Genomic DNA, 115067 nt, shown 5'->3' on the forward strand with positions numbered 1-115067 from the left:
ACGAACTACAACACGGTTATCGAAGCGATGGCGTCCAAGCAAGTCGATATCGGCTTCCTTCCTCCGAACGCCTACGTGCTTGCGCATGACGAGAAGAAAGCGGCCGACCTGCTGCTGCAAGCGCAGCGTTTCGGCATCGACGATAATACCGGCGCCGAAACGAAAGATCTCGTAGACTTCTACAAAGCGATGATCATCGTCAAAGCGGACTCCCCGATTAAAGAGTTGAAAGACTTGAAAGGCAAATCGATCGCATGGCAGGGCGTAACATCCTCCGCCGGCTTCGTATGGCCAGCTAACGAAATGAAAAAAGCGGGCGTGGATCCGGAGAAAGACGTCAAAGGCATTGAAGTCAAAGGCCATGACAAAGGCGTACTAGCCGTATTGAACGGTCAAACCGACGCTGCCGCAATTTTCCAAGACGCACGGAACACCGTGAAGAAAGATATACCGGACGTCTTCGAAAAAACCCGCGTCGTCGCTTTCACCGCTCCGATTCCGAACGATACGATCACCGTGCGCAACGACATGGATCAAGCTTGGAGAGACAAGATTGCCCAAGCGTTCATCGATATCGGCAAAGATCCGGAAGGCGCCAAAATCATTTTCGATGTATACTCGCACCGCGGCTATGTCAAATCCGACGACAAGAAATTCGATGTCGTACGCGAATATTCCAAGAGCATCGGTCAGAAGTAATCGGACACGTTCCTAACAGAAACACCTTCGGCTTTCGCTTATTGCAGCGAAGCCGAAGGTGTTTTATCTGTTTACATGCCGGAGCTCTCCTTGAGCTTGGCCTCATGCCTGGTCCAACGAAATACATAATAAAACAGCAGCGCCATCGGATGCTGAAGCAGCATAGCAATCAACACCGGCAGAGCAACGATAGGCTTGAAGAAAGCGGCGGCCAGCACGACGCCGACGGTATAATTCCGCACGCCGCCGGAATATGATATCGCCACCCTTTCGCTTCGGTCATCTGTAAACACAGAGGCGATGAGAAAGTTCGCCAGATATCCGAATATCAGGGTGACAAACAGGGTCACGACCAAAAGAACCGCGTTAGAACCGATGGCGTCAATCTGTTCCGAGATCGAAGCGGCATTCAACAAGACGATGATATAAAGACAGGCTTTGCCAACGAGCGAAGAAGCGGGCTTGAGCCACGGCTTCTCCGCTTTTTTCATCACATATTCGCCAAAAAGCATACCAAGGACAGTAGGAATGAGCACGAGCTTCAGCAGATTCATCGTAAGGCTTTCCACATTCAGGCTGACATGAGACCCCAGCACGACGGACAAAGTCAAAGGAACGATAAAAGGACTGAGCAGGGTATCCAGCGATACTAACGATAAAGTGGTTTCTACGCTTGCTTTATTATAGGCGACCCAAAATATGGAGGTCACGCCAAGGGGAAGCAGCGTTGACAACGTAACGCCGGTAACCAAATCCGGATGGAAAGGGAAGACTAGGCCGCTGATCTGAAAAACGGTCCATGGGATAACCAGATGCACGCCTGCCATGAACAAAACGAGGAAACCCGGTTTTTTGAATAAAAGAACAAATTTGCGATAATCGGCTTGCATCGATGAAATAAAGGTCAGGATCATAAAAAGAAACGACGTCCATCCCGTCCAGGCCGAAAGCCCTTGACCGGATGTCAAGCCGAGCAGCATGATCAGAGGCATGATCACATAAATCCACTTCTCCATGAATGCATTCGTCTTCCGCAGCTGTTCCATGTGCTAGGCCTCCTTGCCAAACCGCTCTAAGCGCATCTTGAGCAGAAAGCTTGTTTCCTGCTCTCCTCTTTTATAAATTCAGCACAATGAGCCGCTCTTCCGTCATTTCTTCTATCGCATAGGCCGGCCCTTCTTTGCCGGTTCCGCTGCGTTTCACTCCGCCATAAGGCATGTGGTCTACACGGTAAGCGGAAGCGTCGTTAACGATGAGTCCGCCCACTTCAATTTCTCTGGCCGCCTTCATGGCAAAGCGCAGGTCATTGGTGAACAGCCCGGCTTGAAGACCGTAGTCCGAGTCATTCACTTTGGCAATGACTTCCTCCTCCTCCCGGTACGTATCGATAGAGACGACCGGACCGAAAACTTCCTGGGAGCAAACCTTCATGCCCGGCTGAACATGAGTCAAGATCGTCGGATAGTAGAACGCCCCTTCCCGCTTGGCTCCAAGCACCGGAACCGCTCCTTGCTCCACCGCTTCCCGTACCCAGCTTTCCACTCTTTCCGCTTCCCTTACACTGATCATCGGCCCGATGTCCGTCGTTTCCTCCAGCGGATTGCCCACGATGAGCTTGCTCGTTCTCGCCTTCACCCGCTCGATGAACGCCTCCTTGACTTCTTCATGGACATAAACGCGCTGGACGGAAATACATACTTGACCGGAGTTATTAAAGCTTTTGAGCGCCACCAACTCGGCCGCCTGGTCCAAATCGCAGTCTTTATGCACGATCGTCGCCGAGTTATTTCCGAGCTCCAGCGCGACTTTGCGCAAGCCCGCTTGTTGACGGATGATTTCCCCGACGCGTACGCTGCCCGTAAAGGAAAACATGCTCACCCTCTGATCCTCAAGCAGCCAAGAGCCGATCTCTGCGCCGTCGCCGGTCACGACCTGCAATCGCCCCTTGGGCAGCCCGGCCTCGCCGAACAGCTCGGCCAACAACAGCGAAACAACGGGAGTAACCTCCGACGGCTTCAATACGACGCTGTTGCCGGCCGCAATAGCCGGACCAATTTTATGGCATACCAGATTGAGAGGAACGTTGAACGGAGTAATGGCAGCGATGACCCCAACCGGGACGCGGATCGTGAACGCCATCCGGTTCTCCGAGCCGGCCGCCGACTCCACCGGAATGCCCTCCCCGTGAATGCGCTTCGCTTCTTCCGCCGATATAATGATCGTCTGAATGGCCCGATCCACTTCGCCCCGCGATTCGCGGATCGGCTTGCCTACCTCTGCGGCCAATGTTGTTGCAAACAGCTCTTTCTTTGCTTGAAGCAGCTCCGCCACTTTCATGAGAACCCGATAACGCTCGAATGGCGCGAACGGCTGTCGGCAAGCCGCGCTTGCACCTTCTACGGCCCTCGAGACATGGCTCTTCTCGGCCCGTGCAATTTCGGCAAACGGCTGTAACGTATATTTGTCGGTCACCTGCATGATTCTTTCCGTTTGTTCCCATTGTCCGTTGACATATAAACCGAATGCTCGATTGGAATCCACGAATACATCACCTCGTATTTATAGTAATGTTACGATCTTTAATCGTAACTAATTGTGGTAATCACGCGCTTTGCCGGAGCTGCCGAACAAGCGGATTTTTTCCTGAACTTTGGCCTGCATGACCTCTCTGCCGCGGCCAAGCGATACGGCCAGATGATACTCCTCCCGGTCTTTCAGCAGCACGTCAAGCATACCTTGCGTAAACGATTGTCTCAATTCCGTATCGACGTTTATTTTAGAGATGCCCAGGGAGATGGCCTTTGTAATTTGTTCGTCCGGCACATCCGAACCTCCGTGAAGCACGATCGGACGCTTCACAGCCTCTGCAATTTCCTGGAGACGCGCGAACGCGAGCTTTGGGGGATTCTTATAGATGCCGTGCGCCGTACCGATGGAAACCGCCAAATAATCAACATCGGTTTCCTGTACAAAACGCACCGCATCCTCCACCGAGGTAATCATTGCATCCTCTTCATCGACCGTAATGTCGTCTTCTGTTCCGCCTATTTTTCCGATTTCCCCTTCCGATCCGATGCCAAGAGCTCTTGCAGCCTCCACAACCTTGCGGGTAATCGAAGCGTTATCCTCAAAGGGAAGCGACGACCCGTCGAACATGACGGATTGAAAGCCAAGTTGGATGGCTTTCATCGTTTGATTGTACTGCCGGCTATGATCCAAATGGATGCACACCGGGATGTTCGTATTTTGGGCAAACGTATCGATCATGACCTTCATCGGCTCGAGCCCCATATAGTGGATCACTCTTTGACCGACCTGAATCATGACCGGCGCCTGCTCCGCTTCCGCGGCCCACAAAATCGCCTGGATGCTTTCCGCGTTATGAGCGCTGAAAGCGCCGACGGCGTACCCGTTGTCCCAAGCGTTCTTCAACATCGTTGTACCGGAAATAAAAGGCATGATGCATCTCTCCTTAGCGCGTAAGTTCAATATCGTAACTATATTGGTCGCTTCTGAATTTCGTTCTTGTATATTCCATCGGAGCATCGTCGATCCCGAAGCTTAACCGGGTCATCTCCAGTAAAGCCTCACCGGCGCGAATCCCGAGAAGATCGGCTTCATGCAGGGTTGCGTTGATCGCTGATATTTTTTCTTTGGCATGCTTGAGAAATGTTCCGTGATTTTCTAATATTTCATAGTATTTAGCTGAATTCAGATCGTATTTCATAAGAATTTGTCCGATTTTCTCAGGCCAGCAGCTGCGTTCTAAAGCAATGGGCACATCATTGGCAAGCCGAATTCGTTCAATAATTAAGACACTTTCATTCTCCGGCACCTGCAGCACCGATTTCTCAAAATTTAACATCGACACAAACTCCGCCCGGATGAGCTGCGAATGCGGGACAAGTCCCCGCTCCATGACTTCTTCCGCAAAACCGCGCAGGCGCCCCAGATTCCCTACGAGCTTCAGCGGCAGCACGATCGTGCCTTTCCCTTGGCGCTTCTCCAGCAGCCCCTCCTGAACAAGCATATTGATCGCTTGCCGGATGGTCGTGCGGCTTACCTTGAACGTCTCCATCAGTTCCTGTTCCGTAGGAATCAGGCTGTTGGGACGCCACACCTGGTTGTGAATAAGCTTGAGCAGGGCATCCTTGACTTGTTGATATAACGCAATGTTCTTATTGGGATCTACGGAATTCGGGTTGATGCTGTATGAGGTCATCGAAGGCTCTCCTTCTCCACATCGGAGGATATCTCATGATGCGGTCTCCAATTAATTGTTCAAGCCACGAGTAAAATTCGGCTGGCCTTGAAATGTATTCCTGGGGCAATAACCGTTCCCCGTCGTTAGCCACATGTTCAAGGGCGACGCTCTTTAATTTATAATTATATCCAATTACCTGGTTTCTTTGTATACTTACCATGACATTGGACATTCCTTTTTTTACGTAAAGAGCCGCTTCATTCCCAACCTCGTAAGCCTCGGTTCGATCTTGATCGGAGATAGCCCACACGGCGCAGCGCTGATTCATCCCTAAATTTTCCGAACGGACGGTCATTCCCATATTCATCCGGATCAATCGTTCCATCTCCGTAGAAATGCCCCCGAGAACCGCTCTGCCCTTCACGACTTCTCTTTGCACTTGCGAATCCCCGTCGAAGGTAACGCCTTCGCTAACGACAATCGTCGCCATGCCGTTCTCCTTCACGATGTCTTGGACCTGCGCCAGAAACCGCTCCTTCGACAGGGGAACTTCCGGCACGCAGATCATGTGCGGCCCTTCGAATTCGGACTGCTTAAGCAATCCGGCGGCAAGAGCGAGCCAACCGGCATTGCGGCCCATCGTTTCGATAATTCTCACCTGCTCGAAATTGCGCATAGCTTCCAGGTCTTTGCTTATATCCCTGACGGATAATGAAACATAACGGGCTGCGCTTGCATAACCCGGCGCATGGTCGGTGCCGGATAAGTCATTGTCCACCGTTTTGGGAATCCCTATCGTTTGCAGCTCGTAATTCATGGAAGCGGCGGCTTCGCTCATTTTTTGCAATGCGGCCATCGTACCGTTGCCGCCGATAAAGACAAGCGTATGAATATCTCTTTCCTTCAGATTGAGCACGGCTTTCGTTATGGAATCGGGAGTGAACGGATACCTTCCCGACCCCAAGCAGGCGCCTGGTACGTTTTTATGACTTCTGAGCCAATCCAGGCCAGAGCCTTCGATGAGCTCCAGATCGTTCTCAACCAAGCCTTGATACCCGTTCATAATACCGTAAATTTGAGTCTGATCGGGCAGACCGTCTACAAAGCCTACCAGACTCGCGTTGATGACAGAGGTTGGCCCTCCGGCTTGCCCGACAGCGATTTTAAGCATAAAAACCACCTCCTGAATCAAACATAAGCGATCGTCTCTATCCCCAGTTGTCGCCCAAGTTCGATTAAGGCATCAACCACATCCTCGTACACAAGCGCAAAATGAGGCTCGAACCCTTCGTTCATAAGTCCGGTCAGCGTCCGGCTGACATCATGAGGAAGCTGCACCTCGACGGAAGTCCCGTTAAACGGCTGCGGCACATCCAGCGCATTCCCCCGCATGACGAGGAGCCTATAGCCGCTTGGCGTATGGCTTACTCTGAAGATCGTAACGCCGCCGGGCTTCAGCCCGAATTCCATCGTAAAGCCAAGCTTGCGGTTAGGGTGCACGCCCGCTTGCGCACCCGTTGACGGATGGGCAAGCGAATACGCCCCGGCTCCGCAATGCCAAAAGACTACGGAGTTCCGTTCCTCATTCACATGCACGAGATCCCCCAAGTAAGGCGCGCTTCCGCCGCTTAGCTCCTGGAGCACATACATCGAGATGGAGCCGTGGATGTCGGACTCACAGGAGGAGACGATGCCGCCTTCCGTAAACTGGGATAACGTAGAGCAAGCCGCAGCTCCAAGCTCATTGAAGAAATCCGGCCAGCAGCGAACCGCTAAGGCCTGGATCCGGTTTTCTTGAATGTAATCTTCGAGGTACGAATAAAATTGGGCAAATTTTTTGACCGTTTCATCGGACCGGTTTAATCCTACGACCTGCTTTTCAGCCCTTTCGACAGCACGAATCCATCGCGATTCATCAATTTTCGCGCATTCGCTGAAGGCTTGCTGCAGATCGAGCTTGTGCAATCGGACGCCCAGCGCCGTTTGCAGTTCCGCTTCGTCCGAATCGGAGAAGAAAAAGCCCGGCGGATGCTCCCCGACGATACCGATCGACAGCTGCTTTAATTTATGGATCACCTGGTTCACCTGGAGCTGCATGTGAAGCTTCTCCTGCAACCGGGGCTCCGAAGGATTGCCGAATACGAAGGCGAAAGGATGCGCTAGATTTTTTAATACGTTGCAGGTGCTGTTGCCTCCGGTTAAAGAATTCAAGCGAAGGCGTCCGCCCACGCTCGGTTCCCGTACAGACCAAACGATCACGGGCGCTTTGAAATATTCGAGCACTTTGACGGCGAATTCCCCGTCTGCGAACGTGACGCTTTGATACACGACGGAATCGATAGATTGACCCTGGACGCTCTGCAAGAATTGCTCCAGCTCTTCAATCGAAGTCAGGATATGCTCAGGCTCGTGCAGCGTCCGGCACTGCTTCTTTAGAAACTCGGAGGTTTCGGCCCAAACGACCTCCGCTGCAGCCAAGTCAAATGTTTTGCGGCCAATGGGCAAGTAAAGCACGGATGTTTCCAACATGGAAGTGTCACACCTTCGGTCATGGAATTGTTTGATGCGGCAAAGACTTTATGTTCTCTACAGCTGCCCCACTTCACGGAACAACTCTTTATACGATGAATGCTCCCTGTAAAATACGGGCGGCTTGCCGAGCGGAGCCTCTACCTGGATGAAGCCCCCTGTATACTTCGCCCCGCTCCATAAGTGCACCCATTCATCTTCAGGTAAATAGACCGTCCAGGACGTCTCGTGCTCTTGATGCACCGGCGCAACCAGAAGATCGGGACCGTATAAGTACTGGTACTGAATATCGTAGCTGCGCTCATCTTCCTCATAATGCATAAACAGCGGTCTTTGTACGGGAATTCCCAATTCCGCATTGATTTTGACCATAGCCTTCGTATAAGGCGACAGCAAAGTGTAAATCTCCGTCATTCTGGCCAAATGCTCCAGCGTTTCATCGTCGCTGTCGAACTGCCAGCAATCATACGGGCGATTTCCCTCATGCGTTCGCATTACCGGGGTAAAGGCGCCCATTTCCGCCCACCGCATGAACAGCTCCTTGCTGCGCTTGTTTCCGTGCAAGCTCGTGTAGCCGCCAATGTCGCTGTGATGCAGTCCGTTGCCCACCATACCCGAAGACAGGGCTGCGGGAATAACGGAAGCGAGTCCATCGTCAAGCGACCAATCCACGCTTTGATCCCCCGCCCACAGCAAAGTGCAATATTGCTGCACGCCGGTATAACCGGCCCGCATAAAGTAAACGATCTCGCCCAGCTTACCCGCTTCTTTTACCGCTTCATAGTTGATCTTCGCCCACAGCACAGGCCATGCGTTATGCATCAATTTGGCGGATTCGCCGCTGTATAAAGTAAGATCGATGGGCAAATATTCGCCGAAATCAGCCATCCAGCCATCCAAGCCAAAATCGATCAGGTTTTCCTTAATCACCTGTTTGTACCATTCGCAAGCCTCGGGATTCGTAAAGTCCACGACTCCGCAATAAAACTCGCCGAAATCGACCAAATAAATATCGCGCTGTTCGGTTAGCGCTAAATATCCTTTTGCTTTTGCCGTTTGAAACAGATCCCCTTCGACGGCGACATAAGGATTGATATACCCTAGAAACCGGATGCCCTGCTTTTTCCACTGTCCGATCTTTTCGTCCAGCTGTGGGTACTCCTCCGGATTCCAGCGCCAGTTCCACATTAATCGTTTGCCGAAGGAAGTGATCCGTTTGCCCTGCCAATCCTGACACCACACGCCCCCTACCTTGACACCCTTGGATAAGGCGCGCTCCAGCTTGGCCTCGACCACGCCCGTACCGCCCTGAATGCCGAGAATAATCCCGTTATACGTCCACTCCGGAAGCTCAGGCTGATGTCCGAATCTGTCGGCAATAAGACTTGCCAGCTCGACGAAGGTTGCAGCCGCTTCCACGATGATCCAGCGAGGCACGCCCCAGATTTGAAGCTCGTGGTAATTCGGCTTTGTGAAATTAAAGTCCGCGTAAGCCGTCGTTTCGACGTGACAGTAATATTTCTTGCTGGACACGTAAGTCGGCTGCGGATAATTCGTCGTATAGTAGTCCCCGCCCGCCTTATCGAGCACATCGGCCTGCCAAGTCGTATAGGTTTTCTTATTTCTCCCTACGCCCGGTTCGGAAGTCCACAGCGGGAAGCTTTTGCCCCTTAAATTGAAGTGCGACATTTGCTCTCCGCAGCCGTATACTTTCTCCTCCGCATCCGATGCAACCCGGAACCAAACACGGTTGATCGACGACTGCTCAGAAGTGAACGCCAGCCGGATGCCATGCGCCTCCTGCTCTAAAGAAAGCGTCAGGTACGGCTGTCCGCCCTTCGCGTTAAAGAACGTTACAAACTCGGCCTCCCCTTGCTTCTTCCATTCCGCGTGCCGCAGCGCCAAACGTTCGATCACATAATCCTGGATGTCGAAGTTTCCTCTGTACATCTCCATCGTTTCTTCGCCGTAGCCGACATACAGCAAAGGCTGGTCTGTCGTATGGCTAATGAGCGCCGAGCCGTTTAACTTGATTTCGAATCCATCCTCATGCCGGTAAATGATAAGGCCCTCTTCATTAGTTGCTTCGCTAATCAACCGATTCACGCTCCCCGAATAGGCTAGTAATTAATCGCCAGATTGTCGCCGATAATGCCGGGATGTGCGCCTCTTTCCAGCAAAGGCGTACGCTCCGGATGGGCCAGCAGCCATTTGTTCCGCATAAACAGAAGCCGATCCTCAGCCGTCACCTGTTCCGGCCGCCGATCCAGCGGTTCGTTGGTGCCTTTCGGAAGAATCACGACGCACTTGAAGCCCTCATCGGAAACTTTACAGGGCGCAAAATGCAGTGTTGTCGCATACAGCTCTACGGCCGTTCCGCGAGGAATGACAAACCCTTGTATATGTTCAGTCGAGTACGAATTGTCCCGGATATCCTGCACCTTTCCCAGAAGAAGCACAAGATCCGTCACTGCGACATTGATTTCACTGCCTTTGTGGTACTCCAAGCCGTTAAGGCTGGAATTCCGACCGTTACAGTAGCCGATCTGTATGTCCATCCCTCCATACATCGAGGCCCGGAGCGTTTCCTTGACTGCCGTTTGCTCCAGTTCCTCTACCGAAGCCACATACGTATTGCCCTCTTGCGGAATCGGGGTATTCTCCATAAGCGTCAGGATTTCCTGAAAATCATAGCCGGTTAACATGCTGCCATATGGCCGAAATTGTTCCTCATTCACGGTATACAACCGAACATGCGGATTGAACGCTTGCAGCTCTCTAAGTTTCTCTCTCATGTTTCTCTCCTTATCTCTTTCTAGCCTTTAACCGATCCGGCCGTTACCCCTTCGACAAAGAAGCGCTGCAGGAATACGTATGCGATAACCATAGGGGCCGAAGCGATCACGACACCGGCGAAAATCATCGGATAATTGGTCAAATATTCACCCTGAAATTGCAGCAGGGCCAAGGGTAACGTTTTCTTGGCATTGGAATTAATAAAGAGCAGCGGATACAATAAATCGTTCCAAATCATGACGCTCAAAAAAATGGCGGAGGCGGATAAGGACGGCAGCGTGATAGGCAGCACAATCCGGGTGTACATCTTCCACTCGTTCGCTCCGTCTATCGATCCCGATTCGATCATTTCCTTCGGCAGTGTCTTCATGAAGCCGGATAAAATAAATACGGCAACAGGCATGAATACCGACGTGGAAACGGCGATCAATCCCGTGATGGAATTCGTTAACCCGAGTTTGGAAACAAGGGAGTAAATCGGAATCATATTCACCTGGGGAGGAACCATCATCCCTGCCGCGAACAATCCGTACAGGACTAACCCGACCCAGCCGGTAAATCGGTATATCGCATAGGACAATAAACTGGAAAACAACAGGATAAGGAAGATCGTGACCAACGTTACGACCACACTGTTCATAAAATATTGCCCGATCGCTTGCTCCCTGAACATGCTGATATAATTGTCCAGATTCAGTCCCGAGGGCAGCCCGAGCGGTTTTTGAAACAGCTCCGCCGTAGTTTTAAAAGAAGCGAGAACGACAATAGATACCGGGACAATGATCAGGAGCGCGCCAAGCAGAAGAACGATTCTTTTGAGCAGGCCGCCTGCCACTGTTTCTTGATTGATCTGATTCACGGGCGGTTCATCCTTTCGTACAAGCTTCTCAAGCCGCGCGATTTCCCTTCAGCAATTTAAACTGGACAAACGTAATGAGCGCGATAATCGCCATGAAGGCCATCGATTGAGTAGCCGCATAGCCGAATTCGGAGCTCTGGAAGGCCGTATGGTAAATGTAGGTGGATAAAATCTCCGTCGAGAAGGCCGGGCCTCCGCCGGTCAAGGCAAAGATCAAATCAAAGGCTTTGAACGACTGGATGGTCGTATAGGCGACCACGATGGTAGCAGCCGGGGCGACCATGGGCCAAGTAATGTTCTTGAACGCTTGCCAGCGGTTTGCTCCGTCCAGGTAAACGGCCTCGTAAAGCTCTCCGGGAATGGCTTGTAATCCCGCTACGAAGATGACAAGCATCTGTCCCGTATGCGCCCAAATCTGTACGAAAGCGATCGATAGCATCGCGATGCTCGGATTGCCAAGCCAGTTTTGCGCCAAGGCTTCAAGCCCGATATTCCCGAGCATAATGTTTAAAGCCCCAACGTTCGGATTCAATACAAATCCCCAAATGAAAGCTACGGAGATCGAGGAAATAATCGTTGGAAAAAAGTAAAGCGCGCGCAGAAAAACGTTCGTTTTCGAATTTTTCAGCAGCAAAATCGCCAAAACCAGAGAGAACACGGTTTGAAACAAGACTACGCAGAGCATAAACTTCAAATTGTTGACCATGGCTTTTTTGAAGATCATGTCGCCAAAGAGCATTTTCTCATAGTTGGCGAGCCCCACCCAATTCCATTCCGGCGATATGCCTTCCCAGTCCGTAAACGAAAGGATTAGCCCGTTAATCGTCGGATACACAAAGAACAGCAAATAAAGCAAAAGGCCCGGCAATACAAACAAATAAAGCGATTTACTCTGCTTCATCAGCTACCTCCGTCTTGCTATGGGAGGAGGGACCGCCTCCTCCCATGCCGCTAAGCTTACTTCTTTACATTTTGATCGATAATAGCTTGGGCTTCTTTGGCGGCTTGTTCCGGACTTTTCCCGCCAACCACCGCTTGGATCGAAGCGACAACCGCTTTTTCATTCTGGGAATTGCTGATTAAATACCGCGGATGAAAACGTGTTTTCTTATCCATCCAAGTGGCCGATTCCTTCAATTCCGGCGTATTGTATTGGACGCCTTTCACCGTAACCATCTGACCGGTTTGATTGGCATACTTCTCAGCGTTTTCTTTCTGGCTGAGGAATGCGATAAACTTCTTGGCTTCTTCCTTGTACTTCGACTTCGCGTTGACCCCGAGCATAAAGGTCGTCGTATGAATCCCTTCGAATACCGCCTTGTCCGCGGATACGGTAATCGGCGCCAGCAAGCCTTGAACCAGGTTAGGGTTAAGCTGTTTGTTGCTGGACATCATGTACGATCCGGTCGCGAGCATCGCCGCTTTCTCCTGAGCGAATAGCGATCCTGCAATATCTTTATTCGTCCCGAGCGAATCCTTCTGGAAATATCCTTTATCCGCAAGCTCTTTGAATTGGGACAACGTTTTGACGAACCATTCGTCCGTCAGCTTGGCCTGACCCGACTCGACTTTGGACCAGATGTCTTCGTCCGTGTTATTGTTCATCATCATCGAGTTGACGAACTGCCCTGGACCGATATCTTGACCCGGGAAGGCGATCGGAACATACCCGTTGCTCTTTAACGTTTCGCAAACCTGTAAAAACTCGTCCCAGCTTTTAGGAATTTGCAGCTTTAATTTTTCAAAAATCGCCTTGTTGTAAATCGGCTGGTTGTAAACTAACTGGTAAGGGAAAGCGAACTGTTTTCCTTCCTTTTTCCCCGCTTGAATCAAATTGTCATTGTAATTGCTTACAAAACTCTCTTTGCTCAAGTCCTCATATAAATTCGATTTCGAGATCGTTTCAAATTGAGCGCCCGGAAACGAAGCGAACACGTCCCCGGAAGAACCGTCGAGCAGCTTAGCCTGCGCGTTCGCCAGATACGACTCGGACGGGAAGATGTTCATTTCCACCGAAATATTCGGATTCGCTTTATTAAAATCCGCGATCAGCTCTTCAAACACTTTTTTATCTTCTCCGCGCCAATGGATAAAGCTGATTTTTACTTTCGACTCGCTTTTCTTCGCCTCGCCGGTGTTTGTATTTTGCGCTTCGCTGCCCGCTTTGTTCGTTTGAGCACAGCCTGTGATTGCGACCGTACCGACAAGTAAAACAGATGCCCATTTCATCATTTGTTTCATCTGCTTGCCCCTTTGCTTATTTTTTGTTAATTAGCCACCCTAAAAACCAATTGTTTCTAACATCATGATGTTTTCACTTCCTGCCGGCCTTTTGTAAAGCGTTTACATCACTATGTTTGATTACATTGTAACTACCTTTAATTCTTTTTGCAAGATATTTCTTCACGACCCCTTCAAATCTGCCTGCCCAACGCCAATAAAGCCCGATCCTTGACGGCTGTCAAGAAGGGGCTTTATCGGTGTTGTCAATTTTAGACCAAACGCTTGCGGATGGACGACGAGATGATGTCGATAATCGTCACCATCACAATAATGCCGAGAAGAATGATGCCAACGCGATTCCATGCGCGGGCTTCCAAGGCAAAGATCAGCGGCGCGCCGATCCCGCCGGCACCGATCAAGCCCAGAATGGACGCGGATCGTATATTAATCTCGAACCGGTACAGCGCAAACGAGAAGAAGTGCGGCAGCACCTGCGGCATAATCGCAAACCAGAGCACCTGCAGCCGGTTGGCCCCGCAAGCGGTCAACGCTTCCGTAGGCCCCATGTCCAGGTTTTCAATAGCTTCCGAATACAGCTTGCCCAGCATGCCGATCGAGTGCAAACCTAACGCCAGCACGCCGGCATAAGCGCCCGGCCCGACGGCCTTAATGAAAATGATGGCCATAATAATTTCGGGGAACGTGCGGATCAAGCTTAGCATGAATTTGCCGCTTCCGGTTACGGCGCGGTACCGGCTCATATTCGTGGCCGCCCAGAAAGCGAACGGCACGCACAATATGGCGGAGATGAATGTCCCGATGATCGAGATGCCCAGAGTATCGAGCAAGCCTCGAAGCAAATCTTCTCCTTCGGGATCGTAGACGAATCCCCAGTCCGGGTTGAACAGGCCGCTCATGATGGTGGCGAAGTCGCGGCCGGCATTTTCGGTTAATCCCCCGAACTCGATCCCGGTGAACGACCAGACGTAAATGGCCAGCACGATGATCGCAACGAGCCAATAACGGATACGGAAAGGTTTACGAACCGATTTCGTACTCATAGCAGCCTCTCCCTTACCTTGGTGCTGATGTAATCGATAATAAGAACGATCGCCAGCGTCAGAATGATGATCAGCGCCGAGCGGTCATACCGGAATTGCTGCAGCGTGCGATCCAGGAACAACCCGATCCCGCCGGCTCCAACCAGTCCGAGCACGGCTGCCGCCCGAACGTTAACTTCGAAGGTGTATAAGAAATACGCCGCATACTGCGCCGCCACCTGCGGCACGACACCGAAGTGAATCCACTGCATTTTGTTCGCGCCGACGGCCGTCATCGCTTCAAGCGGTCCCGGATCGATCGCTTCGATCGACTCATACGTGAGCTTGGCGATCAGGCCGAACGAGAAGAAAATAAGCGCCAGCACGCCGGGCGCCGCGCCGATTCCGAAGATGGCGACGAACAAGCCGGCAAACAGCAGCTCCGGAATGGTCCGGATCAGGTTCATAATGAATCGGGCCGGCTGGTAAATCCACGGCGTCCGGGCGACGTTGCCGGCCGCGAGCAGCGCGATCGGAATCGCCAGCAGTCCGCCGATCGTCGTACCGATGACGGCCATTTGCACCGTTTCCATCATCGGATCCCAGACGACGTCGATATAGCTCCAATCCGGCGGGAACATTTCGACGATCAGCTTGCCCATCTCCGGCGCCCCTTGGATTAGCTTGGGCAGGCTCGAATCGGTGTTCTCCGCGCTCCACCAGAGCAGCACGATCAGCAGCAGCGTCGTCATATACGACTTCATACGCGATGGTTTCTGTAAAATCTTCTTGCGCTCGGAGTCGGTCATTACGCCTCTCCCCCCAGCAACTCGTCCTTCTTAATGGCACGGCCGTATATTTCCGAAAACTTCTCGTCCGTCGCTTCCGCTACCGGACCATCGAACACCACTTCTCCAGCCCGAAGCCCGATGATCCGCGTCGCATACTCGCGCGCCAGATCGATAAAGTGAAGATTAACGACCGTTGTAATGCCGAGCTCCTGATTGATTCGTTTCAGGTCGTCCATGACCTGGCGCGTTGTCAACGGATCAAGCGAGGCGACGGGCTCGTCGGCGAGAATGATTTTCGCTTCTTGCGCCAATGCCCGGGCAATCGATACGCGCTGCTGCTGTCCGCCGGACAGCTCGTCGGCACGCGAGTAGGCTTTATCCAGGATATTTACACGTGAAAGGGCGTTCAGGGCAAGCTCGACATCCTGCTTCGGGAACAAGCCGAGCAAGGTCCGCAACGTCGAATGATAGCCGACCCGCCCGGATAATACGTTGCGCAGCACCGAGGAGCGCTTCACGAGATTGAAGCTTTGGAAGATCATTCCGATATCGCGGCGCAGCCGCCGAAGCTGAGCGCCGGATGCCGCCGTAATCGAATGGCCGTCGATGACGATTTGACCGTCGGTAATTTCATGCAGGCGATTGATCGAGCGCAGCAAAGTTGACTTCCCGGCTCCAGACAGCCCTACGATGACGATGAATTCTCCCTTTTTCATGTTCAAATTAATATTTTTGAGACCTACGGTTCCATTGGGATACACTTTGGAAACATTTTTGAATTCTATCATAAGTAACCATAAATCCCCTTTTAGTTAGATTGGCCAACAAAAAAACATTCGACACGATCTGTGGTTTTCCTCTTTCCTTTCACAGGTTTACCTAACCTTATTTTACCTGTTGGCCCGCCTGTTTCCGTGAAGGCGGTTTCAGTTCCGTTCACCGTCAAACCACCGTTCAATAGGTCGGAAGAACCAGCGCCCGGGCAGCTGCAAGAAACGTCCTTCTCGGAACGTACCCCGCATGTAGAGCCCCTGACCGGAGACCTTTTCGAAGGACATACATTTATGTTTCAGCGGAAGCTTTCTTGCGATACAGAGCGACTTGCAGCACTTACAAAAAAACGTGACGTTATCCTCCGCTTGAGCGGAAGACCGTCACGTTTATTTGCGCTAACTGCCGGCAACGTCCCGTTTCGTAAACAATAGCCAGGATATGCCGTAAAACAGCAGCCAGTACAAGACCAGCACCGTAACCGAGAAACCTAACGTCATGCCGGGCAAGAGCGGCTTGCCGCCTACAATGTAAGGGGTCAGATCCGTGTTGGCGAAGACGAAGTATTTGACCCATTCGTACTTTAGTGACACAAGCGCCGCTACGATACCGTCTTTCGTCCACAACAGAAAGATGGACAAGCCGATAGCCAGCGAGCTGCTGCGGAAAACCGCCGAGATCATGAAGGCGAGCGTTACCGCCATGACAATATTCACCGCGTGGAGCAGGTACGTTCGCACAATGTTTCCCATCGTCACCCCTTCGCCCACCTGTCCGCCTACGCCGAACAGCAGCAGCCCGGTGAAATAGGCGCTTATGAAATGAACGACGAGCAGCGTCAGCACGAACAGCAGCACGGCGATGTACTTGGACGCCAGAATCTTGCTTCGCGACGCCGGGCGGATAAGCAGCAGCTTGATCGTTCCCCACGTAAATTCAGAGGCGACCATATCGCCTGCCACAATGACGCTGAAAATCGTGACCAGCATGGTCAGGAAAGTCGCGAAGGCCATAAACTGCAGCACGTGCGCCAGGTTCGCATCCAGCATGAACTTCATCAGAACCCCTGTCATGATGACGCATAAGATGAGAATCGCCAGCATGATCCAAGTCCGCACCCGGCTGTAAATTTTCATCTGCTCGTTCTGAACGAGCGCGAATAGGCTAGACAATCCGATTCCCCCTTGTTACCTCAAGGAACTGCTCCTCGAGCGTCTTGGTGATCGTACGGATCCCGTAGACGGCGATACCCGCCGCCACGATACGCGCATTCAGCGCGGCTATCGCCTCCCGCCGGTTCGGCAGCCGGACAGCCAGCTCCGAGCCTTCCGTCCGCGCTTCCAGCTCGTCCTGGAGCAGCTTCAGCGCATCCCCCGGGCGGTCTAATTCAAACCGTACCTCGTGCGTATCGGTATCGTCCGATGCGTTCTTGAAAGAGCGTACATCGAGCAGCCGGCCGTTCTGGATAATGGCGACACGGTCGCACATCAGCTCCATCTCCGACAGCAGATGGCTCGAGACGATGATCGCAAGCCCTTCGTCGCGGGCCAGCGTCCGCAAATAATCGCGAAGCTCCCGGATGCCTTCCGGGTCGAGTCCGTTCGTCGGTTCATCGAGCACGAGAACCGAGGGCCGGTGCAATATCGCCTGAGCGACGCCGAGCCGCTGACGCATCCCCAGCGAATACGTCTTCACTTTATCGTGAATCCGGTTGTCCAGGCGGACGAGCCGCACGACTTCATCGATGCGCTCTTTATCCACACTCGGCATCATCCGGGCAAAATGAATCAAGTTCTGATACCCGGTCATAAAGCCGTAAAACTCCGGATTCTCCACGATCGCGCCGACATGCCGCATCGCCTGCTCGAACTGCCCGCGAACGCTATGGCCTTGAATCCGGATTTCTCCTCCGGATATCGAGATCAATCCGACCATCATGCGGATGGTCGTCGTTTTGCCAGCCCCGTTCGGGCCTAGAAATCCGAATACTTCGCCCGGGCGGACTTCGAACGTCAACCCGTCGACGATTGTTTTGGCGCCGATTTTTTTCGTCACCTGGTGGAGCTTCACTACCGGCGTATTCATGATGGAGCCTCCATTTAAGCCAAAAAGGTATCGTATCTTTTCCAACAGGAAAAGTATACCATACCTGTCCGTCCCGGCCCAAATAAACGCCGGATTACGATTCGTAGTATTTCGCGAGGGTGACCATCATGCTCCCCATCCGCTCCTCTTCGGGTGCGACCACCCGTTCGATTCCTTCCTCGCGAAGCGCTTCGGCCGTAACCTTGCCTACCGCAACGGCGACGACGCCTTCCGCGAACGCCTGAAGCAGCTGTCCGGCCACACCCTGCTCTCTGGCGTACTGCAGGAGGAAGCGTACCTGCGGCGTACTGGTGAACGTTACCGCGTCCACTTCGCCGTTCACGATCTCGCGCAGCAATCGGTCCACCACCTCAAGCTCGGGAGCGACGTGAAGATACGGCAATATTTCGTGATGCGTCGCGCCGCGTTCTTCCAACCACCGGACAAGCCGCGTCGCATGATCCCCGTACAACTGCAGCGCGACATGTTTCCCTCGCAGATCGATCGGCTCCAGCGCCCGCAAAAGTCCGGAGGTCGTGCCGTCGTCATCGCGCACTTGAGGTATCACGCCTAACTTCTTCAGCACATTCACCGTCTTGTAGCCGCGGGCGGCAATCGGCGTGCTGCGCAGCAGCTCAGCGAAAGCGTCCGCCTTGCCGATCGCTTCGGCGGCTTGCACGAGCAGCTCCGTGCCGCCCCCTGTCGTCAACATAATCCAGTCGGCGCCCCGCTCGATCAGCTTCGCCACTTCGCCCTGCACCTGCTCTCCCTCGACCGCAACCGTGCCTTGCGCCGGTCGAACGAGCGGGATACCGCCCATTTTCTCTACGATGATGCTCAGCTCCGCTGCTTTGCGCGGCCCTGTAATCGCGATGCGTTTGCCGGTTAATTTTGCCATATGGTTTCCTCCGATTGTCGAGTCAAGGTATGTACCATGTATAGAACTCTCTCATTTCGGCAACTCTAGTAGCAGAATCGGTACATATTGCTAGAGGAGGAATGAGAGAGATGCATGGTATGACTCGTATGTTTGTTGTTTTATTCGCATGTTTGAGCCTGGTGACGACATTATCGTCCCCGGCAGCTGCCGATCCGGCCGACGCGGCCGGCTATGAAACTATCTTTATTAACGATTTCTACATCGCTTCGGAAGACCCGGCGAACCAGGATGCTTCCGATACGATGCATACGGCGGCGGAGCCGGTCGTCATTCCGGCCACCGTTCCTTATATCGTTCGCTCCGGCGATACGCTGTATCAGATCGCCCGTTCGTTCGGCGTCAGCCTGACTGCCATCCTGGCCGCCAACTCGATCCCGAATGCGAGCCGGCTATCCATCGGCACCCAGCTCGAAATTCCCGTTCAGGAGCCTGCACTGCAGTTTGTCGACGGCCAAACGAACGTCGTCGAACAAGTGCTGTCTTCCACCTTAACCGCCTACACCGCCGGCTACGAATCGACGGGCAAGACGCCTACCCACCCGCAATACGGGATCACCTACAGCGGCAGCAAGGCGCAGGAAGGCCGCACGATCGCCGTCGACCCGAAGATTATCCCGATCGGCACGAAGGTGTTCATTGACGGTATAGGACTTCGTACGGCCGAGGATACCGGATCCGCGATTCGCGGCGCACGCATCGACGTCTACATGACCGATCTGAAAGAAGCCCGTGATTTCGGCGTCAAGAAGAACGTTAAAGTGTATGTGCTCGGCGCAAGCCAGCGCGACACTGCTTACTAGCCGTACAGCACCCCATTCTCTCTGCTCTGCCGGGGGCTGTATATGAATGCCCAGCTCCGCCAGCCAGCGGAGCTTGCCATTGGCCACGGTTCATACCCATGGCGTTCTGTTTGGCGAACAAAATTCCCGCCACCGCTTTGCAGAGCTCGACGTCCGATGAATGGGAAGCCGCCGATACAGCATTCTCCCCATAACCCCAAGTTTGCCCTTTTTCGTTTCATCATCCATCATAATATGAAAATAGCTGCGAACCAACATGTTTTTTGCAAAAAAGGGCAAGCTAAGCGATGTCCGGCAATGAACGGTTCTCTCTAGCCGGGAACGAACGGACGAACATCTCACCGGCCTAACTGCGCGGCCGAGTCCGGGAGGCATGCTCTGCGTATGCGGTACCTTATTATTGGTCTACTCTTCTGCTTCACCGTTCCGCTTGTCTTAACTGCCGGCTGCGGAAAAGAGAATGCCCCTGATCAGCAATCGCGGCAGCAAAGCGATAAACCGATTGATACGGAACTGCAGCAGCAGATGAAAATGTATCAGGAAATCAAAAAGCAAGAATACGAGCAGAACAATCAGAGACGAACCGCCGAAAAGAAACGATTGAAGGAGCTGCAGAAAACACAGGAGGAAGCGCTCAGGCACGAGCTCGAATTTCAAGAGAAGGTGCGGCAAAGCGGAAATCCTTTGTCTTCTGATAATAACGACACGAATAACCAACAGGGATCCGACCAAGAGCTTGAGTAAGAATCCCCGCAACAGGCGGGACAATAACCGCTCATAAAGCGAATCCCGGGTGCAGCCGGATGCCTTATGAAATTCAGCTTCCCTTGAGAGCGGTACGTTTTGACATGCAGAAAAAACAAAAAAATTGCGGAGAAAATTCCCGCAATTTTTTGTTTACCGTTGTTAGTATCGGGACGACACGATTTGAACATGCGACCCCCTGGTCCCAAACCAGGTGCTCTACCAAGCTGAGCTACATCCCGTTGTTTAATGCCGGTAGAGGGACTTGAACCCCCACGGTTTCCCTCACGATTTTGAGTCGCGCGCGTCTGCCAATTCCGCCATACCGGCTCGTACAATTGTTGCAATGGTGTGCGCTCTGAGAGATGCACTTTGTAACTCGATGAAGATGAATGGCGTGCCCTGAGAGATTCGAACTCCCGACCTTTTGATTCGTAGTCAAACGCTCTATCCGGCTGAGCTAAGGGCACATCTTGTCAAGTCAACGAAGAATATCATATCATGTATAATACCATGTTGTCAACTACTTTTTTCATGCAGCAAGGAGAGCTCTTGATCCCACATACATGGATCTATACCATGAGTGCCGATCTTGCCTTACGGCAGAAAAAAAACTTCAACCTCAAAGGCTGAAGCTCCTTTTCTGATACACGATGCGCTCGAGAGGACTCGAACCTCCACGGCTGTTACCCCACTAGAACCTGAATCTAGCGCGTCTGCCAATTCCGCCACGAACGCATGTTTGGATATGGTGCGGTTGAGAGGACTCGAACCTCCACGAGCGTACGCCCACTACCCCCTCAAGATAGCGTGTCTGCCATTCCACCACAACCGCATATTGAATTAAACGTGAGCCATGTAGGACTCGAACCTACGACACCCTGATTAAAAGTCAGGTGCTCTACCAACTGAGCTAATGGCTCATACTGGATAACTGGTGGAGGCTGATGGATTCGAACCACCGAACTCGTCAGAGAACAGATTTACAGTCTGCTGCGTTTGGCCACTTCGCTAAGCCTCCGTGTTAATTCCATGGTGGCTCGGGACGGAATCGAACCGCCGACACGAGGATTTTCAGTCCTCTGCTCTACCGACTGAGCTACCGAGCCCAATTGGGCAAAATAAAAATTCCCCGAGGGGAAATCCGCTTGGCGACGTTCTACTCTCCCAGGACCCTGCGGTCCAAGTACCATCGACGCTGGAAGGCTTAACGTTCGTGTTCGGGATGGGTACGCGTGGTTCCCTTCCGCCATCATCACCAAACGGATGTTGATGCTTCTGCCGCGAAACATCAGATCTTGCCATTCAAGGCGGCTTGCACCTTGAAAACTGGATACGAAACTCAGCATGCTGAATGCTTTGACTTCACTAAAGTGAAAATCTTTTTGGATAAGCCCTCGACCGATTAGTATTCGTCAGCTCCACACGTTGCCGCGCTTCCACCCCGAACCTATCAACCTCGTCGTCTACAAGGGGTCTTACGAATTGGGAAATCTCATCTTGAGGGGGGCTTCACGCTTAGATGCTTTCAGCGCTTATCCCGTCCGTACTTGGCTATCCAGCCGTGCTCCTGGCGGAACAACTGGTACACCAGCGGTACGTCCATCCCGGTCCTCTCGTACTAAGGACAGCTCCTCTCAAATTTCCTGCGCCCACGACAGATAGGGACCGAACTGTCTCACGACGTTCTGAACCCAGCTCGCGTACCGCTTTAATGGGCGAACAGCCCAACCCTTGGGACCTACTTCAGCCCCAGGATGCGATGAGCCGACATCGAGGTGCCAAACCTCCCCGTCGATGTGGACTCTTGGGGGAGATAAGCCTGTTATCCCCAGGGTAGCTTTTATCCGTTGAGCGATGGCCCTTCCATGCGGTACCACCGGATCACTAAGCCCGACTTTCGTCCCTGCTCGACCTGTTTGTCTCGCAGTCAAGCTCCCTTATGCCTTTGCACTCTTCGAATGATTTCCAACCATTCTGAGGGAACCTTGGGGCGCCTCCGTTACTCTTTAGGAGGCGACCGCCCCAGTCAAACTGCCCACCTGACACTGTCCCCGTACCGGTTCACGGTACCAGGTTAGAACTCCGATACGATCAGGGTGGTATCCCAACGGCGCCTCCACCCACGCTGGCGCGCAGGCTTCCCAGGCTCCCACCTATCCTGTACAGATCGTACCAAAGTCCAATATCAAGCTGCAGTAAAGCTCCATGGGGTCTTTCCGTCTTGTCGCGGGTAACCTGCATCTTCACAGGTATTAAAATTTCACCGGATCTCTCGTCGAGACAGCGCCCAAGTCGTTACGCCATTCGTGCGGGTCAGAATTTACCTGACAAGGAATTTCGCTACCTTAGGACCGTTATAGTTACGGCCGCCGTTTACTGGGGCTTCGGTTCACAGCTTCGGGTTGCCCCTAACCGCTCCCCTTAACCTTCCAGCACCGGGCAGGCGTCAGCCCGTATACTTCGCCTTGCGGCTTCGCACAGACCTGTGTTTTTGCTAAACAGTCGCTTGGGCCTTTTCACTGCGGCCCCCTCGGGCTATTCACCCTACCGAGGCACCCCTTCTCCCGAAGTTACGGGGTCATTTTGCCGAGTTCCTTAACGAGAGTTCTTCCGAGCGCCTTAGCATGCTCTGCTCGCCTACCTGTGTCGGTTTGCGGTACGGGCACCTTCTCCCTGGCTAGAGGCTTTTCTTGGCAGCCTGAACTCATGACCTTCGGTACTAAAATTTCCCTCCCCATCACAGCCCAGCCTTACGGTGTGCGGATTTGCCTGCACACCAGCCTCACTGCTTGGACTGAGCAATCCATAGCCCAGCGTCACTATCCTTCTGCGTCACCCCATCGCTCATAACGGTTCACGGTGGTACAGGAATTTCAACCTGTTGTCCTTCGACTACGCCTTTCGGCCTCGCCTTAGGTCCCGACTTACCCTGAGCGGACGAACCTTCCTCAGGAACCCTTAGGCTTACGGCGGATCAGATTCTCACTGATCTTTTCGTTACTCATACCGGCATTCTCACTTGTATGCAGTCCACCAGTCCTCACGGTCCAGCTTCTACCCGCATACAACGCTCCCCTACTGCCCGCATCGTGTTCACTCCAGCTTCGAAGCAGGATGTTTAGCCCCTGGAGACATTTAGCCAGATTCTTTCATCAACTTTAGTCGTTGAATCTGGCGAATGTCCCGTGGCCAAACATGACCTCAAAGACGCAGTGAACACGATGCTGACTCATAGCTTCGGTGGTGTGTTTAGCCCCGTTACATTTTCGGCGCAGAGTCACTCGACCAGTGAGCTATTACGCACTCTTTCAATGGTGGCTGCTTCTAAGCCAACATCCTGGTTGTCTGTGCAACTCCACATCCTTTCCCACTTAACACACACTTGGGGACCTTAGCTGATGATCTGGGCTGTTTCCCTCTTGACAATGGATCTTAGCACTCACTGTCTGACTCCCGGGATAACGTCTGTGGCATTCAGAGTTTGACTGGACTTGGTAACCCTTGGCGGGCCCCGCACCCAATCAGTGCTTTACCTCCACGACGCATCTCCCGAGGCTAGCCCTAAAGCTATTTCGGGGAGAACCAGCTATCTCCGAGTTCGATTGGAATTTCTCCGCTACCCCCACCTCATCCCCGAATTTTTCAACATTCGTGGGTTCGGGCCTCCAGTGCGTGTTACCGCACCTTCACCCTGGACAGGGGTAGATCACACGGTTTCGGGTCTACGCCTACAAACTATTTCGCCCTATTCAGACTCGCTTTCGCTGCGGCTACGGCTTCTCACCTTAACCTTGCTTGCAAACGTAACTCGCCGGTTCATTCTACAAAAGGCACGCCATCACCCGTTAACGGGCTCTGACTTCTTGTAAGCACACGGTTTCAGGTTCTTTTTCACTCCGCTCCCGCGGTTCTTTTCACCTTTCCCTCACGGTACTGCTTCACTATCGGTCACCAGGGAGTATTTAGCCTTGGCAGATGGTCCTGCCGGATTCAGACGGGGTTTCACGTGTCCCGCCCTACTCAGGATACGCCTAGGGTGTTCGCAGACTTTTGGTTACGGGGCTTTTACCCTCTATGGCCGGCCTTTCCAGACCTGTTCGCCTAACCTGCTGCACCCACGACGGCGTCCTACAACCCCAAGGAGCAAGCTCCTTGGTTTGGGCTAATCCGCTTTCGCTCGCCGCTACTGACGGAATCACTTTTGTTTTCTTTTCCTGAGGGTACTTAGATGTTTCAGTTCCCCTCGTATGCCTCCTATGCAGCTATGTATTCACTGCATGGTACGTGAGTATTACCTCACGCGGGTTCCCCCATTCGGACATCCCCGGATCAATGCCTGCTTACGGCTCCCCGAGGCGTTATCGTTGTTCGCCACGTCCTTCTTCGGCTCCTGGTGCCTAGGCATCCTCCGTGTGCTCTTTATAGCTTATCCAGCTATCACTTGTACGACCGAAGTCGTACCGGATTTTGATTCAGCATTGTTGCTTTGTTTCGTTTATCCAGTTTTCAAGGAACAAACTTAATTATAGAAAGGCTATTGCGCCTTTCAAAACTGAACATCGAAGTGAGTGCTTCTGTTACAGCAGTGGTGCTGCTGCAGATTTGTCCGCCACCCTGCAGGTGACATGGACTCCATAGAAAGGAGGTGATCCAGCCGCACCTTCCGATACGGCTACCTTGTTACGACTTCACCCCAATCATCTACCCCACCTTCGGCGGCTGGCTCCTTGCGGTTACCCCACCGACTTCGGGTGTTGTAAACTCTCGTGGTGTGACGGGCGGTGTGTACAAGACCCGGGAACGTATTCACCGCGGCATGCTGATCCGCGATTACTAGCAATTCCGACTTCATGCAGGCGAGTTGCAGCCTGCAATCCGAACTGAGACCGGCTTCTAAGGATTCGCTCCATCTCGCGACTTCGCTTCCCGTTGTACCGGCCATTGTAGTACGTGTGTAGCCCAGGTCATAAGGGGCATGATGATTTGACGTCATCCCCACCTTCCTCCGGTTTGTCACCGGCAGTCAACTTAGAGTGCCCAACTTAAGTGCTGGCAACTAAGTTCAAGGGTTGCGCTCGTTGCGGGACTTAACCCAACATCTCACGACACGAGCTGACGACAACCATGCACCACCTGTCTCCTCTGCCCCGAAGGGAAGGTACATCTCTGTACCGGTCAGAGGGATGTCAAGACCTGGTAAGGTTCTTCGCGTTGCTTCGAATTAAACCACATACTCCACTGCTTGTGCGGGTCCCCGTCAATTCCTTTGAGTTTCACTCTTGCGAGCGTACTCCCCAGGCGGAGTGCTTATTGTGTTTACTTCGGCACCAAGGGTATCGAAACCCCTAACACCTAGCACTCATCGTTTACGGCGTGGACTACCAGGGTATCTAATCCTGTTTGCTCCCCACGCTTTCGCGCCTCAGCGTCAGTTACAGTCCAGAAAGCCGCCTTCGCCACTGGTGTTCCTCCACATCTCTACGCATTTCACCGCTACACGTGGAATTCCGCTTTCCTCTCCTGCACTCAAGTCTCCCAGTTTTCAGTGCGAACCGGGGTTGAGCCCCGGGCTTAAACACCAAACTTAAAAGACCGCCTGCGCGCGCTTTACGCCCAATAATTCCGGACAACGCTTGCCCCCTACGTATTACCGCGGCTGCTGGCACGTAGTTAGCCGGGGCTTTCTTCTCAAGTACCGTCACCCTCAGAGCAGTTACTCTCCGAGGCGTTCTTCCTTGGCAACAGAGCTTTACGATCCGAAAACCTTCATCACTCACGCGGCGTTGCTCCGTCAGGCTTGCGCCCATTGCGGAAGATTCCCTACTGCTGCCTCCCGTAGGAGTCTGGGCCGTGTCTCAGTCCCAGTGTGGCCGATCACCCTCTCAGGTCGGCTACGCATCGTCGCCTTGGTGGGCCATTACCCCACCAACTAGCTAATGCGCCGCAGGCCCATCCGTAAGCCACAGGTTGCCCCGTGTTTCATGATTCCCCCATGCGGAGAAACCAGCTATCCGGTCTTAGCTACCGTTTCCGGTAGTTATCCCGATCTTACAGGCAGGTTGCCTACGTGTTACTCACCCGTCCGCCGCTCCAGGGGGTTTCCCGTAAGGGAACACCCCAAGCGCTCGACTTGCATGTATTAGGCACGCCGCCAGCGTTCGTCCTGAGCCAGGATCAAACTCTCCATTAATGTAGAAAGCTGACTTGCTCATTGTTGAAGCTAGCTGAGATATCGCTATCTCTTATTTAAAGCACTCACTCGATGTTCAGTTTTCAAAGGGCAATCATGCTGACGTTCGTCCGTCGTTTCCGACCTGACGTGACAGCGAGAATCAATTTACCACATTTGCTATCTGTTTTGCAAGCTTTATTTTTCGTTCCATGCCAAGGGACAAATCCTCAAAGTTCAGAACGCCTGTTTGCCGCATCACTTACGACAGCGAGAATTAATTTACCACATTCGACACGCTCTTGCAAGTTTTTTTAATAACTTTTTTTGATGAGCGCCGGCTCTCGATTGGCCGGATTAATAATATAGCACGATTGCATCGGGGTGCGCAACCGTGTAAAGTTTTCCATAACCTACGTTTATAAAAAGGAGTTCAACAGCCCATGAAGCAGCGCACCGTCACGATGCCGCAAGGCGTCGCCTTATATATGGGAGCCGTGCTTGGCTCCGGCATACTGATCTTGCCGGGCTATACCGCCAATGTGGCCGGGCCCGCCTCCATCATCTCGTGGCTGCTCCTCTCGCTGTTAAGCATACCGGTTGCCTATACGTTCGCAAGACTGGCCCTTACCTATGAAAACTACGGCGGCATCTCGACGATCGTTGGGCAAGCTTTCGGCGATACGTGGGGAGCGATTGTCGGGTGGTTTTTCTTCACCTGGGTCGCCGGCGGCCAAGCCGTCGTCGGACTGACCGGAGCCTCCTATATTACGGCCGCTTTCGGCTGGTCCTCGGAAGCGGTGTACGTGCTCGCTTTCGTATTTCTCATCGCGGCTTTAATGGCCAACCTTCTGGGCATGCGGGTGAGCGGTTGGCTGTCGCTCCTGTTAAGCGGCGCGGTGCTCGTCCTGCTGCTGCTGACGATCGGTTTTAGTTTACCCGTAACGTCCTTAACGAATTACCGGCCTTTCGCACCGCATGGACTGCAAGGCATCGGCCAGGCGTGCGTGCTCATTTTCCGGGCATTCTTCGGCTGGGAAAGCATCACGCATCTCGTGCCCGAATTCAAAAGGCCTCACCCCGACGTCATGCGGAGCACATGGATTAGCGTCGTAGTCGTCGGGATCACCTATACGCTGTTGTCCGTCGTAACGGTCGGCACGCATACCTATGGGGAACCGTCAGATGCCGCTCCGCTCGCCGCGCTAATGAACCGCGTGCTCGGCGTCAATGCCGGGTTAACGACAGCCGTCGTCGCGTGTATCGTATGCTTAGGCACCTTGAACGTATACTTGGCCAGCTCCGCACGGCTCGGACTCTCGCTGGCGACAGACGGGAAACTGCCGCGCTGGTTCGCCGGTACGAGCCGAAACGGAACGCCTTACCGCTCGACCTTGTTTCTTTTTGCAACCAATACGTTCGTCCTGGGCGGCAGTTATGTCACGGACTTTGCCGCCGATCGTCTGATTCTTATCCCGACCACGCTCGGCATTCTCGTGTATGTCTTGGCTTCCGCGGCCTGCCTGAAGCTGCTCTGGCGCGACCGTAAGGGGCGCTGGTCGGCGCTTCTCACAACGGCGCTATGCGTGAGCATCGCTCCGTTCTCCGGCGCCTACCTGGCGGTTCCGCTCATTACCGCGGGAGCATGTCTTCTTTATTTGAAGTTCGGCGGCCATGGGCGCGGACGGTAGCTTTTTCTTTTCCCTGGCAAACAAGGTACAATAAGGCTCAGAGGTGAATACGAGATGGAACCTTTATTGGAAGTGGAGCATCTGATCGGCGGCTACAGCCGGCAGAAGCCGGTGCTGCACGACATCAGCTTCTCCGTTCGTCCCGGGGAAATGGTCGGCTTGATCGGCTTGAACGGGGCGGGGAAAAGCACGACGATCAAGCATATATTAGGCTTAATGGAGCCGCATTCGGGCGCGGTTCGGCTTGCGGGACGCCGGTTGGAGGAAGATCCGGCCGCTTACCGGAGAACATACGCTTACGTCCCCGAATCGCCCTTGTTATATGAAGAATTAACGGTGAGGGAACACCTCGAGATGGCTGCGATGGCCTACGGTTTAGACAGCGCAACCTATGAAGAGCGATCCGAACGGCTGCTCGAGGAGTTTCAGATGGCACCGTTCCGCAACCGGCTGGCCGGCCATCTGTCCAAAGGCATGAAGCAAAAGGTGATGATCATGAGCGCCTTCTTGGTCAAGCCGGACTTGTACATCATCGACGAACCGTTCCTCGGTCTCGATCCGCTAGGCATCCGCTCGCTGCTGGAGCTGATGGTTCGGGTCAAAGAAAGCGGAGCGTCCATTCTGATCAGCTCTCATATTTTATCGACAATCGAACGGTACGGCGACCGTTACGTGCTGCTGCACCAAGGCCGATTGACGGCCGCCGGCGATTTGGAGGCGCTGCGTGCACAAGCCCGCATGCCCGGCGCTTCGCTGGACGACGTCTTCTGCAGCTTGGTAACGCAGGACGTGAACAGCCTATGAAGAAGCCGGAACGACTGACGTTTGACGCGCGGGAGACGTGGAGCAAGCGAACGAAAGATTTCCGGCTTGAAATCCGGCCCTATGTCGGATATGCGCTGCAAAGCGTCTCCTTATTCGTCCTTCTGCTGGTGCTCGCCGGCAGCTTCTTCTACGGTAAGCTGCTCACGCAGGCGCCTCCGGGGTTTCCTTTTCGGGAGATAGCTGCGCTGGTGCTGCTCCCGTTCGCCGCATGGAGTCCGATCCGCACCTACATCCGCGAAGCCGATACCGTATTCTGGCTGCCGCTCGAGACCGAAATCGCCCGCCATTACATGACAAGGGCGGTGAACGCCTCCTTCGCGGTCCAAGCTTTCGGGCTGCTCGCCGCGTGGCTGGCTGTCTGGCCGGCTTTCGCCTTCGCGGATGGCGATAAGCCCGGCTTCATTCACGCCCTGCTGGTGCTGCTTGTTCTCAAGCGTGTGCTGCTGCAAGGCCATTGGACCGAGCTCAAGCTGACAATACGCTCGAAGAGAGCGCTGCTCGCGATGCTGCGATGGCTGCTGGCGGGAGGCTGCCTCTATATGCTGCTTACGCTGAGCCCTCCGGCCGGTTCGCTGCTCGTAGCCGCGACTTTACTCATTTATTTCGGCTTGATCCATCTGCTGGACGAAAAGAAGCTCCATTGGCTGCAGCTAGTCGAAGCAGAGCGCCGGCACCGGAGCCTTATTCTGCGGCTGCTGAATCAATTCGTGGATGTAGCCGAGCTGCATGGGCGTCCCCGACCGGTGCACGCGCCGCGCAAGCTGATCCGCGGGCTAGCAGGCCTTCGCTTCGATGCATCGCATACGTATCGGTTTCTATATGTATACGTCTGGCTGCGGTCGGAGGGGTTCGGCATGACTCTCCGGCTGACAGTGCTCGGCGGTCTTATTATTCCGTTCACAAAGGGCGTCGCGGCTCCGGCGATCGTGTTTCTTCTTTTTACAACGCTAACGGCCCTTCAATTAAAGGAACTCGCCAAGGCGTACCGCCACTCGGAATGGTCGTTCATCTATCCGCTTCCGCCCGCGCTGCGCGCACAATCGGCTCAAACGGTCATTCGCCGCATTCATGCCGTGACGGTTGCGCTGCTTACCGTTCCGCTGCTCTGGGCGATGGCCGCCCCGTATCAAGCGTTGCTCCTGCTTGCCCTGGGGCTCGGTTTATCTTATATATGGACGACCCTGCCAAAAAACAGCATCTTCTCTAAGTAACCGGTCCCATTCCCGCGCCTCCTCATTTGTCGTATAATGAAGAAATCTTGTTTCTCATTTACGATACGTTACTCAGGAAAGGAATGGAAAGGAAACGCATGAAACCTACTCCCGCGATTACAAGAGCGCCCAGACGGCGTTTAGGCCGACGGCGGATCCGGCTTCGCGTCATCTTTGCACTTATTCTTCTACTGGCAGCGGCATGTATCGGTATTTCCGGATTTGTCGGCTGGCAGCTGTCGCACCCCGACCCGAAGCCGCTTGAAGATTCGCCCGAACGGCTCGGCATGGCCTACGAGGATGTGCAGTTCCAGAGCCGTCAAGGCGACCTGTTGTTAAAAGGCTGGTATATGCCTCCCGCGCAAACCGTCGAGAGCGCGACTTACGGCAAGGCGCAAATCATTATGGCGCACGGTTATAAAAACAACCGGGAACAAAAAAACGCCGAAGCGTTATCGCTGGCCAAAGACTTAACCGATCGCGGTTTCGGCGTGCTCATGTTCGACTTCCGCAATTCCGGCGAATCGGAAGGAACGATGACGAGCGTCGGGTACTATGAAAAGTACGACCTGCTCGGCGCGATCGACTGGATCAAAGCGCAGCGTCCCGGCAAAATCGGCGTGCTCGGCTTCTCCATGGGAGCCAGTACCGCGCTGACAGCAGCCGCCGAGGAGCCTGCGGTGGCAGGGATCGTGGCCGACAGCCCGTTCAACCGGCTAAGCAGCTACTTGAATGATAATTTGTCGGTGTGGTCGCATTTGCCGGACTTTCCTTTTACGCCGCTGATCATGAACATGCTGCCCACGATGCTCGGCATCGAGCCGGATGAGGTAGACGGGCTGAGAGCGGTTGACGCGATCTATCCGCGACCGGTCTTATTCATACACAGCGCGAACGACCCTTCCATCCCGCTGCGCAACAGCGAGTCCTTGTGGGAGAAGCACAAGGACCGGTTCGAGCTGTGGACGACGGCTGCCGAAGGCCATGCCCGAAACTACCCGCCGCAGAAGCAGGAATACGCGGACCGGGTAAGCGCCTTTTTTGAGCAGCTGTAAGGCTGCTCCATGACGCCAAAAAAACGTCTCGGCTTTTCTAAAGCCGGACGTTTTTTTGCGCCTGCAGCAGGAATCGAATCGATATCCGCTGTCACGTATCGAGAAACCGCTCGCGTACGTCCCGTCCCGGGATCAGGCAAGCGTCAGTCCTGCCGAACCATCGGTACCGGTTGCGGGCGATCCAGCCGTACATTGCATTGCGCAGCGGCTTCGGTACGGCGATGAACGCGTACAGCAGTCCCCATCCGCCTCCGAGTCCGCGCAAGACGCGCAGGCCTGCCGTAGAACGGGTGTAAGCTCGATGATTATCGATGAGAACGAACGTATCGAGCGCCTGCGGATCAAGACCGTAGTGCGACAGCAGCGCTTGGCCGACGTCCGATTGAATCGCCGTAAACCGAAACCGGCCGGCGCGGTCACGGGGCAAAATAAATTGCACGACCCGCTGGCAAAAGCCGCACACGCCGTCGTAACAAACAATCGGATGCTCCGCGGCGATCGAACGGATCTTCTCATCCAACATCTTCTGCTCCGACTCCATACTTACTCTCCTTCCCTCGGGACGCAACCGAAAATCTGCTCCAGCTTCATTATACACCACATACACCACGGGATAGCCCGTTCACGTAACCGCCATACACCGACGGACGTCCTGACGTTAGAACATAAACCGTTCGTGAATCGCCAGCGGCTCCGGCAGCACGAGCAGACGCCGCTGCACGAAGCGGATCAGTTTCGTCTTGGCCGCAAAAGAAATAAACATCGGCGCCCATGTGCGAATGAATGGCGACGAGCTGAACATCAGCTTGGCGGCGCGGTCCTGCATGCTGTGGATGGAGCGAATTTCGCGATCGCGGCACTTCTGAACCGCAGCAAGCCGCCCGGCGGAACAATCCCTGTCCCGCAGCGCATCGTAGATGACGTCGGCGGCAACGACGGCCGTGGTCACAGACAGCGACACCCCTACCGCACCGGCGGGAGAAGCGCAGTGAGCGGCGTCGCCAACGAGCAGACAGCCGTTCTTCGCCCATTCGCGCACATAGAAATCTTTGGCTTGCAGCAGCACGAAAGGCTTAAAGTCGGTGAGCGACTCGGCGAAATCGCGGAAAGCCGGGTGGGCGGCGAGCAGCTCCTGGCGCAGCGGTTCAATGCCGTGAGCTTTTATTTCTTTCCATTCCGCGGCAGGAACGGCGATGCCGACCTGCAGCAGGTTCGGGTATTTAGGCAGGACGATATAACCGTGACCGTCGGTAATCAGCATGCGCAGCTCTTCGCCCCAATCGGCCGGTTTCGGCACCGTGAACCATACGAGATCCCCTGCGTAATGCTCGTACTCGATCTCGAAACCGCCCAGCTTGCGCACGGCGGAGAAGCGCCCGTCCGCGCCGACGGTCAACCGCGCCCGCACTTCCAGCGGCCCGTCGGCGGTTTCCGCCACAACGCCGGCGATCCGGTCGCCTTCATGAAGCAGCTGTTTCACCGGAGCGTGAAACAGCATCTCGAAAGACGGGAACGTCCGCGCCTTATCGTACAAGGCTTGCAGCAATACCGGCTGGGGCATCCACAACGCGTAAGGAAAGGCGCCGGAGACGTCCTCGAAGCTGAAGGAGCCCATTCTTTTGTTCTTATAAAATAACGTGCCTTGGCGTACCTTCGCCCCCGGGAACGATTCGATGTAGTCGCGCAGATTCAGCTGTTGGAGCAGCTGCAAAAAACGAGGCTGCAGCACTTCACCCCGGTATTCGCGGTCAAAGTTATCGTGGCTCTCGAGAACCGTTACCCGAACGCCGGCTTTGGCGAGCAGCAGACCGACAAACAGGCCGGCCGGCCCTCCCCCGGCTACACAAACATCTGTTTCGATCATCCGATGCGTCATCCGTATCGCCTCCGCTTTCAGATCGCAATAATAATGAGTGATCACTCACTTTTTTGATAATTTTAGTTTACTCCTCCCTCGTTTGGATCGTTAACGACGATTGCACCCTGCCGCGAAAAACAGGCACTTTATCTCCCGTGTCTACCTGCCTCTCGTCTGCGATAAAAAAGAGCGAGCCCCCTTCAGGCCCGCTCCGCTTCCAATGCTTGCTTACTTTATAGTCCGCTTATGAAATTCTTTATGATTTGCGCCAAAATGCCCGGGGTTTCCATCATGCTCATATGCCCCGCTGCTTCAATTCGCTGCTGCGATATCGTCTCACCGCTGACGGAAAACGTGCGCTCCTCGGGAATGACCTGATCCGACGCTCCGGCGACAAGCAGCACCGGCAGCCTCGTCTCCCACAGCACCGCGTTGCGGTCGGGCCTGTCCCGCATCGCTTCGAGGGTGCGCATCGCTCCTTCCGGGCTTGTTCCGAGGCCGATCTCTCTCGCTTTACGCACGGCTTCCGGCATCGATTGCAAATGAGCCGGGGCGAAAAGCTTCGGGATCAGGCCGTCCAGGAACGCCGGCAAGCCTTGCTCCTGGATCGTTTGCTTCGCCTTCTCGCGACCGGCTCTGCCCTTCTCGTCGTCCGGGTAGGCCGTCGAATGCACAAGGCCGAACGCGCGCAGCCGGTCCGCCTGTTTCTCGGCCAGCGCCAGCGTCACATAGCCGCCGAGCGAATGTCCCAGCACGACGGGTTTGTTCTCGCCCAGTCCGAGCCCGTCAATCAGTTTGCCGATATCCCCGGCCATCGACTCCATCGAGTACGATTCGTTCGGGGAACCGGACGCCCCGTGGCCGCGAAGGTCGGGAACGATGACCCGGCAGCCGCTTTCGAGCAGCGGGACGATCTCGTCCCAGTAAGCGCCGCTTCCGCAAAAGCCGTGCAGCAGCACAACGGGTACGCCCTCTCCTTGATCGGTGTAGGCCAAATTCCAGCCGCCCATATCCGCCGTCTTTGTCTTCATATACGGGTCCTCCCTTTATCGTTGAAAGTCTTAAGGATAGTATACCCGTTTTACCCGATCGTTTCCTGGTTGAACCGTCTGCGCCCTCCTCCTTCCTAACAAAGTATCGGCATGAAAAAACCGGATTGACGCCCGGAAGGCTGCGGTAGTAACATTAGATTCAGGTTTTGTTCGTTCGCAAACATGTCTCATGATAAAGGCAGGACTCCCCTACATGGATATCAAATCGCTGGCCGTTTGCCTGTACTTGCTGCTTGTATACTGGCTTTCGCTGCATTTTCCTTCCCTTAAATCGTTGTTCTATCCTACGCTCGGAGCCTTCAGCTACTTGTTCGCAAGTCGATCGTTCGCAATTAAAGACCTGGTAAGAATGACTGTTGGCGCAGGCGCCGCCTCGATGATCGGCACCGGGCTGTATATCGCTCAGATTGGATTGATGGGATTTATGCTGACCGTCCTTACAACTTTCTTCCTGATTAAGAGGTTTCATTTGAACGCGCCGCCGATTTTAGCGGTGTCGCTGGTCCCTTATTTTGCGCAGCCGCAGCATTTCTGGACGACACCTATTGCCGTACTGGCTACCTTGGCCGGGCTTGTCGTCACGCTGCTTGCTGTGCAAATGTTCTGCGCCTTATATGCCCGATTACGCTCAAACGCGGCCGACGCCGCTGCGAAAGAAGGCGCGCGCACCCCTGCTCCCTGAGCGGTATCCACAAGTCCCTGCCCGGGCACAAACGCCGATCGAGTCTCCTTCCAAGCCGAAGAGCCCCCTTACCGGGGGCTTTCGGCTGTATTTCCTATGGACAACGCCGAAATCCGCGGGTTCCAGTACCTGGGCAGGGACATCAGCTGCAGCAAGGACTTGATCCGCAGCGGGCCGGTTACTTCGCGGCAGCCGGTTCAGCCACAACTTTGTACTTGCTGTGGACGTACGTTTCCGCTTTCGGCTCGGTAATTACAGCCGCGTTCAGGCTGTCCGGCTCCGGATCGGTCAGCGTGTAGGTGACGACTGCACGGTCGTCACCTTCAAAGCGGATGCCGGTAACCTGGATGCCATAACCGGCCGTCGGCTTCTGGCCGCGGGACAGGACGACCTTACTCACGTCGTCGTTCACTTTCACCACGGATACGCTCACTTCTTCTTGAGGCGCCTGCGGTTTCGTATGCGTTTCCACGAAACGGATTGCCTTGTGCAGCCAAACAGCCGCTTCACCGCGGGTCAGCTCCTGCTTCGGGAAAAACTTGCGGTCTTCGCCAAGCTTCACGATCCCGTGCAGCACCATCCGCTGCAGGCTGTTATTGTAAGCCGGGTCGATATCGTCCTGATCCGTGAACTGAATCCACATTTTAATAACCGGGAAGGCGCCCTTCGTATCGATCGCATGAATCAACAAATCCGCAAACTGCTCGCGCGTAATCGATTCGCTTGGGTCAATATCGCTCGGTATCGGCAGGCCGTTCAAGTGCGCGATCACGAACGACTCCGCATACCAGGCGTTGTTCGGCACCTTCTTGAAGTAGTCGGTAGCTTCCGGCTTCTTCACAAACTTCAACGGATCGATGTTCAGACCGAACGCCTTCACCAGCATATGCACGCTTTGCGCATAGCTGGCTTTGCCCTTCGGTACGAAATGCTTATCGTCTACCCCGCTTACGATCCCGCGAGCTTTCAGATCCATCACCGGTTCCTTCTGATCCGCATCCACATCGTTAAAAGCAAGCGCAGACCCCGCCAAGGCCCCGGTTAACAGCGTCGTTGCCGATAATACGGTTATCCACTTTTTTATCATTAAAATCCCACCTTTTACAGAATACTCCGGAGTTATCTATATGAACGGACCCCTGGTGCAAAAGGTTGCAGCTTCACGGCAACCTTTCTTCCATTTGGACGAACAAACGCTTGCCTGCGACTGTCATGACCGGCCGACAGCCGCATATGTTTAGGGTATAGAATCGACCCCAAGGAGGGAGAATCGCGTGCCGGAAGCTTTCATTCAAATCGCGCTGCTTATTATCATCATCCGCTCGGTGTTTATGGTGTTCCTCTTGTCGCAGCAGCTTAACAGACAATGGCTGGATTTGCTGTATTACATGGCCGTTGCGTTGGTGGCGACCGCGTTCCTGCTTCAATAAGAGATCAGACGAATAAGGAAGAGCCTTTTGCCGGGATGCGGGGAGAAGGCTTTTTTTGCGTTATGTTCAGAATGAAACTTCTATGCTATTATAGTTGAGGCGTTGTCGTTTTATGTAGATACATAGCGAAATAGCACTAATATCGCGTTCTATTGACCGATCGTCAAATAACGTGGTAAGGTGTAATAACCTAGTAATTCCATTGGAATTATATAATATTCAAATGATAGGGGAGAAATCAGAATGTTGACTTGGAGAAAAAGCGCCCTGTTCGTGCTCGTGTTCGTTCTGTCGATCGCCATGATCGCCTGCGGCTCGAAACCTCAGGAAGCGGCAAAACCGGCGGATAACGCCACTGCATCGGGAAGCGCTCAAGCGAACCCGCTGGCAGGCAAGAAAATTGCACTCATTATGCAAATCAATTTAGGAACGTTCTCGGCCCAGTACATAGAAGGCGTGAAAGAGCAGGTTGAAAAGCTCGGCGGTACGGTCACCGTCAACCCGGCTGACGGCGATCTCGCCAAAATGTCCTCGAACCTCGACGCTGCGATTAATCAGAAGGTCGACGGCATTCTGATCGACCACGGGACAGCGGAAGCGCTCGAAGCCGGCGTGAAGAGAGCGCTGGAGAAAAAAATTCCGGTCGTTGCGTTCGACGCCGACTTGAAAGTGCCGGGCGTAACGGTGCTCGAGCAAGGCGACGCGAAGATGGCCGAGCAAACGCTCGAACAGCTCGCGAAGGACATTAACGGCAAAGGCAACATTGTCAAAATTTGGGTTGCGGGCTTCGCGCCGATGGAACGCCGCCAAGTCGCTTACCAAGCCTTCCAGGCTAAATACCCGGACATTAAAGAAGTGGCTGCCTTCGGCGCCGCTACGCAAAATACCGCGCTTGACACGCAGGCGCAAATGGAAGCGATCCTGAGGAAATATCCGAACAAGGGCGACATCGCCGCCGTCTGGGCTTCTTGGGACGAGTTCGCCAAAGGCGCCGCACGCGCCATCCAGCAAGCCGGCCGTACGGAAATTAAAGTGTACGGCATCGACATGAGCGACGAGGACTTGCAAATGATCCAGGACCCGCAAAATCCTTGGATCGCCTCCGCCGCCGTCGATCCGAAAGATATCGGCCGCATCCAGGTTCGTTATTTGTACCAGAAGCTGCACGGCGACGAAACGCCGGAGAAAGTCGTGCTGGAGCCGGTATTCGTGTCCCGCGATCAGCTTCCGAAAGAGCAAATCTCCACAACCGAGCTCAGCAAGCACGTCAAAGGCTGGGGCGGCAGCCAGCAAGGCTACACCGATTGGCTGAAGCAGGCGGAGAACAAGTAAGCATTTGAATATTCCGATCCCATCGGCCGCTCAAGGTCCGATGGGATTTTCCATTGAAGGAGCGTGAGCACATCCGATGGCAAGTTCTTCCGTCAGCCTGTTGAACATGTTGGGCATTACGAAGTCTTTCCCCGGCGTACGGGCGCTGAACAAGGTCGATTTTGAGGTGCGGGGCGGCGAAATTCATGCGCTGCTCGGCGCGAACGGCACAGGCAAAAGCACGCTGATGAAGGTGCTCTCCGGCGCCTATCGTGCGGATGAAGGCACCATTGCGATCGACAGCAGACCGCTTGCGATCGAGCAGCCGCTTGACGCGATCCGCTTCGGCATTCAATGCGTGTATCAGGAAGTCGATACCGCACTGGTCCCTCAGCTGACCGTCGCCGAAAATATTATGCTGGACCGGATCACCGGCGGGCGCCGCTGGATCGATTGGAGCGCCTTGCAGCAAGATGCCGCGCGGCTGCTAAGCGAGCTTGGCTTGACCGGGATCGACGTAAAGCGGCAAGCCGGCGAGCTCTCGATCGCCCAGAAGCAGCTCGTGCTGATCGCACGGGCGCTCGCCCAGCAGGCGAAGTTCATTATTTTCGACGAGCCTACCGCACCGCTCAGCAATGAAGAAGCCGACCAGCTCTTCCGCCTCATGAACCGGTTGAAGGCGGACGGCGTCGGCTGCATCTTCATCTCCCACAGGCTCGCCGAGGTGTTCCGCATCAGTGACCGCGTGACGGTGATGCGCGACGGACGCCGCATCTCCACGAAGGCGGCCGCCGATACGAACGCCGCTGCCGTCGTAGAGGAGATGCTCGGCAAGAAGTTCGACGAGGAGTTCCCCAAAGCGCAGGTCGCCATCGGCGACACGCTGCTGGAAGCGCGCGGGCTGACGTCGGGCACGAAGGTGCGCGACATCAGCTTGTCCGTGCGGCAGGGCGAAATCGTCGGCGTGGTTGGTCTCGTCGGCGCAGGCAAGACCGAGCTGTCGCGCGTCCTGTTCGGCGCGGACCCGCTTGATGCCGGCGAGGTACTGCTGCGCGGCAAGCCGCTGCGGCTGGCGAAGCCGGCCGATGCGGTCCGCTCCGGGCTGGCGCTGATCCCGGAGGAACGCCGCAAGCAGGGCGTGCTGGTCGAGCTGCCGGTGATGGCGAATCTGGCGCTGCCGATTCTCCGCGCGCTCAGCCGCCTCGGCTTCGTGCAGCGCGGGAAGGAAGCGGCGAACGCGGAAGCGCGCATCGCCGAGCTCGGCATTCAGCCTGCGAACAAGAACCAGCTGGTTAAATATTTAAGCGGCGGCAACCAGCAGAAGGTCGCCGTAGGCAAATGGCTGCCAACCAACGCCGACGTCTATTTGTTCGACGAACCGACGAAGGGCGTCGACGTCGGTGCGAAGAGCGACATTTTCCGATTGATCGGGAAGCTCGCTCAGGAAGGCAAGGGCATTCTGTATTTCTCATGCGAAATCCCGGAAATTCTCGGGATCGCCGACCGCATTCTGGTCATGAGCTACGGACGCGTCGTCAAAGAGCTGTCGCGGGCTGAGGCCACACAGGAACAAGTGTTGTACTACGCAAGCAGCGGGGAGGCTTAACCGAAAGTGAAAGACAAACTACTCGATTATTCGTATAAATACGGCGCGTTGGCCGTTATTGCCATCGTCATTGCCGCATTCTCGTTCGTCAACGAAAACTTCCTCTCGTACGATAATATGGCGGACATTCTGCGGTCAATCTCCATCGTCACGTTCGTGGCGATCGGCGTAACTTTCTCGCAGATCGTCGACGGGTTCGACTTGTCGGTCGGGGCCACCGTATCCTTGACGACCGTCGTCGTGGCCACGCTGATGGTCTGGTTCCAGCTGCCGCTGATCGTCGTGCTGATCGTCCCTCTGCTGATCGGGATCGTTGTCGGCCTGCTGAATGCGCTGCTTATCGTCAAGGTGCGGATCCCCGACCTGCTGGCGACGCTTGCCGTCATGTACATCATCGGGGGCGTGCACAAGACGTATACCAAGGGCTTCTCCATCTACAACAATATGCAAATGACGGACGGCACGAAGGCGCCGGGCAAATTCGACCCTTCCTACCTGTGGATCGGACAAGGCAAGCTGCTTGGCGTGCCCGTTCCCGTCCTGATCATGATTATCGCCGTTATCCTCGTTCATATTTTCCTAACCTACACGCGCTGGGGGCGTCAAATGTACGTTACCGGCGGCAACCGGGAAGCGGCCCGGCTGTCCGGCATTTCCGTCAACCGGGTGCGCACGTTCGCTTACGTCTTATCCGGTATATTCGCCGCTGTGGGCGGGATCTTGTTCGCCGCCCGGGTCGGCTCCGGGCAAATCGACGCCGGCGCTCCGATCCTGATGGAAGCGGTCGCGGCCGTGTTCGTCGGTTACTCCGTGCTTGGCGCGGGCAAGCCGAACGTCATCGGCACGTTCTTCGGCGCCGTGCTGATCGGCGTGCTGCTGAACGGTCTGACGATGCTGAACATGCCGTATTATGCGTTCGATATCATTAAAGGGGCCGTGCTGGTCATGGCGCTAGCGATTACGTTCATTCACTTGAATCGCCGCCGTACGTAAAAATAGCTGCGGCTCACACCCCGTATCGATGCGATACGGGGTGTTTGGTTAACTCTTTTTTTCGACCTCAGGCATTCGTCCATACTTATTGCCGGGTACGTTCATACAGTGTTCATGTAGGACAATAACCAAATGAAAGGGGTTTTGAACGATGGGTGCTCTTGGTTTCGGTGGAAGCTGCGGAGGTTTCGGCGGAAGCTGTGGAGGTTTCGGCGGTTTAGGGACTACCACAGGTGTAATTCTTGTTCTGTTCATTCTTCTGGTCATTGTATCCAGATGGTTTATCTAAATAGGGATGTAACCATCTCCTGATTCAAGATAAGAGACGGCAACCGTACGGGAACTGTACCCCGTTATGGTCAGCCGTCTCTTTATTGAACCCATCTCAAGGTCTGTCCTGCCAATTCCATAAGCGGACCTCACCCACGCGAATGCTGGCTACCCATGGCTCCTGCTTGAGCTTTAATATTTCTTTGGTCGGTCCGGTAACTACAGCTCCGTAAAGCTTGACACCGTTCGTTTCCAGGTACTGGATCGCTTGATCGATTTGTAACGAAGGCGCTAATGTTTTTGTGATCGATCTGTAATCTTGAAGCAATCGCAGCGTCTTCATGAAATTTTCGTTTCTCAGCTCTCCGCTGCCATATGTGTCAATCGCAGGGTAGCTGCCTCCTTTGGTGACAATTTTCCCGAACCAGCCGCTTTTCTGTTCTTTGTAGCTTGTAATCCGGATATCGTCATGGTGCCAGACCGGGCGATAGGGAAAACCGACCGGGTTCCAAACGATCGATTCTTCCGACGTTTTCTCAAGGCCCGTATCCGCCGCGAACCAGACGGGTGTCATGTTTTTGTTTTTAAATTGTTGAAGCAATTCGTCCGTCGTAAACATTCTGTCAAACGAGAGAGCCGCTTCCGTCACCGTACCCTCCGGCAGCTTCTCCAATTTGCTCCATTCCTGGCCGCTATCCTGACGAAACGTATTGGGAAACTGAAAGACGGCCGTATTTGTATGGTCATTCAACCATGACATCTGTCCGATGCCCGGACGGTTGAATACAAATGAGAAGGAGAAATCACCGACAACCGCCCTTTCATCTCCAATCTGCCTTCTCATTTTTCCATGTAAGTCCATGGTAAAAAAGAGATTACTGTTCGAGCTTAACGCAACCTCGACATTCGGACGGGTCACGGCAATCGTTGAGGTAACGATATCTTTATAATGCTCCATCCGATTCGGCTCTCCCGCAGCGTAAAAGAGATTGGTGCAAATCGAACAGATTAACATGACCAGGAATACCATGCCTATAACGGTAAACGAAGTATTTATCCGTGCTTTCCATTTTCCTTTTCGAATGATGCTGGCTTCTTTTAATGAATCTGCGGTCTCGGCTTCTGCTTCCCGATCTTTTCCCATAAGCTCATCCATATAAGACTGATAAGCCTCCATTTTTTCAATCTCCCGTTCCACCTCTTCCCTTTCCTCCGCAGGCAGCTTGCCTTCCTCGTAAAGCTGCAGCTTTCTTCTGAATTCTTCACTCATTTGCATCCATCCTTTCGTTCTGCCGCCGAAGTTTTTGCCGAGCCCGAAATAACAGGATTTTGAGGTGCGGCAATCCGATTCCCATAATGTCCGATGCTTCTTGATAAGACAACCCGTTGAAATCAACCAGTAAAATCGCTTGCTGCTGTTTTTCGGGCAGATCCAAGATCCATTGCTCCATTTCCTGCCTTCGTTCCCGCTGCAGCATCTGTTCTTCCGGCGTTTCCCGGTCCGGCATCTGCTGGAAGTAACGGATATCTTGAGCGAAGCTGTGTTTTTCTTTGCGCTTGACATCGATAAACGCATTGTAGGCCACCCTGAACAACCATGGCTTTACCCTGTCATCCTTGCAGTTTTCCAAGTACAAATAAGCGCGGTAAAAGGTTTCCTGTACCAGGTCCTGGGCGGTATGATGTTCGCGGCAGAGGGAGAACAAGTAACGATAAACGTCATTCACATATTTTTGATACATGGTATCCAAGGAATCCCGATTCATTGCCTCCCCCCTCACTGTATACACGTACAGCCCGAACAAAAGTTACATATATAAAAAAACTTCACCGGCGTCAGAGCCAATGAAGCTATTTGGGGAGAGCGGTTAGGTGTTACTTGATATCCAGCGTCTCATCCAACCACTCGAAGACACGTTGATTAAAATAAAGCAGCGCACCGAAATGACAGTGTTCTTCAGCTCCATCTTCCGCGGTGAAAAGCATGAACGTTTTGGGGCAGGTAAGAGCGTCATAGAGCATCTTCGGCTGGCCGGCGAAGAAATGATCGGCTTCGGCTTCGCATACCAGCGTCGGGCACTTGATTTTATGCGCCACGCCTTCCAGCGTGACAGGCTCTGTTTTCCGGATGAGTTCGTGAACGGATTCAGCCTGATACGTGAACATGCCATTTTCAATGGCCCAACGAACACCGGTATATTGGGAGGTCAATACTTCAAGGAACTTCTCCACATACGCCGGATTGTTTAAGTCCTCATCGTTCCCCCGGTGAAGCTTGCGGGCGATCTCTCCGAATTGATTGGAGAACAAACCGTCGTTAGCGATGCAAGCAGCCAGCCGATGTTCATAGGCTGCAGCACGAGGCGCTAAATATCCTCCGAGGCTGATGCCCATTAGCGCAATCCGGTCGGGGTCCACGTCGGGGCGAGTCAGCAAGTAATCGACCACAGGTGTGACAACCTTCTCCCAATCATAACGAAACGGGATATGCTGCTCACGAATGACAGCGCCTTGTCCCGGACCTTCGAAAGTAAGGCAGTTGTACCCACGCTGCAGCGCAGCCGCCGCTACTTCCAAATAAAGTTCTTCGCCTGTTGAGTCAAACCCTCCGTGAATAAGTAAGGTAGGTCGCGGTGTATCGTCCACACGGTAATAATAGCCGGGCAAATAGGTCCCTTCATAAGGAATCGCTACTTCTTCCACCGATGTATCCATCAATTTAATAGCTTGGCGAAACGTACTCCGGCTTTTCCCCCATGTTTCCAAGATACGCGGGTCTTTCGGATTTCCATGCAGAAAAAATTCCGCAGTCCGATAGTAATTATGGGCTCGCAGATAGCACTCGCGGGCACTGACCCGTTTGCCCCGCTCTAAACTGTCGACAGCCAGCGCATGAATGCGTTCGGCTGTTCGATACCATTCCGTATACCAGCTTTCAAAATCGCCCTCTTTGATCCGATACGCAGTGGACAGACATTCGCCGATATCCGCTCCTCCGTATGGGGCGTAACTCAAAGTACGCAGCAGCTCGAATGAAAATGTTTGATCTTGGAAAATAAGACGCATAGAAAATTCCTCCTCATATTTATTTAACATATGGACCGAATGACTATATGTTAAATTTAACCTAAATCAAAAATAACATATAACATTTCATGAGTCAACAAAAACATAAGTCATTTTTAACATATATAAAATCTGTTTGATTAATTGTAAAAATAAATATATATTAAAAAGAACCTATATTACATTTAACTTACTTATAAAAGGAGTTGTTTTCATGAGTTCCATGCGTTATGCCTTGCTTTCTTTATTGGCGCGCGAGCCTCTCAGCGGTTACGATATCAAGCAGCACATGAACAATCGACTGGGGCCTTTTTGGAAAGTGGGCAGCAATCAGGTGTATCCGGAATTGTCTAAAATGGAAGGGGAGGGCTTGGTAAAGCTTCAAGGGGTCGAACAGCATACGTATCGCCCCGCCCGGAAATTGTATGAGATCACCGAAGCCGGACGAGAGGCATTAATACAGTGGACGATAGAGCCTATGGAGCTTGAACATAGTGTCCGTGATGATTTTCTGCTCAAGGCTTACAATTCCTGGCTCGTAGAGCCCGGGCAAATGGCCGTTCGAATTGCGGAAATGAAGAAGCAGCATGAAGAGAGGTTAGCCGCCTATTTGGACAAAGTGAAGGAGCTCACCCCATTGCTTGAAACGTCCGGCAGCAGCCATGATCCGATTGCCTCCAGCATCTCGGTCGTTGAATTCGGTATTCAATATGAACGTCTATATATCGAATGGTGCGATAAATTAATGAGCAAACTTTAAAGTCAAGCAGCCAGGGAGGGCAATTCGAAGCGACCCGTATTCTATTTGTCTCTCCCCAGGAATACAGTCACTTGTACAAGTATGCTTCAGGGGGTATGCGTTCGTGAGCATGTTCATCTCTTATATCCTCTTAGGGTTGTCTTTATCGGCTCCAATCGGGCCGATTAACGCCGCACAGCTGGACAAAGGAGCGAGATACGGTTTTCTTCACGCATGGCTTGTCGGGGTTGGCGCTATGGCAGCGGACGCCGTGTACATGCTGGTTGTTTACCTGGGTCTCGCTCATTTGCTCACGACGCCTTTCATGAAGACGTTCTTGTGGAGCTTTGGCTGCTTTGTACTTGTGTATACGGGGATTGAGAGCTTGCTGCATAGCAGAGGGGGCCTCGCCGCGAACGCGGCCAAGGACGAAGCGCTTTCGAAGTCTTTGATCTCGGGCTTTCTGATGGCGCTGTCGAATCCGCTCAATATTTTATTTTGGCTCGGCATTTATGGATCCATCCTGGCCCAAACCGTGGAGTCTTACGGCGTGGGTAAAGTATGGATCTATAGTCTGGGCATATTTATCGGGATCTTGCTGTGGGATTTGATTATGGCTGGTATTGCAAGCACCCTGTACAAGGTTGGAAGCAGGAAGATCCTGCCCTGGATCTCCGGACTGGCCGGTATATCCCTGATCGGCTTTGGCTTCTATTTCGGCTATCAGGCCTTTAAGGCGTTATTTTTGTAAATACGGGACATTCACCTGGTTCCCCTCCTCATCATACACATATCACGTACACGATGAAGGAGGATATTTCACATGTCAGAGCTATAGGATGACATTTCATCCGATCCCTCCCACCCTTCCTGGGAATTTTGCTTTGACGGAAATCCTTATTTCGCCTTTTGTGCAACGCCCGCCCATGTTATACGCAAAAGCAGGCATTTTCCCTACCTGCTGCTCGCTTTTCAGCCCCGCTGGGTATTTGAGAAAATGAACAATTCCACGCATTTCGGCCTCCCTGCCTGTTTCTAATGACCCGCGACTCGCCAATACCGAAAGAACCCTTCAAAGCTTACTTTGAAAGGTTCTTTGGCCTGGAGCAACGATATGAGGTTACACGAGATAGGGCGAAGGGGCATAGCTTTGCTGCAACTGTGCCATATCCTGCTGAGTCAGCTGTGGAACTTGATAAAAGTGTCTTTTATTTTGATACAAAAACAGCTCGTACCCCATTTCAATAAAATTAGGCACGCTATCCGCCATCATACGCCGAAGCACCGGATTTGTAATCTCCAGGGAGGCCATCGCAAGCAGGGAGGCCGTAGATTTAACAAGCCCCAGCATATAAGCGGAAATGCCTTGATCGCTGATTTCCCGGATCGACATCATCGGTTTTCTCGGCGCCGTCTTCACTAAGCCATAGATCACTTGATTATTTTGATCCATGTTATAAGTCTGTGTGGGATGTGACGGTTTCTTGCCTGTGGCGAAGGCTTCTACGGTAATGTTGTACAAGTCGGTAATGAATTGGTGCTGATGATACAGGATCCGCTTGAGCTCCTGGTCTTGAATGAACTGCTCAAAGATGACATATTGGTCCAGCAAACTAATGAAGCTCGATAAAATTTCATGCGAATCAAACATTTCATGGCCGCCATGATTCATGGAAGACATCGGAGCTGCGCCTGGTTGTGAATACGGGTTTTGCATACGGGTTGATTACCTCCTTGGATGTGTGGAATACCCCTTTACGGTTGGTCATTTTTATTCAAATTATGCAACAGGAATTGGCATGCCCCGTCTGTTGAATAAGTTGATAGGAGGTTAGATAAACGGATAGGGCAGTTCATGAACAGGAGGTATTATGACCCAACAACGGATCATCCATCATTTTACGATTCCTGCAAAACAAGGACGCAGCTTTACCCTCAAGAAGGGACAGACGGTGAAGGTGATTGACGCAGACGGTCAGCAGGTGGCAGATTTTGTCGCCTATCATGCCAATCATCTACAGGAACGGCTGGATCCGGGCGTCACCATGGATGCGCTGCGCACCATGAATGTTCGACCGCACGATGTTTTGTACTCCAACATGTACAGGCCCATGCTTACTGTGCTGGAGGATACCGTCGGCAAGCATGATTTGCTCAATCCCGCATGCCGCCCGGAAATGTACGGGTTTTTATATAACAAACCTGAACACGAAAGCTGCTATCACAATTTAAATACCGCGCTTGCCGAATTCGGCATCCCTCAGCCGGATCAGCACTACTCGTTTAACATGTTCATGAATACGGTGATTGATGATTCAGGTCGTATTCAAATCAAAACCCCTTTATCCGCGGCCGGCGATTACATGATGCTAAGAGCAGAAATGGATCTCATTGCGGCTATTTCCGCCTGCCCTTGCGAGGAAAGCAACTGTAACGGTTATCACTGTACCCCGATTCGCGTGGAGATCGGGGAACGGTGAACAAAGTCGGGCCTTCCCGCTTATGCCAAAAAACCTATGGATGCCATAACGATAGGTTCTTCCCGCTTTCCATCGGAAGCGGTCTACCTTTCAAGCTTCAGCACGTGACCGCTGTTGCGGCGGACCAGCTCGGCCACCTTCTCGTATTCGGCTTCATCGACATGGGCGCTCAGCACATACCGCAGCTCCCGGTCGTCCTCCCCGCCGCGGTCGCGTCCGGGCTCGTCCAACGCATGAAAGCCGACGAACGCCCCAGGCGCTCCTTCACCGGGATGCCCTGTCGACAGCCCGGACGAGCCGGCAACTCCGACGCTCCCCGAGCCGACTGTCGCCGATAATGGCATCAGCAGGACATCCCGCCCCGGCGTGTCGCCTACAGCTCCCACTTCAATCTGATCCGCCCGGTGCGCCTGAAGCAAAATTCGAACGTGTTCAGCCTCATCTTCGGTTTGAAAATAAGCTTGCAGCCGCTTGCTCATTCAACATCGCTCCTTTGACCAAATTAGGGCCTCTCCTCTCTTTTTCCCTAATTTGTCCAAAACTACGCATGCCGTGAAGCGATTTCGCCGTATGAGCACCCTATGGTAAACTTATATTTATGAAAACACGATACGTTGGGTTTATCGCCGCTTATGTGCTGCTATTCGCTGCCTCCGCTTACGTCAGCTGGAATCGCGAGCCCGAACGGCTGATGACGGACGTCAGCCGCCTGCAGTCCCGCCAGGTGCAGCGCATCCTGCCGGCAGGAGATACGGCAAGCCTGCAGCAAGCTGTCCGCGAGGCTGCCGGGCTCGGGCTGCCCGTGTCGATAGCGGGAGCCCGGCACAGTCAGGGCGGCCATACGTTCTACGATCATGCGGTTGTCCTCGACATGCGCGGGTATAACCGCATCCTCGGCCTCGACCGCGAGCGCGGACTCGTACGCGTCCAGAGCGGCGCTACGTGGGCGGACGTACAAAACTACTTGAACCCGTACGACTTGTCCGTCCGCGTCATGCAGTCGTCCAACATCTTTACCGTCGGCGGTTCGCTCAGCTCTAACGTGCACGGCCGCGACGTCCGGTTCGGGCCGGTCATCGAGACCGTGGACAGCTTCCGCCTGTTGACCGCGGACGGCGCGATCCGGAACGTCAGCCGCAGCGAGAACGCCGAGCTGTTCCGCCACGCGATCGGCGGCTTCGGTCTGTTCGGCGTCATCCTGGACGTCGACCTGCGGGTCACCGACAACCCGATTTACCGCGTCCGCACCGACTTCACCGATTACCGGTCCTTCCCGGGCTGGTTCGTCCGTGAAGTGCTGGCTAAGCCGGAGAAGGAGCTTGCGATTGCAAGGCTGTCCGTCTCGCCGGACAGCCTGCTCGAGGAGATGTATGTGACCACTTACAGCCGGACGGAAGCGCAGCGTACGCCGGAGCTGCTCCAGCTGTCCGAGGAGCGGAACGTCGAGCGCAACAAGTTCTTGTTCGGCTTGTCGCGCAAGTGGGACTGGGGCAAGCGGTTCAGCTGGGCGGTGCAGAAGGCGTACTACACCCGGAGCGAGGAAGGCGGGCTGCTGTCGCGCAACAATGCCATGCGTCCGGAGGTGGAGTTTCTGGAGCATGCGTCTTCGCGCGACTCGGACATTTTGCAGGAATATTTCATCCCTAGCGCGCGCTTCCCGGCTTTCATCGATGATGTGCGGCGCATCGTCCGCGAGAACCGGGTCAATCTGCTGAATGCGACTGTCAGGTACATGCCGCGCAGCGAGGAGGCGGCCCTATCGTATGCGGCGCAGGAAGGATTCGCCGTCGTGCTGCTGATCAACCAGAAGCTGTCGGCGGCCGGCGTCGCCCAGGCCGAAGCCGCCACCAAGCGGCTGGTCGAGGCTGCGCTCGCGCAGGGCGGCACGTATTATTTGACGTACCAGCTGTATCCGACCCCCGAGCAAATGAGGCGGGCGTATCCGGAGGCGGATTCGTTCCTCGCCGTTAAGCGGAAATATGACCCGAATGGGCTGTTTATGAATTTATTTTACGAAAGGTATGCGGGTGATCCGAGTGGAAGCGAATCGAAACGATAATGGGAACGCGCAGGCGGCTGCACCGACTCCGATGCGGCTGCTCATCGCTTCGCAAAGCGCGGCGTTGTTCGGGAGCGGCCTCGTCTTCCCGTTTTACTTGATCTTCATTAAAGAGATCGGCGCCGGCTTTACGGAATATGCGCTGGCCTATGGCCTGTTCACGATCTGCTCCTCCCTGCTGCACACCCGGCTCGGCGCCTGGTCCGACCGGTACGGGCGAAAGGCGCTGCTGCTGTGGAGCGGCTGGGGGATGGCCGCGCTGATCCTGCTGTTTCCCTTGGTGACGTGGATTGGCCAGGTGTACGTGCTGCAGGTGCTGATGGGCCTGTTCGGCGCCATGCAGAAAACCGGGGAAAAGGCGCTTATCGCCGACCTGACCGACCGCGCGGGCCAGCAAGAAGGCGGCGGAAGCCGGGGCCGGACGATCGGCCGGTACCACGGCTATGTCGGCCTGTTCTCGGGGCTTGCGGTGATCGCGGGCGGCTTCCTGATCGATCTGTTCACGATCGATCTTATCTTCTACATCGGCTCGCTGTGGATGTTCGTCAGCGGCCTGCTGCTGCTTCGAATGCGTGAGCCTCGTTAGCCCTCCGCAGGCGCACGCGGGTCCGCTGCCGATGCCGACTTGAACCGAATAGATGCCGGTCTATCCGGTATAAAGTGAAGTCCGCAGGCACACGCTAACCTCGGAGGTGATCAACCATGTCCGGAAGAAACAGCAAACCGAAAAACAATGGCCCGGCGAGCAGCCCGAGCCGCTTGGACCAATTCGGCGACAAGCTGGCGGAGGATACCGTATCCCGCGATGCGAACGCCTGCGAGCCGAGACGTAAATAAACCTTCTTTTTTTCCGCCTTACGCGCCGCAAAACCGTCCCTTCGGGACGGTTTTTTTGCTGCCGGGCAGCCTTTCTGGATGCGATTAACATGGACATACCGCCGCACGGCTACTATAGTTAAAGGATAAGACAGGCATGCAATGTCTGGCAAAAAAGGAGCAACCGCCTTGATACTACGATGCATAAAAATGGGGCTGGTCGCATTGATGACGCTGGCCTTCACCGTTCCCGCAGCTTCCCTGGCAACCGTTTCGGCCGCTCAAGGATTTAAAGATACGAACCGTCATTGGGGGGCGCTGGCGATCGAATGGGCCGCCGGTCAAGGGATCGTCGACGGCTACGAAGACGGCACATTCCGTCCCGATAACATCGTGTCCGAGCCGGAATTTCTCGCGATGCTGCTGCGCGCCTATCCTTCCCCGATCGGATCGGCCGAAATCGGGCAAGCCTGGTACGAGCCTTACTATGTCTTTGCCGCCAGCCGGCACTGGTCCTTATTGAATAATCCCGACCGCAACCGGTATAACCGCGGGTATGTCGCCCGCTTGATCGCTTCTACCCAGCAGGGGACGCTCGACTTGAACGCGTCCGTCCAATATTTGCTCGACGCCGGCCTCTCGCAAGGCAAGACAGCGGCTACCGTCGAAGGCTACCGCGCGGCGGAACCGTTATCCCGTGCCGAAGCCGTCCAGTTCATCATGAACCTGAGATCGAAAGTAACGGAGCTGAAGGCGGCGCAGGCATCCGCCGTAAAGGATAAAGCGCGCGAGGCATCCGTATCCGTGCGCGGAATCGCGATTGGCGATACGGCGGGGCAAGTGACGGCAAAGCTTGGGCAGCCCGCCCGCCAAGACGCTTCGGAGTACGGCTTCACCTGGTATGTGTATAACCAGGACTACAGCAATTACATTCAGGTTGGTATCGCCGGTGGGAAGGTCGTCGCCTTGTACTCCCCTTCCGATAACTGGCACACCGATCTGGGCATTCAAGACGGCGCTGCCCAAAGTACGGTGCACAAGCAATACGGCAGCCCGCTCACCTATATTTTGAAAGGCAACACGCGCTTCATGCTGAATAACGCCAAGGGCGAATACGATACCTACGACATCGACGGCGCTTACGTCACGTTCTTCTATGACGTCCACCGCAACGACATCGTGACCGGCGTGCAGGTGATCGGCCAGGCGACCGAGCAGGCTATGGCCGCCTTCTACGCCGGGAAGAGCGCTGCGCTCGTGCAGGCGTTCGAGCGTCAATCGTTCGATCTGGCCAATGCGGCTCGGGCCAAGCTCGGGTATGACGCGTTCGTCTGGTCGGACGCCGCCTCCGCCACCGCCCGCAAGCACAGCCAGGATATGGCCGACCGCGGCTACTTCGATCATACGAACCGCAGCGGATTGAGCCCGTTCGATCGGATGGAGAACGACGGCATCGCCTACCGTGCCGCCGCCGAGAATATCGCCGCCGGTCAGACGAGCGCCATCTTCGCCCACCACGGCTGGATGAACTCCGAGGGCCACCGCAAAAACTTGCTCAGCGATATCAAGAGGCTGGGCGTCGGCGTCGCGTTCGGCGGTCCGATGAACATTTACTATACGCAAAATTTCTTCACGCCGTAATCCGGTCACGCCCAAAAAGCGCCGCTCCAAAGGAGGGCGCTTTTTTGGGGGCGGCGACGGGCCGCCTTATGTTGACATCGCATTGTGTTACTTATAGCCCGCTCTTCTCCATAAATTCGAACAGAAACGACTGTCCGTTCCGATAGAAGCGCGGATCGTACACGCCGAGCCGCTTCTCGTCGTCCACAACGACGACGAAGGGCGACCACTCCTGCAGCGTCTTGGCCTTCGGATTCGTCTCGAAAAGCTGTGTCAGATCGGCCGTTTCTTGCGAATGAAGCTGCGTTTGCGTCGTCACGCCTGTCCACCATGTGCCGCGGGCCAAATCGACGGTCGCCCCCGACTTCCCGATGACGGTGAAGACGCCGGGAATAAAATCGGCCGACAGCGCCACCTGTTCGTAACGCTCAGACGCTTGCTGGTACAGCATGTACCCCTGCGCCGACTGCACAGCCACATGCAGCACCATCAGCAGCCAGACGAAGCGGTACACACGGTGTGCGGGGCCGGCGGCTCCTTGTCGCCGCCGGCGCCGGTAACGAACCACCAGCCAGCCGCCGAGCATCAGCGCCCAAAACGTCAGATCCACGATCGGAATCGTGCCGAACGTAACGCGTTCCGCCGAGAACGGCTCCAAATAGCCGGTGCCCCAAGCATTGAACAAATCGCTCGTATCGTGGATGAACACAGCCAGGGCGCCGATCAGCAGCCAAAACCAGCCGCGCGTTTTCCAGATCCATCGGCCCAGCACGGCCAGCACAGCCGCCCACACCGGAACGAGAAAGACGGAATGCGTCAAGCCCCGGTGCCACATCTGATAACGGCCCGCCGTGTCCCACCACGAGGAGATGACGTCGATATCGGGAATCTGGGACCCGGCTACGGTCGTAAACAGCAGCGCCTGCTTCTCTTTGCGCGTCATCCCCGTTTTGTTAACGGCGCCGTACAACGTTAACCCGAATAACGTATGTGTGATCGTATCCATCGCTCAGGCTACACCTTCTGCCCTACAGCCGCTGAAGCAGGCTGCTTCAGAATCGGCGTCAGCACCAGAATGCCGGCCGCAAACAAGACGGCCGCCGCTTCGTACATAGCGATCAGCGAGAAAACCTCTTTCAGGACGCCGGACATGCTCATCGTCACGACCATAGCGCCCATGAACATCGGGCTGAGAATGCCGTTCACCCGACCGACGAAAGCCGAATCGGTATTTTGCAGAATGACCGTATTAATTCCGATCTGAATCGCCGGCAGCACCAGTCCTCCGAGAAACTGGGCGGCAAGGGTCAACCAGAACATCGTGGAGAAGCCGGTAATCGCCAGGCTTATCGCGCTGACGGCCATACCGACGGCGAGCATCCATTGGGGCGACATTTTCTTCGACATGCCCATGGCGATGGCTCCGCCGACAATCATCGCTACCCCGTTGGCCGTCATCAGCCACTTCAGGTTCTCTTTATCCAAGCCGAGCTGCTCGGTGATAAGAAATACGCCGAGCGGCTGAATCAGGCCGAGCGCCAGACCAGCCGTCACAAAACAGGCGCCGAGCGTCGTGAGCAGCTTACGGGACAGCACGTAGCGAAAGCCCGCACCCATCTCATCCCACAGCGACGTCTTCAGGCCGCTGTCAAGCTCCGTCTCCGGATCTTTCGGCAGAAATAACAAAACCGCCGCAGAAAGCAGGAACGCAATGCCCATAATGCCGATCGCCACTCGAATGCCGTACTCCTGATAAACGAATGTGCCGAGAATCGGCCCCAAAATCATAAACAGCGCAAACATCGTCTGATACAGCGACATCCCCGCTTGAATTTTGTCCTCCGGGACATGCAGCTTAAACAGACGCATACCGGAGGGCTGAGAAAACTGCGACAGAATCGCGGAGACGAGCGTGGCGAAGAAAACCGCTTTCCACGAGCCAACCGACATCGTCAACAGAACGACGAAGATCGAAAGCGCGCTTAAGATATCGCACCAAATCATCGTCCGCTTCGGCTTCCAGCGATCCGCAAATGTCCCGCCGATGAAGGAGAAAATAAAAATAGGCGCAAACTCCGCCACCGAAATTAAAGAAACGGCCAACGAATCCCCGTTCGTTTGATCGACCACAAACAAAAGAATAGCGAAGTTCCGTACCCAAATCCCGATCTGCAACAGCAAACCGGACAACAAAATCACCTGCACGAACCGGTTGCGAAACAACCCGTCCATCCCCGCCGCTTTGGCAGCCATCTGTTTCATCCTCCAAACCTTACTAGCTATAATGTGCCCAACCAACTATAATACGACGACCACGGCCAAAAGGTTTCTTACGTTTTCAGGAAATTCGGATATTTCCTTGCAACCGGAAACAAGCTCCGGATCGAAATCCGAAGCTTGCAAGCCGCGAGCGAAAGCGCCTGGCTTTATAAGGGGACAACTGCAGTCCGATCTTCATAAACGCGCGCCTGGATGGTGAATATGACCTTCGTCCCTTCGCCTATCTTCGACTCCACGGCGATGGTCCCGCCCATCAATTCAATGAGCCGCCTTGATATCGCCAGGCCAAGCCCGGTCCCCCCATGCTTCCTCGCCGTATTTTCCGTCTGATAGAAGGGCTGGAACAAATGCGGCAAATTCGTTTCGGCGATTCCGATGCCGGTATCCCGAACCGTGAATTCAAGCTGTAACCGATCCCCCTCGCGTTTTTTTTGGCGAATGTGAATGTCGATCCCGCCTTTTTCGGTAAATTTAACGGCATTGCCGATCAGGTTGAGCAGCACCTGCTTCAGCCGCCCTTCATCGCCGACCACCAAAGCGGGGAGCGCCTGATCCAGCTGCCAACGTACATCCAGCTCCTGCTGCTGGCATTGCCGCAGGAACAGCTGCAGCGTCTCCTCTAGCGTAACCTGCAGGCTAAAGGGGTCTTGATTCAATGTCATTTTGCCGGATTCCATCTTGGTGAAATCGAGAATGTTCTGGATGACGGTGAGCAGCCCCATGCCGCTCTTGGCGATGATCTTCACATATTCCCGCTGCTCAGCGGAGAGCGCCGTTTCCTGCAGCAGTTCGCTCATGCCGATCACGCCGTTGAGCGGGTTGCGAATCTCGTGGCTCATGACGGCCAAAAACTCGCTCTTGATCCGCGCCACCCGTTCCGCCTCCAGCTTGGCTTGCAGCAGCTGCTTCTCCGTACGTTTCTGCTCGGTAATGTCTTTGGAAATCGTATAAATGTCAGCGATCTTCCCGTCCGCAATCATCGGCACAATCGTCGTGCTCAGAATAATCTCTTGCCCGGAACGATGGCGGATTGTACATTCGACGGTTTGCGGCGTTCCCTGCAGCGCTCTTGCGAAGCAGGAACGAATCTTTAGGCTGTCGCGGCGGCTTAAAAATTGGGTGAACGGCCTGCCCAGGTAGGCGCCGGATTCGTAACCCGTGACCCGCTCCGCCGCCGGATTCGTACGCAGCAGCCGACCGTTCAGGTCGAACATACAGACCATGTCGGGATTGTGCTCGAAGATCGAATCGTATCTTTGCTTGTTCAAGTGGGCAACCCGGAGCGCGAAGCGCGCGTCCATATGCTGGCTGACGGCAACGATCGCGACGATCAGCAGCGCGGCGGCGCCGAGCCATGAGGCGAGCAGCATCTCATCAATACGAACGGCGCGATGAACGACATCGACTTGGCCCTGCGCTTTGAATTGAGCTGCCAGCATACCGAGGTTATGCACGCCCACGATCGCCGTTCCGAACACGACGGCTGCCCCGGCTTTCCTCCAAGGCGAGGATGGGCTGCGCTTTCGCCGATGCAGGAGCGAAAGCCGAATTGCGGCGAACGACAGCGCAAACGCAAGGAGGAAGGACAACGCAACCAGGTACGGTTCGTAAGACAGCACCGCGGGCAGCCGAAGCGCCGCCATGCCCGTATAGTGCATCCCGGCGATAGCCAGCCCCGTAAACAGCCCGCCGGCCAGCGATTGCAAACTGGAAACGGCGCTTCGCGTCATGACCCACAGCGCCGCCCACACCCCCGCGACCGGCAGCAGCATCGACAAGATCAAGTACGTCGTATCATAGTGAACTTCAACGGGCAGACGGTACGCCAGCATGCCGACGAAATGCATCGACCAGATGCCGAGCCCCGCGGCCACCGCACCGAGCCCCATCCCAACCGCCCTGGATCTGCCTTTCATCGTGAGTAAGCGTTCGTTTAAATACAGCGCACAATAAGAAGAAAAGAAAGCAATCGATACAGAGAGCAGCACAAGAGGTAAACTGTAAGTTCCGTGCAGGTATTCCATACTTCACCTCAATTAAGTAGGCTGTATGACATAAAGTCCTCTCTATATAGTAATTCTAACGTATGATTATAAATTCCTTCTTTTCCCACGTAAACCTATAAAAGCTATTAACATATACATAAAATGTCATTTAATGAAGATGCCGCCGAAGGGCAACGCCTCTCTTAATACACGGCGAAGCAGCGAATCCTGCCGCATCCCGGCGGCGAACGCTTTATCCCGCGGCGTCGGCTGAAGCAGCACCTTCCCGTACCCGGTCATCTCCCACTGATAATTCATCCGCTGGCTGGCGAGCGGATTGCCGTACACACGCAGCCGCATCGCCGCCTTCTCCGGGAACGCGACGAGGCAGCCGACATCGACATATACGGGCCGGTGCGGGTCGAGCGTCAAATCGCAGAGCGGTCCGGCCGACAGCAGCCCGAGCAGTCCGCCCCCGGAAAATTTCATCCGCGCCCAGTCCTGCGTAACAAGCGCTTGCTTGACCTTCTGAAAGCGGCTTTCGAGCTTCATCCCGCCGCTATATAACAGCACATGGCGGATATCGAACAGCAGGTCGCTCTGCTCGGGCAGCTCCAACGGCTTTAAACGAAATCCCATCGGTACACCGAGCACGAACCGGGCGGGTCCGGCGATGCGCGATTCGACCCATTTTTTCTTGCGGTACATGCCGGACAAATTTAAAATCCGGTCCTCTCGCCCCTGCGGAGAGCCTTGATAAGCGATGATCCGGGAAGGGTGCAGCACATGCGCGGTATCCCCGTGGAACAGCTCCACCGTCGCCGCTTGTCCTTCCGTCCCCGTTCCGTCCACGTGAATGTTCATTCGGATCCCCCTTGCGCGCCGCCCCGTCCCCGCCGCCATAAAGTAAAGCGGATGACCCGGGTGATGATGAAATAAAGCAGCGCCAATCCGGCAGCAGTCAGCGCGGTAGCGGCAATTTGCCGATTTCGGACCGATTGGGCCCGTCTTGCGGCCTCCATTTGCTCGAGCAGCTGCTCGAGCCGATCGTTGCGGCTGCGGAGCTCACGGTTCTCCTCCAGCAGCCTCGCTTCCGCCTCCCGGAATTGCCGGGCGGCTTCCTCAGATCGGGCCACCGTCTCCTCCATTTGTTCCCGGCTTTGCTCGAGCTGCCGTTTCGTCTCTTCATACTGCTCCTGGAGCTGCCCGACTTGCTCGGGCATCCCGTATATATCTTTAATCCGTTCTACTATTCCGGCATGGGCAGTGTGCCACGGCAGGGCGAACAGCAGCAGCAACCCTGCCAGCGTTATGGACAACACGCGCATTTTCTTCCCGGGCGTGCGTCGTTTATTCGTAGTCCCTGGCATGGGTCAGCCTCCTTTTGACAAGCCATACGCTAGGTTATCCGATAAGTTTTATTGTACAAGCATGCCGCGCAAAAAGGAACACGAGGGAACCTGACAGGTTTAGGAGAGGGATAAAACAAAAAGAAGGACTGTCATTTCGAGCAGGCACCAAGCCTTCCCGAAACACAGTCCTTCCATATCCGCAGCCGCATGTAATCTTCACCGGAAATTATATTGTAAGCGTTAACAAGTAAAGCGATAGTAAAATTAAAGCACGTGCAGCCGGGACAAATACCCGACAGCCGATTCAACCAACCGCATCCATCCGATCATGGACAGCCAAAGGGGAACGCTGAGCATCACTCCGAACATCAACCCGACGGACAATCTTCCTTCCATGACTCCATGCCTCCTTTTGCTGCGGCCAATGCCGGCAGATTACTTCTATTATATGATGAAAGCGCTGCACTTGCATCTATTTTTCAGAATTTTTAGAAATCTCTGTACCAGGTTGACCCGCCTATTCTTGTTTCATGCGGATTGAACGATAATTAGGCGGCTGAAGCCGCGGAACTTTAAACTATTTTGCTTCATTTGGCGTAAAATATAGAGAGAGGTCCATTTCAAATTTGGAGGGAGTTGAGCCGCTTATGTTCGTTAGCCCTACCAAAGGTTCCGTCACGCTGGAAGACATGATCTTGGATCTGCATGCCTTCGTGCAGGCCGACCCCGATGCGCAGTATAAAATCGTCATCGGTACCGATTCGCACACGACCCGCAAGTATACGACGCTCATTACCGCTGTGATCATTCACCGAATCGGCAGAGGGGCCCGTTTCTTTTACAGCCGGAAAAACAGCCGTCCCTTAAACGACCTCCGCACACGCATCTACAAGGAGACCGAGCTAAGCCTGGAGCTCGTCGACGTCCTGAGCCGCAAAGGCATAGACCAATTGCTGTCGCAATGGCCGCTCGAAATCCATATCGATATCGGACAGCAGGGCGAGACGAAAGCGCTGATTCAAGAAATTTGCGGTTGGGTCACATCGGTCGGCTATGAGGCGCGCATTAAACCGTTGTCTTTTGGCGCAAGCTCCGTGGCCGACCGGTTCGCCGAATAGCTTAAGCCCGCTACATTGTACTTCGCTCCAGCTTCTACGAATAAAGCACTGCCCGGAGGCAGTGCTTTTGGTCATTTTTTAGTAGTAATAGCGCGGGGGCTGCTGCAGCTCCGCCCGCTTCTGCAAGTAACGGAAAAATGCCGTTGCCGCTGCCGCCCGCGTGACTTCTTCGTCCGGACTAAAGCTGCCGTCCGTCAGCGACATGATGTTCAAGCCGACGACGATGGCGACTTGACCGATATGCTTCAGCTTGGCTGCATCCGCGATATTGGCGTTAAATACCGCCTCGTATTCGGCCAAGTTTTTGTAGCCGAGCGCGCGAACGATCAGCTGCGCCATTTCTTCCCGCGTCATGATCGCGTTCGGGTTGAACTCGGCTCCCGGGTCGAGGAGTCCGCGGTCTACGGCATTCTCGACGTACGCGAAGTAGGTCGAGCCGTTCTTCACATCGGCGAAGGAGGCCGTCCGGTCGCTCGCGTAATAAATGCCGTAATTGCCGCCGTTCATGGCAATGACGAGCATTTTGATCATTTCCCCGCGGGTCATCGCCTGCTGCGGGTTCACTTTGCCGTCTTTGACGTCGAGCGCTTGATAATCGAGCATCAATTGAAGCTCTCGCTGCGCCCAGTGGCCCTCGATATCCGTAGCGACCGCTTTCTCCAGCGTAATCGGCTCGCCCGTCGTAGCGCTGCGCCATTGGCCGGTTTGCGCATCCAGGAAGAACGGCTCCCTTGTATACTTCGGCACCAGGCCGTACACCAGCTTTGCTTCCGGCGCTATGTCCGTACCCGAGCCTGGCTGCGTACCCGGCGAAATCTCGCCGGAGGCTACCATCAGCTTGTATTTATCCGCCAGGCCGCTCGACAGATAAGGAGTAATCCCTTGATCAAGCACGTACGACAGTTCGATATCGTATTGCGAGAACAGCAGCTCCTTTGCCTTATCGAGGGCGATCACATCCGGCTTGTGCTGCGGATAAGGCCATTCGCTGAACGAGAAATAGTAGTTGACGATATCGCCCGTTTCCCGGTCGATGCTGATGTTCACACCCTCTCCGCCGGCAGCGACGCCGTCAATGACGCGGTTAAAGCGCACGTCCCAAGTACGCATGTTCTTCAGCCGTTCTTCGGGAATTTGCTTCAAGACGCCCGCATCCAGCACGAGCTGATGGGTATAAGCAGGCAGCTGCTGCTTCACCAGCTCCACCGCTTTGGACGAAGCGTCCTCCGCCGATACTTTCGGTTCGATCGGTTTGGACGACTCCATGTACAGGTTCCGGTTAAAGTTCCTGATTTCGCCGGTATGGCTGTTCACGCTCGCCCAGACCATATTCTCGCCCTTGCCCAGCGTATCTTTGTCCGGGGCCAGGTTCCAGCGCAAGTTCCAATTGGCTTCGGTTTTGCCCGTTTCCGGGTTCGTATACTCATTATAAGAAGCATCCTCCAGCTTCGTATCCTGCGGCAGCTTGAAGACGCTCAAGACTTTCCCTGCCGCTTCTTCCTTGGACAAATTGAGGCTTGCAGACGGCGCATCCCCAAGCGGCTGGTCCGTCAACGGTTTCCGTTCTCCAGAGGAGATCAGCGGCAAATCGCTGGGGATCCACGGTTCGCCCTTCGCCGCAGCCAAGAAAAACGTACTCATCCCATACGAGATCAGCGGCTTCTTCTCACCGCGGGATTCGTACGGCACTTGATACGAGAGGCTCACATCCGCTTTGTCGCGGAACGCTTGAGCCGCCTTCTCCAAGCCAATCGGCGTTACGCCCTGCTCGAACTTCACGGCATCGGTCCACGAATAGCTGTAACCGGTTACCTGGCCTTCTCCGTTCACGGACACTTGAATGCCATCCTGCGGAAAAGGTACGTCCCCGACGAGACGATCGAAGCGGATATTGTACTGATAATCGCCGTTCAACGGCGGGCGGAACGATTGTTCTTGGCGGTCGTTGTAACGAAGCTCCTTCCGGTCTGCCGGGTTCAGCTTATCGATCCATTGGGACGCGATTTCCTTCGCAACTTGGAAGTTCACTTTCGGCGGGTAACTCGGTTTGTAATTCGGATCGTTGTTATAGAAAGAGTACCCTGTCAGTTTGCCGGTTAACCCGTTGATCGTGATGTTGATGCTGCCGTAATCGTGATCTTTCGATCTCTTGGCGTAGTACAGATTCCAAGTCGGAACCGGTTTCTGCCGGAACACCGCGTAAGCATTCAGGTTAACCGATTGCAGCGCATACCCTTCGGGAAGGTCGATGTACGATTTGGCCAATTCGATGGCCCGTTCTTTCGTAATGTTCACGTTGCTTGGCAGCGTCTCTTCCTTGCCTTTCGCCGGTGCGCCGACGCTGCTTGACGGAGATGCCGCTTCGTCCGCCCAGGCAAGCGGAGCATAGGTAAGAAGGAGTGCGGAGGCGACGGCGATCGAGCTGGCTTTTTTGATCAGTTTCAAGCGAATCTTCCTCTCCTTATGAAGGCTTATCAATCCACTTTATTGACGCCCTCACCATGGAAAAAGTTGCCGAAGCGACGCGCCGATGCATAAAAAAATACGTTCAGCGGGCGCAGGGCTCACGCTTGCTTGAAATTTCCCGGGCTAATCGCTATAACTGTATATAGACCCTACCGGGCCTTGAAGGAGATTAGACCATGACGCGAAAGTTGTTGACCGGCCTTCTGGTCGCTGTAATACTGATCAGCCTGCTTGAGCTGTGGGGAACGAATCCGAAGCAGACGTACCGCGATCAAGTCGCCGTACTGATGTACCACCACGTACACGACACGGACCAAAGCTCAAGCACCGTCAGCAGCGCTCTGTTTCGCGACCAGCTGTCGTATTTAAAAAAACAAGGCTACACCTTCATCTCGCTCTCCGAATTCATCCGATTTTACGAAGGGGCCCCCGTGCCCGAGAAGGCGGTGCTCGTTACGTTCGACGACGGGTACAGAAGCTTCTATGACTATGCGTTTCCGATTCTAAAAGAACTCGATATCCCCGCGGTTAATTTTATCGTCACGCAGGATTTGGCTGCTCCCGACGCCCCCTCGATTCCGGCGCTGAGCCGGGAAAATATCCGCGAGCTGCTCGGCTACCGGGCCGGGATGTTCGACGTACAGTGTCACTCTAACGCGCTGCATTATAAAGCAGGACGTGAAGGAGCGTTGACCGGCCGGCTCGAAACAGGCGGCGGTCCGGAGAACGAAGCGCAGTATATCGAGAGGGTAAGCCAGGACAGCCAGGCATGCGCGCAGCGGCTGCAAGAGCTGTACGGCAGCCCGGACGCAGCCAAGGCGTATGCCTATCCGTTCGGCATTTTCTCGGATACGGCCAAGTCGCTTATACGGGACGCCGGATTCCGGTACGCGTTCACGATCGTCAGCGAGATGGCGACGCGCAGCTCCAATCCCATGGAAATCCCGCGCATCAATGCGGGCAACCCGAGCATCAAGCCGGAGCATCTGGATAAGCAAATTCAATTGCGGGTCGAACGCGTCCATAAACCGGCAGGGGCTCGATCCGTCCCTGTACAATAGCGGAACTAACGTTCGCTATTCCCACGGAATGAGCCGTACTTAACAAAAATAGCGGAACGGTGATACCTTATTGTTCCAAAAGTCAGGGCTCAAGGCCCGTTTTGGCGCGAATAAGATACCTCTGTTCCGCTATTTCGATTTGGCTGCCTGATTCCAGCCAAATGCAGATACCGGCGTTCCGCCAATTCCGGCGAAAGCCAGCGATGCGAGCTGCATGCACCGGGTTTCGCAGCGGCGGCATGCGCCGCACTGCTGCGCCCGGCTAGACGTCACCGTACCCGGCGCGCTCAACCGCGCAGCGCGAACGCCTCCGCGAGCAGCTCGTAGGAGCGCAGCCGGGCTTGCGGATCGGCCGTGACGGTGACGACGATGAGCTCGTTCACCCCGTACTCCTCGCTGAACGCAAGCATACGCGCTTTCGCCTGCTTGGGATCGCCGACGATCATCCGGTTTCGGTTCACTTGGATGCGCAGCCGGTCCCACTCCGTGTACGGGTAGGCGACGGCCTCCTCGTAGGTCGGGAACGGCCGCTGAAATTGGCCCTGCTCGCGCAGCAGGATCGACAGATCGAGCGGCACGGCGATCCGCTCCGCTTCCTCTTCGGTATCGGCGCAGATGACCATCACGCATACATTCGCGCGGGGAGCGCGGCCGAGCGGCCCCGGCCGATAATCGGCGAAATAACGCCGCATCGCCTCATGGCCGCCGTCGCCGTTAATGAAATGGGCGAACGAGAACGCCGCCCCAAGCTCGGCCGCGCGTTCCGCGCTGAAGCCGCTCGAGCCGAGCAGCCAAATGTCGGGCGCCGTCTCCACCAGCGGAGCCGCGCGCACGCCCTCGAACCGGTGGCCGGGCTCCAGCCGGTCGCTTAAAAATCCGGCCAAGTCGCGCAGCGTCTCGCCGAACAGCTCATCCCGCTCCTTCGGCCGCCCATAGCGCAGCGCCTGCGAAGCGATCGGCATCCCGCCGGGGGCCCGGCCGATGCCGAGATCGACGCGGCCGGGATACAGCGCTTCAAGGACGCGGAAATTTTCCGCGACCTTGAACGGGCTGTAGTGCGGCAGCAGCACGCCGGCCGAGCCGATGCGGATGCGCGACGTGTGCGCGCCGAGCGCCGCGAGCAGCACCTCCGGCGATGAGCCGGCCAGTCGCGACGTGTCGTGATGCTCCGACACCCAGAAGCGCGAGTAGCCCCAGCGCTCAGTCTGTTTCGCCAATTCGACGGTATGCCGAATCGCGTCGCCCGCCTGATAGCCGGGGAACACCGGCGATTGATCCAATATGCCCAGCTTCAACATCGCAGCCGTCTCCTCTCGCAGCGCCAACCTTTAGCGGTTGTCGACTTTTTCCGGATACAAGTCGTGGTTCAGCAGCCGATGCTCGGCCATCTGCTCGTATTTGGTGCCGGGGCGGCCATAATTGCAGTACGGATCGATTGAAATGCCCCCGCGCGGCGTAAATTTGCCCCATACTTCGATGTATTTCGGGTCCATCAGCTTGATCAGATCGTTCATGATAATGTTCATGCAGTCTTCGTGGAAATCGCCATGGTTGCGGAAGCTGAACAAGTACAGCTTCAGCGACTTGCTCTCAACCATCCGAATATCGGGGATATAGCTAATATAGATCGTCGCGAAATCCGGCTGGCCCGTAATCGGGCACAGACTGGTGAACTCCGGACAGTTAAACTTCACAAAATAGTCCCGGTAAGGATGTTTATTATCGAAGGACTCGAGCATTTGCGGCGCATACTCCATCGGGTATTTCGTTTTCTCGTTGCCGAGCAGCGTCAAGTCCAGTTCGTCTTCTTTCCTGCCTGCCATAAGTAAGTTCTCCTTTCGCAATCGCACGCTGGGTACGAGTCCCATTATATCGCATTGTCTATGAAAAAACACGCCGGAGCGCCGCCTCCCCCGCCTTCTCCTGCGGGAAAAACGGCACCCTGCCGCGTCTGTGCCCGGGCTCGCGAGCTGCCGGTTTGACGGCGGAATAACGATTTCGATAATATGGAAGCATATGACAAAATAAACCTGGAGGTACACGTTCCATGAATGCCGTCATTCAGCTGCTGCAAAGCCACCGTTCCATCCGCAAATTCAAAGACATTCCACTGCGAAAGGAACAGCTCGAGGCGATCGTGACCTCGGCCCAGATGGCGTCGTCATCCAGCAACGTGCAAGCATACAGCATCGTCGCGGTGTCCGATCCGGATAAAAAACAAACGCTCGCCCGCCTCGCCGGCAATCAAACGTACGTGGCGCATAACGGCATGTTCCTGGTCTTCTGCGCCGACCTGAACCGGCTGCAGATCGCCACAGCGCAGCACGGCGAGCCGTTCCATCAGAACGCCGAAAGCTTCATCGTCGCCACCGTCGACGCCGCGCTCGCCGCGCAAAATGCCGCCGTAGCCGCCGAATCGCTCGGCCTCGGCGTCTGTTACATCGGCGGCATCCGCAACGCGCCCGATGAAGTCAGCCGGCTGCTCGAGCTGCCGCAGCTGGTCTATCCGATCTTCGGGCTGTGCATCGGCGTCCCCGATCAGGAGCCGACGATTCGCCCCCGGCTGCCGCTTGCAGGCCTGCTGCACGAGAACGCCTATAGCGACGAAGCCGTCCGCAGCGGCATAGAGGCTTACGACCGCACGATGCACGAATATTACAAAGTACGTACGCAAGGCCGGTCGTTAACGAACTGGTCGCGCGGCATTGCGGACAAGTACCGGAAGCCGGTGCGGGCACACATTCGGCCGTTTTTGGAGGGACAAGGGTTTCGGCTCGATTAACGGTTCCGTACGATTCAGCGTTTGCGGTCCATGTACTTCAGCGCCTCCCGGGCGCTGAGCGGAGAGAGCGCCGTCACGGCCACGAAGCGGCGCACCGCAGTCTCGTCTGTTTTGGAATACTCGCGCAGCGCCCAGCCGATCGCCTTGCGGATGAAAAACTCCTTCGAATCGGCGCACTGCCGGATTAACCGGAATAACAACTCCGCGTCCGTACCGGACTTGTACCGGAGCTGAAACAGAAGCGCCGTGCGCTGCAGCCACATCGAATCGGAGTTTATCCACCTGTCCGCATAGGTCTCGATCAGATCGGGACGTCTGCTCGGGATGGCGCCTACCGCATGGCCGGCCAACAGATCGACCGTATCCCACCACGGCTTCGTTACAATCAGCTCTTCAAGCAGCGCGAGGTGCTCCGCGGACAAGGTCCGCTCCCGCTTGTCCAGCAGCACCAGGGCCGCGTACTGGAACTCCCGCTCCGGCAGACGCCACAGCATGCGCAATGTTTCCTGCAGCCGGTCCCCGACGGGAATTCCATGCTCCTTGATAAATTCGCGCATCAGCTGCTTTAGCTCCGGCGACCGAATGCCCAGAAAAGCGAACTGATCCCGCATATAGGCCCGCATCGGTCCCGCCTTTTCCTCATCGGCATACGGCCTTAACCAAGCCTCCAGCTTATCCGTATAAATCCGGGGCTCCAGCTCCGCCGACTTCTCTTTCGTCGTCATGTTCTTCAACCCTTTTTAGTCTAAATGTACGCCACCTCGGCGACTTCGGCAAGAGACGCGGATCGATCCGTTGAATCGCCGGACGCTGAGCGGTACAATAGAAGGATTCGGGCACAAGGACCGGAACCTTTGGAGAACCGGTTCCGTCTAACAGATATCATCACTTGCGAAAGAAGGAATTATCATCATGCGAAATGCTCGACCCACCTGGTATACGGTGGGCGCACTCGCCTGCCTGCTGGTTATCGCTTCCGGCTGCGGCGATGCGTCTTCCCGGAACGCGGCGGGACAAACCGCCGTTCCGACAACGCCCCCTGCTTCGGAAGCGCCGAATTCCGGCGCGAACGGCACGAATCCGCAAGCATCGGGCGGCGACGCCGGGACGAAGCCCGCTCAGCCGGCAGCACCGGCGCCAGGGACAGACAGTACGAACACAAAGCCGGACCCCAAAGGGGCAAGCGGCAGCTCGACTGCACCCGGCGCTTCCAAGGGCGAGGCCGTTCAAGTGGTCGCTAAGCCTGCGGAGATCGCTGTGCTCGTCAACAAAACCTCCAAGCTGCCGGAAGACTACAAGCCGCAGGATCTGGTCGATCCGAACGTGCCTTTTACGTTCAAGGAAAAGCTGGAGAAACGCAAAATGCGCAAGGAAGCGGCCGCTGCCCTGGAGAAACTGTTCCAGGCCGCTAAGGATGCCGGACTACCGCTGGCCGGTGTATCCGCCTACCGTTCGCACGAAACGCAAACGGCCCTCTACAACAACTACGTGAAGCAGGAAGGGGAAGAAAAGGCGAACAAGTACAGCGCCAAGCCCGGCCACAGCGAGCACGAAACGGGGCTGGCCATCGACGTTGCCGGCAGCAACGGCAAATGTCCGGCCCAAGACTGCTTCGGCGCGACCCAAGAAGCCAAATGGCTGGCGGAGCATGCCCACGAATACGGCTTCATCATCCGCTACCCGAAAGGCAAGGAAGCCATTACCGGCTACCAGTACGAGCCGTGGCATTTGCGTTATGTCGGCGTGGATCTCGCCAAGGATATCGTGAAGCAAGGGCTGACGCTGGAGGAGTACACAGCCAAGGGCGTCCCGGTGAACAAGGCAAAGTAACGCTTGCTGCGAGGCCCGGTGCTGTATAGCCCGTGCTTGCAAGCGCGGGCTCGGGGCGCTGAACAGGACGCTTGCTTGGAGACATCCGATTGCGCCTGCAGCCTGACTCTCGAGATTACACCCGGAATTGGCCGATCAGGGCGGACAACCGGCCGGACATCGTATGCAGCACCTCGGCCGATGAAACCACCTCCTCCATCGAGGCGTACTGCTCCTCTACGCTCGCTGAGACATCCTGCGTATGGGCTACGGCCCTTTCGGCAATCGTCTGTACCTGCCGCACCTTGTCTACGACGCTGTGCGATTGCCGCACGACGTGCCCGGACTGATCGCCCGCTTCGCCGATGCAGAGCGCCGCTTCTTCGACGGACTGCTGGATGCGGTGAAACGCGTCGCCTGCGTGCCGCACGACGTCCATACCGGTTTCCACCTCGCGCAACCCCGTTTGCGTCGAGGCGATAACCCGGTCCTTCTCTTGCGAAATGCCTGCTATCATCTCCACAACCTTGCCGGCTGCGGCGGACGTCTGAACGGCCAGCTTACGCACTTCTTCCGCGACGACCGCGAAGCCTTTGCCCGCTTCGCCGGCTCGCGCCGATTCGATCGATGCGTTCAGCGCCAGCATGTTCGTTTGCTTCGCGATGGCGGCGATCGCTTCGTTCACCTTCATGATCTCCATCGTCCGGCTGCCTAACTGCGAGACGCCTTCGGCCATGACGGTCATCGTGCTGCGGATCGAGTCCATTTGCCCGCTTACGGTGGCGATGGCTTGTCTGCCCCCGGCCGCGGTTGTAAGGGCGGCCGACGATTTAGCATCCGCCGTTGTTGTCGCACCGGCGATGTGATCGACGGAACGCGACATCGTTTCCATCAAAGAGACACTTTCGTTGACGGATTGCATCTGCTCCGACGTGCCGGTTGCGATATCCCCGACGATCTCCGTGATCCGCTCAAGCGAATGGCTGACCTGCTCCGAGCTGCCGCTCAGCCGCTCAGCAGCACCCGCCACCTCTTCCGCATGCTCGGTCAGCTCCATGACCATGGTCCGCAGCTCCGCTTTCATTCTATTAAAGGCCGACGCCAGCTTGCCTATCTCGTCGCGGCTTGTCACTTGGATATCGGAAACCGTCAAATCGCGGGACGCGATAGCTGCGGCCGCCTGCGCCATAGCGCGAAGCGGCTTGACGATAAAGCGCGAGAGCAGAAATCCGGCCGCTATAGCGAACGCCAACGCAGCGGCGCTTACCCCCATCAGCGAGCGGATCGTCTTCGCAACCAACTGCTCGTTCGCCGCTTGCTTCCCCGTCATCAGCTGCTGCTCGATCTGTTGAATGCGTGTCGAGGATTGGGTCAACGTTTCCGACAACGGGATCGACCACATTAACGCTTCCGTCCTCGCAAGCCCCGGCTCACCCCGGTTGAGGTAATCCGTAATTTTCTGCGTCAAACGGGCGAACGTGGCGTTCGCTTCGGCCAGCTTCCGCACCTCGCTCCGCTCTTCATCGGTTTCCGACAGCTGCTCGAGCTGCGCGATCGATTCCGACAACTTCGCATTCACGGTTGCAAGAACCTGTTCTTTCTCCTTCGACGGATCGACCAACAGGCCGAACAGCAGCGAGTTTTGCCGTTCCGTCTGTTCGCGGATGCCCCCGACCTGCTCAAGAACGGCTAGTCCCCTGTCGATCAAGGACTTGTAGGAGCCTTGCATCTGCTTTAAGAATAAGAATGAAAACAAGCTGTTCAAAGTAACGAGCAACGAAATGACGATAAAAACACCAACCACTTTTTGTCTCAATGTCATGCTGACAGCGCCCCCTTTACGGTCATGTCGGATATGCCGGCACACCCTCACCGCCAACCGCTATTGTTAAAAAAGCTGCCAGTTTCTCGCTGGCAGCCTCTGTCCATCATTATTTCTTAGCCAAGTATTTGCGGATGTCGAAAGCGACCGCCGCGACGATGATTAAGCCTTTAATAATCAATTGCCAGTAAGGACTCACTCCGACGAAGGTCAAGCCGTAGTTGATGACCCCGAAGATCAGCACGCCGGCCAGCACGCCCGGCACCGTACCGATCCCGCCAGCCGTCGATACGCCTCCGACAACGCATGCCGCAATGGCGTCAAGCTCATACATGTTCCCGTAGTTGTTCGTCGCGCCGCCGGTTCGCGCCGCTTCGAGAACCCCGCCGAGGCCGTACAGCGCACCTGCGATCGCGTAGATGTAGATCAGGTTGCGTGCAACGTTAATCCCGGATACGGTCGCCGCCTGCACGTTGCCGCCGATGGCGTACATGTTTTTGCCCAGCCGTGTTTTATTGAAAATAACCCACACGATAAGCGACACGATGACCGCGATAATGACAATGTAAGGAATGGAGTACGGCCCGTTAGGCCCGACAAACCCGGATCCGATGTCCGTAAAATCTTTGCGCAACCCTGCAATCGGCTGCGATTCGTTCGGTTTCATATCGAAGTAAATCGAGTTGACGCCGTATACGATGACCATCGTGCCTAAGGTGGCAATGAACGGCGGCACATTGAGCTTCGCCACCACCCAGCCGTTGATAAGCCCGACGATCAAGCCTGCGAGAATGCCGAACACAATCGGAAGCCCTACCCACAGCTCAGGCAGGTCGGGGAAGAAGCGTCTCGGGTAATCGCTGATCTGCAGCATCGAGGCCGACAACACCGCCGATAAACCGACGACGCGTCCGGAGGACAAGTCGGTGCCGCCCGTAATCAGGATGAAGGCGGCCCCTAGAGCGATAATGGCCCGCGTCGAGTTTTGCAGCAAAATATCCCGGAGAATATCGACGGACAAAAAGCGCGGATCTTTAAAGGCAATCCCGACCACCAACAGGATCAACACGATGTAAATGGCGTTTTGGGTGACGAACCCGGTTAGTTTTTTTGTATCCATGTTCCTATTCCCTCCGTTAACCCAGGTGCTTGGCAGCCAGGCGCATAATTTCTTCTTCGGTCGCTTTAGCACCGTCTATAATGCCGGACAGACGTCCGTCAGACATGACCATGATCCGGTCCGACATCCCGAGCAGTTCGGGCATCTCCGAAGAAATCATGATGATACTTTTGCCCTGCTTGGCCAGATCGGCAATGATCGAGTAAATTTCGAACTTCGCACCGACGTCGATGCCGCGAGTCGGTTCGTCCAGCATCAAAATTTCAGGTTCGGTAAGCAGCCAACGTGCAAGCAGCACCTTTTGCTGATTGCCGCCCGATAAATTTTTGATCAGCGTCTTGTAATTCGGGGTTTTGACCCGCAGCTTCCCGATATTTTGATCCGTATCGATCCGGGCCTTATGATCATTGACCAGCTTCAACGGATTCAAATAGCGGTCCAGGTTGGCGATGATCGTGTTCTCTTTAATGTTCAGCACCGGAAAAATCCCGGTCACCCGGCGTTCTTCCGTGAGCAGCGCGATCTTGTGCTTCTTCGCGTCGATCGGCGTCTTGATCTTCACTTTCTTCCCGTGGATGTGGATCTCGCCCGAAGCGACCGTGCGCAGACCGAACAACGCTTCGATCAGCTCCGTCCGCTGGGCGCCCACCAATCCGCCGACACCGAGCACCTCGCCTTTGCGCAGCTCGAACGATACGTCGCGGAACGATTTGGGGTGCGGGCTCGTCAGCCCGTCTACCTTCATCAGCACGTCGCCCGGCGTATTATGCCGTTCCGGGAAGCGTTGACTGAGATCGCGTCCGACCATTCGCTGAATGATCAGGTCGGTCGTCAGCTCTTTGGCCTCCCAAGTGCCGATCAGCCTGCCGTCGCGCATGATCGTGACATCGTCGGAAATCCGCAAAATCTCCTCCATTTTGTGAGAGATATAAATAATGGAGACGCCGCGACTGCGCAATTGATGAATGATCTTAAATAATTGCTCGACCTCGTTGCCGGTCAGGGAAGATGTCGGCTCATCCATGACAATGACTTTGGATCGGAAGGAAACGGCCTTGGCGATTTCGAGCGATTGGATTTTCGACACGGACAGCTCGCGAACGATCGTGTACGGATCGATATCCATGTCCAGGTCTTGAAAAAGCTTGACGGTATCTTCATACATTTTCTTATGATCGACTATTTTGAACGGCCCGAAGCCTTTCACCGGAAACCGGCCGAGCCAGATGTTTTCCATCACATTGCGGAACGGAACGGGATGCAGCTCTTGATGAATCATGGAGACTCCCATACTCAGCGCATCCTTCGAATGGTTAATGCTCACTTGACGGCCTTCCAGGATGATGTCGCCGCCGTCCGGCTTATAGATGCCGAATAAACATTTCATCAGCGTCGATTTACCCGCGCCGTTCTCCCCCATCAGCGCGTGAACCGTACCCGGGCGCACCTTGAGGGTGACCCCGTCCAGCGCCTTCACGCCGGGAAATTCTTTCGTAATTTGATTCATCTCAAGCAAATAACGGGTTTCCGTCATTGATTAACGCCTCCTTGCGCCTGAAACGCCTCGCCCTCTGACATTCAGAGGCTTATGAGGGAAATAACATGGAAAAGGGCAAGGGCTTAAGCATGCATTCTCCCTTGCCCCTGCCCCGATTTCTACGCTGTCTTATTTCGCGTCGTTCATGTTTTCTTTTGTAATTTTTTTATAAGGAACCCATACGTATTTGCCGTCTGTGAGCTCATAACCGATGTTGTCTTTGGATGGCGTTTGGCCGGAAGCTAACACTTGCGCCAGATTGAGCGTCGCTTTACCCTGGTTTTTCGCGTCGTTCAATACGGTTCCGAGCATCGTGCCGTCTTCAAGCGCTTTCAGCGCAGGAGCCGTCGCGTCTACGCCGACAACCGGAATGTATTTGTTGTCTTTGAAGTACCCTTTCGCCTTCAATGCTTCGATCGCGCCGAGCGCCATGTCGTCGTTGTTCGCGAAGACCGCTTCAATTTTATCGCCATGGGACGCGAGGAACGCGGCCATTTTCTCCTGACCTTTTACACGATCCCACATCGCCGTGTCTTCCGCGAGCTTCTCGACCTTGATGCCGGCGTCTTCGACCGCTTTCACGGAGAACTTCGTGCGCAGCTCGGCGTCCTGGTGACCCGGCTCGCCTTTCAGCATGACGTATTGAAGCGCGCCGTCTTTGTTTTTATCCGCTTCCGGATGGGATTTGAAGTAGTCTACGACCAATTGGCCGGACATCGTACCGGACTGCTCCGCTTTCGCGCCGACATAATAGACTTTATCCCATTTCTTCATATCGTCGGCCAGCGGCTCGCGGTTGAAGAAGACGACCGGAATGTTCGCGCCTTTCGCTTTGTCGATAATGACGCCCGCTGCCGTACGGTCAACGGCGTTGATCGCCAGACCGTTTACTTTTTTCGTGATGAACAGGTCGACTTTATCGTTTTGCGTCGGCTGCGAGTTTTGGCTGTCTACGATGTCGACCTTCGCTTTGCCTTCGGCTGCTGCGGAAATGGCGTTCCGAACGCCGGTCATGAACGTATCGTCAAATTTGTAGATCGCGACGCCGATCGTCGGCTGAGCTGCCGCCGCTCCGCCGGAGCTAGAGCTAGCCGCCGGCGCAGCGCCTGTGTTCGTCCCGGTTTTGCCCGAAGAGCCGCAGCCTGCAACCGTTGCCGCCAGAGCAGCTGCGACTACCATGGATACCACTTTTTTGTTCATCGCTTAAAGACCTCCGTTTTGTTTTATGTTTGGAATGGAAATGTAACGCTTGCATGATTATTATCTGCGATTTTCTTCGTTATTCCCATGCAATATTCTCATGTGTTCTATCGAAATTCTCATATGTTGGTCTCGGGGGATGACACGTGCACGGGCCATAGGGAGATAAAAAAGACAACGTCACAGACCAGTCTCCCCAGTCCGTAACGCTGTCGTTTCACTTTCAAGCTTTCAATTCAAACGGTCGTTACAACCAAGTTACTTCACAAACGGGAACAGCAGCTTCTGATTATCCGACCAGAACATGTTGTTCTGGTCAATGACCGTCGTGCCTGTGTCGTAACGGGCAGGCACCTTCTTGCTCCCGCCGAGCAAGTCGACCGCATACTTGACGCCCAGATAGCCCATGCTGAACGGGTTCTGGATGATCGTCGCCTGAATGACGCCCTCCTGGAGGTATTCGATATCCTCCAGGGTGCTGTCGAACGTGACGACCTTGACCTTACCCTGCAGCCCGAGCCGCTCGATCTCCTCGGCGACGCCGATCGAGGACACGGCGTGCAGCGCCACGATCCCGTCGACCGGCTCGGCGGATTGCACGAGCTGCCGGGCATGCTCGCCGCACAACCGCTGATCGGAGTAGCAATACGTCTTATCGGCGATCCGGATATCCGGATGCTGCGCCAGCGACTCCAGCACGCCGCGTTCGCGCTCGGCCGCATTCCTTGCGTCCGGCTTGTAGCTGACGAGCGCCACGCGGCCCTTCCCGCCGAGCAGCTCGGCCAGCTTTTTCCCCGCTTTGCGGCCTGCTTCGTAGTGGTTGATGCCGATGAACGCCTCCGTCTTACCGGTCTCAACCTCCGTGTCGATCGCGATGACCGGCATCCGCTGCGCAGCGGCGCGTTTCACGGGCTCGGCCAAGGCGGCGCCGTCGTTAGCCGCAAGCACGAGCGCGTCGCGTTTGAAGTTAATCGCTTCTTCCACGTACTTCACCTGCCCCGCCACGTCTTCCTCTTGCACCGGGGCCTCGACAATCAGCTCGACGTTGAACTCTTTGGCGGCCGCTTCCGCCCCCGTGCGCACCGTTCGCCAGAAGTCGCTGTGCTGCGTCTTGAGCACCAGCGCCACTTGCTTCTTCGCCTCCGCGATATGCGGCTGCGTCGTCTCTTTGCTGCAGGAAGCGAGCAGCAGCGTCATGACGGCCAGCGTCAGCGCCGCCGTCCACCAGCGCCAACGCAGCTTCTTGCTCCGGTTCATACGCCCGCCCCCTCTCGCCCCGAGTCGAACGGGATCCACAGTGTGACCGTCGTTCCGACCTCCAGCTTGCTCTCGATCTCCAGACCGTAGCTTTCGCCAAAATGCAGCCGGATCCGCTCATGCACGTTCTTTACCCCGACGCCCGAGCCCTCATCGCTCCTGGCATCGCCGGAGAGCAGCCGCTCCAGCTTGTCCGGCGGAATGCCCGGCCCGTTATCGCGGACCTGAAGCCGTACCCGGCTGCCAAGCCGTTCCGCGGCGATCTCGATCAGCCCGTCGTCGACCATAATCTCCATGGCATGGTAGATGGCGTTCTCGACAATCGGCTGCAGGATAAGCTTCAGCGTCGGGACGGCCAACACCTCGTCGTCCGCCTCGATCACGAAGTCGAACTTGCGCTTGTAGCGCATTTTCTGAATGATAAGGTAATGGCGCACATGCTCCAGCTCATCCTGCACGGGAATAATATGCTTGCCCTTGCTGAGACTGATTCGGAAAAACTTGGACAAAGACGTAATCATCGTGATCACTTCTTCGCTCTTGCCGCTGCCTGCCATGCGCACAACCGAATTCAATGTATTATAGAGGAAATGCGGGTTAATCTGGGCTTGCAGCACCTCAAGCTCCCCCTTGCGCTTCGCTTCCTGCTCGTGGATGATTTGACCCATCAGCTCGCGAATGCGTACCACCATGAAATTAAAGCGGCGCGACAAGCGGCCGACCTCGTCCTCGCCCTGCACCTCCAGATGAATGTCGAAGTCCCCCTGCTCGACCTTGCGCATGGAACGCTCCAGCCGTTTGATCGGCATCGAGATGCGGGCTGACATGAACGCGGAGATGAACAGCACGAACACGATCACGAAAATCAGCAGCCACGAGATGAACTGGCCGATTTCCTTACGGGTCGTGACGATTTCATCCATGTAGGAGACGCCGATAATTTTCCACCCGATGTTGTTAACCGTCTTAATGGTAATCAAGCGCTTCTCGCCGCTGGAGGAATCGACATAGTTGCCGAATGTATACTTGAGCGCTTGTTCGACATTCTCATATTTCAATCCGGCGTAGATAAGCTGCTGCTGCGGGTGGTACACGATATTGCCCGCCGAATCATCGATGATGTACACGTAGCCTTTCTTCCCTAAGCTCACACGACGCAGCAGCTCGTCGATCGTCCGAAAGTTAACGTCCACGAGCAGGACGCCATTAGATATGTTTCCATCGTGGCTGATCGTAATCCCTTTGCTCATCGATACGACCCATTTGTACTCGCCTTTGTACAAATTTTGCACGTGCGGGAGCGAGAAGGTCAGATGGTTCGGATTCTCCAGCGCGGACCGAAACCAGCTTTGTTCGGTCAGCCGGGTGTTGCTGCGCATCGGAGCCGCGGGCAGGCCGGTGAGCAGCGTCCCGTCCTCCCGGAACAAGCCCATCGACACCACATCGTCGCGCGTTTCGAGAATCGTGCCGATTTGCTCAAGCAGCCGTTCGTTCGACATCCTGTTTCCAACCCGAACCTTGGCGTCGATCGTTTCGAACATCTGCGCCATATTTTGCAAGTAAATCTCAAGGTTGTACTTGACCTGCTCCACAATCTGCTCATTGCTGAGGAACGCGTTCTGTTCGGCCGTCCCGGAAAACTTGTTGTACAGAATGCCGCTGACGACGATCATCACGAGCAGCGTAATCAGCGTGAACGAAGCCGTGATGATGAACTGGATGCTCTTGCCCCTCCACGTATCGAGCAGCTTGCGCCGCCAGCGTCCGGCTTTCATGAAGCGCCCTCCGACGAGGCGCCGCGGTATTCCTTCGGCGAAACCCCGACGTGCTTGCGGAAGCTGAAGCTGAAATAGTTCGGCTCCGTATAGCCGACCTTCTCGGCGATTTCGAATGCCTTCAGATCGGTCGTGCGCAGCAGTTCCTTGGCCGCCTCCATGCGAATGTGCATCAGGTAGGCGCCGAACGTCATTTTCGCTTCTTTCTTGAAAATGCTGCTGAAGTAGCCTGCGCTAATATGCAGATGGCCGCACACCTTGTTAATGGAAATATCGCTTTCGTGAAAGTGGTTCAACGTATATTCCTTCGCCTGATCGACCAGCGACTTGTACGTGCACTGCCGGTCGGATGCTATGGCCTGCATGAGGCGCGTGCACAGCCCGACGACCCAGCTCTTCGCTTCCTGCAGCTCGGCGAACCGGTGCAGCTCCGCCAGCGGCATGAAGTCCGCTCCGAAGATCGCGTCGAGGTCCGCCCGCGCGTCTTTGGCCGCCTTCAGAATCGCCGTCAAGATTTCCATCAGGTAAATCTGGTAATCCTTCACCGACACCTGCAGATCGACGATGCCTTCGAACAGGCTGTCCACGGTTTCTTGCATTTCCTGCGTCGTCCCGACCTTCAGGCAGCGGATCAGCGCATGCTCCTTCAGCTCGTCAAAGCGAAGCTTTTCCACAAAACGGGTCTCAACGTCGTCAATGCTGATGAGCCGGTTGCCTCCGAGAATAAGCCGGTAGTCAAGCGCCAGCTCCGCATCCTGATGCGAGTAGGACAAATCGGTCACATCGCGGCAAACCGTACCGATGCCGATCGTCACGGTAAATTTTAAATATTTTTCGATGCTTTGACGTACTTCTTCCATGATCGTAAGCGTTTTCTTTATAGCCGGTTCGTTGGCCTCGTCCCGGTGAATTGTAATCGCCACCAGCTGTCCGTTGTGCAAAAAGACGAGTCCGAGGTTGTACTTGTCGGCAATTTCCTCCGTCACGTTCAGGGCAGCGAACGCTTTTAGCTCCATATCGTTGGAAAAACGCAGCGATTCGGCCGATTGTCCGGCCCCCGGCTCCTCTTCCCCCGGTTTATCGAGGCTGATGACCGAGACGACATACGCGTCGCCATCCAGCTCGATTTGATAGTTTCGGCACTTCTCCTCAATCTGGCGGCGCGGCAGCTTGCGCGTGACCAGCGATGACAGAAATACTTCGCGCAGTACCGGCAGGCTTTGACGGTAATGCTCCTGCAGCGTCAGCATGTTCTTCTTGCGCTCGGTCTCCTCATCGATCTGCTCCTTGATTTTGACCAGCACGTCGATCAGTTCCTGAGCAGAGAACGGCTTCAGCACATACTCGTCGATCTGCAGCTTAATCGCCTTCTGGGCATACTCGAACTCATCGAAGCCGGTGAGGATGATCACCTTCGTCGTCGGGTACCGCTCGCGAATCCATTCGGACAGCTGCAGGCCGTCCATGAACGGCATCTTGATATCCGTCACCACGACGTCCGGCACCCACCGTTCGATCAATTCCATCGCGTCCTTGCCGTTCTCCGCCGTGTCCGCCACCTCGAAGCCGTATCGCGCCCAGTCGATTTCCTGCACGATCCCTTCTCGGACGTCTTCTTCGTCTTCTGCCAAAATCAGCTTGTACATCGTCCGGTCCCCCATATCCTCACATTTGTGTAATCAATGTACCAGAAAAAAAAACCGTTTGGAAGTAGGAAACTGAAGGGGAAAGCCGCGGTTTGGACGTCTATGAAGAAGGCCGGCCGGCCCGGAACGCATAGCCGTTTCGCAAGAGGCATGCGGGACGGTTATCATGAGGTTTCGGACAAGGGCATAAATTGGATAAAAAGCATGATTTCATGTCGGGAGGAAACTACACTGTTGAACTTATGGGAAATTGTCGTTGCCATCGTGCTAGGCATTGTAGAAGGGTTGACCGAGTTCGCTCCGATTTCGTCGACCGGGCATATGATCATCGTGGACGACCTGCTGTTCCGCTCGAAGGAGCTGTTCTCGCCCCCGGTGGCCAACACCTTCAAGGTCGTCATTCAGCTAGGCTCGATTATGGCCGTCGTTGTCGTATTTAAAGACCGATTCCTGAACCTGCTCGGATTGAAAAAAAATATAACGGTCGACCAAAGACTCGGCGATAGACTGAAGCTGGGACAGATCATCGTCGGACTGCTGCCTTTCGGCGTGCTCGGCCTGATTTTCGAGGATGTGATCGATACGTATTTGTTTTCGGTGCAGACCGTCATGATCGGCCTGATGGGCGGAGCCGTTCTGATGATAGCGGCGGACGGGTTCCGTCCTAAACGCCCGACCACGGAGACGGTCGATCAGATGAGCTACAAGCAAGCGTTGTACATGGGGCTGTTTCAATGCTTCGCGCTGTGTCCCGGCTTCTCGCGGATGGGTTCGACGCTCTCGGGCGGCGTGCTGCTCGGCATGAGCCATCGGGCGGCTTCCGATTTCTCCTTCATGATGGCCGTGCCGGTTATGATGGGGGCCAGCGCCGTATCGCTGTTGAAAAACTGGGAGTACATGACGGCGGGTGCGCTGCCGTTTTTCATAGCCGGATTTATGAGCGCCTTTCTGTTCGCCCTCGTGTCGATCCGTTTCTTTCTGAGAATCATTCAGCGGGTCAAGCTTGTGCCGTTCGCCATCTACCGCATCCTACTGGCAGCGCTCATCTGGTTACTTTATTTCTAGGGTCATGACGGCCAACGAAGCGCAAAGCGGCCGATCACTCGACACGAATGTGCAGGTTTCATTCAACTTCATCATTTCTTCATCAAACCCTCATGAAGCGATCATGACTTGACGATCCCCCGGGGGGTATAATGGTCGAAAAGATACACCAATGAACTGCAAGAATAGCAGAAGAGTGGAGGAACTCGTCATGCACAAAGCGATTATTATCGGTACTGGCCCTGCCGGCTTAACGGCGGCCATTTATTTGGCTCGCGCCAATTTAAATCCCCTTGTCATTGAAGGTCCCGAGCCGGGCGGTCAATTGACCACAACGACGGAAGTTGAAAATTTCCCGGGCTTTCCGGAAGGCATCATGGGCCCGGAACTGATGGCTAATATGCGTAAGCAAGCCGAACGGTTCGGCGCCGAATTCAAGACCGGCTGGGTGAACAGCGTCGACACGTCGCAGCGCCCCTTCAAGCTGAACGTTGAAGGCATGGGCGAACTGGTGGCGGAGAGCCTGATCATCTCCACCGGCGCATCGGCCAAGCTGCTCGGCATTACGAACGAGAAGGAAAGCATCGGTCGCGGCGTCAGCACGTGCGCCACTTGCGACGGCTTTTTCTTCCGCGGCAAAAAAATTATCGTGGTCGGCGGCGGCGACTCCGCCATGGAAGAAGCGAACTTCCTGACCCGTTTCGCGTCTGAAGTGACGCTGGTGCATCGCCGCAGCGAGCTGCGCGCGTCGAAGATCATGCAGGATCGCGCCAGAGAGAATAGCAAAATCAAATGGAGCTTGAACCGCACGCCGCTGGAAGTCATCTCCGGCGATAAAGGCGTCACCGGCCTTAAAGTGCTGAACAACGAAACCGGCGTCGAAGAAGTGATCGAAACCGACGGTATTTTCGTCGCAATCGGTCATAAGCCGAATACCGGCTTCCTCGCAGGTCAAATCAAAACCGACGAAGTCGGTTACATCCTCGTTAAGCCAGGCACGACGCAAACGAATGTCGAAGGCATTTTCGCCTGTGGCGACGTACAGGACAGCAAATACCGCCAAGCGATTACAGCAGCCGGCAGCGGTTGTATGGCGGCACTGGAGTGCGAGAAATTCCTCGAGGGCCATCTGGTTCACGATTATAGCCTCAGCTTGTAAAACCGAACAGTCCGTCCTCTTTGAAGAGGGCGGGCTGTTTTTTTGTATGCGCTGTGGGGTCAACAAAATCCCAGCATATCCAGACATAACGCGAGCTCCTGCATCATACAGAGAACTAAGCTGTATCTCTAACGGCTGGCGGGGTTGTTTCGGTATACACCATTTTCTGCAGGGGGTGCAGCGCATGTTCGATCGGGAATTATTGAAGAATAAGGTGGTTCTGATCACCGGAAGCGGTACCGGGCTTGGGCGGGCCATGGGGGAGAGATTCCTGGAACTAGGGGCGAAGCTCGCGATTACAAGCCGCCGCGAGGAAGTTTTGGCAAGAGCCGCTGCGGAGATGGGCGTCGGCGGGAAAGAGGTTTATTATAAAAGCTGTGACGTCAGAGATCCCCGTCAAATTGAAGAAATGGTAGATGCCGTAGAACGGCGCTTCGGGCGCATCGATGTTCTGATCAATAACGCGGCCGGAAATTTCGCCAGCCCTACGGAGCGGTTGTCCCCGCGTGCTGTGGATGCGGTATTGAACATTGTTCTGCACGGGACCTTCTACATGACGCTGGAGGTCGGAAAAAGGTGGATCGAGCAAGGAACGGGCGGCACGATGTTAAATATCGTCACTACGTATGCTTCCACCGGTTCAGGGTTTGTCGTTCCATCCGCAGCGGCTAAGGCAGGCGTACTGGCGATTACCCGCTCTCTTGCCGTGGAGTGGGCGCATCACGGAATCCGGCAAGCGGCCATTGCGCCGGGACTTTTCCCAACGGATGGAGCCGGGTCCAGACTTGCCCCTACGCCAGAGTTAGCCGGGAAGCTGGTTAACCGGGTGCCGCTGCGGCGGGTGGGCGATCAAGCGGAGCTGGCGAACTTGGCCGCTTATCTGATTTCCGATTATGCCGGTTATTTGAACGGCGAGGTCGTCACAATCGACGGCGGGGAGTGGCTGCAGGGAGCAGGTCAATTCAACGAGCTGCTTGACGTTACGGAAGAGCAGTGGATGCGTTTGGCCGCAATGACCCGTAAAGGCCAATCTTTCGCCCCCGGCCAAAATCAATGACACCGCAGAGTTCCGCCTTTCAAGCGAAAGAAGCCGGCTGCTCGCGGCAGCCGGCTTCTTTCGCATGTTTAAACTTCAATATCAACCACGATGCTATCCACGCGTCCGACTTCCTGAATATAAGCGGCGACCGCTTGATGCTCCGGGTTCGGCCCGTAGGCTTCGAGCGCGGCACGGTCTTCGAAGCGAACCGACAACACGACTTGATAGCCTTGATTTTTCTCCGAGAAATTCAGGCCTGCTTGAAGATCGACGATTCCCGTCAGATGACTCCGCAGCGCTTTGAACCGTTCCACAACCTCGGTCAACTGCTCCTGGGTCGTAGATTCACTGAATTTAACAAGTACAATATGATCGATCATGGAGTGCACAGGCCCCTTACATCATTGATTTTTCGTTCACTCTACTATATCATGTCCGGTTATCAAAACCAACCAAACCTCATGACTCGCAGCTTGTATCAAGCCTGCGAGTCATGAGGCTGTGCGGCGTTAGAAAGGTGGAGAGAGAAGGCGTTGGCGGGGCCTGCCAATGTTTCCTGTTATAGCAAACGTTCCAGCACGCCCTTCAAGGTCTGCAAATCGTTTTCCACCAAACGTATATCGGTTGTAAACTGCTCATCCGACATGCCGGGCTGCTGGAACACAGTAAACAAGACCTCGCACCCGGGCCCGTTGGGAATAACGCGCATCGGATTCAGAATCAGCTGTCCCGGCGCCGGGCTGACGTAATGATCCAACACGCCAAACTCGTTGCCCGGGACGAAACGAATCGTCATCGGGCCGTCCGGCGTTTCTGCGATCCACTCCTCCTCTGCCCGCCTTACCGACCGGCAAAATCCCGGAGCCCATTGCGGCAGATGCTCCGGGTTGGCTATAAATTCGTAAACCTCCCCGGGTCCTCGATCTACGGTAACGCTGATTGTTTTTGTTTTTTGAACAGAGGTCATCGGCACACGTTCCTTTCCAGGGGAAGGTCCACTTTCGGGGAAAACTTAATACCGGAACTTGGCGATCATCTCCATCTTCAGCTCCCACAGCTCCGTGCTGAGATCGACCGGGTACGCTTCCGGATGCAGCTTGCGCAAATATTCCGGCCAGAACAGCGTAAGCTGCTCTCGATGATAGCGGCGGACCTCACCCAGCGAGGGCAGCGCGTAGACCTGCTCGCCATTCACGAAGATGGGCTGCAGCAGCGGAATCGCCTCGTAATCGTCCAGATACTTGTAGATGTACGGATGCACCGGGTCGAACAGCTTGATGCGCTCGCCCTGCCGGACGTCCTGCTCATGCCGCAGCGCAATGTAGTCGGCCTCCGCTTTCCCCGTGCTTCTGTTGATCAGGCGGTACGCCTCCTTTAGGCCGGGGGTGGTCACCTTCTCCGGATTCCCGGAAATTTTGATGACGGGCACGAGCTCCCCATCGCGCTCCCGGGCGACCAGCTTATATACGCCGCCGAGCGACGGTTGATCGGCGGCCGTAATAAGCTGCGTGCCTACGCCCCACGTATCGATGCGGGCCCCCTGCGCTTTCAGGTTGAAGATGATGCTCTCGTCCAGGTCGTTGGACGCCACAATCCGGACGTAGGACAGTCCCGCTTCGTCCAGCATCTCCCGAGCCGTCTTCGATAAGTAGGCCAGGTCGCCGCTGTCCAGCCGGATCGCCTGCATCCGCTTGCCCTGCGCTTCAAGCGCCCGGGCTGTGCGGATCGCGTTCGGCACGCCGCTCTTCAACGTGTCGTACGTATCGACGAGCAGCGTCACGTGATCGGGCAGCGCTTCAGCGAACTTGCGGAACGCTTCGTCCTCCGACTCGTGCCCCTGCACCCACGAATGCGCATGCGTACCCTTGGCCGGGATGCCGAAGAGCATGCCCGCTCTCACGTTCGACGTTCCATCGAACCCGGCGATATACGCCGCCCGTGCTCCCCAGACAGCGGCATCGGCTTCCTGCGCGCGCCTCGTGCCGAACTCCATTAGCCCGTCCTCGCCTGCGACCTGCTTGACCCGGGCAGCCTTCGTCGCGACCAGCGTCTGGTAGTTCACGAAGTTGAGCAGCGCCGTCTCGATCAGCTGCGCTTCGAATATGCGCGCCTCCACACGTACGAGCGGCTCGTTCGCGAATACGAGCGTTCCTTCCGGGGCGGCGTACAGACTGCCGGTGAAACGGAAGTCGCGCAGCGCCTGCAGGAACGCTTCCGGGTAATTCTCCTCCTGCGTGCGCAGGTAAGCGAGCTCCTCCTCGCCGAACCGCAGGTTTCGCATATACCGCACCACCCTCTCCAACCCCGCGAAGACGGCGAAGCCGTTGCCGAACGGCAGCTTGCGGAAGTAGACTTCAAAGACGGCCTTCTCATTCTGCGAACCCTGTACCCAATGCGCATACATCATGTTGATTTGATATTTATCCGTATGCAGGATCAACTGCTCCTCATTCATCTGCCTTCCCTCCATGTCCTTGCCTCTATAACGTAACCGTCTCCCCGCCGCGAACAATCTTCGCGCCAAGCGTGTTCTGAAAATGCCGGAGCGCCCAGTCGTGCCCCTGCGGATTGAACGAAGCCACCGCATCCTCATGCACGACGAGATCAAAGCCTTTATTGTAAGCGTCGACAGCCGTATGAAGCACACAGATGTCGGTGCAGACGCCGACCAAATGCACCTCTTGAACGCCCCGCGCGCGAAGCTTCAGCTCGAGGTCGGTACCGCAAAACGCACTGTAACGCGTTTTGTCCATCCAATCCATGCGGCCGCGCTGCGCCTCGTAGACTTGTTCAAGCCGGCCGTACAGCTTGCGCCCTTCGGTACCGCGAATATTGTGCGGCGGGAACAGCTTATGCTCGGGGTGAAACCGGTCGTTCTCCTCGTGCAGATCCACCGCCATGACGGTGAATGCGCCTTGCTCCGCGAATTCGCGCGCAAGTTCCGCGATCCGTTCCTCGATATCGATGCCCGGCTGTCCGCAAGGCAGCTTCCCGACTACGAAATCGACCGTATAATCGATAACAATTAAAGCTTTCATGATAACCCTCCTGGAAAGTAAGTTATGATCGTAAGCATCCTATCCTGTTGATGGTATCATTATGGGGTTAACGTATCGCTTTCGTCCGTCCATTCGATTTTGCCCGATAACGATTCGGTATAACCCTGCTTCCGGCAGGCTTGGCCTTCTTGCATCCGGCGAGCGATACACGTTACCTTATTTTAGTATATAGGGAGGCAGCGGAAAATAAAAATTTGCACGTCTCGTACCCCGTTACCGGCCAAGGGTAAATCTATCCTTTTCATAATAAAAAAAAGATATGCTAGAATGGAGAGATGCGATTGTCCATAAACAGCATTTTAGGAGGAAAACAGGTGTTAAAGTTAGGCAGAAACGATCGATGCCATTGCGGCAGCGGAAATAAGTATAAAAAGTGTTGTCTCGAGGCGGACAAAACCGGGGAACAAAGGCAACTGCGTCCGGCAGAAGCAGCAATAGCCACGCCCGCAAACACGGGCGGCGGTGATGCCATAACGATAGGCGAGGTAAGGAGACTGGCCTTTACGGAAATGAATTGGGCCAACGAAATGTATTCGCAGCTTGCAGACCATCTGATTCAGCAGATGGAGCCCTCTTATGAGCCGGAGCACGTGCTGGAGGCCGTTTCGACGTGGAACAAGTTCTCCACCCTGCGCAAGCCTGTCATTCGTAAAGTTGGCGCGTTCTGCGCTGCTTTGGAGTATATGATCTCCGAAGCCTTCGGACAGCCGACCACCCAAAACAACCTGGCTCAGAAATATCTTGTATCCGCATCGACCGTCGGGAAGAAGTATCAAGAGCTGGTCGAATTTGTTCAGGAGCATGCAGCCGGGTACAGCTCGGTAAGCGAACCGAGGCTGGCTTAAGCAAGCGGAAGCAGGCTCAAGCTATGCTGCGGGAAGCACGAAAGAGAGCTGCTCCATGCATTGGCAGAAGCAAGGTTAGCTTGCGTCCCGAAATTAGGAAGGCCCGAGGTGCCACCGCACCCCGGGCCTTCCGTTTTTGTCGACTGCTCCTGGCCGCAAAATGATCTCCCTAATAATGCCCACAATCGCCCCTATGCCTGTCTCCATTCGATTCGGCTTCTCCTGTTAGTTCATCACCGGATAATCGATCACAATGACGTTCTCGACGATCCCGTCCAACAATTGTACGAATTGCTGGTGCACCGGGTGCGGCCCATATCGACGAAGCGCCTCGCGATCTTCAAACGTGACGCGAAGTCCCAGCGTGTAACCGTGCATATGCTCCGTTTCTTCCGTCACATTCACGCCGGCCGTCAAATCGACAATGCCGGGAATCCGGTCTTTAAAGGACAACAAGACTTCAAGCAGCTGCTTCTCAAGCTCCGGACTATACTTCTCGTTAAATTGAAAAGAAACAAGATGCTCAAACATCGGCCCCATCACCATCCCCTTCATTTCCTCGTTCATGCTCAATCCCATCATATCATCGGACGAGCCGCCTTCAAACAGCTAAAAGATCGCGCGCGCCTGCGGGCAAGCTCCAGGCTTACGCATATGCTCGCAACCACTGGCTCGCTCTCGGAGTACGCTCCCAAGGCTGCCGGTTCGCCTCCGATTTTCCCCGTATACGGCAATGCACGCGCAGCAAAACCAGCCCCCGGAATCCGGGAGCTCACTAATCGCCTTCCCTGGCTCTATACGCAGCTTCAAGACCCCCGCAGAAAAAACGCCCCGACGACCAGCGCCATCACGATCCCCCAAACGGCATTCAGCTGCAAGTAATGCACCATCACGAAGAACACGCAGGCGATGATAAAAGGAAGAAAGGTCAGCGGCCCCGAACCGTCCGTCTGCCCGAACGCATACTTGGCAAAATCGTAGGCCAGCATCGCCATCATGACGAAAATAACCGGCTGAATGCCGCGGATCATCCCTTTGATATAAGGGTTATGCTCGAGCTTGATCATGACGCCGGCCAAGGCGATCATCATCAGCGCAGTCGGCATAACGACGGCGACGAGCGCCACCATGGAGCCCGGCCAGCCGGCTACTTTATAGCCGATGTACGCCGCCAGCTTGGTGGCGATCGGCCCTGGCAGCGCATTGCCGAAAGCCAGCGAACGGCCGAATTCGGCTGTGTCCATCCACCCGTATTTATTGACGACCTGATGCTCATAGATCGGAATGATCGCCGGCCCCCCGCCGTAACCGAGCAGGGTAGCCGTACCGAAGGCGATGAACAAATGCCACAGCTTCGCCAGCATTGCTGTCCACATCGCTAGCTCACCATCCTATCGCCAGGCCGTCCCCGCGAGGATCGGCGGCGCCGCTGAAGCTGCCGTCCGGGTGAATCTTAATGGCTTGAGCCTGCCCGACGACCGGGTCCCAAGGCCCAAGCAGCTCCACCCGATGCCCGCGGGCTTGAAGGTCGCGGATCGCCGCTTGATCAAGGCCGCGGTTTTCCATTCTCAACAGGTCGCTGTCGTCCCCCCAAGTACGGCCGTATACCCAGCGCGGCAGCGCGATCGCTTCCTGCACGCTGCACCCGTAGTCGAGGACGCCGGTCAACAGCGAAAGCTGCGTCTGCGGCTGGCCTTCCCCGCCCTGCGTGCCGACCAGCAGGCACGGCTTGCCGCCCTCCAGCACCATGCCCGGCATGAGCGTATGGAACGTGCGTTTGCCCGGGGCGAGCACGTTGACCGCGTTCGGATCGAGCGAGAAGAACGAGCCGCGATTTTGCAGCATGATTCCGGTATCCCCCGGCGTATAGACGCTGCCGAAATCGAAATACAGGCTCTGGATGAACGAAACCGCGTTCCCCTCCTCATCGACGGCCGCAGCGTAAGCGGTATCTTGACCCATCGCCTTCGAGGCGAACGAAACCCCGTCCGGCCAAGCCATGCGAATGCTGCGGTACTGCGCGCGGGCATGCTCCTTGGATAAAAGCCGTTCGAGCGGAATCGGCGAGAAGCGCGGATCGGTTAAATACGCGTCCCGGTCGCGGAACGCTTGTTTGACAACCTCGGCGGCGAGGTGATAAAAGTCGGCGGAATGCCGGGGCACGCGGTCAAGCTCTTCGTTCTCCAGCATATTCAGCATTTGCAACACGGAAAAGCCTTGCGAGTTGGGCGGCATCTGAACGACTGTCCGGCTGCGGTACGTCGTCGAAATCGGATCGGTCCATTCGCCCCGGTGCAAGCGGAAGTCTTCTTCCTCCAGCCAGCCGCCGTCGCGCTGCAAGCCCTGCACGATACGCCGCATCAGCTCGCCTTCGTAGAAGACTTCCCGCCCTCCGTCGCGGACCCGCTTAAGCGTCGCCGCCAGCTCGGGCTGCACCAGCCTTTCGCCGATCGCAAGCGGCGCGCCGTGAGGCAGGAAGGTGCGCGCATGAATCTCTTGCTCCATCAGCAGCGGCTGATCCTTGACGATCCAGCGGTGCAAATCGCGCGAAACGGGAACGCCCTCTTCCGTATAACGGATGGCGGGCTCAAGCAGCTGTTCCCACGGCAACCGGCCGTAAGCGGACCAAACCTCCCACCACGCGTCGACCATGCCCGGGACGGTAATCGCGCTCCGTACGCCCCGCTTCGGAATCGCGTCAAGCCCTTCGCGGGCGAACAGCTCCGGCGTTACACGACGGCCCGAACGGCCGCTGCCGTTGAAGCCGCGGAGCTTGCCGAGCGCGGCGTCATATACGAGAAAAAACGCATCCCCGCCAAGCCCGGTCATATGCGGATAAACCGCCGCCAGCGCGGCGCTGACGGCGACTGCGGCGTCAAACGCGTTGCCCCCCTGCTGCAGCATCCTGTTTCCGACCGAGCTGGCCAAATAATGCGGCGACGCAATCATGCCGCGATAAGCGATAGGCATCACATTGTTCATTAGACGTCCCTCCCGTATACATCGAGCGCTGTTTGGACGGCGGCCCCCGCATCGGCCCCGAAGCCGTGCCGGAGCAGCGAAGCTTCAAGCGCGCCCAGCGTGTGCAGCACGTTGCTCTTACGGCCGCTGTAGCCCATCGTGCCGATGCGCCAAATGCGTCCTTGTAACGGACCGAAAGAGCTGGCGATCTCGATGTTGAAATCATGCAGCAGCATACGGCGTACCGATTCACCGTCTATACCTTCGGGGATGTTGACGCAGGCGACCATCGGCAGCTTGCAGGACGGATCGCCGAACAGCTCCAATCCCATGGCCGAGAGGCCTGCGCTCAGCGCTTCTCCGTGCAGCCGGTGGCGGGCGAACCGTTCGGGCAGCCCCTCCTCCAGCACGAGCCTGACCCCTTCGCGCAATGCGTACAGCATCGAAGTCGCCTCCGTATGATGATTAAGGCGCTTCGAGCTCCAATAATCCTGCAGCTGGCTGAGATCGAGATAATTGCTGCGAATGATCGCCCCTTCGTTCGTCGGCGCGTTCGCGGAATCGCGGAGGCCGCGCTCAATGCGCTTGCGGCGGTGCAGCTTGGCCTCGACCCGGTCGTTGTAGGTAACCGGCGCCATTCCGGAAGGGACGGACAAACACTTCTGCGTCCCTCCAATGACGGCATCGATCATCCATGCATCCGTCTGCACCTCCATGCCGCCTATCGTCGCCACCGCATCGACGACGAACAACGCGTCCAGCTCACGGCAAGCCCGGCCAACTTCTGAAAGCGGTTGCACTCTCCCTGTCGAAGTCTCGCCGTGGACCATCGCGACCAGGTGGGGACGCGTCTCGCGCATGCGCCGGATCACGGCTTCCGGCTCGAACACCGTGCCCCATTCCTGCTCCATCGTCAACACTTCGGCGCCCAGGCGCTCCGCAATCTCGGCCAACAGGTGGCCGAAGCGTCCGTAGATCGGCACCAGCACACGGTCTCCCGGTTCGACCAGGCCGGTCAGCACCGCCTCGATGCCCGATCTGGAGCTGCCGTCGATCGGGTATGCCCAGCGGTTGCCGGTTTGGAACAGCTTCTGCAGCATGCCCATCGTTTCGTTCATGATTTCGGTAAACTCCGGGTCGAACTGTCCCAGAATGGGCAGGGACATCGCACGCAGCACGCGCGGATCGACCTCCACCGGTCCCGGCGTCATAATCATGCGTAGGGACGGGGCTAAATCGCGGTACGGTCTCATGGCGTTTCCCCCTTATAAGCTAGAGCATACAGCAGATCCGCCAAGACGACAATACCTGCGGCAAGGTCTTCGGCTTTCGTATATTCGGCGGGCGAATGGCTGATGCCGCCGCGGCTCGGCACGAAGACCATCGCGGTCGGGCATACCGGCGCCAGCAGCTGCGAGTCGTGTCCGGCTCCGCTGTACATGTGCCGGCAGACGAGCCCGCGGGTGCGGCAGATGCGGTCCAAGGCTTCCGTCAGCCGGCCGTTCATGCGCACCGGAGCGGCTTCCGTCCACAAGCTGGCGGATACGGTCAGCCCGTTCGAAGCGGCGATACGCTCCAGCGTCGTCATCAACTCGCCGCAGAACGCTTCCAGCGCCGCTCCGTCCGGGTGCCGGACGTCCAGCGTGAACGAGGCTCTGCCCGGTACGACGTTAACCGTGCCCGGACTGGCCTCCAGGCGACCGACGGTAGCCACCGTCGGGTCGCCGTAAGCGAGCGCCGCGTCGCGGATCGCGACGATCATCTCGGCCGCGCCGCATAAGGCGTCCCGGCGGTAGGACATCGGCGTCGTTCCGGCATGGTTCGCTTCGCCCGACACTTCGAAGCCGAAGCGTCTCTGACCGACGATCCCCTGAACGATGCCGATCGCAGCGCCTTCCCGCTCCAGCACGCTGCCCTGCTCAATGTGCAGCTCCACGAACGCCGACCAATCGGCCGCCGCAGGAGGCGCCGCATACCGGCCCTGTCCAAAGCCGGCTTCATGCATGGCGGCGGCAAGCGAAACGCCGTCTGCATCCGCTGCATCCGGCGCGTGCCGTGCTTGGTAGCGGCCGGTCACGCTGCCCGAGCCCCAGAACGCGAGCGGGAAGCGGCTGCCTTCCTCCTCCGCAAAGGAGACCAGCTGAAGCGTGCGCTCCGGCTGTCCATACGCCTCCTTCAAATAAGCGAGCGCGAGGGCGCCCGCCACAATGCCGTACGCGCCGTCGTAACGTCCTCCGCGGACGACCGTATCGATGTGCGAGCCCGTCGCGACGACTTCGCGCTCCCGGGCGCCGTCCAATCGGGCATACAAATTACCGACGTCGTCATAGGATACGGCGAGGCCGCAGCCCGCCAATCGCTCCGCAAGCGCACCCTGCGCCTGCTGCCAGGCCGGGGTGTACAGCAGCCGCGTAACCCCTTCATCCGCATTCGCCCCGCTCCCGAATTGCGCGAGCCAATCCAGCATATGCGCCGCTTCCGCGGCAAAGCGGCGGAGGAGCGCCCCGGTTTCCGGCGGCTCCTTGGTTGGCGCCGGCTCTCCTGCGGCCGCGACTTCCGGCTTCCCTTCGTTCGTCATCGCGTTTCCTCCGTTTCTGCTGCGCAAAGTTCAGGTGCTGTGGCGGAGCCATGCCCCTGCCTCAGCCGCATCCTCCGCCATCGATTGCGTATCCGCCCGGTACGCCTGCCGGCCGCGCACGAACGTCGCGCTGACGCGGCACCCGAACCTTCGGCCGACATAAGGACTATACGCATGCCGCTGCTTCAAATGCCCGCTCTCCAGCGTATACCCCCGCTGCAGATCGGCCAGCGCCAGGTCCGCGTCGGCGCCGACGGCGATCTCCCCTTTGCGGGGATGCAGACCGAAGCGCACGGCCGGATTGAGCGACAGCATACGGCACAACAGCGGGAGCGGCAGGCCCCGCTTCAAATGGCCTTCGTCCACCATCAGCTCCAACGAGCTTTGCGCGCCTGCAATGCCGCCCCAAGCCTGAAAGAAATTCGAGCTTTGCTTCAGCTCCAGCGGACTCGGGGAATGATCGGACGCGATGATGTCGATTTTGCCGTCCGCCACCGCCTGCCACAGCTTCATTTGATCCTCGGCGCTTCTAAGCGGGGGCGCGCACTTGGCGACCGGTCCCATCCGCTCCATGTCGTCTTCGGTCAGCACGAGGTAATGCGGGCAGGTTTCAACCGTCACATCCAAGCCGCGATCCTTCGCTTTACGAATAATCCGAACCGATTCCGCACTGCTGATATGGACAAAATGCAGCGCGCACCCGGTCTCGCGCGCCATTTCGAGCGCTTGGCGCACAGCGGTCCGTTCCGCGGATATCGGCCGGGACGCCGCGTAATCACGAGCGCCGGTGCGCCCTTCGCGGATCGAATGCCCGGCGAGCGAAGCGACCATGCTTTCATCCTCGGCATGCAGCGCCAACACGCGGTTCAGCCTGGCAATGCGCTTCATGCCTTCTCGCAGCGTCGCATAGTCGGCGCGCCGGAACCGTTCTTCGCCTTCGCCGCCCGGCTCGGACATGAACGCCTTGAAGCCGATCACCCCGGCCGCGGCAAGCGGTTCAAGTTCCTTCAGGTTGCCCGGAACGAGCCCGCCCCAGAGCGCATAATCGACGCTGGAGCGATTCGCCGCCGCCCGCAGCTTCTGGGACATGGCCGCCACCGAGACGGTCGGCGGCAGTCCGTTCAAAGGCATATCCAGGAAGGTGGTGCAGCCGCCGGCGGCCAGCGCCTTCGAACCGCTCTCGAAGCCTTCCCAATGGCCCATGCGCGGCTCGTTCAAATGAACGTGCGCGTCAACCATCCCCGGCAGCACATGAAGTCCCCGGGCGTCAAAGTGCCTTGATGCTTCGCCCGTGATATGTTCGGCCAACCGGACGATCCGGCCGTCCGCTACGCCGATATCCAGACGGCGAACTTCGTGCCGCAGCACGACAAGCCCGCCGGTTATTTTCAAATCCAGCATACGCCCATCCCCTCTCGGCTTCGTCCGTGTTCCCCGCCCGGCGGATTCAGCTGCCCCGGTACGTGCTGTATCCGCCCGGCGCGACCAGCAGCGGCACGTGGTAATGCTCCTGCCCGTCGGCTATGCGAAATCGAACCGGCACCTGCTCCAGGAACGTCGGCACGCTGGCGCCGCCTGCCGTCTGGCGGGCGCTGTACCAATCGCCGACGTCAAAAACAAGCTCATAGGTGCCGGCCAGCAGATCGCCGCCGGCCAGCAGCGGCGCATCCAAGCGCCCGTCGGCGTTCGTCGTCGCTTCGCGCAGCTTCACGGCTCCTTCCGGCGTCATCCGGTATAACGCGACCCGCATCCCTGCGGCAGGCCGGCCGCCGGACAGCTCCAGCACATGCGTCGTCAGACGCCCGCTCATGTGAGGGCGGCTCCCTGCGCCTTCTGCGCAGCCTGCGCTTCAGCGAGGTCTTCCTGCGTCATGGAGAAGCCCTGAAACCCGAAAGGCGGTCTAGGCTCGGTAAATACCTTGGCTTTGGAAGAGCCCGCCGCCGACTCCGCTACCGTTTCCCACGTGCGGTTGTTCGACTCGAACCAGATGCGCCCGAGCTGCGGGAAACGCTCCAAGATGCGCAAGCCGATCACGTAAATCAGACTTTGAATGGACGCGCTGTTCACCTCGTGAAACACGGTATGCGCGATATCGGCGATTTGCTCGGGGGCCGCGTAAGCTTGGCCGTCGAGGGCGTCGTCGGCCTTCGCGTACTCCCAACCGATGTTCAAATAAATGAACAACGGGCGGTTGAAGCTCTCCGGCAGCGTCGTATACTCGTCGCGGACGAAATTCGCGAAGGAACTCCCGCTGACTTTGATCAAATGCAAATTCGTGATTTCGGCCGATTGCTTGACCGTCTCCAGGCTTTGCCCGGTCCGCTCCACGCGAACCGTAAATCGTCCGCTCTCGTTGCGCGAGCGGCGGTACACGAGCCCGCTGCCGCGAAATTCGCCGTTCCCCGCCGCAATCGGCACCGCATCGAACGGCAGCCGCTCTGCCGACAGCTCAACGCCGGACATATGCGCGTACTTATGCAGGAGCAAGCACGCCGCATGACGAAGGAACGCTTCAACCGTCGAGCCCTCGAAATCGGCGGCATGCCGCAGCATGAAATTTTTCATCGAATCGGTCGCCACCACCATGCTGTTGTCCGCTTGCGTGAAGGAAGGCAGGAACGCATCCCCGCTGACGGAAACCGTGACATTCAGGGCGAAAATGACATTGTCCGACCCCGTATAGGCCGATTCGGGAATCGGGCTGACTTCAAGGGGTTTGACATACGTGCGGTAGACGAGCACATCCCCTTTGCCGTAATACATGGTTCGTTTGCCATAGCCGGTAGTCATAACGCAATCGTTCCCTTCCTGTAGAATCAAATCGTCCAGCCGAAAACGGGTAATTTTGGCGATCTCCGTCATCGCTTGACGCTGCTCTTGTTGCACATTGTGTTCGAGTCTGGCCTGCATGGCTTCGAGAATCAGCTCCTTGGAGCTGCCCTTCACCGCCATGATGAACGGGAATCCGAATTTGCCGGTATACGCCGTATTGATGCGGGTAAACATGTCGTATTCGTCGACGCTCAGCTCGTTCAACCCGACGCCCCGCTGCTCTTGGACCGACATCTCGCTCATCTGGAGACGCCCGGCCAAATCCGGGTGCGCCCGGAGCAGCGCCAGACGCTCCTCCCGCGAAGCGCCGTCAACTACCCGCAGCATCGCGCGGTGCAGCTGCTCCGAGTCTGTGAAAGGCCGCGCCGCATAAGCACGCTCGGCAACCCATGGCGAATGCTCGAATACCGCGCCGAGCGCTTCGACAAACCCGGCCTGCGTCATTCGATTCAGTTGGCCGATTGAAATGCGATGGATAGTTGTCATTCGCGGTTCCGCCTTTCTCCTTTCTCAGGTAAAATCGCGCTCGCCGGCATTGCGCCGCCCGCACCTGTTCCGCACCGCAGCGTCCGCAGCGCGCATAATGCCGCCGTACCCCGTGCAGCGGCACAGGTTGCCGGACAGCGCCTCCTCCACGTCGTCCCGGCTCGGAGCCGGGCACTGGTCAAGCAGGCCGACCAGAGAGACGGCCATTCCCGGCGTGCAATATCCGCATTGAAAGCCGCCTTCCTCGAGGAAGGCTTGCTGGACCGGATGCAGCCCGCCGTCGTCGCCGGCCAAACCTTCGATCGTCGTGACCGAGCGGCCCTCCACCTGATACGCCATCAGCAAGCAGGCATTCATCGGCTTGCCGTCCACCAGCACCATGCATGCGCCGCAGCGGCCGATTTCGCACGAAATCTTCGTGCCTGTCAGCCCGAGATCCTTGCGCAGCACATCCACCAAACGGCGTTCGGCGGCAACCGCCAGCTCCAAAGGCTTGCCGTTCAAGGTACAAGCCAGCCGGTTCACCTGTTCCGGTTGCGGCAGACTGCTCATCGCGCTCCCCCCTCTTCAAACGGATCGTCCGCCATAAGCTCTTCCGGGTTGATGGGGAGTGAAGTTACCCACTTGCCGACGGCGTCGCGGACGGCGGCGGCGATCGCCGGAGCTACGGCGACCGTACCGATTTCGCCGATCCCCCGCGGACCGTACGGATCGCCCTCCGGCAGCCCCTCGATTGCATCCAGCTGGAAGCCGGCGGGCGTATCCTTCACCGTTGGAATCAAATAAGCATCCAGATTGCGGGTCAAGTATTGCCCGCCCTCCATGACAGCGTCCTCCGTCAGCGCAAATCCGATGGCCATGTGGCTGCCGCCTTCAATCTGCCCGACATACCCCATCGGATTGACGACAGGTCCGGCCGCGACCGCATGGTACTGATCGGTCACCCGCACACGTCCGGTCAGCAGGTTCACCTCGACTTCGACGGCCACCGCCGTGTACGTATGCAAGAAATGCGCCCCCACCCGCTCATCCGGCGTCGTCGGAAAGTGAAACGCCGTCTCGCAGGCGATCGGCGTTTCCGTCCGTTCCGACAGCTCACGGTATCGGATGACCGGCTCCGCTTCGCCGCTTACCGCCGTTCGCCAGATGCCGCCCGGACCGGTCTTCAATAGATCGGTCGGAACGCCGGTCAGCCTGGAGGCCGCTTCGAGCAGCATTCCCGCGAACGGCGCCTCCATTCGCTGAAGCGCCTGCCACATCATGCTCGTCGCCCGCGAGGCGGTGCTGGAGCCGCTGTGCGGCACGCGGGCCGTATCGCCGATGACGAGCTCCAGATCTTCCTTGGCGCAGCCGAACCGCTCCGTCAGCATGATTTGCAAGGAAGCGAGCAGCCCTTGCCCGAATTCCTCGTAGCCGAATGCCGCTTCAATGCGGCCTTCGGCATTCAGGCGGAGGCGGCCGCCAGCCGGGTCCGGAAGACCGAAGCCAAGCCCGGAGCCGTGCATGGCGATGGCGGCGCCAATTCCCCTGCGCAGCCACTTCTCCCGGGTGCTGCCCGCCCGTCTTTCGCCCATAGCCGGCCACGCCTCGCGCTCTTCGCCCGCCTTCGACGATCCCGCGAGCTCTTCATTCGCGGCCGGCCACGCCGCCTGCTCTTCCCGCGCCTTCCTCCGCATCAGCTCGGAGCCGGCCACCGACGCCCACACCTGGCGGGCGCCGTCTGTCGCCACGATCCGCTGGCCGAACGGCCCGGGATCGTCCGCTTCCCGCAAGTTGCGGCTGCGCAGCTCCCACGGATCGATGCCCGCCGCTTCCGCCAGCCGGTCGAGCTGCCCCTCCATCGCGAAAATCACCTGATTGCCGCCGAAGCCGCGAAACTCGCCCGATACGCCGTTGTTCGTATACACGGACAAGCCTTCGATCGCGACGTTTGGAATCCGGTAAGGCCCCTGCGCGTGTTCCGTCGCGAAGTTCAAGACCGGTTCGCCCAGCGTGGCGTAAGCGCCGGTATCGGCCACGATGCGCATCTCATGGGCGAGCAGCTTGCCGTTCGCGTCCATTCCCGTGCGCATCGTCACGCTCATCGGATGACGCTTCAATCCGGCGCGAACCGATTCCATCCGCGATTGGTGCAGCTTGACCGGCCGGCCGCTCTTCAAAGCCAGCAGCGCCCCGTAGGGCTGCACGTTCAGTTCGTCCTTGCCGCCGAACGAGCCGCCGATCGGACTGGACACGACGCGAATGCTCGGCTCCGGCATCGCCAGAATACGCGACAGCTGAAACCGGTCTTTATAGCCGTGCTGCGTCGGCGCATAAACCGTAAGTCCTGCGCCGTCCGGCTCCGGGACGAACAATCCGCCTTCGGTTTCCATATAGACGTGCATTTGACGCGGGGTCCGGTACGTATTTTCCGTAACGAAAGCACAGGCCGCGAACGCCTGCGCGGCATTCCCCCGCTCATAATCGGTGCGATGCAGCACGTTCCCGTTCGGATGCAGCTTAGGCGCATCGGGCCGCAGCCCCGCTTCCGGGCTGTCGATGACCGGCAGCGGCTCGTAGACCACCTCGATCAGCGTCAGCGCATATTCGGCCAGCTCCTCGGTTTCAGCCGCAACCGCCGCCACGGCATCTCCGGCGAAACGCACGCGATCCTCGCACAACACCGGCTGATCGGGAACCGCGATACCAAACAGGTTCAAGCCCGGCACGTCGCGATGGGTAAGCACCGCATGAACCCCCGGCAGCCGCTGCGCCCGGCTCGTGTCGATGGACAAGATCCAGGCGTGCGGATAAGCGCTTCGCAAAATTTTGCCGTACAGCATGCCGGGCATGCCCATATCCGTCAAATACGCAAGCCGTCCGGTCACCTTATCCGGTCCGTCCGGGCGTATGTGCCAGCGTGTTCCTGCCATCGTTCTATCCAGTCTCATCCTGCCCCTCCTCTCTTTAGTCCCCCCGGCAGCCGGCGCGCTCCTCCAGGAACGCCGTCAGCAAATGGGCGGCTGCACGCTTGCGGTATGCCGCCGTAGCGAAAGCATCCGCCCCGCCGTCGAACCCTTCCATCACGGCTTGATGCACGCTGCGCCTCAAGTCCGCGCTCCATACGCTTCCTTCCAGCAGCGCCTCAGCCTCCGCCAGCCGGCAGGCGACCGCAGCGGCGCTGCCGGCGGCCAACCGTACGCCGCGCAGCCTGCCTGCCGCATCGAGCCGAAATTGTCCGGCTACCGTCACGACGGAAGGACAGAACCCTTCGCGCCGCCCGACTTTCTCGTAATAGCCGCAAGCCTCTTGGTCATCCGCCTTCCTGCTCCAGCGAACCTCCTTCAGCAGGCGCGTCTCCTTCGCGGAGCCTCCGACCGCACGCCGCTGCTCCAGCCAGGCGCCGACCGGCTCGGCCACCGACCCGCTGCCGTCGTACCATACCAGCTCTGCATCCGTCACGGCCAAAGCGGGCAGCGAATCGCCCGAGGCCGACATGACGTTGCCTCCGATCGTACCCAGGCGGCGAATGGAGGGAGCCGCGATACGGCGGCAGGCTTCCTTCAGCAAGGACGGAGCGTCCCCCCATCGCTGACAAGCGGCGAGCGTCACGCCCGCACCGATTCGAATCGCTGCCCCGCCCGCTTCGCATACCTGCAGTTCCGGTACCGATTCAAGGCTGATCAGATGCCCCGGCATGATCGCCGTCCCCGCTTCCCACTGCGTTCGCAGCAGCGTGCCGCCGGAGACGATCACGGCCTGCTCGCCCAGCGTCCTCTTCAACTGCCAAGCTTCCGCCAGCGTTCGCGGCTGCCACACCCGCTTCCGCATTTCCGGCAAGGGATATTCGCCAACAGCCATCCGCCTCACCTCGCTTTTCCAGACTCATCACGTTCACCTCTAGTGGCGCTGCTCCCGCAAATACGGAAGTCCGAGCGCTTCGGGGCCGCCCGAAGGCTTGCTGCGCGTTTTCCAGCCGACATACATCAGTACGCCGATGGTGATCAGGTACGGCATCATTTTCAGAAAATACGAAGGAATCGGGGTTCCCAGCAATTGAATGCGGAAGCCCAGGGCATCAAGCCCGCCGAATAAATAAGCGGCGAACAAAGCGCGAACCGGATTCCAACGGGCGAAAATAATGAGCGCCACCGCGATCCACCCGCGTCCGGCCGTCATCCCTTCCGTCCAGCTGGGCGAATACGCCAGGATCAAATACGAGCCGGCCAAGCCCATCAGCATCGAGCCGAGCACGACATACGTGTAGCGAAACAGCGCCACCGGAATGCCCATCACGTCCGCCGTCCCCGGACTATCGCCGACGGCGCGGAGATGCAGCCCCCAGGACGTACGGTAAATAAGCGTGTGCAGCGCGACGACGAGCACCAGGCTGAACCATACGATCCAGTCCTGATGCGCCAGCAGCCTGCCGGCGAACGGCACGGCTTCCAGCCACGGCAGATCGAGCTTCGGCACGGAGCCTGGAATCGGCTGGCCGCTGAACTTTTTGCCCAAGTAGGCGCTTAATCCGGTGCCGAACAGCGTAATGGCCAGACCGCTGACGGTTTGGTTCGCATGCAGCGTAACCGTCAATAAGGCGTGCAGCCCGCCCAACAGCGCCGTACCCAGCAGCGCCGACAGAAGCGCGAGCCCCAGGCTTTGGGTCGTGATATAAGTCATGCAGGAGAGCACGGCTCCCATCAGCATGATGCCTTCCGTACCGAGATGAATAATGCCCGCCCTCTCCGATAAAATCCCCCCGAGCGCGGCAAGCAGCAGCGGGGTCCCGGCGGAAATTGCCGCGATCAGCAAAGTAATCGTGAATTCCAACGTGAACAGCCCCCTTCGACCGCCGGTCGACTCCCGGCTCCTTATGCTTTATCGCTGCGGCTGCGGCGCAGCCGGTATTTTCCGAAGTGATCCCCGGCAATCAGAAAGAATAAGATCGCGCCCTGGAGCATCAGCGACATGGACGACGGCAGCCCGATCGTCTGCACGCTGTAGCCGCCGACAATCAGTGCGCCGAACAGCACGGACGACACAAGCAGGCCGGCCGGATTCAGCTTGGCGAGCCAAGCGACGATAATGGCCGTATACCCGTAACCGGGCGACAATCCGTACATCAGCCGGTGCGTCACCCCGGACACCTCGCTCATGCCCGCAAGTCCGGCCAGGCCGCCGCTGATCAGCATCACGACGATAATGTGACGGTTGACCGCGATCCCCGCGTACTTGGCCGCAGCCGGATTCGCGCCGAGCAAGCGAAGCTCGTAGCCCCAGCGCGTGTAGTTCATCCAGACCGCGTACAGAATGACCGCGACCAGACCATATACCAGCCCCAGGTGAAGCCGCGAGCCGCCCAGCGTCAGCAGCTGCTGCGCCGGCGGAAATTCCGCGGTGCCGGGGAAGTTCATCCCTTTCGGATCTTTCCAGGGACCGAACACGAAGAAATTCAGCAATAGAATCGCCACATAATTCAACATTAAAGAAGTAATCAGCTCGTTCACCCGGAACAGCGTACGAGGCAGGGCCGTCAGCAGCCCCCACAGCGCGCCCCCGGCCATCCCGGCGATCATCATGACGGGAATCGCCCAAAGCCCGCCGAGCTCCGGCCAATAAATCGTAACCGCCGTCGCGGAGATCGCACCGGCGATCAGCTGTCCTTCCGCTCCGATATTCCAAATCGAAATGCGGTAGGCGAACGAGACGCCGAGTCCGCATAACAGCAGCGGAATCGCTTTGACCATCGTTTCGCTGATGCCGTAGCTGGAGCCGAAGGCGCCTTGAAGCATTTTCAAATAAACGGCGATCGGGTTCATGCCGTTCAGCGCAATAAACAACCCGCAAAACACCAGCGCCAGCCCAACCGACACGATCGGCATCCACCATACGCCAGATGGAGCGGAGTTCAGCTCCAGGCGAAATTTAGGCTTGTCGGCGCCCCCGGCTTCCGCCGTCTGCGCCTTTGCTCCCCAAGCTCCGGCTGAGGGTTCGGTACTCATATGGCTTCACCTCGCGATTCCGGTAAGCCGGCCATGGCGGAGCCGATATCGCCCCGGTCCAACGTCCCGGCTCGAAATTCGGCTTGAATCGTGCCGTTAAACAGCACGAGCACACGATCCGACAGCTTGATTACTTCGTCCAAATCCTCGGATATGAGCAGGATGCCCGTTCCGCCTTCGGCGAGCTCCCGAAGCATGCGATGCACCCCGTCAGCAGCCCCGACATCGAGACCCTGCGTCGGATGCACGGCAACGAGCAGCTTCGGCTTCTGCTCCGCTTCGCGGGCGAGCACAAGCTTCTGCTGGTTGCCTCCGGACAGCTGGCGCACCGGCGCGTCCAGACCGGGCGTCTTGACGTCGAACTTCCGCACCAGCTCCTCAGCCCACCTGCGGTTTCCCCCTTTTCGCAAGAAGCCGAAACGCGAACGGGCCGGGGTACGATACGACTTGAATAATAAATTATCCGTGACGCCGAGCGAGCCAGCTAAGCCGCTTTTCATCCGGTTCTCCGGAATATGGGCGACACCCAGCTCAATCAGCCTGCGCACGCTGGGCGTCTGCAGCTCCCGGCCGTCGTATACGACCGTACCCGACTGCCAGGGGCGCAGTCCCGTCAACGCTTCCGCCAGCTCCTTCTGCCCGTTGCCGGCAACCCCGGCGACGCCGACGATCTCGCCCTTGCCTACCTGCAGCGTAACGCCCTGCAGCGCCTGGCGACCATGATCCGCGTTCACCTGCAGCCGCTCCACCGCGAGAATCGCGCCAAGCGCCTCCCGCTGATCACGGATCGGCGACGGACCGGCATGATTCGCTGTTGCCGCCTCGATCGACCGCCCGACCATCAGCTGCGCCAGCTCCTGTTCCGACGTATCCGCCTTGGCGACAGATGCGATCATCTTTCCTTTGCGCATCATGGACATCACATCGGCAACCGCCATGACCTCCCTCAGCTTGTGGGTCGTAATCATGACCGTCTTGCCTTCCTGCTTCATCGACCTCAGCGTGCGGAACAGCTCTTCCGCTTCTCCCGGCGTCAACACGGAGGTCGGCTCGTCGAGGATGACGATGTCCGCCCCGCGGTATAACGTCTTCATAATTTCCACGCGCTGCTGCTCGCCGACGGACAGCTGCCAGACCGGCCGGTCCATCGGAACGCTCAGGCCGAATTTACGAGCCAGCTCTTCCAGCTCCCGCTGCTTGCTCCGCATCCAGCCTTTGCCTCGCCAAACGCTGCCGCGCTGGCCCAGTACAATATTCTCCGCTCCGGTCATCGCCGCCACCAGCCGAAAATGCTGGTGGACCATGCCGATCCCGAGCTTCATCGCGTCCTTCGGACCGCGAATGTGGACCGGCTTCCCGCCGATGCGAATCTCGCCTTCGTCCGCGCGGTACACGCCGGATAATATCGACATGATCGTGCTCTTGCCGGCCCCGTTCTCGCCGAGCAGCGCATGAATCTCGCCCCGCCGAACGGACAGGTCGACGCCGTCGCTTGCGGTTACCGGGCCGAACCGCTTTAGGATACCGGTCATTTCAAACGCATATTCCGTCATTCGAGTCAGCCTCTCTTCTTCACCCGGGGCCTTCGGCTAGCACAAATCCCTTCGCGGTTACGAAGGGATTTGCATCATGGGAAGCCCGTTTTATTTCGGGATCGTGCCTTCAACCCCTTTGACAAACCAGTTCGTGCTTAAAATATCCGCATCCGCCAGCGTCTTGCCTTCTTCCACCTTCACACTGCCCGCCGCATCGTAGATCGGCCCTTTGAATACGTCAAGCTCGCCGCTCATCACCTTGGCCTTGGCATCCTCGACCAGCTTCTTCACGTCGTCCGGCACGTTCTTGCCGAGCGGCGCCAAATCGACGATGCCGTCCTTCATGCTGCCCCAATATTGGCCGGGCTTCCATTTGCCCTCCATGACTTCCTTGACCACTTGCGTGTAGTAAGGGCCCCACTTCCATACCGGGGACGTGATGTACGCTTCCGGTGCGAACCGCGACATATCGGAATCGTTGCCGATGCCGAACGCACCGCGCTCTTGAGCCGCCTGCAGGCTGGCCGGAGAGTCCTGGTAAGCGGCGATGACGTCGGCGCCTTTGTCCAGCAAGCTGACGGCGGCTTGCCGCTCCGTCGCCGGATCGTACCAGGTGTTGCTCCACACGACGTTGACTTTCGCGTCCGGATTGACGCTTTGCGCACCCAGCGTGAACGCGTTGATGTTATAAATGACTTCCGGAATCGGGAACGCGCCGACGTAACCGATCACGTTCTTTTTCGTCATTTTACCGGCGGAGATGCCTGCCAAATAGCTGGCCTGATAATTGCGTCCGAAATAGGTGCCCATATTGTCGGCCGTTTTGTAGCCGGATGCGTGCATGAAGATAACCTTCGGAAACTTCTTGGCGACATTCAGCGTGTATTCCATGTAACCGAAGCTTGTTGTAAAAATGAGGTCGTGGTTTTGCGCCAGCTCCGTGATCACCCGCTCGGCATCGGCGCTTTCCGGTACGTTCTCGACGAAATCAGCCTTGATGCCCAGCTCCTTCTCCATCTGCAAACGCCCTTGGTCGTGCTCGTACGTCCAACCGCCGTCACCTGGAGGTCCGATGTAGACGAATGCGACGCGCGGTGCCTTTGTCTCTGTCGGCTTCGCCGCCGTATCCGCAGGCTTCGGATCAGTCGTCCCTGTCGCAGCCGGTTTCGCACTTTCTTGCGAACAACCGGCCACCCCCACAATCATGGCCAAAATCAACATCAATGCCGCCGTCCATACCTGAGTCAGTCTCATTGCGCTCTCCTCCGCATACATGATTTAGATCATTTCGTTTACTTGGGCACCATCGTTGTCTTTGAAGTAATTTCACTATAAGTCAGCGGCATATATACGTCAATTAATATGACATTATTTTGTTTTTTGTGCTAAAAAGATGAGCTGTTTTTGTGAAATAATCACCTTTATCGGTATATACATAACATATAGTTGACACAACATGGAGCTTTCTCGTATATTCGCCGTCCTATGTAGTCCTCCCTGCGCCCAAACCCGCTCAGCCGGACCCGTCTCGCGCAAATAGCGGAGCTTTCATTCGAAAATAACGGAACCACGATGCGCGATTCGCCAAAACCTCGCAGCTCGGCCCCTCCAGCACAACGATGCCCCTTACATTTCCGCTATTTACTTCCACCTCTCCTTCCAGCCCCTTCACCGACTTATCCGCCGCGCACGTAACGTTCAATGAAAAGCTCCACTTCAAGCGGCGTGTCCAAATCCGTGAACCACGCCGCTTCCCCCTCCAGCAGTTTCCCCCGCAGCCGCGAGCCCGTCAGCAGCTTGCGCGCCCCCTCGTCCCCTGCCAAACGGCGCAGCGTGTCAAATACGGACGCTGCGAACAGCACCGGCGGCCGCGCCTCTCCCCGATCCGCCCAGGCTGCGAATTCAAGCGACGGATCGGCCCTGTATGCCGCCAACAGCCGGTCGATCATGTCCGCGCGCAGCAGCGGCTGATCCGCCAGCAGGACAACAACCGCATCATACGGACCGTTGTCGGCCGCAGCCGACAAGCCCGTTCGAATCGAGAGCGCCATTCCGAGCTCCGCCTCGGGCGCGGGAATGAGGAAGCAGCGTTCACCCGCGGCCTCCCCCTCTGCAAAAGGATACCAGTCCGGCCGCTCCCCTGAACGCGTAACAACGAAGATATCATCCAACCCGGATTGAGCCGCCTCCCGCAGCGCCATACCGCCAAGCGGACCCTTATCCCCGAGCGGAATGGACAGCTTGGGGACTCCCATTCGCCGGCTTTGACCGGCTGCCAAATACAGCCCCGCCGCCTTCAAGCGCACTTCCCCTTTCCCCGCGTATATCTGCCCGCCTGCGCACGGCAATCAACTCCGCCACGACGCTGACGGCGATCTCCTGCGGCCCGACCGCCCCGATGGCCAGCCCGATAGGCCAGTGCAGCCATGGCGGCGGGTTCATTCCTTCCAGCAACCGCCGGGTCCGCGCCTTCGAGCCGAGCACTCCGACGTAACGGGCAGCCCGCGGCCACAACGCCTGCAAGCATTGACGGTCGCGGCCCGGATGATGGCTCATCACCACAACGTAATCCGATTCGCTTACGCCGAGCCGCTCGACCGCCTCCACCGGCGAGCCGACGAACGTCCCACAGCCGGGAAAATGCCCCGGGCAGCAAAGCGATTCCCGCCAATCGGCCACGACGACGCGAAACCCGGACGCAGCAGCCAGCGCAGCGAGCGGCTCGGCATCCGCACCCGCGCCGAATATAAGCAAACGCGGCTTCGGTTCGCACAGCAAGCGGAAGCCATCGTCTTCCCAGCCTGTCGCCGCCTCCCCGGAACTTACCGCTTCCACTTCGTACTCCAGGCTCGCATCCAGCACTCCCGGCATTCCCCACATTTCCGGCCCCCTCGACTCTCCCGGCAGCCCCGGCATTCCCGATTCCTCGTGCCTGCCAAGCCCTTCCGGCGCGCCCGCCGCACCAGTGCCGCTCATGAATGCAGACCGGGCGGCCTTCGATTGCCGCCGCCGCACCAAGCAGCACGCTTCGCCGAGCCGCAATCGCGACAGCAGCTCGGTCAGCGCGTCGGCGAGCCTTCCTTCCACCGATTCCAGCAGCACCGTGATTTTTCCGCCGCAGCCGACCGTTTCTCCCCATGCCCAATCGTCGGCATCCCTCATGTCGTACTCAACCGTTTGCGGGGGACCGCCGGCCGCAATGTCCGGCACCCGTTCCATGACGTCGGCCTCCAGGCAGCCCGGACTGATCGCCCCGACACGGCGGCCGTCGGCATAAAGCAGCATCGAAGCGCCCTCCTTGCGGTAGGCATGACCCTCCACTCCGATGACTGTGGCCAGTACAGCATTCCCGCGCGTTTCGTCCCATGCGTCCAGCACCTCGTGGAACTCCATACCACCACCCCCTTTCAACTTATAAGACCGTTACTCCGAATCCCGCTCATCAAGCATGCGCCGGAACATAAACGCCAGCTTCAGCCTCAGCAAATCGTTCATTTTTTTGAAATCGGCCCCGAGGATTTCACCGATCTTCTCCAGCCGGTAGGCCACCGTGTTGCGATGCACGAACAAATGCTTCGCCGCCTCGTTCACCTGGCCGTCATGCTCCAGGAACGCTTCCAGCGTCCGCAGCATTTCGTGTGCGTAATCCGGGTCTTTGGCCAACAGCTCCGCCAGCACCTCTTGCCCGTACGTACGCATCTCGTTCGTCGGCACGTGGCGGAATACATAGGCCAGCTCCACCGATTCGAAGCGCACGACCTTGTCGGCGACGCCAAGCCGCTCCGCCAGCTCGAACGCCTCCGAGCACTCCATGTAAGCTTGCCGGAGAACAGCAGGCTTCGTTTTCTTATTGCTTACGGACATTCGAATTTGCGGCAAAATCCCTTTGTCCAACATACAGCCGAGCGCGCGGTTCATGATGTCCGGCAGCTTGCCGGAGCCTGCCCATTCGTCGCCCCGAAAAATCGAGAATACCCCGTTCCCCACCACGAAATGCACAACCTCCAGCTCGCGAAAAGCCGGGTTGTACTCCAGCTCCTCCCGAACGGCCTTGATGACCTCCCGGTGCGCCCCGTCCACCCCTGACATCACCTTCGTCAGCACACATTGATAGGAACCGCCCAGCACGCGAATACCCAGATCCTCCATCTGCGCCGTAAGCATCCCGACCGGCACGTCTTGACTCAAATAGCGGGCAAACATCCCGCCCAAATCGCGATTCAGCGAACGCTCCAGCTCATCGCGATAAATGCAGCTCAAGTGATGCGCGAGAATTTCCGCCGTTTGCACGAACAGCCCCTCTTCTTCCTTCATAAGCGCCACCTCATGCCGGCCGAAGACCGCGTACCCGATACATTCCCGTTTGTACTCGACGGGAACGCGGTACATTTCGCCTCCTCCCGCCCGCAAGCGCCTGACCTCTTCGCGCCAAGGCCAACCTTCCAGCAGCTGCTTATCGCCGTACGACGTCGCATTGTAAATCAAATGGCCGCGCGAGCTCACCACGGCGAACGGCGTCTCTACAATCGCCTGCACTTGTTCAAAAAACATCGAATCCGACTGCGCGCCCAGCGCAAATTGCATCAGCTTCTTTTGCTTTTCCAGCAATCTTTGAAGCGATCGCGTATTTCGCTCCAGCTCCGCATGAAACAACCCGTTCATCTGATCGGAAAAGGTGAACTGATACGGCAGCTCGATCAGCGGAAATCCGAGCCGGTCCGCCTCCTCCACAATCGACTGGGGCACATTCGTCCAAAAACGGCCGAGCTTGATGCCCAGCCCCGCAGAGCCTCTCGCATGGAGCTTGCGCAGCAAATCGATCGCTTCTTCAGGCCGGTCCTTCATCACGTAAGCCGTCGTGAACAGCATCTCTCCGTCTTTGATCCATTCCGTAATATCCGGCGCATCCATCACATTGACCGATTTCACGATGCGTGCGGCCCCATCCCTCCCGGCGATCAAACGCCCTTCCGACAGCGGGTATACCGATAACGCCTGTTCGACCGTCATATTCATAGAACCCACCCTCCGCGCCAAAAAAACGCAAAATATAACATTATATGTTATATTAATATTTGTTTATGTAATAATATATAACACTAAATACAATTTTATGTAAACCGTCAAATCGATAAATTTTCATAAATTGGGCTGCCGATGTTGCCTCCTTTACACCCGCACCTAATCTCTGACCCTCCAATAAATCCAGTAAAACCTAGTATTTCAGCATTTCGCAATCCAATGATCCGAACCGTCCCCTAACGAGAGAACGCTGGAAACATCCGAAATTGAACGGCCATGTTCAACAATTTGCAATTATTTATGTTATGTTTGTGTGATATATTAATTGAAAAAACCTTATTTTTTGTTTTTGTTGTTATGATTATTGACATAAACCATGACCGTGCGTATAGTATTAAGAAAAGCTTCTGGTCGGAGCACTTTCGAGGAAGATGCGTTCGTGTTTTGGCGGCAGCTTTTCTTGCGAAACCGTTTCTTGCGATACGGATCATCTCCAGCTTCCGTCCGTTAACTGAAGATCGCCGTTCCTATGCCGATAGACATTCCCGTTGAATGTCTATTTCCTTCTATAAATCGAAAGGAGAACAAGCGTTATGGATACCGTCATCACCAAGGAATTGATACGAAAGCTGCCGAAGGTCGACCTTCATCTGCACTTGGACGGCTGCGTCAAACCGGAAACGGCGCTCGAGCTGGCCAGTACGCTGGGCATTCCGCTGCCTGCCTCCGAGAAGGAGCAGCTGCTGCCTTATATGCAGGTGACCGACGATTGCGGGAGCTTGAAGGAATATTTAAGCAAGTTCGACTTTACGACGCCGTTTCTGCAAACGGGAGACGCCTTAAAGCGCGTCGCCCGCGAGGCGGTCGAGCAAGCCGCCGAGCACAGCTGCGGTTATATCGAGGTTCGCTTCGCGCCGCAGCTTCACCGGAAGAAGGGCTTATCCGTCGACGAAACGATGTACTGGGTGACCGAAGGGCTCAAACAGGGAGAAGCGCGCTGCGGCGTCAAAGCGCGCGCCATCGCGATCTGCATGCGCAACCATTCGCAGCAGGCCAATCGCGAGGTCGTGGAAGCCGCGGCCCGCTTCCTCGGCCAAGGCGTCGTCGCCGTCGACCTTGCGGGCGATGAAGCTTCGTTCCCGGCGGAGTTATTCCGCGATACGTTCGCGTTAGCCCGCAAACACGGCATTCCGATTACGATCCATGCCGGCGAAGCGGCGGGGCCGGCCAACATTTATGAGGCCGTTACCCGGCTTGGCGCCGTTCGGATCGGGCACGGCGTGCGTCTGCAGGAAAACCCGGAAGTATTGGAGATTGTCAGAGAGCGGAACGTCCCATTGGAGCTTTGTCCGGTCAGCAACATCCAGACGAAGGCCGTATCCGGTTGGGAGGCGTATCCGATCAAGCAGTACTTCGAGCAGGGGTTGACGCTGACCGTCAATACGGATAATCCGACCGTATCCGGCACGACGATTACGCAAGAGTACCAAACGATCGCAGAGAAGTTTCATTTTACGCTGCACGAGCTGGCCGCGATCGTTATGAACGGCGTGGATGCGGCCTTCCTGGAGCCTCGCGAGAAACGGATCTTGAAGGCCGATTTCAAGCGCAAGCTGGGCGAGCTGCAGATTAACGTCCTCTAGGAAGTGCGCAAAGAAGCGCCTGCCGGAACACAAACCCGTCCAAGACGGAGTCGTGCCCCGATAGGCGCTTTTTGCGATGATCCTGAACAGGCGTCACGCCTTTCGCGCAAAGTTTGCCATTTGAGTCTAATACGCTTGTCTCCTGCATAGTCATGAAGTATAAATCGAGGCAAAAGCGAGGTAATCCCCATGGACTTGAATAAACTGGCGCGTTATTGCGAACTGAAGGATCAGCACAAAAAAATAGAAGACGAGCTCGAATCGATTCGCAGAGACATCCTCTCGATGTACCCGGAAAGCGCGGAGCTGCACGTCAACGACTACACGGTAAAAGTCATTTATCAAGAGAAAAAGCAATTCGTCGACCACCTGTTATTCGACGCGCTGCCGGATCCGCAGCTATGGAAGAACGTATCCAAACCGGATCAAGCGAAAATTTCCGCCTTGCTTAAAGCGAACATTATTACCGAGGAAATGATTGAAGGAACCTACAGCGTGATCCGGACACCGTACCTCTACGTCAACAAGTAACCGCCCCCAGACTGACAACGAAGCCTTATCCTGGCTTACCGCGGTAGGTATTATATTCGGCATCGTTCCGGCGAACGCCGACAGACTGCGGAATTTGCTGCTGATATGACACGTAAAAAAAAATCACGGGTTACGACGTCGTAACCCGTGATTTTTTTATTGCTTTTCGATAAAATCCTTCAAAACGCGTCCTACACCGTAACGGTGCTTTTCTCCACGGCATGCCCGCCAAATTCGTTCCGCAGAGCGGCCACGACTTTGCCTGTGAACGTATCGTGATCCAGGGAACGGTAGCGCATCAGCAGAGACATGGCAATGACCGGCGTCGCTGTCTGAAGATCCATAGCTTCCTCCACCGTCCATTTGCCTTCGCCGGAGGAATGCATCACACCTTTGATCTCATCCAGCTTGGCATCTTTGGAAAAAGCGCGTTCCGTCAAATCCATCAGCCAGGAACGGATGACGGAGCCGTGATTCCAGACCCGGGCCACCTGCTCATAGTCGAAATCAAACCCGCTTTTCTCCAACACCTCGAAGCCTTCGCCGATAGCGGCCATCATGCCGTATTCGATTCCGTTATGAACCATCTTCAGGTAGTGGCCGCTCCCGGCTTTACCCGCATACAAATAGCCTTGGTCCACGGCAGTGTCGCGGAAGATGGGCTCCACTACACGCCATGCTTCCGGGTCCCCGCCAACCATGTAGCAGGCCCCGTGCCGGGCGCCCTCCATACCTCCGGAAGTTCCGGCATCCATAAAGTGGATCCCTTTTTCTTTCAACTGATTGTATCGGCGAATCGATTCCTTATAGTGCGAATTCCCCGCTTCGATGACAATATCGCCTTGGGACAGGAGCGGCGTTATTTGACCGATGACGGTATCCACCGCCGAATGGGGCACCATAATCCATACAATCCGCGGAACCGGCAAAGCTTGAACAAGCTCTTGCAGCCCGGATGCGCCCTGTGCCCCGTAGCTTTTCATTTCGGCCACCGCGTCCGTATTTAAATCAAAAGCAACCACTTCGTGCTTGTGATCCATTAAATTTTTGCCCAAATTTAAACCCATCTTACCTAAACCGACTAATCCGATTTTCATATGACGCTATCCTCCTGATGTCAAGATTCGGGTCGTTCTCCTGTTATGGCGCTGAAGCTGTGACGTGCAGCGTCATTTCCCTGACATCCACCGCTTCTTCATCCGGCCACCAGCGAAACCCTTGCTCCTCCAATAAACGGTGGGCCGCCGCCGGACCGTACGAACCCGATGGATACAAGTGTAGAGGCAGCTGGTTTTCGGCAAAAGCCTCGAGAACGGGCTGCACCCACTCCCAGGCCAGCTCCACTTCCTCCCAATGGGCGAAGAACGTCGCATCGCCTCTCAGCGCGTCGAATATTAAAAGCTCGTAAGCTTCCGGCATCTGACTGGCATCCATCGAGAAGTCCATCATGACAGGTTCCATCTGTCCGTTGTGCAGCAGATTTTTACTATTCAGCTGCAGCGTTATCTTTTCATCCGGATTGATTTGAATCGTCAACAGGTTCGGAACGGCCTGGTTGGCATTCCCGTACGGTTCCTTGAACCGGTCTTTAAATTCAACGGTGATGCGTGTCGACTTTTCCTTCATTCTTTTACCGGTCCGAATGTAAATCGGAACCTCATTCCAGAAAAAGTCGTCAATCCAAAGCCGCGCGGCAACAAACGTATCGGTCATCGAGAAAGCGTCAACCCCAGGCTCTTCACGATAGGCAGGAACGGCTTGGCCTTGAATGTCTCCAGCGCCATACTGACCCCGGACGACGTGGTTTGCCGCATCCTTTTTGGATAGGCGGCGCAACGATTTCAATAAATGAATCTTCTGCTGGCGAACATTTTTCTCCGTGATTCGGGCAGGCAGGTGCATAGCCGTCATCATCAGCAGCTGCAGCATATGGTTCTGAAACATATCCCGGATCGCTCCGGCAGTTTCGTAGTAGCCGGCTCTCTCTTCGACGCCGACCGTTTCGCTCGCCGTAATTTGGATATTGGCAATATATTGATTGCTCCATAACGCTTTAAGCAGCGGATTGGCAGCCACCAGCGTTTCGAGATTTTGCACCATAGGCTTTCCAAGATAGTGATCGATCCGGAAAATTTCATCTTCTTCAAAAGATTGGCTTAATTTATGATTTAATTCGCGGGCCGATTGTAAGTCGTGCCCGAAAGGTTTTTCAATAATAAGACGCTTCCAGCCTTTGGTCTCGCCTAAACCGCTCTCCTTGATACGGGAAGCAATTGCGTCAAAAAATTCGGGGGCGACAGACAAGTAAAACATCCGATTTTCAGGAATGTTTAACTGCTCTTCCCGCTCTTGAATGAGCTTGAGCAGCCCCACGTATCCTTCCTTGTTCGTAACATCCAAAGCATAATAGCGGATGCAGTCCAGAAATTCCTCCAGCCGCTCCTGCGCTTCAGGCTTGCGTCTGGAAAAGGTGCGTAAAGATTGCTCGACATAATGTTGAAATTCGGCATCCGTAAACGTTTTTCGTCCCAAGCCGATAACCGAAAAAGATTGGGGTAATTTTTGCTCCAAAAATAAGTTGTACAGCGCCGGGAATATTTTTCTTTTCGCCAAGTCCCCGGTCGATCCAAACAAAACAAAAGTAATTGGATCCATGATTCTTTCCCCCCTTTAATTCCGATTCCTGACGGATCTATATTAAGAAAAGCTCCTGATCGGAGCCTTTCGAGGAAAATGCTGATGTCTGATAAATAGTCCTCACCGAACAGCGAGGACTATTTTCAGTTGTGTACGAGTTTTCAGCTACTCCAAATTGGCATGTCGGCCAAACATCGTCCGGGAATCAAGTCCTTGCTTTTCCATCATCTTCAATATGACGGCGTCGCAAACGAGTAAGAGGGATTGTTCAAATAATGCCCCCATCGGCTGTATGGTTTGATAGGCGCTGCCCTCCTGCTCTTTCGGCGAGCCGGGCATTTTCACCGTAATATCCGATAGTTTGCCAAGCGTGGATTCCGGGGAAATGGTAATCACGGCGACCGATCCCCCCAGACTTTTGGCTTTTTCGGCTACCGGTATTAAAGTTCGCGTCTCTCCTGAACCGGATCCGATGATTAAGGTGTCGCCCTTCTCCAAATTAGGGGTTACGGTTTCGCCGACTACATAAGCTTCAATGCCCATTTGCATCATGCGCATGGCGAATGCCCGTACCATCAGCCCGGATCTGCCCGCGCCGGCCACAAACACCTTCTTGGATTGAAGGATACGATCAACCAAATCTTCAACTTCCCGATCAGCGACGAAGTCGGCCGAACGATTTAATTCTTTTATGATTTCAGCTAAATAAGAAGTACTCATAAATTAACCTTGTTTGATCAATTTTTGCATTTCGGCTGCGACAGCTTGTTTATCTTCCGCACCGGTAATACCGCCGCCGACGATAACAAGATCCGGTTTTGCTTTAATGACTTCCGGCAGCGTTTCTAATTTAATGCCGCCTGCAACTGCCACTTTTGCATTTTTCACGACGCTTTTGATCGTGTTCAGATCCTCAAAGGAGTTTTTGCCGACTGCCTGAAGATCGTAACCGGTGTGGACACAAATGTAATCTACGCCAAAGGCATCGAGTTCTTTCGCGCGTCCAGCGATATCTTTAACGCCGATCATGTCGACCAGAATTTTTTTGTTTTGTTTTTTAGCCTCTTCCACGGCACCTTTGATCGTCATATCTTCGGCAACACCGAGAATGGTGACGATATCGGCGCCGGCTTCGGATGCTTTCATAACTTCGTATCCGGCCGCGTCCATGACTTTCAGGTCAGCCAATACTTTCAAATTAGGGAATGCCTCTTTAATTTCCTTTACGGCTCTAAGGCCTTCGTTAATGACGACCGGCGTACCGATTTCTACGATATCTACATACGCCTCAACTTCTTTCACCAGTTTCTTTGCTCCGGGGATGTCTACGAGATCCAACGCTAATTGCAATTCCATGTTTAATTCGCTCCTCTTCATGAATGGTTTTGGTGTTTGTTTTTAATAGTTTGTTTATTTGGTATAATAGTGTATCTACAGCTTAATTTACTGCATGGACTTGCTTAACAAATTCTTTCATGAGCTGTGGAAGGTCGTTCCAAGCATGCCCCGAGACCAGGTTACGGTCGACGTGGCAGCGAGTCTCAATATATTTGGCGCCCGCCGCTTCAACCTCCGGACGGCAAGCATAGTAAGCAGTCATTTCGCGGCCCTTAATATGGTCTGCAATTACCGTTAAAGCTACACTGGCATGGCATAGGATCATTATGGGTTTATTTTTTTCGAAGAAATGGCCGGCAAGTCTGGCAAAATCCGGATGAAGGCGAATATGCTCCGGCGCACGTCCCCCCGGAATGATTAACGCATCAAATTGCTCAGGGTTAATATTTTCGAAAGAAGCATGCGACTCGATGTTATAGCCTTGTTTTTCCGTGAAGGTTTGCCATCCTTCAAAATCATGGACGACGGTATGCAGCACCTTCTGTTCTGTAGGGGAAGCGATCACCGCTTCAAAGCCTTCTTCCAGACAGCGGTAATAGGGATAGTATACTTCTAACGCTTCGACAGCATCCCCTGTCAAAATCAATACCTTCTTAGACACTCGTATCACCTCTCCTTGCAAGTAGTTGTTTACAAGCTAGATTGTATACGCTGTGAAGAAATTATAAAAGAATGCACTTTTTTGTGCGCTGGTTACAAAAAAGTAACTTATGAGAAGTTAGGAGAATAAAATGTCCGATCTGCGCGAGGAAATATTGGATAAAATCAAGAATGGGGATTTCAATTGCGAGAAAGAATTGACGCTGGCTATTATTGGCGGAAAGTGGAAGCTGGTGCTCCTTTGGCATCTGGGAAGAGAGGGAGCGCAGCGCTTCAGCGAGCTTCAGAGGTTATTGCCTAAAATTACGCATAAAATGTTAACGAGCCAGCTGAAGGAATTAATCGATGACGGCATTGTCCATCGCGAGGTATTTCCTGAAGTGCCTCCGAGAGTGGAATATTCCATGACGGAGCTTGGCATGACGCTGCTGCCCATTATAGAAATGATGTATGAATGGGGTAAAAAGAGGATATCAGATATAAGACAGGCTTCTGCGCAAAGATCAGCTGCAGAAGATACATCCCCTTGACTTCATTTTTTGTTGTAACTATAATGATTACACCCGAGAGGTGAACGACATGAAGCAAATTAGCAGCCGCTTTTCCATCGCTGTTCACATCTTGTCTCTTATAGCTATAAGTCCATCGCCATGTACATCGGATTTCATAGCGGCCAGCGTAAATACGAACCCGGTCGTGATCCGCAGAATTATCGGCAGCCTCAAAAAAGCCGGATTCGTGCATGTCAAGGCCGGTGCCGGCGGAGCTTACCTGCGCAAAGAGCTGGATGAAATAACGCTGCTGGACGTTTATCGGGCGGTTGAAGTCGTCGAGAAAGGTGAGCTTTTTAATTTCCATGGACACCCTAACCCTGCTTGTCCGGTTGGGGCTAACATCGAATCCGTTCTTCGAACGAACATGCTTGAAGCTCAGTCTGCCATGGAGCGTCAACTAGCTCAAGTAACGCTGAATCAACTGGTGACTGAACTAAGCAAGAAAACCGCTCTTTAATGAGCTGATTTGTTCATGTGGTCTGTAGCTGGTTCTGTGTTCTCCTAAATTTTTTTTGCATGCGTTGTAACAGAATTAGTTACAATGTTGCCATTCTCGAAAAATTGATCAGAAGAAGGGAAGAAATCCCATGTCCATTTTTGTTACCGGCGCTACAGGCGAACTCGGAGGCCTTGTCATCGAACATCTGCTCAAAAAAGTTCCTGCAGCTCAAATCACAGCCGTCGTCCGCAATGTGGAGAAAGCTTCTTCGCTCGCCGGGCTCGGAATTGAAGTTCGTTATGGCGATTACACGAAACCGGAATCCCTTCAACAAGCTTTCTCCGGCGCCTCCAAGCTGCTCTTTATTTCAAGCCCTGACTCCGACGATACGCTGCGCGTCGTGCAACATGCGAATGTCGTCAAAGCGGCGCGGGATGCCGGCGTTCAACATATTGCCTATACCGGATATGCCTTTGGGGAGGAATCGATCGTCCCTCTAGCCCAGGTCCATCTGGCTACGGAGCATGCGATCCGTACCACCGGCATTCCCTATACGTTCCTTCGCAACTCTCTGTACACCGAAGTATTTATAAATCCGGGACTTGGCGCATCCGTAGAGCATGGAGCCATTGTGACGAATACAGGTCGCGGAACCGTTAATTCCGTGACCCGCAGCGATCTGGCCTTGGCTGCAGCGACCGTTCTTGCAGGTGAAGGACATGAGAACAAGACGTATAATCTTGTTTCCAATCAAACCTGGAGCTTTGACGATTTGGCTCAAATCGTTTCTGAGGTTACCGGTAAAAAAGTCGTTCACCAGTCCGTTTCCTTCGAAGAAGAAAAAAATATACTCTTGAACGCCGGCTTGCCTGAGCCTATTGCCGTACTTATGGCGGGTATTTATCATGCGGTTTCCGTGGGCGAGACATCTAAAACATCGGATGATCTGGTCAAGCTGATCGGAACCTTGACGCCTTTGAAGGATACGGTCAAACAAGCCTTGCAGAAATAAGAACTAGTGGAATATTCGAATAATCCCATCCATAGCAAGAGGGCCATTCCTGATAAGGAGTGGCCCTTCGGCTTTTCATTGAATAGAAATTTAACCTTCTATAGATGCTAATGGGTGAGGTGAACCTATTATGTTATTCCGGCCATGGCTGTTCAAGAATAAATAAGAAACAAGCAGCAAATCCTCAACAACATATTGTGCATTTGTTTGAGAAAACTAAAAAATCCAGCGATTTTGTGCAAATTTCAATTACGAACGAAATCGATTTTATCTTGAATTGCCAGATCAAAGATGCTCCGCCTGAAATAGATCTGACCGAAACTAAAAACATTTTATTTTTGGAACAGACCATCCATCAACATCATCCCAAGATTCGGATTATTCAAACTGGCGTTGGAGAGAGAGAATCTCCCCTATCAAGCAGCACACAAGCCTGATCGTTTTTCTAATTCTGTTCTTCGTATTGTCCAACGTCTTGGACGAGCGCAAACTTATCAGGCAATTTGCCGATTTATACGACAATTTCAGTTTTTATTTTGTATACGCCTATATCCCGCTGCTCTTTTTGATTGTTCAGTTTAAGCCCCAAAAAGATACCGGTGAACAAAATCAATGAAATCATGGAGACAAAGGAAAGGAGTTATGAACGAAATGTTTCAGTTCAAACGTTGTTATGCCCTGGCGCTTTGCGCACTGCTTCTCACCGGATTCTCTGCGCCGCCTCTCGGTCTGGATGCCGTGATGACCCGAATTATCGAGGAAGCTCCGAAGAAGCGAATTCCTCCCGTTGACGCGAGGGTCGATCGCGTGTGGGGCGCCATACCGGGTTATAATGGCCTTGAGGTCGATACGGAACGAACCTACGAGCTCAATAAGAACAAGCCTGCCGGCAGCCCGATTCAATATGTATATAACGAAACCTCGCCGAGTGTGAATCTGGATAATTTGGGAGCGGAGCCGATCTATAGCGGCAACCCTCAAAAACCGATGGCCGCTTTTATGATCAATGTAGCCTGGGGCGAAGAATTCATTCCCAAAATTCTCGACACCTTGGACAAGCATAAAGTGAAAGCGACCTTTTTCTT

The 115067-nt window shown here is 55.8% G+C and carries 105 protein-coding genes, 8 tRNA genes, 3 rRNA genes and 1 pseudogene (2 of these 117 running past the window's edge); 36 read left to right on the forward strand and 81 right to left on the reverse strand.

Annotation, left to right across the window (positions count from 1 at the left end; all coding sequences use genetic code 11):
- On the forward strand, positions 1-699 hold the 3' portion of the coding sequence (locus tag ACZ439_RS08085) for a phosphate/phosphite/phosphonate ABC transporter substrate-binding protein (protein ID WP_127609974.1). It extends 276 nt beyond the left edge of the window; the window shows 699 of its 975 coding nt (coding positions 277-975); the start codon falls outside the window, past its left edge; it ends in the stop codon at positions 697-699.
- A gap of 71 nt (positions 700-770) precedes the next feature.
- On the opposite strand, the gene ACZ439_RS08090 is transcribed toward ACZ439_RS08085, so the two are convergent.
- The 17 genes from ACZ439_RS08090 to ACZ439_RS08170 all read right to left on the reverse strand — a co-directional run bounded on the left by ACZ439_RS08090 (position 771) and on the right by ACZ439_RS08170 (position 18895).
- Positions 771-1745, reverse strand: coding sequence for a bile acid:sodium symporter family protein (locus ACZ439_RS08090; protein WP_127609976.1), 975 nt, complete (start codon positions 1743-1745; stop codon positions 771-773).
- A 70-nt stretch (positions 1746-1815) separates the two neighbouring features.
- Positions 1816-3177, reverse strand: coding sequence for an aldehyde dehydrogenase family protein (locus tag ACZ439_RS08095; RefSeq protein WP_127609998.1), 1362 nt, complete (start codon positions 3175-3177; stop codon positions 1816-1818).
- A gap of 111 nt (positions 3178-3288) precedes the next feature.
- The gene (locus tag ACZ439_RS08100; RefSeq protein WP_127609978.1) at positions 3289-4158 is read right to left on the reverse strand and encodes a class II fructose-bisphosphate aldolase; all 870 of its coding nucleotides are present in this window, start codon (positions 4156-4158) and stop codon (positions 3289-3291) included.
- Between the two features lie 13 nt (positions 4159-4171).
- Positions 4172-4921 (reverse strand): GntR family transcriptional regulator, encoded by a 750-nt coding sequence (locus tag ACZ439_RS08105; RefSeq protein WP_127609980.1) that lies wholly within the window; start codon positions 4919-4921, stop codon positions 4172-4174.
- Entirely contained in the window at positions 4878-6074 is a 1197-nt protein-coding gene (locus ACZ439_RS08110) for a diphosphate--fructose-6-phosphate 1-phosphotransferase (RefSeq protein WP_127609982.1), read from the reverse strand. The genes ACZ439_RS08105 and ACZ439_RS08110 overlap by 44 nt, the downstream gene beginning before the upstream one ends.
- A 17-nt stretch (positions 6075-6091) precedes the next feature.
- Positions 6092-7432, reverse strand: coding sequence for a sulfoquinovose isomerase (sftI, locus tag ACZ439_RS08115; protein ID WP_141336604.1), 1341 nt, complete (start codon positions 7430-7432; stop codon positions 6092-6094).
- A 57-nt stretch (positions 7433-7489) separates the two neighbouring features.
- Positions 7490-9526, reverse strand: coding sequence for an alpha-glucosidase (locus ACZ439_RS08120; protein WP_054800251.1), 2037 nt, complete (start codon positions 9524-9526; stop codon positions 7490-7492).
- 26 nt (positions 9527-9552) lie between these two features.
- Positions 9553-10227 carry a DUF4867 family protein gene (locus ACZ439_RS08125; protein WP_054798045.1) on the reverse strand — a complete coding sequence of 225 codons (675 nt, stop codon included), beginning with the start codon at positions 10225-10227 and terminating at the stop codon, positions 9553-9555.
- Positions 10228-10247: 20 nt separating this feature from the next.
- The gene (locus ACZ439_RS08130) at positions 10248-11087 is read right to left on the reverse strand and encodes a carbohydrate ABC transporter permease (protein ID WP_127609988.1); all 840 of its coding nucleotides are present in this window, start codon (positions 11085-11087) and stop codon (positions 10248-10250) included.
- A gap of 28 nt (positions 11088-11115) precedes the next feature.
- Positions 11116-11988, reverse strand: a complete 873-nt coding sequence (locus ACZ439_RS08135) for a carbohydrate ABC transporter permease (protein ID WP_174817610.1) — start codon at positions 11986-11988, stop codon at positions 11116-11118.
- 56 nt (positions 11989-12044) lie between these two features.
- Positions 12045-13328, reverse strand: a complete 1284-nt coding sequence (locus tag ACZ439_RS08140; protein ID WP_464620858.1) for an ABC transporter substrate-binding protein — start codon at positions 13326-13328, stop codon at positions 12045-12047.
- Positions 13329-13579: 251 nt separating this feature from the next.
- Entirely contained in the window at positions 13580-14371 is a 792-nt protein-coding gene (gene phnE, locus ACZ439_RS08145) for a phosphonate ABC transporter, permease protein PhnE (protein WP_127609990.1), read from the reverse strand.
- Entirely contained in the window at positions 14368-15159 is a 792-nt protein-coding gene (phnE, locus tag ACZ439_RS08150; RefSeq protein WP_054798044.1) for a phosphonate ABC transporter, permease protein PhnE, read from the reverse strand. The genes phnE (ACZ439_RS08145) and phnE (ACZ439_RS08150) overlap by 4 nt, the downstream gene beginning before the upstream one ends.
- Positions 15159-15929, reverse strand: a complete 771-nt coding sequence (phnC, locus tag ACZ439_RS08155; RefSeq protein WP_054798043.1) for a phosphonate ABC transporter ATP-binding protein — start codon at positions 15927-15929, stop codon at positions 15159-15161. Before phnC ends, phnE (ACZ439_RS08150) begins: the two co-directional genes overlap by 1 nt.
- 381 nt (positions 15930-16310) lie before the next feature.
- The gene (locus ACZ439_RS08160) at positions 16311-17084 is read right to left on the reverse strand and encodes an ABC transporter permease (RefSeq protein ID WP_054798042.1); all 774 of its coding nucleotides are present in this window, start codon (positions 17082-17084) and stop codon (positions 16311-16313) included.
- Positions 17077-17997: an ABC transporter ATP-binding protein gene (locus tag ACZ439_RS08165; protein WP_127609994.1), complete on the reverse strand. Its 921-nt coding sequence runs from the start codon at positions 17995-17997 to the stop codon at positions 17077-17079. Before ACZ439_RS08165 ends, ACZ439_RS08160 begins: the two co-directional genes overlap by 8 nt.
- Before the next feature lie 94 nt (positions 17998-18091).
- On the reverse strand, positions 18092-18895 hold the full coding sequence (locus tag ACZ439_RS08170) for a uroporphyrinogen-III synthase (protein ID WP_054800250.1): 804 nt from the start codon (positions 18893-18895) through the stop codon (positions 18092-18094).
- A 110-nt stretch (positions 18896-19005) separates the two neighbouring features.
- On the opposite strand from ACZ439_RS08170, the gene ACZ439_RS08175 reads away from it, so the two are divergent.
- Both ACZ439_RS08175 and ACZ439_RS08180 read left to right on the forward strand, forming a co-directional pair.
- A complete protein-coding gene (locus ACZ439_RS08175) occupies positions 19006-19737 on the forward strand; it encodes a 3D domain-containing protein (protein ID WP_464620859.1) in 732 nt (243 codons plus the stop codon).
- Positions 19738-20121: 384 nt separating this feature from the next.
- Positions 20122-20481 carry a hypothetical protein gene (locus ACZ439_RS08180; protein ID WP_054798040.1) on the forward strand — a complete coding sequence of 120 codons (360 nt, stop codon included), beginning with the start codon at positions 20122-20124 and terminating at the stop codon, positions 20479-20481.
- 168 nt (positions 20482-20649) lie between these two features.
- Here the strand turns inward: ACZ439_RS08180 and ACZ439_RS08185 are convergent.
- From ACZ439_RS08185 to ACZ439_RS08235, 11 genes are all read right to left on the reverse strand, one after another.
- Positions 20650-20723, reverse strand: a tRNA-Pro gene (locus tag ACZ439_RS08185).
- 8 nt (positions 20724-20731) lie between these two features.
- Positions 20732-20811: transfer RNA gene (locus ACZ439_RS08190), tRNA-Leu, on the reverse strand.
- A 63-nt stretch (positions 20812-20874) separates the two neighbouring features.
- Positions 20875-20951 (reverse strand) — tRNA-Arg (locus ACZ439_RS08195).
- A 184-nt stretch (positions 20952-21135) separates the two neighbouring features.
- Positions 21136-21219 (reverse strand) — tRNA-Leu (locus ACZ439_RS08200).
- An 11-nt stretch (positions 21220-21230) separates the two neighbouring features.
- Positions 21231-21316 (reverse strand) — tRNA-Leu (locus tag ACZ439_RS08205).
- Between the two features lie 15 nt (positions 21317-21331).
- Positions 21332-21404 (reverse strand) — tRNA-Lys (locus ACZ439_RS08210).
- A gap of 12 nt (positions 21405-21416) precedes the next feature.
- Positions 21417-21502 (reverse strand) — tRNA-Tyr (locus tag ACZ439_RS08215).
- Between the two features lie 12 nt (positions 21503-21514).
- Positions 21515-21590 (reverse strand) — tRNA-Phe (locus ACZ439_RS08220).
- 37 nt (positions 21591-21627) lie between these two features.
- Positions 21628-21744: ribosomal RNA gene (rrf, locus tag ACZ439_RS08225) — 5S ribosomal RNA — on the reverse strand.
- A gap of 122 nt (positions 21745-21866) precedes the next feature.
- Positions 21867-24916, reverse strand: a 23S ribosomal RNA gene (locus tag ACZ439_RS08230).
- A 206-nt stretch (positions 24917-25122) separates the two neighbouring features.
- A 16S ribosomal RNA gene (locus tag ACZ439_RS08235) occupies positions 25123-26674 on the reverse strand.
- The 16S, 23S and 5S rRNA genes sit together here with 8 tRNA genes alongside, the layout of an rRNA operon.
- Positions 26675-27096: 422 nt before the next feature.
- Here ACZ439_RS08235 and ACZ439_RS08240 point away from each other — a divergent pair.
- From ACZ439_RS08240 to ACZ439_RS08255, 4 genes are all read left to right on the forward strand, one after another.
- Positions 27097-28344 (forward strand): APC family permease, encoded by a 1248-nt coding sequence (locus ACZ439_RS08240; RefSeq protein WP_464620860.1) that lies wholly within the window; start codon positions 27097-27099, stop codon positions 28342-28344.
- A gap of 54 nt (positions 28345-28398) precedes the next feature.
- Positions 28399-29148, forward strand: coding sequence for an ABC transporter ATP-binding protein (locus tag ACZ439_RS08245; protein ID WP_054798478.1), 750 nt, complete (start codon positions 28399-28401; stop codon positions 29146-29148).
- The gene (locus ACZ439_RS08250; RefSeq protein WP_054798479.1) at positions 29145-30380 is read left to right on the forward strand and encodes an ABC transporter permease; all 1236 of its coding nucleotides are present in this window, start codon (positions 29145-29147) and stop codon (positions 30378-30380) included. Before ACZ439_RS08245 ends, ACZ439_RS08250 begins: the two co-directional genes overlap by 4 nt.
- Positions 30381-30478: 98 nt before the next feature.
- Complete coding sequence (locus ACZ439_RS08255; protein ID WP_464620861.1) at positions 30479-31435, forward strand: alpha/beta hydrolase; 957 nt, start codon at positions 30479-30481, stop codon at positions 31433-31435.
- 91 nt (positions 31436-31526) lie between these two features.
- Here the strand turns inward: ACZ439_RS08255 and ACZ439_RS08260 are convergent, their stop codons facing one another.
- The 3 genes from ACZ439_RS08260 to ACZ439_RS08270 form a co-directional block, all read right to left on the reverse strand.
- Positions 31527-31976, reverse strand: coding sequence for a thiol-disulfide oxidoreductase DCC family protein (locus ACZ439_RS08260; protein ID WP_054798480.1), 450 nt, complete (start codon positions 31974-31976; stop codon positions 31527-31529).
- A 117-nt stretch (positions 31977-32093) separates the two neighbouring features.
- Positions 32094-33311 (reverse strand): FAD-dependent monooxygenase, encoded by a 1218-nt coding sequence (locus tag ACZ439_RS08265; protein ID WP_141336366.1) that lies wholly within the window; start codon positions 33309-33311, stop codon positions 32094-32096.
- A gap of 215 nt (positions 33312-33526) precedes the next feature.
- On the reverse strand, positions 33527-34324 hold the full coding sequence (locus tag ACZ439_RS08270) for an alpha/beta fold hydrolase (protein ID WP_054800438.1): 798 nt from the start codon (positions 34322-34324) through the stop codon (positions 33527-33529).
- A 214-nt stretch (positions 34325-34538) separates the two neighbouring features.
- Between ACZ439_RS08270 and ACZ439_RS08275 the strand changes: the two genes are divergently transcribed.
- Complete coding sequence (locus ACZ439_RS08275) at positions 34539-35027, forward strand: hypothetical protein (RefSeq protein ID WP_054798481.1); 489 nt, start codon at positions 34539-34541, stop codon at positions 35025-35027.
- A gap of 178 nt (positions 35028-35205) precedes the next feature.
- On the opposite strand, the gene ACZ439_RS08280 is transcribed toward ACZ439_RS08275, so the two are convergent.
- Positions 35206-36114, reverse strand: a complete 909-nt coding sequence (locus tag ACZ439_RS08280) for an S-layer homology domain-containing protein (RefSeq protein WP_127609725.1) — start codon at positions 36112-36114, stop codon at positions 35206-35208.
- A gap of 187 nt (positions 36115-36301) precedes the next feature.
- On the opposite strand from ACZ439_RS08280, the gene ACZ439_RS08285 reads away from it, so the two are divergent.
- The 5 genes from ACZ439_RS08285 to ACZ439_RS08305 all read left to right on the forward strand — a co-directional run bounded on the left by ACZ439_RS08285 (position 36302) and on the right by ACZ439_RS08305 (position 40656).
- A complete protein-coding gene (locus tag ACZ439_RS08285; protein ID WP_181410238.1) occupies positions 36302-36457 on the forward strand; it encodes a hypothetical protein in 156 nt (51 codons plus the stop codon).
- 243 nt (positions 36458-36700) lie between these two features.
- Entirely contained in the window at positions 36701-37789 is a 1089-nt protein-coding gene (locus tag ACZ439_RS08290; RefSeq protein WP_430102823.1) for a sugar ABC transporter substrate-binding protein, read from the forward strand.
- Between the two features lie 76 nt (positions 37790-37865).
- Positions 37866-39374: a sugar ABC transporter ATP-binding protein gene (locus ACZ439_RS08295; RefSeq protein ID WP_464620862.1), complete on the forward strand. Its 1509-nt coding sequence runs from the start codon at positions 37866-37868 to the stop codon at positions 39372-39374.
- A gap of 6 nt (positions 39375-39380) precedes the next feature.
- On the forward strand, positions 39381-40367 hold the full coding sequence (locus ACZ439_RS08300) for an ABC transporter permease (RefSeq protein WP_054798063.1): 987 nt from the start codon (positions 39381-39383) through the stop codon (positions 40365-40367).
- 151 nt (positions 40368-40518) lie between these two features.
- Positions 40519-40656 (forward strand): sporulation protein YjcZ, encoded by a 138-nt coding sequence (locus ACZ439_RS08305; protein ID WP_464620863.1) that lies wholly within the window; start codon positions 40519-40521, stop codon positions 40654-40656.
- Positions 40657-40752: 96 nt separating this feature from the next.
- Here the strand turns inward: ACZ439_RS08305 and ACZ439_RS08310 are convergent, their stop codons facing one another.
- From ACZ439_RS08310 to ACZ439_RS08320, 3 genes are all read right to left on the reverse strand, one after another.
- Positions 40753-41907 carry an anti-sigma factor gene (locus ACZ439_RS08310; RefSeq protein ID WP_464620864.1) on the reverse strand — a complete coding sequence of 385 codons (1155 nt, stop codon included), beginning with the start codon at positions 41905-41907 and terminating at the stop codon, positions 40753-40755.
- The gene (locus ACZ439_RS08315) at positions 41900-42403 is read right to left on the reverse strand and encodes a sigma-70 family RNA polymerase sigma factor (protein ID WP_054799836.1); all 504 of its coding nucleotides are present in this window, start codon (positions 42401-42403) and stop codon (positions 41900-41902) included. Before ACZ439_RS08315 ends, ACZ439_RS08310 begins: the two co-directional genes overlap by 8 nt.
- A 109-nt stretch (positions 42404-42512) precedes the next feature.
- Entirely contained in the window at positions 42513-43703 is a 1191-nt protein-coding gene (locus ACZ439_RS08320) for an alpha/beta hydrolase family protein (RefSeq protein ID WP_127609737.1), read from the reverse strand.
- A gap of 214 nt (positions 43704-43917) precedes the next feature.
- On the opposite strand from ACZ439_RS08320, the gene ACZ439_RS08325 reads away from it, so the two are divergent.
- From ACZ439_RS08325 to ACZ439_RS08335, 3 genes and pseudogenes are all read left to right on the forward strand, one after another.
- The gene (locus ACZ439_RS08325) at positions 43918-44463 is read left to right on the forward strand and encodes a PadR family transcriptional regulator (protein WP_054798060.1); all 546 of its coding nucleotides are present in this window, start codon (positions 43918-43920) and stop codon (positions 44461-44463) included.
- Between the two features lie 103 nt (positions 44464-44566).
- A complete protein-coding gene (locus tag ACZ439_RS08330) occupies positions 44567-45193 on the forward strand; it encodes a LysE family transporter (protein WP_127609739.1) in 627 nt (208 codons plus the stop codon).
- 87 nt (positions 45194-45280) lie between these two features.
- Positions 45281-45463, forward strand: a pseudogene (locus tag ACZ439_RS08335) (YqcI/YcgG family protein); the annotation flags it as partial.
- A gap of 99 nt (positions 45464-45562) precedes the next feature.
- Here the strand turns inward: ACZ439_RS08335 and ACZ439_RS08340 are convergent.
- On the reverse strand, positions 45563-46159 hold the full coding sequence (locus ACZ439_RS08340) for a spore coat protein (RefSeq protein ID WP_054798059.1): 597 nt from the start codon (positions 46157-46159) through the stop codon (positions 45563-45565).
- 154 nt (positions 46160-46313) lie between these two features.
- Between ACZ439_RS08340 and ACZ439_RS08345 the strand changes: the two genes are divergently transcribed.
- Complete coding sequence (locus ACZ439_RS08345) at positions 46314-46922, forward strand: DUF1989 domain-containing protein (protein ID WP_054798058.1); 609 nt, start codon at positions 46314-46316, stop codon at positions 46920-46922.
- A gap of 83 nt (positions 46923-47005) precedes the next feature.
- Here ACZ439_RS08345 and ACZ439_RS08350 read toward each other — a convergent pair whose 3' ends face one another.
- On the reverse strand, positions 47006-47401 hold the full coding sequence (locus tag ACZ439_RS08350; protein ID WP_054798057.1) for a hypothetical protein: 396 nt from the start codon (positions 47399-47401) through the stop codon (positions 47006-47008).
- Between the two features lie 119 nt (positions 47402-47520).
- Between ACZ439_RS08350 and ACZ439_RS08355 the strand changes: the two genes are divergently transcribed.
- From ACZ439_RS08355 to ACZ439_RS08370, 4 genes are all read left to right on the forward strand, one after another.
- A complete protein-coding gene (locus tag ACZ439_RS08355; RefSeq protein WP_054798056.1) occupies positions 47521-48981 on the forward strand; it encodes an FAD-binding oxidoreductase in 1461 nt (486 codons plus the stop codon).
- A complete protein-coding gene (locus tag ACZ439_RS08360; protein WP_464620865.1) occupies positions 48950-49567 on the forward strand; it encodes an MFS transporter in 618 nt (205 codons plus the stop codon). Before ACZ439_RS08355 ends, ACZ439_RS08360 begins: the two co-directional genes overlap by 32 nt.
- Before the next feature lie 116 nt (positions 49568-49683).
- Complete coding sequence (locus ACZ439_RS08365) at positions 49684-49818, forward strand: hypothetical protein (protein ID WP_258313521.1); 135 nt, start codon at positions 49684-49686, stop codon at positions 49816-49818.
- A 168-nt stretch (positions 49819-49986) separates the two neighbouring features.
- On the forward strand, positions 49987-51438 hold the full coding sequence (locus tag ACZ439_RS08370; RefSeq protein ID WP_464620866.1) for a CAP-associated domain-containing protein: 1452 nt from the start codon (positions 49987-49989) through the stop codon (positions 51436-51438).
- Positions 51439-51529: 91 nt separating this feature from the next.
- Here the strand turns inward: ACZ439_RS08370 and ACZ439_RS08375 are convergent, their stop codons facing one another.
- From ACZ439_RS08375 to ACZ439_RS08400, 6 genes are all read right to left on the reverse strand, one after another.
- Positions 51530-52423 carry a metal-dependent hydrolase gene (locus ACZ439_RS08375; RefSeq protein WP_054799834.1) on the reverse strand — a complete coding sequence of 298 codons (894 nt, stop codon included), beginning with the start codon at positions 52421-52423 and terminating at the stop codon, positions 51530-51532.
- A gap of 8 nt (positions 52424-52431) precedes the next feature.
- Complete coding sequence (locus tag ACZ439_RS08380) at positions 52432-53670, reverse strand: MFS transporter (protein WP_054798055.1); 1239 nt, start codon at positions 53668-53670, stop codon at positions 52432-52434.
- A gap of 173 nt (positions 53671-53843) precedes the next feature.
- Positions 53844-55721, reverse strand: coding sequence for an MHYT domain-containing protein (locus ACZ439_RS08385; protein WP_464620867.1), 1878 nt, complete (start codon positions 55719-55721; stop codon positions 53844-53846).
- A 126-nt stretch (positions 55722-55847) separates the two neighbouring features.
- A complete protein-coding gene (locus ACZ439_RS08390) occupies positions 55848-56546 on the reverse strand; it encodes an AIM24 family protein (RefSeq protein ID WP_127607922.1) in 699 nt (232 codons plus the stop codon).
- The gene (locus ACZ439_RS08395; RefSeq protein ID WP_155614475.1) at positions 56543-57052 is read right to left on the reverse strand and encodes a hypothetical protein; all 510 of its coding nucleotides are present in this window, start codon (positions 57050-57052) and stop codon (positions 56543-56545) included. The genes ACZ439_RS08390 and ACZ439_RS08395 overlap by 4 nt, the downstream gene beginning before the upstream one ends.
- Positions 57053-57298: 246 nt before the next feature.
- Positions 57299-57430, reverse strand: a complete 132-nt coding sequence (locus ACZ439_RS08400; protein ID WP_258313439.1) for a hypothetical protein — start codon at positions 57428-57430, stop codon at positions 57299-57301.
- 251 nt (positions 57431-57681) lie between these two features.
- On the opposite strand from ACZ439_RS08400, the gene ACZ439_RS08405 reads away from it, so the two are divergent.
- Positions 57682-58152, forward strand: coding sequence for a ribonuclease H-like YkuK family protein (locus tag ACZ439_RS08405; RefSeq protein ID WP_054799832.1), 471 nt, complete (start codon positions 57682-57684; stop codon positions 58150-58152).
- A 78-nt stretch (positions 58153-58230) separates the two neighbouring features.
- Here the strand turns inward: ACZ439_RS08405 and ACZ439_RS08410 are convergent, their stop codons facing one another.
- Positions 58231-60597, reverse strand: coding sequence for an S-layer homology domain-containing protein (locus ACZ439_RS08410; protein ID WP_464620868.1), 2367 nt, complete (start codon positions 60595-60597; stop codon positions 58231-58233).
- 197 nt (positions 60598-60794) lie between these two features.
- On the opposite strand from ACZ439_RS08410, the gene ACZ439_RS08415 reads away from it, so the two are divergent.
- A complete protein-coding gene (locus ACZ439_RS08415) occupies positions 60795-61679 on the forward strand; it encodes a polysaccharide deacetylase family protein (protein ID WP_127607918.1) in 885 nt (294 codons plus the stop codon).
- A 287-nt stretch (positions 61680-61966) separates the two neighbouring features.
- Here the strand turns inward: ACZ439_RS08415 and ACZ439_RS08420 are convergent, their stop codons facing one another.
- Together ACZ439_RS08420 and queF are read right to left on the reverse strand one after the other, a co-directional pair.
- Positions 61967-62977: an LLM class flavin-dependent oxidoreductase gene (locus ACZ439_RS08420; protein WP_155614472.1), complete on the reverse strand. Its 1011-nt coding sequence runs from the start codon at positions 62975-62977 to the stop codon at positions 61967-61969.
- 30 nt (positions 62978-63007) lie between these two features.
- A complete protein-coding gene (gene queF, locus ACZ439_RS08425) occupies positions 63008-63502 on the reverse strand; it encodes a preQ(1) synthase (protein WP_054799830.1) in 495 nt (164 codons plus the stop codon).
- A 224-nt stretch (positions 63503-63726) separates the two neighbouring features.
- On the opposite strand from queF, the gene nfsA reads away from it, so the two are divergent.
- Positions 63727-64461, forward strand: a complete 735-nt coding sequence (nfsA, locus tag ACZ439_RS08430; RefSeq protein ID WP_464620869.1) for an oxygen-insensitive NADPH nitroreductase — start codon at positions 63727-63729, stop codon at positions 64459-64461.
- 14 nt (positions 64462-64475) lie between these two features.
- On the opposite strand, the gene ACZ439_RS08435 is transcribed toward nfsA, so the two are convergent.
- Positions 64476-65186: a DNA alkylation repair protein gene (locus ACZ439_RS08435; protein WP_054797890.1), complete on the reverse strand. Its 711-nt coding sequence runs from the start codon at positions 65184-65186 to the stop codon at positions 64476-64478.
- A 187-nt stretch (positions 65187-65373) separates the two neighbouring features.
- Here ACZ439_RS08435 and ACZ439_RS08440 point away from each other — a divergent pair, with 187 nt between their 5' ends.
- The gene (locus tag ACZ439_RS08440) at positions 65374-66291 is read left to right on the forward strand and encodes a M15 family metallopeptidase (protein WP_054797889.1); all 918 of its coding nucleotides are present in this window, start codon (positions 65374-65376) and stop codon (positions 66289-66291) included.
- Positions 66292-66406: 115 nt separating this feature from the next.
- Here ACZ439_RS08440 and ACZ439_RS08445 read toward each other — a convergent pair whose 3' ends face one another.
- The 7 genes from ACZ439_RS08445 to ACZ439_RS08475 all read right to left on the reverse strand — a co-directional run bounded on the left by ACZ439_RS08445 (position 66407) and on the right by ACZ439_RS08475 (position 76627).
- Complete coding sequence (locus tag ACZ439_RS08445; protein ID WP_464620870.1) at positions 66407-68092, reverse strand: methyl-accepting chemotaxis protein; 1686 nt, start codon at positions 68090-68092, stop codon at positions 66407-66409.
- A gap of 109 nt (positions 68093-68201) precedes the next feature.
- The gene (gene mglC / locus ACZ439_RS08450) at positions 68202-69212 is read right to left on the reverse strand and encodes a galactose/methyl galactoside ABC transporter permease MglC (RefSeq protein ID WP_127607912.1); all 1011 of its coding nucleotides are present in this window, start codon (positions 69210-69212) and stop codon (positions 68202-68204) included.
- Between the two features lie 16 nt (positions 69213-69228).
- Positions 69229-70746, reverse strand: coding sequence for a sugar ABC transporter ATP-binding protein (locus tag ACZ439_RS08455; protein ID WP_054799828.1), 1518 nt, complete (start codon positions 70744-70746; stop codon positions 69229-69231).
- 132 nt (positions 70747-70878) lie between these two features.
- The gene (locus tag ACZ439_RS08460) at positions 70879-71949 is read right to left on the reverse strand and encodes a galactose ABC transporter substrate-binding protein (RefSeq protein ID WP_464620871.1); all 1071 of its coding nucleotides are present in this window, start codon (positions 71947-71949) and stop codon (positions 70879-70881) included.
- A 258-nt stretch (positions 71950-72207) separates the two neighbouring features.
- Positions 72208-73206, reverse strand: coding sequence for a substrate-binding domain-containing protein (locus ACZ439_RS08465; protein ID WP_054797886.1), 999 nt, complete (start codon positions 73204-73206; stop codon positions 72208-72210).
- Positions 73203-74981 (reverse strand): cache domain-containing sensor histidine kinase, encoded by a 1779-nt coding sequence (locus tag ACZ439_RS08470; protein WP_054797885.1) that lies wholly within the window; start codon positions 74979-74981, stop codon positions 73203-73205. The genes ACZ439_RS08465 and ACZ439_RS08470 overlap by 4 nt, the downstream gene beginning before the upstream one ends.
- Complete coding sequence (locus ACZ439_RS08475; protein WP_464620872.1) at positions 74978-76627, reverse strand: response regulator transcription factor; 1650 nt, start codon at positions 76625-76627, stop codon at positions 74978-74980. The genes ACZ439_RS08470 and ACZ439_RS08475 overlap by 4 nt, the downstream gene beginning before the upstream one ends.
- Before the next feature lie 234 nt (positions 76628-76861).
- Here ACZ439_RS08475 and ACZ439_RS08480 point away from each other — a divergent pair, with 234 nt between their 5' ends.
- The 3 genes from ACZ439_RS08480 to ACZ439_RS08490 all read left to right on the forward strand — a co-directional run bounded on the left by ACZ439_RS08480 (position 76862) and on the right by ACZ439_RS08490 (position 79887).
- Complete coding sequence (locus tag ACZ439_RS08480; RefSeq protein ID WP_464620873.1) at positions 76862-77692, forward strand: undecaprenyl-diphosphate phosphatase; 831 nt, start codon at positions 76862-76864, stop codon at positions 77690-77692.
- A gap of 190 nt (positions 77693-77882) precedes the next feature.
- The gene (gene trxB / locus ACZ439_RS08485) at positions 77883-78830 is read left to right on the forward strand and encodes a thioredoxin-disulfide reductase (RefSeq protein ID WP_127607907.1); all 948 of its coding nucleotides are present in this window, start codon (positions 77883-77885) and stop codon (positions 78828-78830) included.
- A gap of 184 nt (positions 78831-79014) precedes the next feature.
- Positions 79015-79887, forward strand: a complete 873-nt coding sequence (locus ACZ439_RS08490; RefSeq protein WP_054797884.1) for an SDR family oxidoreductase — start codon at positions 79015-79017, stop codon at positions 79885-79887.
- 68 nt (positions 79888-79955) lie between these two features.
- Here ACZ439_RS08490 and ACZ439_RS08495 read toward each other — a convergent pair whose 3' ends face one another.
- The 4 genes from ACZ439_RS08495 to ACZ439_RS08510 all read right to left on the reverse strand — a co-directional run bounded on the left by ACZ439_RS08495 (position 79956) and on the right by ACZ439_RS08510 (position 82907).
- Positions 79956-80249, reverse strand: coding sequence for a Dabb family protein (locus tag ACZ439_RS08495; protein ID WP_054799827.1), 294 nt, complete (start codon positions 80247-80249; stop codon positions 79956-79958).
- A 179-nt stretch (positions 80250-80428) separates the two neighbouring features.
- Positions 80429-80836: an SRPBCC family protein gene (locus ACZ439_RS08500; protein ID WP_127607904.1), complete on the reverse strand. Its 408-nt coding sequence runs from the start codon at positions 80834-80836 to the stop codon at positions 80429-80431.
- A 45-nt stretch (positions 80837-80881) separates the two neighbouring features.
- Positions 80882-82324, reverse strand: coding sequence for a nicotinate phosphoribosyltransferase (locus ACZ439_RS08505; RefSeq protein ID WP_054799825.1), 1443 nt, complete (start codon positions 82322-82324; stop codon positions 80882-80884).
- 25 nt (positions 82325-82349) lie between these two features.
- Positions 82350-82907: a cysteine hydrolase family protein gene (locus tag ACZ439_RS08510; RefSeq protein ID WP_054797883.1), complete on the reverse strand. Its 558-nt coding sequence runs from the start codon at positions 82905-82907 to the stop codon at positions 82350-82352.
- 335 nt (positions 82908-83242) lie between these two features.
- On the opposite strand from ACZ439_RS08510, the gene ACZ439_RS08515 reads away from it, so the two are divergent.
- Positions 83243-83773 carry an SEC-C metal-binding domain-containing protein gene (locus ACZ439_RS08515; RefSeq protein ID WP_464620874.1) on the forward strand — a complete coding sequence of 177 codons (531 nt, stop codon included), beginning with the start codon at positions 83243-83245 and terminating at the stop codon, positions 83771-83773.
- A gap of 225 nt (positions 83774-83998) precedes the next feature.
- On the opposite strand, the gene ACZ439_RS08520 is transcribed toward ACZ439_RS08515, so the two are convergent.
- The 18 genes from ACZ439_RS08520 to ACZ439_RS08605 form a co-directional block, all read right to left on the reverse strand.
- Entirely contained in the window at positions 83999-84355 is a 357-nt protein-coding gene (locus ACZ439_RS08520) for a Dabb family protein (RefSeq protein ID WP_464620875.1), read from the reverse strand.
- Between the two features lie 224 nt (positions 84356-84579).
- Complete coding sequence (locus ACZ439_RS08525) at positions 84580-85149, reverse strand: chromate transporter (RefSeq protein ID WP_464620876.1); 570 nt, start codon at positions 85147-85149, stop codon at positions 84580-84582.
- A gap of 7 nt (positions 85150-85156) precedes the next feature.
- A complete protein-coding gene (gene ggt, locus ACZ439_RS08530; RefSeq protein WP_464620877.1) occupies positions 85157-86755 on the reverse strand; it encodes a gamma-glutamyltransferase in 1599 nt (532 codons plus the stop codon).
- Complete coding sequence (locus ACZ439_RS08535) at positions 86755-87987, reverse strand: pyridoxal-phosphate-dependent aminotransferase family protein (protein ID WP_464620878.1); 1233 nt, start codon at positions 87985-87987, stop codon at positions 86755-86757. Before ACZ439_RS08535 ends, ggt begins: the two co-directional genes overlap by 1 nt.
- A complete protein-coding gene (locus ACZ439_RS08540) occupies positions 87984-89312 on the reverse strand; it encodes a M20 family metallo-hydrolase (protein ID WP_141335288.1) in 1329 nt (442 codons plus the stop codon). Before ACZ439_RS08540 ends, ACZ439_RS08535 begins: the two co-directional genes overlap by 4 nt.
- A gap of 30 nt (positions 89313-89342) precedes the next feature.
- Positions 89343-90713, reverse strand: a complete 1371-nt coding sequence (gene allB, locus ACZ439_RS08545) for an allantoinase AllB (RefSeq protein WP_464620879.1) — start codon at positions 90711-90713, stop codon at positions 89343-89345.
- A 46-nt stretch (positions 90714-90759) separates the two neighbouring features.
- Entirely contained in the window at positions 90760-91122 is a 363-nt protein-coding gene (uraH, locus tag ACZ439_RS08550; protein ID WP_054797881.1) for a hydroxyisourate hydrolase, read from the reverse strand.
- Positions 91119-92630: a factor-independent urate hydroxylase gene (gene pucL / locus ACZ439_RS08555; RefSeq protein ID WP_464620880.1), complete on the reverse strand. Its 1512-nt coding sequence runs from the start codon at positions 92628-92630 to the stop codon at positions 91119-91121. The genes uraH and pucL overlap by 4 nt, the downstream gene beginning before the upstream one ends.
- Before the next feature lie 24 nt (positions 92631-92654).
- On the reverse strand, positions 92655-93182 hold the full coding sequence (locus ACZ439_RS08560; protein ID WP_054799823.1) for a (2Fe-2S)-binding protein: 528 nt from the start codon (positions 93180-93182) through the stop codon (positions 92655-92657).
- The gene (gene pucD / locus ACZ439_RS08565) at positions 93179-95560 is read right to left on the reverse strand and encodes a xanthine dehydrogenase subunit D (RefSeq protein ID WP_464620881.1); all 2382 of its coding nucleotides are present in this window, start codon (positions 95558-95560) and stop codon (positions 93179-93181) included. The genes ACZ439_RS08560 and pucD overlap by 4 nt, the downstream gene beginning before the upstream one ends.
- Positions 95561-95576: 16 nt before the next feature.
- Complete coding sequence (locus ACZ439_RS08570; protein WP_054799743.1) at positions 95577-96470, reverse strand: FAD binding domain-containing protein; 894 nt, start codon at positions 96468-96470, stop codon at positions 95577-95579.
- Between the two features lie 39 nt (positions 96471-96509).
- Positions 96510-97439, reverse strand: coding sequence for an ABC transporter permease (locus ACZ439_RS08575; protein WP_054799742.1), 930 nt, complete (start codon positions 97437-97439; stop codon positions 96510-96512).
- 41 nt (positions 97440-97480) lie between these two features.
- Positions 97481-98611 (reverse strand): ABC transporter permease, encoded by a 1131-nt coding sequence (locus tag ACZ439_RS08580; protein WP_054797203.1) that lies wholly within the window; start codon positions 98609-98611, stop codon positions 97481-97483.
- The gene (locus ACZ439_RS08585) at positions 98608-100164 is read right to left on the reverse strand and encodes an ABC transporter ATP-binding protein (RefSeq protein ID WP_464620882.1); all 1557 of its coding nucleotides are present in this window, start codon (positions 100162-100164) and stop codon (positions 98608-98610) included. The genes ACZ439_RS08580 and ACZ439_RS08585 overlap by 4 nt, the downstream gene beginning before the upstream one ends.
- A gap of 90 nt (positions 100165-100254) precedes the next feature.
- On the reverse strand, positions 100255-101400 hold the full coding sequence (locus ACZ439_RS08590) for a BMP family ABC transporter substrate-binding protein (RefSeq protein WP_054799741.1): 1146 nt from the start codon (positions 101398-101400) through the stop codon (positions 100255-100257).
- 422 nt (positions 101401-101822) lie between these two features.
- Positions 101823-102425: a nucleotidyltransferase family protein gene (locus ACZ439_RS08595; RefSeq protein WP_464620883.1), complete on the reverse strand. Its 603-nt coding sequence runs from the start codon at positions 102423-102425 to the stop codon at positions 101823-101825.
- A complete protein-coding gene (locus tag ACZ439_RS08600; RefSeq protein WP_054797200.1) occupies positions 102364-103539 on the reverse strand; it encodes an XdhC family protein in 1176 nt (391 codons plus the stop codon). Before ACZ439_RS08600 ends, ACZ439_RS08595 begins: the two co-directional genes overlap by 62 nt.
- Positions 103540-103569: 30 nt before the next feature.
- Positions 103570-105162 carry a PucR family transcriptional regulator gene (locus ACZ439_RS08605; RefSeq protein ID WP_464620884.1) on the reverse strand — a complete coding sequence of 531 codons (1593 nt, stop codon included), beginning with the start codon at positions 105160-105162 and terminating at the stop codon, positions 103570-103572.
- Positions 105163-105761: 599 nt separating this feature from the next.
- Here ACZ439_RS08605 and add point away from each other — a divergent pair.
- Positions 105762-106811 (forward strand): adenosine deaminase, encoded by a 1050-nt coding sequence (gene add, locus ACZ439_RS08610; protein WP_054797199.1) that lies wholly within the window; start codon positions 105762-105764, stop codon positions 106809-106811.
- A 189-nt stretch (positions 106812-107000) separates the two neighbouring features.
- Entirely contained in the window at positions 107001-107342 is a 342-nt protein-coding gene (locus ACZ439_RS08615; protein ID WP_464620885.1) for a hypothetical protein, read from the forward strand.
- 191 nt (positions 107343-107533) lie between these two features.
- Here the strand turns inward: ACZ439_RS08615 and gnd are convergent, their stop codons facing one another.
- From gnd to ACZ439_RS08640, 5 genes are all read right to left on the reverse strand, one after another.
- Entirely contained in the window at positions 107534-108439 is a 906-nt protein-coding gene (gnd, locus tag ACZ439_RS08620) for a phosphogluconate dehydrogenase (NAD(+)-dependent, decarboxylating) (protein WP_054797197.1), read from the reverse strand.
- A gap of 43 nt (positions 108440-108482) precedes the next feature.
- Entirely contained in the window at positions 108483-109997 is a 1515-nt protein-coding gene (zwf, locus tag ACZ439_RS08625) for a glucose-6-phosphate dehydrogenase (protein WP_464620886.1), read from the reverse strand.
- A 147-nt stretch (positions 109998-110144) separates the two neighbouring features.
- Positions 110145-110699, reverse strand: coding sequence for a 6-phospho-3-hexuloisomerase (gene hxlB, locus ACZ439_RS08630; RefSeq protein ID WP_054797196.1), 555 nt, complete (start codon positions 110697-110699; stop codon positions 110145-110147).
- Positions 110700-110702: 3 nt separating this feature from the next.
- Positions 110703-111335 (reverse strand): 3-hexulose-6-phosphate synthase, encoded by a 633-nt coding sequence (hxlA, locus tag ACZ439_RS08635; RefSeq protein WP_127607884.1) that lies wholly within the window; start codon positions 111333-111335, stop codon positions 110703-110705.
- Positions 111336-111417: 82 nt separating this feature from the next.
- Positions 111418-111978 carry a DJ-1/PfpI family protein gene (locus ACZ439_RS08640; protein ID WP_054799737.1) on the reverse strand — a complete coding sequence of 187 codons (561 nt, stop codon included), beginning with the start codon at positions 111976-111978 and terminating at the stop codon, positions 111418-111420.
- 130 nt (positions 111979-112108) lie between these two features.
- Here ACZ439_RS08640 and ACZ439_RS08645 point away from each other — a divergent pair, with 130 nt between their 5' ends.
- The 5 genes from ACZ439_RS08645 to ACZ439_RS08665 form a co-directional block, all read left to right on the forward strand.
- The gene (locus ACZ439_RS08645; RefSeq protein ID WP_054797195.1) at positions 112109-112507 is read left to right on the forward strand and encodes a winged helix-turn-helix transcriptional regulator; all 399 of its coding nucleotides are present in this window, start codon (positions 112109-112111) and stop codon (positions 112505-112507) included.
- 49 nt (positions 112508-112556) lie between these two features.
- Positions 112557-112988, forward strand: coding sequence for an Rrf2 family transcriptional regulator (locus tag ACZ439_RS08650; protein ID WP_155614449.1), 432 nt, complete (start codon positions 112557-112559; stop codon positions 112986-112988).
- 130 nt (positions 112989-113118) lie between these two features.
- Positions 113119-113982 (forward strand): SDR family oxidoreductase, encoded by an 864-nt coding sequence (locus tag ACZ439_RS08655; protein WP_464620887.1) that lies wholly within the window; start codon positions 113119-113121, stop codon positions 113980-113982.
- Between the two features lie 110 nt (positions 113983-114092).
- The gene (locus ACZ439_RS08660; RefSeq protein WP_464620888.1) at positions 114093-114419 is read left to right on the forward strand and encodes a hypothetical protein; all 327 of its coding nucleotides are present in this window, start codon (positions 114093-114095) and stop codon (positions 114417-114419) included.
- Positions 114420-114633: 214 nt separating this feature from the next.
- Positions 114634-115067 carry the 5' portion of a polysaccharide deacetylase family protein gene (locus tag ACZ439_RS08665; protein WP_464620889.1) on the forward strand. Its footprint extends 496 nt past the window's final position, so only the first 434 of its 930 coding nucleotides appear in the window; the start codon lies at positions 114634-114636; the stop codon falls past the right edge of the window.

The sequence above is a fragment of the Paenibacillus sp. JCM 9796 genome (genome assembly GCF_055379675.1).

Excerpts from the sequence above, each read along its gene's own strand:
- ACZ439_RS08090 (WP_127609976.1), bottom strand. The coding sequence starts at position 1,745 with ATGGAACAGCTGCGGAAGACGAATGCATTCATGGAGAAGTGGATTTAT.
- ACZ439_RS08095 (WP_127609998.1), bottom strand. The coding sequence starts at position 3,177 with ATGCAGGTGACCGACAAATATACGTTACAGCCGTTTGCCGAAATTGCA.
- ACZ439_RS08100 (WP_127609978.1), bottom strand. The coding sequence starts at position 4,158 with ATGCCTTTTATTTCCGGTACAACGATGTTGAAGAACGCTTGGGACAAC.
- ACZ439_RS08105 (WP_127609980.1), bottom strand. The coding sequence starts at position 4,921 with ATGACCTCATACAGCATCAACCCGAATTCCGTAGATCCCAATAAGAAC.
- ACZ439_RS08110 (WP_127609982.1), bottom strand. The coding sequence starts at position 6,074 with ATGCTTAAAATCGCTGTCGGGCAAGCCGGAGGGCCAACCTCTGTCATC.
- sftI (WP_141336604.1), bottom strand. The coding sequence starts at position 7,432 with ATGTTGGAAACATCCGTGCTTTACTTGCCCATTGGCCGCAAAACATTT.
- ACZ439_RS08125 (WP_054798045.1), bottom strand. The coding sequence starts at position 10,227 with ATGAGAGAGAAACTTAGAGAGCTGCAAGCGTTCAATCCGCATGTTCGG.
- ACZ439_RS08135 (WP_174817610.1), bottom strand. The coding sequence starts at position 11,988 with ATGAAGCAGAGTAAATCGCTTTATTTGTTTGTATTGCCGGGCCTTTTG.
- ACZ439_RS08140 (WP_464620858.1), bottom strand. The coding sequence starts at position 13,328 with ATGAAACAAATGATGAAATGGGCATCTGTTTTACTTGTCGGTACGGTC.
- phnE (WP_127609990.1), bottom strand. The coding sequence starts at position 14,371 with ATGAGTACGAAATCGGTTCGTAAACCTTTCCGTATCCGTTATTGGCTC.
- phnE (WP_054798044.1), bottom strand. The coding sequence starts at position 15,159 with ATGACCGACTCCGAGCGCAAGAAGATTTTACAGAAACCATCGCGTATG.
- phnC (WP_054798043.1), bottom strand. The coding sequence starts at position 15,929 with ATGATAGAATTCAAAAATGTTTCCAAAGTGTATCCCAATGGAACCGTA.
- ACZ439_RS08165 (WP_127609994.1), bottom strand. The coding sequence starts at position 17,997 with ATGAATACGCCGGTAGTGAAGCTCCACCAGGTGACGAAAAAAATCGGC.
- ACZ439_RS08170 (WP_054800250.1), bottom strand. The coding sequence starts at position 18,895 with ATGGCAAAATTAACCGGCAAACGCATCGCGATTACAGGGCCGCGCAAA.
- ACZ439_RS08175 (WP_464620859.1), top strand. The coding sequence starts at position 19,006 with ATGCATGGTATGACTCGTATGTTTGTTGTTTTATTCGCATGTTTGAGC.
- ACZ439_RS08180 (WP_054798040.1), top strand. The coding sequence starts at position 20,122 with ATGCGGTACCTTATTATTGGTCTACTCTTCTGCTTCACCGTTCCGCTT.
- ACZ439_RS08240 (WP_464620860.1), top strand. The coding sequence starts at position 27,097 with ATGAAGCAGCGCACCGTCACGATGCCGCAAGGCGTCGCCTTATATATG.
- ACZ439_RS08245 (WP_054798478.1), top strand. The coding sequence starts at position 28,399 with ATGGAACCTTTATTGGAAGTGGAGCATCTGATCGGCGGCTACAGCCGG.
- ACZ439_RS08250 (WP_054798479.1), top strand. The coding sequence starts at position 29,145 with ATGAAGAAGCCGGAACGACTGACGTTTGACGCGCGGGAGACGTGGAGC.
- ACZ439_RS08255 (WP_464620861.1), top strand. The coding sequence starts at position 30,479 with ATGAAACCTACTCCCGCGATTACAAGAGCGCCCAGACGGCGTTTAGGC.
- ACZ439_RS08260 (WP_054798480.1), bottom strand. The coding sequence starts at position 31,976 with ATGGAGTCGGAGCAGAAGATGTTGGATGAGAAGATCCGTTCGATCGCC.
- ACZ439_RS08265 (WP_141336366.1), bottom strand. The coding sequence starts at position 33,311 with ATGACGCATCGGATGATCGAAACAGATGTTTGTGTAGCCGGGGGAGGG.
- ACZ439_RS08270 (WP_054800438.1), bottom strand. The coding sequence starts at position 34,324 with ATGAAGACAAAGACGGCGGATATGGGCGGCTGGAATTTGGCCTACACC.
- ACZ439_RS08275 (WP_054798481.1), top strand. The coding sequence starts at position 34,539 with ATGGATATCAAATCGCTGGCCGTTTGCCTGTACTTGCTGCTTGTATAC.
- ACZ439_RS08280 (WP_127609725.1), bottom strand. The coding sequence starts at position 36,114 with ATGATAAAAAAGTGGATAACCGTATTATCGGCAACGACGCTGTTAACC.
- ACZ439_RS08290 (WP_430102823.1), top strand. The coding sequence starts at position 36,701 with ATGTTGACTTGGAGAAAAAGCGCCCTGTTCGTGCTCGTGTTCGTTCTG.
- ACZ439_RS08295 (WP_464620862.1), top strand. The coding sequence starts at position 37,866 with ATGGCAAGTTCTTCCGTCAGCCTGTTGAACATGTTGGGCATTACGAAG.
- ACZ439_RS08305 (WP_464620863.1), top strand. The coding sequence starts at position 40,519 with ATGGGTGCTCTTGGTTTCGGTGGAAGCTGCGGAGGTTTCGGCGGAAGC.
- ACZ439_RS08310 (WP_464620864.1), bottom strand. The coding sequence starts at position 41,907 with ATGAGTGAAGAATTCAGAAGAAAGCTGCAGCTTTACGAGGAAGGCAAG.
- ACZ439_RS08315 (WP_054799836.1), bottom strand. The coding sequence starts at position 42,403 with ATGAATCGGGATTCCTTGGATACCATGTATCAAAAATATGTGAATGAC.
- ACZ439_RS08320 (WP_127609737.1), bottom strand. The coding sequence starts at position 43,703 with ATGCGTCTTATTTTCCAAGATCAAACATTTTCATTCGAGCTGCTGCGT.
- ACZ439_RS08325 (WP_054798060.1), top strand. The coding sequence starts at position 43,918 with ATGAGTTCCATGCGTTATGCCTTGCTTTCTTTATTGGCGCGCGAGCCT.
- ACZ439_RS08340 (WP_054798059.1), bottom strand. The coding sequence starts at position 46,159 with ATGCAAAACCCGTATTCACAACCAGGCGCAGCTCCGATGTCTTCCATG.
- ACZ439_RS08345 (WP_054798058.1), top strand. The coding sequence starts at position 46,314 with ATGACCCAACAACGGATCATCCATCATTTTACGATTCCTGCAAAACAA.
- ACZ439_RS08350 (WP_054798057.1), bottom strand. The coding sequence starts at position 47,401 with ATGAGCAAGCGGCTGCAAGCTTATTTTCAAACCGAAGATGAGGCTGAA.
- ACZ439_RS08355 (WP_054798056.1), top strand. The coding sequence starts at position 47,521 with ATGAAAACACGATACGTTGGGTTTATCGCCGCTTATGTGCTGCTATTC.
- ACZ439_RS08365 (WP_258313521.1), top strand. The coding sequence starts at position 49,684 with ATGTCCGGAAGAAACAGCAAACCGAAAAACAATGGCCCGGCGAGCAGC.
- ACZ439_RS08375 (WP_054799834.1), bottom strand. The coding sequence starts at position 52,423 with ATGGATACGATCACACATACGTTATTCGGGTTAACGTTGTACGGCGCC.
- ACZ439_RS08380 (WP_054798055.1), bottom strand. The coding sequence starts at position 53,670 with ATGGCTGCCAAAGCGGCGGGGATGGACGGGTTGTTTCGCAACCGGTTC.
- ACZ439_RS08385 (WP_464620867.1), bottom strand. The coding sequence starts at position 55,721 with ATGGAATACCTGCACGGAACTTACAGTTTACCTCTTGTGCTGCTCTCT.
- ACZ439_RS08390 (WP_127607922.1), bottom strand. The coding sequence starts at position 56,546 with ATGAACATTCACGTGGACGGAACGGGGACGGAAGGACAAGCGGCGACG.
- ACZ439_RS08395 (WP_155614475.1), bottom strand. The coding sequence starts at position 57,052 with ATGCCAGGGACTACGAATAAACGACGCACGCCCGGGAAGAAAATGCGC.
- ACZ439_RS08400 (WP_258313439.1), bottom strand. The coding sequence starts at position 57,430 with ATGGAAGGAAGATTGTCCGTCGGGTTGATGTTCGGAGTGATGCTCAGC.
- ACZ439_RS08405 (WP_054799832.1), top strand. The coding sequence starts at position 57,682 with ATGTTCGTTAGCCCTACCAAAGGTTCCGTCACGCTGGAAGACATGATC.
- ACZ439_RS08415 (WP_127607918.1), top strand. The coding sequence starts at position 60,795 with ATGACGCGAAAGTTGTTGACCGGCCTTCTGGTCGCTGTAATACTGATC.
- ACZ439_RS08420 (WP_155614472.1), bottom strand. The coding sequence starts at position 62,977 with ATGTTGAAGCTGGGCATATTGGATCAATCGCCGGTGTTCCCCGGCTAT.
- queF (WP_054799830.1), bottom strand. The coding sequence starts at position 63,502 with ATGGCAGGCAGGAAAGAAGACGAACTGGACTTGACGCTGCTCGGCAAC.
- nfsA (WP_464620869.1), top strand. The coding sequence starts at position 63,727 with ATGAATGCCGTCATTCAGCTGCTGCAAAGCCACCGTTCCATCCGCAAA.
- ACZ439_RS08435 (WP_054797890.1), bottom strand. The coding sequence starts at position 65,186 with ATGACGACGAAAGAGAAGTCGGCGGAGCTGGAGCCCCGGATTTATACG.
- ACZ439_RS08440 (WP_054797889.1), top strand. The coding sequence starts at position 65,374 with ATGCGAAATGCTCGACCCACCTGGTATACGGTGGGCGCACTCGCCTGC.
- ACZ439_RS08445 (WP_464620870.1), bottom strand. The coding sequence starts at position 68,092 with ATGACATTGAGACAAAAAGTGGTTGGTGTTTTTATCGTCATTTCGTTG.
- mglC (WP_127607912.1), bottom strand. The coding sequence starts at position 69,212 with ATGGATACAAAAAAACTAACCGGGTTCGTCACCCAAAACGCCATTTAC.
- ACZ439_RS08455 (WP_054799828.1), bottom strand. The coding sequence starts at position 70,746 with ATGACGGAAACCCGTTATTTGCTTGAGATGAATCAAATTACGAAAGAA.
- ACZ439_RS08460 (WP_464620871.1), bottom strand. The coding sequence starts at position 71,949 with ATGAACAAAAAAGTGGTATCCATGGTAGTCGCAGCTGCTCTGGCGGCA.
- ACZ439_RS08465 (WP_054797886.1), bottom strand. The coding sequence starts at position 73,206 with ATGAACCGGAGCAAGAAGCTGCGTTGGCGCTGGTGGACGGCGGCGCTG.
- ACZ439_RS08470 (WP_054797885.1), bottom strand. The coding sequence starts at position 74,981 with ATGAAAGCCGGACGCTGGCGGCGCAAGCTGCTCGATACGTGGAGGGGC.
- ACZ439_RS08475 (WP_464620872.1), bottom strand. The coding sequence starts at position 76,627 with ATGTACAAGCTGATTTTGGCAGAAGACGAAGAAGACGTCCGAGAAGGG.
- trxB (WP_127607907.1), top strand. The coding sequence starts at position 77,883 with ATGCACAAAGCGATTATTATCGGTACTGGCCCTGCCGGCTTAACGGCG.
- ACZ439_RS08490 (WP_054797884.1), top strand. The coding sequence starts at position 79,015 with ATGTTCGATCGGGAATTATTGAAGAATAAGGTGGTTCTGATCACCGGA.
- ACZ439_RS08495 (WP_054799827.1), bottom strand. The coding sequence starts at position 80,249 with ATGATCGATCATATTGTACTTGTTAAATTCAGTGAATCTACGACCCAG.
- ACZ439_RS08500 (WP_127607904.1), bottom strand. The coding sequence starts at position 80,836 with ATGACCTCTGTTCAAAAAACAAAAACAATCAGCGTTACCGTAGATCGA.
- ACZ439_RS08505 (WP_054799825.1), bottom strand. The coding sequence starts at position 82,324 with ATGAATGAGGAGCAGTTGATCCTGCATACGGATAAATATCAAATCAAC.
- ACZ439_RS08510 (WP_054797883.1), bottom strand. The coding sequence starts at position 82,907 with ATGAAAGCTTTAATTGTTATCGATTATACGGTCGATTTCGTAGTCGGG.
- ACZ439_RS08520 (WP_464620875.1), bottom strand. The coding sequence starts at position 84,355 with ATGATGGGATTGAGCATGAACGAGGAAATGAAGGGGATGGTGATGGGG.
- ACZ439_RS08525 (WP_464620876.1), bottom strand. The coding sequence starts at position 85,149 with ATGTGGACAGCAATGCTGGCGAAGCTGTGGCATTTGTTCATCGCCTTC.
- ggt (WP_464620877.1), bottom strand. The coding sequence starts at position 86,755 with ATGAACAATGTGATGCCTATCGCTTATCGCGGCATGATTGCGTCGCCG.
- ACZ439_RS08535 (WP_464620878.1), bottom strand. The coding sequence starts at position 87,987 with ATGAGACCGTACCGCGATTTAGCCCCGTCCCTACGCATGATTATGACG.
- ACZ439_RS08540 (WP_141335288.1), bottom strand. The coding sequence starts at position 89,312 with ATGACGAACGAAGGGAAGCCGGAAGTCGCGGCCGCAGGAGAGCCGGCG.
- allB (WP_464620879.1), bottom strand. The coding sequence starts at position 90,713 with ATGCTGGATTTGAAAATAACCGGCGGGCTTGTCGTGCTGCGGCACGAA.
- uraH (WP_054797881.1), bottom strand. The coding sequence starts at position 91,122 with ATGAGCGGGCGTCTGACGACGCATGTGCTGGAGCTGTCCGGCGGCCGG.
- pucL (WP_464620880.1), bottom strand. The coding sequence starts at position 92,630 with ATGACAACTATCCATCGCATTTCAATCGGCCAACTGAATCGAATGACG.
- ACZ439_RS08560 (WP_054799823.1), bottom strand. The coding sequence starts at position 93,182 with ATGAGCAGTCTGCCGCAACCGGAACAGGTGAACCGGCTGGCTTGTACC.
- pucD (WP_464620881.1), bottom strand. The coding sequence starts at position 95,560 with ATGAGACTGGATAGAACGATGGCAGGAACACGCTGGCACATACGCCCG.
- ACZ439_RS08570 (WP_054799743.1), bottom strand. The coding sequence starts at position 96,470 with ATGGCTGTTGGCGAATATCCCTTGCCGGAAATGCGGAAGCGGGTGTGG.
- ACZ439_RS08580 (WP_054797203.1), bottom strand. The coding sequence starts at position 98,611 with ATGAGTACCGAACCCTCAGCCGGAGCTTGGGGAGCAAAGGCGCAGACG.
- ACZ439_RS08585 (WP_464620882.1), bottom strand. The coding sequence starts at position 100,164 with ATGACGGAATATGCGTTTGAAATGACCGGTATCCTAAAGCGGTTCGGC.
- ACZ439_RS08590 (WP_054799741.1), bottom strand. The coding sequence starts at position 101,400 with ATGAGACTGACTCAGGTATGGACGGCGGCATTGATGTTGATTTTGGCC.
- ACZ439_RS08600 (WP_054797200.1), bottom strand. The coding sequence starts at position 103,539 with ATGGAGTTCCACGAGGTGCTGGACGCATGGGACGAAACGCGCGGGAAT.
- ACZ439_RS08605 (WP_464620884.1), bottom strand. The coding sequence starts at position 105,162 with ATGAATATGACGGTCGAACAGGCGTTATCGGTATACCCGCTGTCGGAA.
- add (WP_054797199.1), top strand. The coding sequence starts at position 105,762 with ATGGATACCGTCATCACCAAGGAATTGATACGAAAGCTGCCGAAGGTC.
- ACZ439_RS08615 (WP_464620885.1), top strand. The coding sequence starts at position 107,001 with ATGGACTTGAATAAACTGGCGCGTTATTGCGAACTGAAGGATCAGCAC.
- gnd (WP_054797197.1), bottom strand. The coding sequence starts at position 108,439 with ATGAAAATCGGATTAGTCGGTTTAGGTAAGATGGGTTTAAATTTGGGC.
- zwf (WP_464620886.1), bottom strand. The coding sequence starts at position 109,997 with ATGGATCCAATTACTTTTGTTTTGTTTGGATCGACCGGGGACTTGGCG.
- hxlB (WP_054797196.1), bottom strand. The coding sequence starts at position 110,699 with ATGAGTACTTCTTATTTAGCTGAAATCATAAAAGAATTAAATCGTTCG.
- hxlA (WP_127607884.1), bottom strand. The coding sequence starts at position 111,335 with ATGGAATTGCAATTAGCGTTGGATCTCGTAGACATCCCCGGAGCAAAG.
- ACZ439_RS08645 (WP_054797195.1), top strand. The coding sequence starts at position 112,109 with ATGTCCGATCTGCGCGAGGAAATATTGGATAAAATCAAGAATGGGGAT.
- ACZ439_RS08650 (WP_155614449.1), top strand. The coding sequence starts at position 112,557 with ATGAAGCAAATTAGCAGCCGCTTTTCCATCGCTGTTCACATCTTGTCT.
- ACZ439_RS08655 (WP_464620887.1), top strand. The coding sequence starts at position 113,119 with ATGTCCATTTTTGTTACCGGCGCTACAGGCGAACTCGGAGGCCTTGTC.
- ACZ439_RS08660 (WP_464620888.1), top strand. The coding sequence starts at position 114,093 with ATGGGTGAGGTGAACCTATTATGTTATTCCGGCCATGGCTGTTCAAGA.